The sequence below is a fragment of the Wenzhouxiangella sp. XN24 genome, from assembly GCF_011064545.1.
Classification (GTDB): domain Bacteria; phylum Pseudomonadota; class Gammaproteobacteria; order Steroidobacterales; family XN24; genus XN24.
Genome location: NZ_JAAMFG010000036.1, coordinates 338966 through 452713, shown reverse-complemented (window position 1 = coordinate 452713; position 113748 = coordinate 338966). Strand labels below are relative to the sequence as shown.

The 113748-nt window shown below is 67.3% G+C and carries 104 protein-coding genes (2 of these 104 only partly in view); 55 read left to right on the top strand and 49 right to left on the bottom strand.

Annotation, left to right across the window (positions count from 1 at the left end; genetic code table 11):
• From G6032_RS15945 to G6032_RS14135, 9 genes are all read left to right on the top strand, one after another.
• Positions 1-464, top strand: partial view of a peptidoglycan DD-metalloendopeptidase family protein gene (locus tag G6032_RS15945; protein ID WP_165282793.1) — the final stretch only. It extends 691 nt beyond the left edge of the window; 464 of the gene's 1155 nt are visible here — the last part of the coding sequence; its start codon lies beyond the left edge, outside the window; the stop codon is at positions 462-464.
• A gap of 198 nt (positions 465-662) precedes the next feature.
• Entirely contained in the window at positions 663-1883 is a 1221-nt protein-coding gene (locus tag G6032_RS14170; protein WP_165282792.1) for a S41 family peptidase, read from the top strand.
• Between the two features lie 57 nt (positions 1884-1940).
• Positions 1941-3029: a GGDEF domain-containing protein gene (locus tag G6032_RS14165; RefSeq protein ID WP_165282791.1), complete on the top strand. Its 1089-nt coding sequence runs from the start codon at positions 1941-1943 to the stop codon at positions 3027-3029.
• Between the two features lie 40 nt (positions 3030-3069).
• A complete protein-coding gene (locus G6032_RS14160) occupies positions 3070-3522 on the top strand; it encodes a DUF2214 family protein (RefSeq protein ID WP_165282790.1) in 453 nt (150 codons plus the stop codon).
• 46 nt (positions 3523-3568) lie between these two features.
• Entirely contained in the window at positions 3569-4375 is an 807-nt protein-coding gene (locus G6032_RS14155; protein WP_165282789.1) for a 2-phosphosulfolactate phosphatase, read from the top strand.
• The gene (gene ppk2 / locus G6032_RS14150) at positions 4350-5249 is read left to right on the top strand and encodes a polyphosphate kinase 2 (protein WP_165282788.1); all 900 of its coding nucleotides are present in this window, start codon (positions 4350-4352) and stop codon (positions 5247-5249) included. The genes G6032_RS14155 and ppk2 overlap by 26 nt, the downstream gene beginning before the upstream one ends.
• Positions 5250-5306: 57 nt before the next feature.
• Positions 5307-5606, top strand: coding sequence for an encapsulin-associated ferritin-like protein (locus tag G6032_RS14145; protein ID WP_165282787.1), 300 nt, complete (start codon positions 5307-5309; stop codon positions 5604-5606).
• An 8-nt stretch (positions 5607-5614) separates the two neighbouring features.
• On the top strand, positions 5615-6319 hold the full coding sequence (locus G6032_RS14140; protein WP_165282786.1) for a VC0807 family protein: 705 nt from the start codon (positions 5615-5617) through the stop codon (positions 6317-6319).
• 10 nt (positions 6320-6329) lie between these two features.
• The gene (locus G6032_RS14135) at positions 6330-6707 is read left to right on the top strand and encodes a phage holin family protein (RefSeq protein WP_165282785.1); all 378 of its coding nucleotides are present in this window, start codon (positions 6330-6332) and stop codon (positions 6705-6707) included.
• Here the strand turns inward: G6032_RS14135 and G6032_RS14130 are convergent.
• Positions 6704-7615: an EamA family transporter gene (locus G6032_RS14130; RefSeq protein ID WP_165282784.1), complete on the bottom strand. Its 912-nt coding sequence runs from the start codon at positions 7613-7615 to the stop codon at positions 6704-6706. The two genes, G6032_RS14135 and G6032_RS14130, sit on opposite strands and share 4 nt — an antisense overlap.
• 266 nt (positions 7616-7881) lie before the next feature.
• On the opposite strand from G6032_RS14130, the gene G6032_RS14125 reads away from it, so the two are divergent.
• Positions 7882-10800 carry a M16 family metallopeptidase gene (locus G6032_RS14125; RefSeq protein WP_165282783.1) on the top strand — a complete coding sequence of 973 codons (2919 nt, stop codon included), beginning with the start codon at positions 7882-7884 and terminating at the stop codon, positions 10798-10800.
• Positions 10801-10890: 90 nt separating this feature from the next.
• A complete protein-coding gene (locus G6032_RS14120; protein ID WP_346763829.1) occupies positions 10891-11193 on the top strand; it encodes a DUF1244 domain-containing protein in 303 nt (100 codons plus the stop codon).
• A gap of 46 nt (positions 11194-11239) precedes the next feature.
• On the opposite strand, the gene tatC is transcribed toward G6032_RS14120, so the two are convergent.
• The 4 genes from tatC to dtd are packed head-to-tail and all read right to left on the bottom strand — an operon-like array spanning position 11240 to position 13144.
• Positions 11240-12025, bottom strand: coding sequence for a twin-arginine translocase subunit TatC (gene tatC, locus G6032_RS14115; RefSeq protein ID WP_165282781.1), 786 nt, complete (start codon positions 12023-12025; stop codon positions 11240-11242).
• Positions 12003-12371, bottom strand: a complete 369-nt coding sequence (gene tatB / locus G6032_RS14110) for a Sec-independent protein translocase protein TatB (protein ID WP_165282780.1) — start codon at positions 12369-12371, stop codon at positions 12003-12005. Before tatB ends, tatC begins: the two co-directional genes overlap by 23 nt.
• A 5-nt stretch (positions 12372-12376) precedes the next feature.
• The gene (gene tatA, locus G6032_RS14105) at positions 12377-12619 is read right to left on the bottom strand and encodes a Sec-independent protein translocase subunit TatA (protein WP_165282779.1); all 243 of its coding nucleotides are present in this window, start codon (positions 12617-12619) and stop codon (positions 12377-12379) included.
• A 51-nt stretch (positions 12620-12670) separates the two neighbouring features.
• Positions 12671-13144: a D-aminoacyl-tRNA deacylase gene (dtd, locus tag G6032_RS14100; RefSeq protein WP_165282778.1), complete on the bottom strand. Its 474-nt coding sequence runs from the start codon at positions 13142-13144 to the stop codon at positions 12671-12673.
• Positions 13145-13412: 268 nt separating this feature from the next.
• On the opposite strand from dtd, the gene G6032_RS14095 reads away from it, so the two are divergent.
• Complete coding sequence (locus tag G6032_RS14095; protein ID WP_165282777.1) at positions 13413-14213, top strand: UDP-2,3-diacylglucosamine diphosphatase; 801 nt, start codon at positions 13413-13415, stop codon at positions 14211-14213.
• Entirely contained in the window at positions 14210-15205 is a 996-nt protein-coding gene (locus G6032_RS14090; protein ID WP_206211993.1) for a glycosyltransferase family 1 protein, read from the top strand. Before G6032_RS14095 ends, G6032_RS14090 begins: the two co-directional genes overlap by 4 nt.
• Positions 15206-15221: 16 nt before the next feature.
• Here the strand turns inward: G6032_RS14090 and G6032_RS15510 are convergent, their stop codons facing one another.
• From G6032_RS15510 to uvrD, 4 genes are read right to left on the bottom strand one after another with little or no spacing between them, the layout of a single operon-like run.
• Positions 15222-15545 (bottom strand): tetratricopeptide repeat protein, encoded by a 324-nt coding sequence (locus G6032_RS15510; protein ID WP_206211992.1) that lies wholly within the window; start codon positions 15543-15545, stop codon positions 15222-15224.
• The gene (locus tag G6032_RS14085) at positions 15545-17074 is read right to left on the bottom strand and encodes a TrkH family potassium uptake protein (RefSeq protein ID WP_165282776.1); all 1530 of its coding nucleotides are present in this window, start codon (positions 17072-17074) and stop codon (positions 15545-15547) included. The genes G6032_RS15510 and G6032_RS14085 overlap by 1 nt, the downstream gene beginning before the upstream one ends.
• Before the next feature lie 16 nt (positions 17075-17090).
• The gene (gene trkA, locus G6032_RS14080) at positions 17091-18503 is read right to left on the bottom strand and encodes a Trk system potassium transporter TrkA (RefSeq protein WP_165282775.1); all 1413 of its coding nucleotides are present in this window, start codon (positions 18501-18503) and stop codon (positions 17091-17093) included.
• A 36-nt stretch (positions 18504-18539) separates the two neighbouring features.
• On the bottom strand, positions 18540-20696 hold the full coding sequence (gene uvrD / locus G6032_RS14075; protein WP_165282885.1) for a DNA helicase II: 2157 nt from the start codon (positions 20694-20696) through the stop codon (positions 18540-18542).
• A 409-nt stretch (positions 20697-21105) separates the two neighbouring features.
• Here uvrD and G6032_RS14070 point away from each other — a divergent pair, with 409 nt between their 5' ends.
• Entirely contained in the window at positions 21106-21339 is a 234-nt protein-coding gene (locus tag G6032_RS14070) for a hypothetical protein (protein ID WP_165282774.1), read from the top strand.
• A 286-nt stretch (positions 21340-21625) separates the two neighbouring features.
• Here G6032_RS14070 and G6032_RS14065 read toward each other — a convergent pair whose 3' ends face one another.
• From G6032_RS14065 to G6032_RS14045, 5 genes are read right to left on the bottom strand one after another with little or no spacing between them, the layout of a single operon-like run.
• Positions 21626-22552, bottom strand: coding sequence for a hypothetical protein (locus G6032_RS14065; RefSeq protein ID WP_165282773.1), 927 nt, complete (start codon positions 22550-22552; stop codon positions 21626-21628).
• Positions 22553-22559: 7 nt separating this feature from the next.
• Positions 22560-23450: a heme o synthase gene (gene cyoE / locus G6032_RS14060; protein ID WP_165282884.1), complete on the bottom strand. Its 891-nt coding sequence runs from the start codon at positions 23448-23450 to the stop codon at positions 22560-22562.
• Positions 23451-23460: 10 nt separating this feature from the next.
• Positions 23461-24441 (bottom strand): COX15/CtaA family protein, encoded by a 981-nt coding sequence (locus G6032_RS14055; protein ID WP_165282772.1) that lies wholly within the window; start codon positions 24439-24441, stop codon positions 23461-23463.
• Positions 24441-25028: a cytochrome oxidase assembly protein gene (locus G6032_RS14050; protein ID WP_165282771.1), complete on the bottom strand. Its 588-nt coding sequence runs from the start codon at positions 25026-25028 to the stop codon at positions 24441-24443. Before G6032_RS14050 ends, G6032_RS14055 begins: the two co-directional genes overlap by 1 nt.
• A 2-nt stretch (positions 25029-25030) precedes the next feature.
• Positions 25031-25765 (bottom strand): SURF1 family protein, encoded by a 735-nt coding sequence (locus G6032_RS14045; protein WP_165282770.1) that lies wholly within the window; start codon positions 25763-25765, stop codon positions 25031-25033.
• Between the two features lie 48 nt (positions 25766-25813).
• Here G6032_RS14045 and G6032_RS14040 point away from each other — a divergent pair, with 48 nt between their 5' ends.
• Positions 25814-26020, top strand: a complete 207-nt coding sequence (locus G6032_RS14040) for a twin transmembrane helix small protein (protein ID WP_206211991.1) — start codon at positions 25814-25816, stop codon at positions 26018-26020.
• A gap of 124 nt (positions 26021-26144) precedes the next feature.
• On the opposite strand, the gene G6032_RS14035 is transcribed toward G6032_RS14040, so the two are convergent.
• Genes G6032_RS14035 through bioB form a run of 11 tightly spaced genes read right to left on the bottom strand, consistent with a single transcriptional unit; the run spans position 26145 to position 35745 of the window.
• Positions 26145-27008, bottom strand: a complete 864-nt coding sequence (locus tag G6032_RS14035; RefSeq protein WP_165282769.1) for a cytochrome c oxidase subunit 3 — start codon at positions 27006-27008, stop codon at positions 26145-26147.
• 44 nt (positions 27009-27052) lie between these two features.
• Positions 27053-27580, bottom strand: coding sequence for a cytochrome c oxidase assembly protein (locus G6032_RS14030; protein WP_165282768.1), 528 nt, complete (start codon positions 27578-27580; stop codon positions 27053-27055).
• Positions 27577-27714 (bottom strand): hypothetical protein, encoded by a 138-nt coding sequence (locus G6032_RS14025; protein WP_165282767.1) that lies wholly within the window; start codon positions 27712-27714, stop codon positions 27577-27579. The genes G6032_RS14030 and G6032_RS14025 overlap by 4 nt, the downstream gene beginning before the upstream one ends.
• A 13-nt stretch (positions 27715-27727) precedes the next feature.
• Positions 27728-29305: a cytochrome c oxidase subunit I gene (ctaD, locus tag G6032_RS14020; RefSeq protein ID WP_165282766.1), complete on the bottom strand. Its 1578-nt coding sequence runs from the start codon at positions 29303-29305 to the stop codon at positions 27728-27730.
• 23 nt (positions 29306-29328) lie between these two features.
• A complete protein-coding gene (gene coxB, locus G6032_RS14015; RefSeq protein WP_165282765.1) occupies positions 29329-30561 on the bottom strand; it encodes a cytochrome c oxidase subunit II in 1233 nt (410 codons plus the stop codon).
• Positions 30562-30592: 31 nt separating this feature from the next.
• Positions 30593-31147 carry a DUF2244 domain-containing protein gene (locus G6032_RS14010; RefSeq protein ID WP_165282764.1) on the bottom strand — a complete coding sequence of 185 codons (555 nt, stop codon included), beginning with the start codon at positions 31145-31147 and terminating at the stop codon, positions 30593-30595.
• A 46-nt stretch (positions 31148-31193) separates the two neighbouring features.
• A complete protein-coding gene (bioD, locus tag G6032_RS14005) occupies positions 31194-31901 on the bottom strand; it encodes a dethiobiotin synthase (RefSeq protein WP_165282763.1) in 708 nt (235 codons plus the stop codon).
• On the bottom strand, positions 31901-32770 hold the full coding sequence (bioC, locus tag G6032_RS14000; protein ID WP_165282762.1) for a malonyl-ACP O-methyltransferase BioC: 870 nt from the start codon (positions 32768-32770) through the stop codon (positions 31901-31903). The genes bioD and bioC overlap by 1 nt, the downstream gene beginning before the upstream one ends.
• A complete protein-coding gene (bioH, locus tag G6032_RS13995) occupies positions 32767-33543 on the bottom strand; it encodes a pimeloyl-ACP methyl ester esterase BioH (protein WP_165282761.1) in 777 nt (258 codons plus the stop codon). Before bioH ends, bioC begins: the two co-directional genes overlap by 4 nt.
• Positions 33540-34784, bottom strand: coding sequence for an 8-amino-7-oxononanoate synthase (gene bioF, locus G6032_RS13990; RefSeq protein ID WP_165282760.1), 1245 nt, complete (start codon positions 34782-34784; stop codon positions 33540-33542). The genes bioH and bioF overlap by 4 nt, the downstream gene beginning before the upstream one ends.
• On the bottom strand, positions 34762-35745 hold the full coding sequence (gene bioB, locus G6032_RS13985) for a biotin synthase BioB (protein ID WP_165282759.1): 984 nt from the start codon (positions 35743-35745) through the stop codon (positions 34762-34764). Before bioB ends, bioF begins: the two co-directional genes overlap by 23 nt.
• 131 nt (positions 35746-35876) lie before the next feature.
• Between bioB and G6032_RS13980 the strand changes: the two genes are divergently transcribed.
• Positions 35877-36584, top strand: a complete 708-nt coding sequence (locus tag G6032_RS13980) for a ComF family protein (protein WP_165282758.1) — start codon at positions 35877-35879, stop codon at positions 36582-36584.
• On the opposite strand, the gene ubiA is transcribed toward G6032_RS13980, so the two are convergent.
• The 8 genes from ubiA to G6032_RS13940 all read right to left on the bottom strand — a co-directional run bounded on the left by ubiA (position 36571) and on the right by G6032_RS13940 (position 44582).
• Positions 36571-37473: a 4-hydroxybenzoate octaprenyltransferase gene (gene ubiA, locus G6032_RS13975; protein ID WP_165282757.1), complete on the bottom strand. Its 903-nt coding sequence runs from the start codon at positions 37471-37473 to the stop codon at positions 36571-36573. The genes G6032_RS13980 and ubiA overlap by 14 nt on opposite strands.
• A complete protein-coding gene (locus tag G6032_RS13970) occupies positions 37458-38039 on the bottom strand; it encodes a chorismate lyase (protein WP_165282756.1) in 582 nt (193 codons plus the stop codon). Before G6032_RS13970 ends, ubiA begins: the two co-directional genes overlap by 16 nt.
• A 53-nt stretch (positions 38040-38092) precedes the next feature.
• Positions 38093-40153, bottom strand: coding sequence for an ATP-dependent DNA helicase RecG (gene recG, locus G6032_RS13965; RefSeq protein WP_165282755.1), 2061 nt, complete (start codon positions 40151-40153; stop codon positions 38093-38095).
• A 16-nt stretch (positions 40154-40169) separates the two neighbouring features.
• The gene (locus tag G6032_RS13960; RefSeq protein WP_165282754.1) at positions 40170-40556 is read right to left on the bottom strand and encodes a Rid family detoxifying hydrolase; all 387 of its coding nucleotides are present in this window, start codon (positions 40554-40556) and stop codon (positions 40170-40172) included.
• A 10-nt stretch (positions 40557-40566) separates the two neighbouring features.
• Positions 40567-42720: a bifunctional (p)ppGpp synthetase/guanosine-3',5'-bis(diphosphate) 3'-pyrophosphohydrolase gene (locus G6032_RS13955; protein WP_346763824.1), complete on the bottom strand. Its 2154-nt coding sequence runs from the start codon at positions 42718-42720 to the stop codon at positions 40567-40569.
• A gap of 17 nt (positions 42721-42737) precedes the next feature.
• Positions 42738-43001, bottom strand: a complete 264-nt coding sequence (rpoZ, locus tag G6032_RS15940) for a DNA-directed RNA polymerase subunit omega (protein WP_165282753.1) — start codon at positions 42999-43001, stop codon at positions 42738-42740.
• Positions 43002-43096: 95 nt separating this feature from the next.
• Entirely contained in the window at positions 43097-43714 is a 618-nt protein-coding gene (gmk, locus tag G6032_RS13945; protein WP_165282752.1) for a guanylate kinase, read from the bottom strand.
• Between the two features lie 7 nt (positions 43715-43721).
• On the bottom strand, positions 43722-44582 hold the full coding sequence (locus G6032_RS13940; protein ID WP_240902300.1) for a YicC/YloC family endoribonuclease: 861 nt from the start codon (positions 44580-44582) through the stop codon (positions 43722-43724).
• A 109-nt stretch (positions 44583-44691) separates the two neighbouring features.
• Here G6032_RS13940 and G6032_RS13935 point away from each other — a divergent pair, with 109 nt between their 5' ends.
• The 6 genes from G6032_RS13935 (at position 44692) to G6032_RS13910 (ending at position 50216) form a co-directional block, all read left to right on the top strand.
• The gene (locus G6032_RS13935; RefSeq protein WP_165282750.1) at positions 44692-45435 is read left to right on the top strand and encodes a PP2C family serine/threonine-protein phosphatase; all 744 of its coding nucleotides are present in this window, start codon (positions 44692-44694) and stop codon (positions 45433-45435) included.
• 22 nt (positions 45436-45457) lie between these two features.
• Positions 45458-46174 (top strand): ribonuclease PH, encoded by a 717-nt coding sequence (rph, locus tag G6032_RS13930; protein ID WP_165282749.1) that lies wholly within the window; start codon positions 45458-45460, stop codon positions 46172-46174.
• Positions 46171-46800: an RdgB/HAM1 family non-canonical purine NTP pyrophosphatase gene (gene rdgB, locus G6032_RS13925; protein WP_165282748.1), complete on the top strand. Its 630-nt coding sequence runs from the start codon at positions 46171-46173 to the stop codon at positions 46798-46800. Before rph ends, rdgB begins: the two co-directional genes overlap by 4 nt.
• Positions 46797-47969 carry a radical SAM family heme chaperone HemW gene (gene hemW / locus G6032_RS13920; RefSeq protein ID WP_165282747.1) on the top strand — a complete coding sequence of 391 codons (1173 nt, stop codon included), beginning with the start codon at positions 46797-46799 and terminating at the stop codon, positions 47967-47969. The genes rdgB and hemW overlap by 4 nt, the downstream gene beginning before the upstream one ends.
• Positions 47970-48463: 494 nt before the next feature.
• On the top strand, positions 48464-48673 hold the full coding sequence (gene rpmE / locus G6032_RS13915; protein ID WP_165282746.1) for a 50S ribosomal protein L31: 210 nt from the start codon (positions 48464-48466) through the stop codon (positions 48671-48673).
• 241 nt (positions 48674-48914) lie between these two features.
• A complete protein-coding gene (locus tag G6032_RS13910) occupies positions 48915-50216 on the top strand; it encodes a citrate synthase (RefSeq protein ID WP_165282745.1) in 1302 nt (433 codons plus the stop codon).
• On the opposite strand, the gene G6032_RS13905 is transcribed toward G6032_RS13910, so the two are convergent.
• Positions 50213-50854 (bottom strand): hypothetical protein, encoded by a 642-nt coding sequence (locus G6032_RS13905; RefSeq protein ID WP_165282744.1) that lies wholly within the window; start codon positions 50852-50854, stop codon positions 50213-50215. The two genes, G6032_RS13910 and G6032_RS13905, sit on opposite strands and share 4 nt — an antisense overlap.
• 13 nt (positions 50855-50867) lie before the next feature.
• The gene (locus tag G6032_RS13900) at positions 50868-53306 is read right to left on the bottom strand and encodes a penicillin-binding protein 1A (protein WP_165282743.1); all 2439 of its coding nucleotides are present in this window, start codon (positions 53304-53306) and stop codon (positions 50868-50870) included.
• Positions 53307-53649: 343 nt separating this feature from the next.
• On the opposite strand from G6032_RS13900, the gene G6032_RS13895 reads away from it, so the two are divergent.
• The 11 genes from G6032_RS13895 (at position 53650) to hemE (ending at position 65347) form a co-directional block, all read left to right on the top strand.
• Positions 53650-54711: a pilus assembly protein PilM gene (locus tag G6032_RS13895; RefSeq protein WP_346763823.1), complete on the top strand. Its 1062-nt coding sequence runs from the start codon at positions 53650-53652 to the stop codon at positions 54709-54711.
• Positions 54711-55310, top strand: a complete 600-nt coding sequence (locus G6032_RS13890; RefSeq protein WP_165282742.1) for a PilN domain-containing protein — start codon at positions 54711-54713, stop codon at positions 55308-55310. Before G6032_RS13895 ends, G6032_RS13890 begins: the two co-directional genes overlap by 1 nt.
• Entirely contained in the window at positions 55307-55927 is a 621-nt protein-coding gene (locus G6032_RS13885) for a type 4a pilus biogenesis protein PilO (RefSeq protein ID WP_165282741.1), read from the top strand. The genes G6032_RS13890 and G6032_RS13885 overlap by 4 nt, the downstream gene beginning before the upstream one ends.
• Entirely contained in the window at positions 55924-56442 is a 519-nt protein-coding gene (locus G6032_RS13880) for a pilus assembly protein PilP (protein ID WP_165282740.1), read from the top strand. Before G6032_RS13885 ends, G6032_RS13880 begins: the two co-directional genes overlap by 4 nt.
• 20 nt (positions 56443-56462) lie before the next feature.
• Positions 56463-58679 carry a type IV pilus secretin PilQ gene (gene pilQ / locus G6032_RS13875; protein WP_240902298.1) on the top strand — a complete coding sequence of 739 codons (2217 nt, stop codon included), beginning with the start codon at positions 56463-56465 and terminating at the stop codon, positions 58677-58679.
• A gap of 32 nt (positions 58680-58711) precedes the next feature.
• On the top strand, positions 58712-60637 hold the full coding sequence (locus tag G6032_RS13870; protein WP_165282739.1) for an Ig-like domain-containing protein: 1926 nt from the start codon (positions 58712-58714) through the stop codon (positions 60635-60637).
• Positions 60638-60710: 73 nt separating this feature from the next.
• The gene (gene aroK, locus G6032_RS13865) at positions 60711-61238 is read left to right on the top strand and encodes a shikimate kinase AroK (protein WP_165282738.1); all 528 of its coding nucleotides are present in this window, start codon (positions 60711-60713) and stop codon (positions 61236-61238) included.
• Positions 61239-61246: 8 nt separating this feature from the next.
• Positions 61247-62326, top strand: a complete 1080-nt coding sequence (gene aroB / locus G6032_RS13860) for a 3-dehydroquinate synthase (RefSeq protein ID WP_165282737.1) — start codon at positions 61247-61249, stop codon at positions 62324-62326.
• On the top strand, positions 62323-63477 hold the full coding sequence (locus tag G6032_RS13855; RefSeq protein WP_165282736.1) for a deoxyguanosinetriphosphate triphosphohydrolase: 1155 nt from the start codon (positions 62323-62325) through the stop codon (positions 63475-63477). Before aroB ends, G6032_RS13855 begins: the two co-directional genes overlap by 4 nt.
• Positions 63478-63569: 92 nt before the next feature.
• Complete coding sequence (gene pyrF / locus G6032_RS13850) at positions 63570-64283, top strand: orotidine-5'-phosphate decarboxylase (protein WP_165282735.1); 714 nt, start codon at positions 63570-63572, stop codon at positions 64281-64283.
• Entirely contained in the window at positions 64280-65347 is a 1068-nt protein-coding gene (gene hemE / locus G6032_RS13845; RefSeq protein ID WP_165282734.1) for a uroporphyrinogen decarboxylase, read from the top strand. Before pyrF ends, hemE begins: the two co-directional genes overlap by 4 nt.
• Positions 65348-65367: 20 nt before the next feature.
• Here hemE and G6032_RS13840 read toward each other — a convergent pair whose 3' ends face one another.
• On the bottom strand, positions 65368-66117 hold the full coding sequence (locus G6032_RS13840; protein WP_165282733.1) for a hypothetical protein: 750 nt from the start codon (positions 66115-66117) through the stop codon (positions 65368-65370).
• A 134-nt stretch (positions 66118-66251) separates the two neighbouring features.
• Here G6032_RS13840 and G6032_RS13835 point away from each other — a divergent pair, with 134 nt between their 5' ends.
• From G6032_RS13835 to G6032_RS13825, 3 genes are all read left to right on the top strand, one after another.
• Positions 66252-66842, top strand: a complete 591-nt coding sequence (locus G6032_RS13835) for a phasin family protein (protein WP_165282732.1) — start codon at positions 66252-66254, stop codon at positions 66840-66842.
• Positions 66843-66846: 4 nt separating this feature from the next.
• Positions 66847-68091: a patatin-like phospholipase family protein gene (locus G6032_RS13830; protein ID WP_206211990.1), complete on the top strand. Its 1245-nt coding sequence runs from the start codon at positions 66847-66849 to the stop codon at positions 68089-68091.
• A 232-nt stretch (positions 68092-68323) separates the two neighbouring features.
• Positions 68324-71554, top strand: a complete 3231-nt coding sequence (locus G6032_RS13825; RefSeq protein ID WP_165282731.1) for a S8 family serine peptidase — start codon at positions 68324-68326, stop codon at positions 71552-71554.
• A 33-nt stretch (positions 71555-71587) separates the two neighbouring features.
• On the opposite strand, the gene G6032_RS13820 is transcribed toward G6032_RS13825, so the two are convergent.
• Positions 71588-72097 carry a hypothetical protein gene (locus G6032_RS13820; protein WP_165282730.1) on the bottom strand — a complete coding sequence of 170 codons (510 nt, stop codon included), beginning with the start codon at positions 72095-72097 and terminating at the stop codon, positions 71588-71590.
• A 286-nt stretch (positions 72098-72383) separates the two neighbouring features.
• Between G6032_RS13820 and G6032_RS13815 the strand changes: the two genes are divergently transcribed.
• Positions 72384-72989, top strand: a complete 606-nt coding sequence (locus G6032_RS13815; protein WP_165282729.1) for a PEP-CTERM sorting domain-containing protein — start codon at positions 72384-72386, stop codon at positions 72987-72989.
• Between the two features lie 63 nt (positions 72990-73052).
• Here G6032_RS13815 and G6032_RS13810 read toward each other — a convergent pair whose 3' ends face one another.
• Positions 73053-74723, bottom strand: a complete 1671-nt coding sequence (locus G6032_RS13810; RefSeq protein WP_165282728.1) for a long-chain-fatty-acid--CoA ligase — start codon at positions 74721-74723, stop codon at positions 73053-73055.
• Positions 74724-74745: 22 nt separating this feature from the next.
• Positions 74746-75378, bottom strand: a complete 633-nt coding sequence (locus G6032_RS13805) for an arylesterase (protein WP_165282727.1) — start codon at positions 75376-75378, stop codon at positions 74746-74748.
• Between G6032_RS13805 and G6032_RS13800 the strand changes: the two genes are divergently transcribed.
• Positions 75377-76060 (top strand): ATP-binding cassette domain-containing protein, encoded by a 684-nt coding sequence (locus tag G6032_RS13800; RefSeq protein ID WP_165282726.1) that lies wholly within the window; start codon positions 75377-75379, stop codon positions 76058-76060. The genes G6032_RS13805 and G6032_RS13800 overlap by 2 nt on opposite strands.
• A complete protein-coding gene (locus G6032_RS13795; RefSeq protein ID WP_165282725.1) occupies positions 76057-78528 on the top strand; it encodes an FtsX-like permease family protein in 2472 nt (823 codons plus the stop codon). Before G6032_RS13800 ends, G6032_RS13795 begins: the two co-directional genes overlap by 4 nt.
• On the opposite strand, the gene G6032_RS13790 is transcribed toward G6032_RS13795, so the two are convergent.
• Complete coding sequence (locus tag G6032_RS13790; RefSeq protein ID WP_165282724.1) at positions 78522-79451, bottom strand: LysR substrate-binding domain-containing protein; 930 nt, start codon at positions 79449-79451, stop codon at positions 78522-78524. The genes G6032_RS13795 and G6032_RS13790 overlap by 7 nt on opposite strands.
• A 100-nt stretch (positions 79452-79551) precedes the next feature.
• On the opposite strand from G6032_RS13790, the gene G6032_RS13785 reads away from it, so the two are divergent.
• Both G6032_RS13785 and G6032_RS13780 read left to right on the top strand, forming a co-directional pair.
• A complete protein-coding gene (locus G6032_RS13785; protein WP_165282723.1) occupies positions 79552-80097 on the top strand; it encodes a peroxiredoxin in 546 nt (181 codons plus the stop codon).
• A gap of 7 nt (positions 80098-80104) precedes the next feature.
• Entirely contained in the window at positions 80105-80662 is a 558-nt protein-coding gene (locus G6032_RS13780) for a carboxymuconolactone decarboxylase family protein (RefSeq protein ID WP_240902296.1), read from the top strand.
• 60 nt (positions 80663-80722) lie between these two features.
• Here G6032_RS13780 and G6032_RS13775 read toward each other — a convergent pair whose 3' ends face one another.
• On the bottom strand, positions 80723-82120 hold the full coding sequence (locus G6032_RS13775) for a deoxyribodipyrimidine photo-lyase (protein WP_165282722.1): 1398 nt from the start codon (positions 82118-82120) through the stop codon (positions 80723-80725).
• Complete coding sequence (locus tag G6032_RS13770; protein WP_165282721.1) at positions 82117-83088, bottom strand: D-2-hydroxyacid dehydrogenase; 972 nt, start codon at positions 83086-83088, stop codon at positions 82117-82119. The genes G6032_RS13775 and G6032_RS13770 overlap by 4 nt, the downstream gene beginning before the upstream one ends.
• Positions 83089-83130: 42 nt before the next feature.
• On the opposite strand from G6032_RS13770, the gene G6032_RS13765 reads away from it, so the two are divergent.
• Together G6032_RS13765 and G6032_RS13760 are read left to right on the top strand one after the other, a co-directional pair.
• Positions 83131-84039, top strand: coding sequence for an acyltransferase (locus G6032_RS13765; protein ID WP_165282720.1), 909 nt, complete (start codon positions 83131-83133; stop codon positions 84037-84039).
• A gap of 50 nt (positions 84040-84089) precedes the next feature.
• On the top strand, positions 84090-85457 hold the full coding sequence (locus tag G6032_RS13760) for a sodium:alanine symporter family protein (RefSeq protein WP_165282719.1): 1368 nt from the start codon (positions 84090-84092) through the stop codon (positions 85455-85457).
• On the opposite strand, the gene G6032_RS13755 is transcribed toward G6032_RS13760, so the two are convergent.
• Together G6032_RS13755 and G6032_RS13750 are read right to left on the bottom strand one after the other, a co-directional pair.
• Positions 85436-85948, bottom strand: a complete 513-nt coding sequence (locus tag G6032_RS13755; RefSeq protein ID WP_165282718.1) for a hypothetical protein — start codon at positions 85946-85948, stop codon at positions 85436-85438. The genes G6032_RS13760 and G6032_RS13755 overlap by 22 nt on opposite strands.
• A gap of 66 nt (positions 85949-86014) precedes the next feature.
• Positions 86015-86332, bottom strand: coding sequence for a hypothetical protein (locus G6032_RS13750; protein ID WP_165282717.1), 318 nt, complete (start codon positions 86330-86332; stop codon positions 86015-86017).
• Between the two features lie 44 nt (positions 86333-86376).
• Here G6032_RS13750 and G6032_RS13745 point away from each other — a divergent pair, with 44 nt between their 5' ends.
• From G6032_RS13745 to G6032_RS13715, 7 genes are all read left to right on the top strand, one after another.
• Positions 86377-87087, top strand: a complete 711-nt coding sequence (locus G6032_RS13745) for an ABC transporter ATP-binding protein (RefSeq protein ID WP_165282716.1) — start codon at positions 86377-86379, stop codon at positions 87085-87087.
• Positions 87087-89453, top strand: coding sequence for an FtsX-like permease family protein (locus tag G6032_RS13740; protein ID WP_165282877.1), 2367 nt, complete (start codon positions 87087-87089; stop codon positions 89451-89453). The genes G6032_RS13745 and G6032_RS13740 overlap by 1 nt, the downstream gene beginning before the upstream one ends.
• Before the next feature lie 3 nt (positions 89454-89456).
• Complete coding sequence (locus G6032_RS13735) at positions 89457-90656, top strand: efflux RND transporter periplasmic adaptor subunit (RefSeq protein WP_240902294.1); 1200 nt, start codon at positions 89457-89459, stop codon at positions 90654-90656.
• A gap of 96 nt (positions 90657-90752) precedes the next feature.
• The gene (locus G6032_RS13730) at positions 90753-92471 is read left to right on the top strand and encodes a TIGR04190 family B12-binding domain/radical SAM domain protein (RefSeq protein WP_165282715.1); all 1719 of its coding nucleotides are present in this window, start codon (positions 90753-90755) and stop codon (positions 92469-92471) included.
• Between the two features lie 249 nt (positions 92472-92720).
• A complete protein-coding gene (locus G6032_RS13725; protein ID WP_165282714.1) occupies positions 92721-93791 on the top strand; it encodes an efflux RND transporter periplasmic adaptor subunit in 1071 nt (356 codons plus the stop codon).
• A 7-nt stretch (positions 93792-93798) separates the two neighbouring features.
• The gene (locus G6032_RS13720; protein WP_165282713.1) at positions 93799-96981 is read left to right on the top strand and encodes a multidrug efflux RND transporter permease subunit; all 3183 of its coding nucleotides are present in this window, start codon (positions 93799-93801) and stop codon (positions 96979-96981) included.
• 1 nt (position 96982) lies between these two features.
• Positions 96983-98398: an efflux transporter outer membrane subunit gene (locus G6032_RS13715; RefSeq protein WP_165282712.1), complete on the top strand. Its 1416-nt coding sequence runs from the start codon at positions 96983-96985 to the stop codon at positions 98396-98398.
• 405 nt (positions 98399-98803) lie between these two features.
• Here G6032_RS13715 and wrbA read toward each other — a convergent pair whose 3' ends face one another.
• Positions 98804-99406, bottom strand: a complete 603-nt coding sequence (wrbA, locus tag G6032_RS13710; protein WP_165282711.1) for an NAD(P)H:quinone oxidoreductase — start codon at positions 99404-99406, stop codon at positions 98804-98806.
• 15 nt (positions 99407-99421) lie between these two features.
• Positions 99422-100795 (bottom strand): MFS transporter, encoded by a 1374-nt coding sequence (locus G6032_RS13705; protein ID WP_165282710.1) that lies wholly within the window; start codon positions 100793-100795, stop codon positions 99422-99424.
• 183 nt (positions 100796-100978) lie between these two features.
• On the opposite strand from G6032_RS13705, the gene G6032_RS13700 reads away from it, so the two are divergent.
• On the top strand, positions 100979-102103 hold the full coding sequence (locus tag G6032_RS13700; protein ID WP_165282709.1) for a porin: 1125 nt from the start codon (positions 100979-100981) through the stop codon (positions 102101-102103).
• Positions 102104-102220: 117 nt separating this feature from the next.
• Here G6032_RS13700 and arsS read toward each other — a convergent pair whose 3' ends face one another.
• From arsS to G6032_RS13685, 3 genes are all read right to left on the bottom strand, one after another.
• Positions 102221-103180, bottom strand: a complete 960-nt coding sequence (gene arsS, locus G6032_RS13695) for an arsenosugar biosynthesis radical SAM (seleno)protein ArsS (protein ID WP_165282708.1) — start codon at positions 103178-103180, stop codon at positions 102221-102223.
• 143 nt (positions 103181-103323) lie between these two features.
• Positions 103324-105972 carry a sialidase family protein gene (locus tag G6032_RS13690; protein WP_165282707.1) on the bottom strand — a complete coding sequence of 883 codons (2649 nt, stop codon included), beginning with the start codon at positions 105970-105972 and terminating at the stop codon, positions 103324-103326.
• A gap of 155 nt (positions 105973-106127) precedes the next feature.
• Positions 106128-106820 carry a Crp/Fnr family transcriptional regulator gene (locus G6032_RS13685; RefSeq protein ID WP_165282706.1) on the bottom strand — a complete coding sequence of 231 codons (693 nt, stop codon included), beginning with the start codon at positions 106818-106820 and terminating at the stop codon, positions 106128-106130.
• 157 nt (positions 106821-106977) lie between these two features.
• Between G6032_RS13685 and G6032_RS13680 the strand changes: the two genes are divergently transcribed.
• From G6032_RS13680 to fabA, 4 genes are all read left to right on the top strand, one after another.
• Positions 106978-108207: an efflux RND transporter periplasmic adaptor subunit gene (locus G6032_RS13680; RefSeq protein ID WP_165282705.1), complete on the top strand. Its 1230-nt coding sequence runs from the start codon at positions 106978-106980 to the stop codon at positions 108205-108207.
• Positions 108204-111368 carry an efflux RND transporter permease subunit gene (locus G6032_RS13675; RefSeq protein ID WP_206211989.1) on the top strand — a complete coding sequence of 1055 codons (3165 nt, stop codon included), beginning with the start codon at positions 108204-108206 and terminating at the stop codon, positions 111366-111368. The genes G6032_RS13680 and G6032_RS13675 overlap by 4 nt, the downstream gene beginning before the upstream one ends.
• A 167-nt stretch (positions 111369-111535) precedes the next feature.
• Positions 111536-113173 carry a tetrathionate reductase family octaheme c-type cytochrome gene (locus G6032_RS13670; RefSeq protein ID WP_165282704.1) on the top strand — a complete coding sequence of 546 codons (1638 nt, stop codon included), beginning with the start codon at positions 111536-111538 and terminating at the stop codon, positions 113171-113173.
• A 135-nt stretch (positions 113174-113308) separates the two neighbouring features.
• Positions 113309-113748 carry the 5' portion of a 3-hydroxyacyl-[acyl-carrier-protein] dehydratase FabA gene (fabA, locus tag G6032_RS13665; RefSeq protein WP_165282703.1) on the top strand. Its footprint extends 73 nt past the window's final position, so 440 of the gene's 513 nt are visible here — the first part of the coding sequence; it begins with the start codon at positions 113309-113311; its stop codon lies beyond the right edge, outside the window.

The following is a 113748-nucleotide window of genomic DNA, read 5'->3' as shown; positions in this document are numbered from 1 at the left end:
TCGAGGCGCTGCTCGACGAGTTGCGTGCGGCGGTGGCCGACCTGGCGATGCCGGACGTGGCGCCCTTCACCGGGCAGCGCGGGCGTCTCGAATGGCCGGTGAAAGGGCCTCTCTCCCGGCGTTTCGGCGAACGGCGGGGGGAAGGGCCGCCGTCCAACGGGGTGTTGATCGCCGCCCCGCGCGGCGCCGAGATCCAGGCCGTCTGGCACGGCCGCGTCGCCTATGCGGACTGGCTGCCGGGTCTCGGCCTGCTCCTCGTGCTCGAGCACGGAGACGGCTTCATGAGCCTGTATGGCCACAGCGAGGTGCTCTATCGCGCCGTCGGTGACTGGGTCGAGGTCGGCGAGGTGCTCGGCGAGGTCGGCGACAGCGGCGGCCGCGATGCGGCAGGCCTGTATTTCGAGATTCGCAACGGTGCGCAGCCGGAAAACCCCGCTGCGTGGCTTCAGCCGGCTGGCAGATAGCGCATAAACTCCTTTAAAAACATTCCTGTAGAGCGTTTGGTATACAAAATACTTTATCCAGTTGGCTGGGATCTCGTTCAGCCGCCGGTCGTTCCCCGCTCTTCTCCTGGCCCGGGTCAGCGCGAGCGCCGAGCGCATTGCCGCCGCAGCCGCTGATTTCTGTTATTTTCAGCCGTTGGACACTGCCCGGACGGAGCAATGAAGGCCCTGGTACTGCGCGGATTATTGGCGGTCTGGCTCGGCGTCGTGCTGGGTCTTTCCGTCGGCCTGGCGCCGCTCGTGCTCGCCGAGCGGGAGACCAGCGCAGAGTCGTCCCTCCCGTGGGACGACGCCAGGCTGCTCGCAGAGGTCATCGAGCGCGTGAAGCGCGACTATGTGGACCGGGTCGAGGATCACGACCTGATCGAGGCGGCGATCCGCGGCATGATCGCGGACCTCGATCCGCATTCGGCGTTCCTGGATCCGGGCCAGTACCGCGACGTGCGGGTGAATACCAGCGGGAGTTATTCCGGTATCGGGATCGAGGTGTCCGCCGCGACCGGCAGCATCGTGGTCGTGGCGCCCATCGACGGGGGTCCGGCCGCCGCCGCGGGGATCGTCGCGGGCGACGTGATCTTTTCGGTGGACGGGATGCCCGTGAGCGGCGCCGACCTCGATGACACGATCGAGCGCATGCGAGGGCCGGTCGGCACGCCGGTGACACTGGGAGTCCTGCGCGAGGGCCAGCCCGATGCGTTGCTGGTCGAATTGCGGCGGGGGCCGGTCAGCGTGCGCAGCGTGCGCGCCGAAATCCTGGCCGGCGGCGAAGCCTACGCAAGAATCAGTCACTTCACCGATGCGACACCCGGCGACCTGGCAGCGGCGCTGCAGTCCCTGGAGGACCAGGTCGGCGGGCCCCTGCCCGGCCTGGTGCTCGACCTGCGCAACAATCCGGGCGGGGTGCTCGACGCCGCGGTCCGCGTGGCCGATATCTTTCTCGACAGCGGCCTGATCGTCTCTGCCGAGGGAAGAACGCAGGATGCCCGCTTCCGCATGGAAGCCCGGCCGGGCGACCGCCTCGCAGGAGCGCCGCTGAGCGTGCTCGTGAACGGTGGCTCCGCGTCCGCCGCGGAGATCGTGGCCGGGGCGCTGCAGGATCATCGCCGGGCCGCCATCGTCGGCGAATCGACGTTCGGCAAGGGTTCCGTGCAGACCATCATGCCGCTGTCCGACGGCCGGGCCATCAAGTTGACCACGTCGCGCTATTTCACACCTTCGGGGCGCTCGATCCAGAGCCGCGGCATCACGCCGGACCTCGTCGTCGAACCGCTCGGCGCCGAAGGCCAGGACGCCCAACTGCTCTCGGCGGTAGCGAGCCTGCACGGCCGCCGGGTGGCCTACGGCGCCACCGCGCTGCCGCCCGAAGTGCGCAAACGATAAGCCGCCATGTGCCGGGCGCCTGATTTTCCACCCTCGTCTCCCGGGACCTGAACGTCGATGCCCTCGTTGCTGCAGCTGCTTTCCAAGGACCGGGATGCGCCCGTGGAGCAGACCGAGTTCCGTGGCCTCGCGCGCAACACCTCGGACGGCGCGTGGCTCCTGCTGGCCCTGGCCGCGCTCTATGTCGTCGTCCCCGGCAGCGAACTGTTCCGTCCCGGGTTGCTGGCCGTGGCATCCGGCATCTACGTCGTTTTCCAGGTCAGCTTGCGGCTGTTGCCGCGGTTCCGCCGCGAAACCCATGCCAAGGTAGGCGTCGAGTTGCTGGTGATGATCGTCTTCATCACGGTGTTCCTGTTTTCGGTCCGGACGCATCCGAGCCTGTTGCTGGCCCTCTACCTGTTGCCGGTAATCATCGCCGCGCTGGCCCTGGGCCGCTGGCCCACCCTGCTCGCCACCGTGCTCAGCGTGACGGGCTTCCTGCTGGCCGGCCTGCTGCGCGACCCGGCCAACCTGCCGGCGGGCCATGAAATCCTCGAATTCGGCATCAGCCTCGCGCCGTTCATCCTTGTCGCCTACGTGACGGCCCTGCTGGCCCACGAGATCGACACCGCCAAGCAGCGCATCCGGACCCTGTCGGAGACCGACGAGTTGACGGGCCTGTCGAACCTGCGGGCGTTCTCGCGCCTGCACCGCCAGGAGCACGAGCGCGCCATCCGCCATCATCGCAGCTACTCGATCATCGTCATGGACCTCGACGGCCTCAAGCAGATCAACGACAGCTTCGGCCACGAGACCGGCGATCGCGCGATCATTCTCTTTGCCAACGTCATCGCGCGCCTGATCCGCACGACGGATGCCGCAGCGCGCCTGGGCGGCGACGAGTTTGTCGTGCTCCTGGCCGAGACCGACGCCGAGCACGCCAGGCGGGTCATGCACCGGGTCCGTTCCGCGGTGGAGCGTTGCTCCATCGAGGTCTCGGGGCGGATGCTCCGCCTGTCGGTCAGCGTCGGCGCCGCCAGTTTTCCCTTCGATGGCCAGGAAGCACGCGCGCTGATCGCCGCTGCGGATCGCGCGATGTATGCCGACAAGCAAGGCCGGGCCGCCGCCCCGGTCGAAAACGAGGCCCCGCAGCCCGAAGTGGTTTAGGCTGTTGCGTTTTCCGTGCCACTGACCGAGGAGATTGCCGATGACCGGGGTGTTGACGCTGGCCTGGCTGCATTATCTGGCCATGATGTTTCTCGCTGCCGCACTGGTGGCCGAGCACCTCCTGTTCTCGCCGCGGCCGGACCTCGCGACGGCGCGCAAGATCGTCGTCGTCGACCTTGTTTATGGTGTATCGCTGCTGGTGGTGCTGATCACCGGCCTGGCGCGGCTGTCTCACGGCGGCAAAGGCATCGCCTTCTACATGCAGAACGGCGCGTTCCATACGAAGTTCACCCTGTTCATCGTGATGGCCCTGGTCTGGATCTATCCCGCTATCAAGTTCATCGGCTGGCGGCGGGCCCTGAAGTCGGGAACCGCCCCGTCGCTCGGCGATGCCGAGGGACGCCGCCTCCTGATGGCCATCCGGATCCAGTTGTTGATCCTCATCCTGCTTCCGTTGCTCGGGGCGATGATGGCGCGCGGCTTCTGGTTCTGAGCAGGGCACCGACCCGCCGTCGGTCATCCCGGTTTCGGCCGACCCGGTGAACACGACTCCGGAGATCCGCGTGCTGCACCTGCTCGACGGCGCGGTGCGTGCCCGGGGGGTCGCCGTGATCATCGACGTGTTCCGGGCGTTCAGCCTTGCGCCCTACGCGTTCATGCAGGGCGCCGCCACCCTCTTTCCGGTGGGTACGCCCGAGGAGGCGCTGGCGATGAAGGCGGCAGACCCGGCCCTGCTGCTGGCCGGTGAGCGCGACGGCCGGCCGCTGCCGGGCTTCGATTATTCGAATTCCCCCGCCGCCATGCGTCGGGCCGACCTGGCCGGCCGGCGACTCGCGTTGCGCACCAGCGCCGGCATCCAGGGACTGCTGGCAGCGGGCCAGGCGGAGGAAGTCATCACCGGCAGCTTCGTGAATGCGCCCGCCATCATCGCCTGGCTCCGGAATCGCGCGCCGCCCCGCATCTCGCTGGTGTGCATGGGATGGAACGGCAGCGAGAGGACGGCCGAGGACGAGGCCTGCGCCGAGTTTCTCACGGCCGGCCTGCGGGGCGAGGCGCCCGATCTCGAGCCGATCCGTCGGCGCTTGCGTGCGGACCCGTCCGGCGCCAAGTTTTTCGATCCGGCGCGGCCCTGGTTCCCGGCGGAGGATTTCGACGCATGCCTGCAGCTGTCCGCCTGGCCTTTCGTGCTGCGGCGCGGGCGCGATGAGAAGGGGCGCCTCTGCCTGGCGCCCGTGCCGGTGCCGGAAACCGCCCGAATCTCGGGCGAACGCTATAGTGGTGAGGACCTCCCCGCCCCGGGGGCGCTGACTGGAAAGAGAGATGAAGAAACAGGAAAACAAGAATAAAGCAGTCGATTCCGGCGCAGCGCTCTGTCCGGTGCACACGCCGGGAAGCGTCTATGCGCCGCCGCCCGGTCATCCGAAAGGCTGGTACACGCGGGAAGGCCGCCTGAAGCGCAAGGCTTACGAGGGGGAACTCGCCACCCTGCAGATCGAGCTCGTGAAGCTCCAGGAGTGGGTGCGGCACAAGAAGCTCAAGCTCGTCGTGATCTTCGAAGGTCGCGATGCGGCGGGCAAGGGCGGGGCGATCAAGCGGATCACGGAGAAGCTCAACCCGCGCGTGTGCCGGATCGCGGCGCTCCCCACTCCAACCGACCGGGAGCGAGGCCAGTGGTATTTCCAGCGCTACGTCTCGCACCTGCCGACCGGCGGCGAGATCGTGCTGTTCGATCGCAGCTGGTACAACAGGGCCCTCGTGGAACGGGTGATGGGCTTTTGCGACCACGAGGAATACCTCGAGTTCGCGCGGGCAGTGCCCGAGTTCGAGCGGATGCTGGTGCGTTCCGGCATCCTGCTGATCAAGTACTGGTTCTCGGTCAGCGACGAGGAGCAGGAGCGGCGTTTCCAGGCCCGCATCCACAGCGCGGAGAAACGCTGGAAACTCTCGCCGATGGATCTCGAATCACGTCGCCTGTATCGCGAGTATTCGCGGGCCAAGGACGACATGCTGGAGTTCGCCGATATTCCCGAAGCCCCCTGGTGGATGATCCCGGCGGACGACAAGCGCCGCGCACGCCTCAATTGCATCTCGCACCTGCTGTCGTCGGTTCCTTACGAGGACGTCATGCCGGATCCCCCGTCGTTGCCGCCGCGCGTCGAACATGATCCTTACGAGCGTCCGCCGATCGAGGAACGGAACTTCGTGCCGATCGTCTACTGAAGGCGGCTTGGCGATATCATAGGCAGGGCCCATTGACGAACTACGCAAGGAGATGACATGGCAAGCGAGGGTTACCACGAGGCCATCGGAGACCTGTCCGATGAAACACGCGATATGCATCGCGCCATCGTGTCGCTGATGGAAGAGCTCGAGGCCGTGGACTGGTATAACCAGCGTGCGGATGCGTGCAAGGATCCCGAACTCCGGGACATTCTTATCCACAATCGTGACGAGGAGAAGGAACACGCCGCGATGGTCCTGGAATGGATCCGCCGCCGCGATCCGTATTTCTCCAAGGAACTGAAGGAAAGGTTGTTCACCGAGGGACCGATCGGCCACGGGGACGAAGAGCACTGAGCACGCCCATGGAAGACGGCACGAGCAAGGCGCCGCCACGACAGGAAAACGTCTGGGCTTCGCTGGGAATCAATATCGTGATTCCGGCGGTGATCCTGATGAAATTTTCCGGGGCGTCTGCGCTCGGCCCCGTCGGCGGCCTGGTGGTGGCGCTGGCGTTTCCGCTCGGTTACGGGATCTACGATTTCCTGCGGCGGCGCGAGTGGAACTTCGTGTCGGTCCTGGGCTTCGTCAGCATCCTGCTGACCGGCGGGATCGGGCTGCTGGCGCTCGACCCGAAGTGGATCGCGGTCAAGGAAGCCGCGGTGCCCGCCACCATCGGCATCGCCGTCCTGCTGTCGCTGCGCACCCGTTTTCCGATCATCCGGACGTTCCTGTACAACGACAAGGTCATCCGCGTGGCGGACGTGGACGCCGCGCTCGACCGGGCCGGCAACCGTGCGGCCTTCGACCAGACCCTGGTCCATGCCTCCTGGATGCTCGCCGGCTCTTTTTTCCTGTCGTCCGTGTTGAACTTCGTCCTGGCGAAGCTGATCGTGAAGAGCCAGCCCGGCACGACCGCGTTCAACGAGGAGCTCGGGCGCATGACGGCCCTGTCCTACCCGGTCATCGTCATACCGTCTATGCTCATAATGATCGCGACGCTCTGGTACCTGTTCCACCGGATCCAGCGATTGACGGAACTCGACCTGGAACAGATTCTGAAGACCTGAGGAGAGCCGCATGAACGGATTTCTCGTCCGCATGCTGATCACCGCGGTATCGCTGTGGCTGGCCGCCCTGATCGTGCCGGGCATGCAACTGGCCGGCACATTGACTGTGCTCGGCGCTGCGCTCGTGCTGGGCATCGTCAATGCCTTCGTCCGCCCGGTGGTCATATTGCTCACGTTGCCCTTGACGATCGTGACGCTCGGCCTGTTCCTGCTGGTGGTCAACGCGATGATGCTGGGTCTCGTGTCGCTGCTGTTCGAGGGCTTCACGCTCGGTGGTTTCTGGAGCGCGATATTCGGTGCGCTCTTCGTGAGTTTTTTCAGCTGGCTGGGCTCGGCCTTCATCGGCGAGAGCGGGCGCTACGAAGTCATCGTCATGCGCCGCGACTAGCGTCGGCCGATGGCCCGCGCGCTGATCGTCACCCAGGCGACGCTGGCGAGAATGATCGCCGTGCCGCCGAGCTGCAAGGGACTGAGCGATTCGTCCAGCAGCCACCAGCCGAGCGCGGTCGCGATCGCCGGGTTCACGTAGGCGATCGTGCCGATTCGTGCCGGCGACGTCTGGTTGATCAGCCACATGTAGGTGGCGTAGGCGATGCACGAGCCGAACACCGTGAGATAGAGCAGGCCGCCGATCCCCGCGAGGGTCCACGACCACTCCGCCAGCTGCCCGTCGGCGATTCCTATGGCCGTGAGGATGCTGCCGCCCACCAGCATCTGGCAGGCCACGAACATCAGCGGCTTCATCGTCACGATCGCGTTGCGGCTGTGCATGACGCCCCATGACCAGGCCAGCGTGGACATGACGATGGCGGCCTTTGGCCACAGCAGCCCGGCGTCCGGCGCCATACCGTCCGGGTCCATCGGCCAGACCAGCAGCGCCGTGCCGCACAGGCCGGCGAACAGGCCGATTTTCGTCGCCCGACTGAGCGGTACGCCGCGCCGGCCGAAGGTGCCGAACCAGGCGGTGAACAGCGCGGAACTCGCGATGATCAACGCGGCCTGGTTGGAGGGCACCCATTGCTGCGCCCATGTGACGACGCCGTTGCCCAGCACGATGAAGGCGACCGCGAGCGTGGCGGCGGTGCGCCAGTCCGCTGCGGATCGCGGCAGTGGCTGGCCGCGCGACAGCGCGAGGGCGCCGAGCACCAGGCCGGCGATGATGAAGCGGACCCCGGCCAGCAGGCCCGGCGGCAGGTCCTGCACCGCGATGCCGATCGCCAGGTAGGTCGAGCCCCAGACCACGTAGACGATGGCGAAGGCGGCGAACAGGGCGATGCGGGGCGGCGTGGTGTCCATGCTGTTTCCGGGGCGACAGCGCGCATTGTACTGCCCGGCCGCTCCGCTGCGCAGGGGATCCGGAGCTGCCGCTATAATGCCGCAGCGTCCGGCTCCGGCGACGCTGCTCCGGGTATTCGAAAGAGAATGAGCAGGAGTTCCTTGCCATGAGCCACGGGGGGAAGACCGCATCAACGTGGACCACACGGTGGACGACCAGGTGATCGTTACGGCGACCCACGAGGCGTTGCCGCCAAACCATTCGAACTAGCTGACGGAGAGCAGACATGCCGATGAGAAAATTCCTGCTGGCCCTCGTGGCAGCCTCGGCCGCCGCGTTGATGGCTGCATGCGCGACGGGCCCCGCCGCGCCCGAACCCTCCGGCCCGGAAACGCCGGAAGACACCGATGTCCTGCCGCCGGCGGTCACGAGCCCCGTATTCGACCTCCCCCGCGAGGAGCGCGAACTGGCGAACGGACTGAAGGTCATCGTCGTCAAGACCGATTTCCCGGATATCGTCAGCCTGCAGATTCCGGTCCAGACCGGCTCCCGCAACGAGATCGAGCCGGGCAAGACGGGCTTTGCGCACTTCTTCGAGCACATGATGTTCCGCGGCACGAAAAACGTCTCGCCCGAAGAGTTCAACGCCGCCCTGAAGCGCGCCGGGGCGGACATCAACGCCTACACCACCGACGACTACACGAACTACCACATCGACTTCACCAAGGCGGACCTGGAGACGATCCTCGCGCTCGAGGCCGATCGCTTCATGAACCTCTCTTACGGGGAGGACGTGTTTCGCACCGAGGCGCTGGCCGTCAAGGGCGAGTACATCAAGAACAGCGCGAACCCGATCCGCAAGTTGTTCGAGCAGGTCCGCGCGGTGCATTACAAGGAACACACTTACCGCCACACCACCATGGGCTTTTTCGAGGACATCCTCGAGATGCCGGAGCAATACGAGTATTCGAAGATCTTTTTCGATCGCTGGTACCGGCCGGAGAACGCGGCGATCGTCCTCGTGGGCGATCTGGAGTTCGAGCCGACTTTCGCCCTCGTGGAGAAGTACTTCGGCCCCTGGGAACCCGGCAGCTATGAGGCGGAGATTCCCGTCGAGCCACCAGGCGCCGGGCCGAACTCGGTCTATATCCCGGTCGAAGCGGCCGCGCAGCCGTGGATAGGCGTCGCCTTCCGCGGCCCGGCGTTCGATCCGGCCGGAAAGGACATGGCCGCTGTGCAGGTCCTCGCGCAGCATTATTTTTCCGCCAACTCCGATCTCTATCGCAAGCTGGTGCTGGACCGGCAGGTCGTAGACCAGATGTTCTCCTACATGCCGATGAACCGCGATCCCGGGCTGTTCTGGGTGCTCGCCCGGATCAGCGACCCGGCGGCCGCGGCGGAGGTACGTGACGAGATTCTCGCCACCTTCGCCCGCGCGCGCACCGAGACGCTGTCGCCCGGCAAGCTGGCCCCGATCAAGGCGCGGATGCGCTACGGTTTCCTCGCCGGACTCGACAACTCCGTGGACATCGCCGGTGAACTGGCGAGCATCGTGCAGTACGACCGCACCGTGGAAACCGTGAACCAGCTTTATGCGAGCTACGCGGCCCTGGAGCCGGCCGACCTGGCTGCGGCGGCCAACCGGTATTTCACCGACGCCGTGCGCACCATCGGCGTCGTCGCCCAGGGCAACTCGCTGGCGGGTGTCGAGTCGGGCGGCCCGTTAGTGGATGAGCTGGTGGCCGCCGCGAGCGCGGGCGGAGAAGCCGCTTTCGAGCTGGTGGAGCGTCGCAGCGAGGCCTCGCCCCTGGTCGACGTCTCCTTCGTGTTTCGTGCCGGCGCGGCTCTCGATCCGCCCGGCAAGAAGGGCCTCGCGCAGCTGACCGCGATGATGCTCACGGAGGCCGGCTCGGCCCAGCGGCCAATCGACCAGATCAATGACGCGATGTATCCCATGGCCGCCGGCTTCGGCGCGCAGGTCGGCAAGGAAATGGTCCGCCTCGGCGGCACCGTCCACCGGGACAACCTCGATGCGTGGTATGCCCTGGCAACGGAACAGCTGCTGACGCCCGGCTGGCGCGAGGAGGACTTCGGTCGCCTCAAGAGCCAGCTGGTCAACGCCATCACGACCGACCTCGTGGCCAACAACGACGAGGAGCTGGGCAAGGAAGCGCTCTACCAGTTCATCTACGGCGCGGAGCATCCCTACGGCACGTTGACACTCGGCCGGGTCGAAGACGTCGAGGCATTGACGCTCGATGACGTGCAAGCCTTCTATGCCGAACACTATTCGCCGGCCCGGCTGACGGTGGGCCTGGCCGGCGGTTATCCTGCGGACTTCGCCGCCCGGCTGCGGCGTGACCTGGCGGCCCTGCCGGCCGGGACCGGCGCCCGGATGCCGGAACTGCCGGCGCCGCCGCCGATCGACGGCCACGAGGCGCTCATCGTCGAGAAAGCCACGATGGCGCACGCGGTGTCTTTCGGGTTTCCGATAGCCCTCGAACGGGGCGATCCCGACTGGGTGGCGCTCTGGCTGGCGACACAATGGCTCGGCCAGCATCGCAGCCAGAACGCGCACCTGTATGAGCGCATTCGCGAGCAGCGCGGCATGAACTATGGCGACTACGCCTACATCGAATACTTTCCGCGCGGCATGTACCTGACACAGCCGGAGCCGAACCTGTACCGCCGGCAGCAGATCTTCCAGGTCTGGCTGCGGCCGTTGACGGGGAACAACGAGGCGCATTTCGCCACCCGCGTGGCCATGTACGAGCTCGACAAGCTGATCGAGAACGGCCTGGGCGAAGAGCAGTTCGCCGCCACCCGTGAATTTCTCGACAAGTGGGTCGCCCAGCTCGTCAGTTCGCAGCCGGCCCTGCTCGGCTACGCCATCGACAGCGACTGGTACGGCACGCCGGACTTCACCGATTACGTACGCGCTGAACTGGCCCGGCTGACCGTCGCGGACGTCAACAGGGCCATTCGCGAGCACCTGACGACCGCAGACATCAAGTTCGTGTTCATCACGCCGGATGCGGCGGAGCTGCAGCAGCGGCTGATCGAAGATACGCCGTCGCCCATGAGCTATAACTCGCCGAAGCCCGAGTCCCTGCTCGCGGAGGACGCCGTCATCGAGGTGCTGCCGCTCGATTTCACTGCCGACGCGGTTCGGATCCGGCCGGCGGAGACGGTGTTCCGCCGCTAGTCAGGGCGCAGGACGAAACCCCGGGTCCGGCCACGCAACTGCGCGTGGTCGGATCCAGCCCTTTAGAGGAGATTGCCGATGAAAAACGAGATCGACGAGAAGACGCGCCAGGAGATCGAGGCCCAGGTGTTCCGCAAGCTGGTGGACCACCTGCGCGCCCATCCGGAGGTGCAGAACCTCGACCTCATGAACCTGGCGTATTTCTGCCGTAACTGCCTGTCGAAGTGGTATGCGGGTGCGGCGGCCGAAGCCGGCGTGACGCTCGACTACGACGAGGCGCGCGAGATCGTTTATGGCATGCCGTACGCGGAATACAAGCAGCGTCACCAGCGCGAAGCCACGCCCGAGCAGCTGGAGAAATTCGCCGTCGCGGAGCAGAAAGCGACGCCCTGAACCCGGGCGCGGCGGTGCCGGCTCTTTGGTCTGCGCCGTCGGCCGCTCAGCTCCCCGACTGCTCCTGTTCCTTCTGTTGCGCCTCCACTTCCTTGTGCCCCGGGACCATCACGCGCGCCATGACGATGCCGGCCTCGAACAGGATGTAGACCGGCACGGCGAGCAGCGTCTGGGAAATGATGTCCGGCGGCGTGAGGAGCATGCCCATGACGAAGGCGCCCAACAGCACGAAGGGTCTTTTCCTGGAGAGTTTTTCCGGGGTCGTGAAGCCGGCCCACACGGCCAGGACCGTCGCAACCGGCACTTCGAAAGCGAGGCCGAAAGCGAAGAACAGGGCGAGGACGAAATCGAGGTACGCGGCGATGTCGGTCATCATCGCGACGCCCGACGGGGTCGCCGCGGCGAAGAACGAGAACATCAGCGGGAACACCACGTAATAGGCGAACGCTACACCGCCGTAGAACAGCACGATGCTCGACGCCATCAGCGGCAGGATCAGCCGGCGTTCCTGCTTGTAGAGTCCCGGCGCGACGAACGCCCAGGTCTGGTAGAGCAGCATCGGCATGGCGAGGAACACGGCCGCGGCGAGCGCCAGCTTGAAGGGGGTCAGGAACGGCGACGCCACCTGGGTGGCGATCATGCTGGTGCCTTCGGGCAGGCGCGCCATCAGCGGGCCCGCCACCGTCGTGAAGATGAAGTCGGCGAACGGCGCGAGACAGACGAACAGCACGAGGACGGTGATCACCATCCTCATCACCCGGGTGCGGAGTTCGACGAGATGGGACAGGAGGGTGCCTTCGCCCTGGCCCTCAGTCCTTTTGGCTGCCGTCATCGCCGTGTTTCTCCGCGGTCTCTTGAACGTCGCGCTGCCTGGCGCGCGCACTTTCCATCGCCTCTTCCTGTGCGACCTGGGCGGCTTCCGCAGCCTCCTGCACCGGGGTTTTCGGTTCTGCGGGGGGCGACTTCGCCGGCTTCGCGGCCTCCTCCTTGGGTTTCGCTTCCTCGACCTCCCGGGCGAGTTCGCGTTCCACCTGCATGCGCAGGCTGCGCGCCATGAACTTGGCCCGGCCGGCCCAGTTGCCGATCGTGCTCACCATGCCGGGCAGCCGCTCCGGGCCCACGATGAGGAGGGCGAGCAGCATGATCAGCGACAGTTCCCAGAAGCCGATGTCGAACACCGGTCTCAGGCTCCGTTCTGATCCTTGTCCTTCACCTTGTTCTCCGGGAAGTCAGCATCCTCCTTGCGCTGGTCCTGGAGCTGTTCCTTCTTGGCGTCCGTTTCGCCGTCCTGCATCGAGTTGCGGAAGCCCTTCACGGCGCCGCCGAGATCGGAGCCAATGCCTTTCAGGCGCTTGGTGCCGAATATCAACACCACGATCAGCAGGATGATCAGGAGTTGCCAAAGACTGATACCACCGAGACCCATGAGATCCTCCGAATTGGCGGCCGGTAGCCGCATCGCTGGGCAGAGGCGCAATCATACGCTATGGATACCCTGCTCGCCGACATCTGGATCAACCCGCAGGGAAAATGTCACGGGCCCGTCATTGACCAGCGATACCTGCATGCGGGCGCCGAATCGTCCCGTCTCCACCGGACCGTGGGAAGCCCGGGCCTCGGCCACGAGGCGATCGAACAGGCGGCGCCCGGTCTCGGGCTCGGCCGCCGGCGCGAAGCTGGGCCGGGCGCCCTTGCGGGTATCCGCGGCGAGAGTGAACTGGGAGACGAGTAACAGCCCGCCGCCGGTGTCGGCGAGCGACAGGTTCATGCGTCCCGCCGGGTCCTCAAATACCCGGTAGGAGACGATCCGGGCTGCGAGGCGCGCGGCCTGCGATTCGGTGTCGCCGCGCTCGACGGCGACCAGCGCCAGCAAGCCCGGCCCGATCTGGCCGACGATGTCGTCCCCGACCCGGACCGAGGCGCGGGTCACGCGCTGGATCAGGCCGATCATGAGCTACCCCCAAAAGACATTATCGGTCCTCATAAGGCCCATGAATCCCACTCGGGGGAGAAGAAATCGGCAGTTAGCGCTTAATATATCCACATCGATCAAAACTTTGCTTTTAGTGGGAACCCAGCCCTTCTGTCGGCGATTCAGCCATTCCGGCCCCTCGTCCGGGGACGCCGGACGCGACAAGCAACGGGACTGTCACGTTGCGGTGATGTCCGTGTAACCCCCCGGCCGCATTGTGCCCGCGGGTCAACTGCGGAGGTCAGTCATGTCCGGAGTGCAGAATATTCGCCCGATGTCCTTCCGAACGCTATTCATTTCCGACATCCACCTCGGAACGCGCGGCTGCCAGGCCGACATGCTGCTCGATTTTCTTCGGTCCGTGCGTTGCGAAACGCTTTACCTGGTCGGTGACATCATAGACTTCTGGAGCATGCGGCGAGGGCTGTACTGGCCCCAGGCGCACAACGACGTATTGCGGACGGTGCTCGGCATGGCGCGGCACGGGACGCGTGTCGTGTACGTGCCCGGCAATCACGACGAACTGTTCCGCGATCATCTCGGCACCGTCTTCGGCAACGTGGAGATCCTGGAGCGCAGCATCCACGTCACCGCGGACGGCAGGCGGCTCCTGGTATTGCATGGCGACGAGTTCGACGGCGTCGTGCGCTGCAGTCCCTGGCTGGCGCGGCTTGGCGGCCATGCATACGACCTGTTGATCTCCCTGAATCGTCATCTGAACGCGGTGCGGCGTTATTTCGGCTACGGGTACTGGTCGCTCGCGGCCTTCCTGAAGCATCGCGTGAAGAACGCCGTGCAGTACATCGGCGATTTCGAGAATGCCGTGGTGCGCGCCGCCCGACAGGAAGGGGTGGACGGCCTCGTCTGCGGACATATCCATCGCCCGGAAGTGCGCATGGTCGACGGCGTGCTTTATTGCAACGACGGCGACTGGGTGGAGAGCTGTTCGGCACTCGCCGAGCACCGCGACGGCCGCATCGAGCTGTTGCACTGGGCCGAAATCCGCGCGCGGGAAGAGGCGGTGGTGCCGCTGGAGAGTGCGGCATGAAAATCGCGCTGGTCTCGGATGCCTGGCTGCCCCAGACCAACGGAGTGGTCCGGACCCTTGGTGAGACGACACGATGCCTGGAGGCCGCCGGTCACCAGGTACGGGCGGTCACGCCGCTGCCCTTCCACACGTTTCCTTGCCCGACGTATCCCGAGATCCGGCTGGCGGCGTGGCCCTGGGCCCGGGTCCGGCGCATCCTCGACGAGTTCCGGCCCGACGCGGTCCACATCGCGACCGAAGGCCCCATCGGCCTGGCCGGCCGACGCTGGTGCCGGCTGCGCGGACAGACGTTCACGACCTCGTTCCACACGCGTTTCCCGGAGTACGTGCGGCTCCGCGCGCCGGTGCCGCTGGCGTGGACCTGGCGCGTCCTGCGCTGGTTCCACGATGCCGGCGCGCGCACGCTGGTACCCACCACGACGCAGCAGGCGGAGCTCTCCTCGCGCGGCTTCCACAGCCCGGTGGTGTGGGGACGAGGCGTGGACACCGACCTGTTCCACCCGGCACGGCGCGATGCGCTGCCGGGACCCGGTCCCCACCTGATGTACCTGGGACGCGTGGCCGTGGAGAAGAACATCGAGGCCTTCCTGCAGCTGGATGGGCCGGGGACGCGCTGGGTCGTCGGCGGCGGCCCTGCGCTGGATTCGTTCCGCCAGGCCTGGCCGGGGGTCAACTTCGTCGGCCCGAAGTACGGTGTCGAACTGGCGACGCTCCTGGCTTCGGCCGACGTCTTCGTGTTCCCGAGCCGGACCGACACCTTCGGCATCGTGCTGCTCGAGGCCATGGCCTGCGGCCTGCCGGTGGCGGCCTATCCGGTGGACGGGCCGCGCGACGTCGTGCGCCATGGCGAGACCGGGATTCTCGACGAGGATCTTGCGACCGCGGTGCGAGGCGCGCTGGAACTGGATCGGGCGGCATGCCGTCGCCAGGCGCTGGAACACACCTGGGAACGGGCCACCGAGCAGTTCTGCACGCATCTCGTCGCCGCCTGAGCGCTTGCGGTCGCCGTCAGCCCTTGTCCCCGCCGGACTTCTGCAGGCGCTTCAGGAACACCCGCATTTCCTTCGCCGCCTGGACATCGCCCTTGTCCTCGGCCGCTGCAATCCCCAGCGTCCAGCATCGCTCCGCTTCGTCGTCCCGCTCGAGTTCCAGCAGCGCCTTGCCGAGCAGCTTCCAGGCTGCGGAATAGGCCGGATCGTGCTCCACCGCCCGGCGGAGGTGGACCGCGGCGGCCGAGGCGTCGCCTTCCTTGAGACACGCGCTGCCGAGCGAAAATCTCAACACGGCATCGTCCCGCCCGCTCGCCAGCATTTTCTCCAGCGCCGCTCGCATCAGCGCCGCCAGAATTCCGGTGTGAACAGCACGAGGAGCGTGAAAATCTCGAGCCGCCCGAGAATCATCGCCAGGATCCCGACCCACTGCGCGGCCTCCGGCACGGTGCCGAAAGTCGAGCTCACCTCGCCCAGGCCCGGGCCGAGGTTGTTCAGCGTCGCCGCGATGGACGAGAACGCCGTGATCTGGTCGAGGCCGATGAACATCATCAGCGCCATGAGGAAGCCGAACACGATGATGTAGACCGAGAAGAATCCCCACACCGCCTCGGCGACGCGGGTCGGCACCGCGCGCTCGCCGAGGCGCACGGTCATCACGGCGTTCGGGTGCAGGAGGCGCGCGAGTTCGCGCCAGCCCTGCTTGACGATCAGCAGCCAGCGCAGCACTTTCATCCCGCCGGCCGTGGACCCCGCGCAGCCGCCGATGAAGCTCGCCAGGATCAGCAACACCGGCAAGGCGCCCGGCCAGGCCGAAAAATCGGCCGAGGCGAAGCCGGTGGTGGTGCCCACCGAAACGGACTGGAAGACGGCCTTGGTCATGGATTCGCCCGGCGTGTGGTGGCCCTTGATGGCCAGGTAGCCGGCAATGATGCCGATCAGCACGGCCTGCAGGAGCATGAAGGCGCGGAACTCGGGATCCTGGAAATAGCCGTTGATGGCGGCGCCCAGGGAGACCTTGCGGCGGTGCGGCCAGCGAAAGCGCGGCAGGCCGGCGCCGCGCTCCAGGCGGATATCCGGAATGACGCGGCGCATGGCGTAAAAATGCAGCGCAAAGCTGGTCGCGCCGAGAAACATGAACAGCGCGCCCAGCCATTCCAGCAGGGCGCTGTCGAAATACGCGAAGCTGGCGTCGTGGGTCGAGAACCCCGCCGTTGCGACAGAGGAAAACGCGTGGCAGACGGCGTCGAACCATGTCATGCCGGCGAGCCGGTACGAGAGCGCACACACCGCCGTGAGCCCGACATAGGTGATCCACAGGGCCTTCGCGGTCTCCGTGATGCGCGGCGTCAGCTTGGTGTCCTTCATCGGCCCGGGTGTCTCGGCCCGGTACAGCTGCATGCCGCCGACGCCCAGCACGGGCAGGATCGCCACGGCGAGGACGATGATGCCCATCCCCCCGAACCACTGGGTCTGCTGGCGGTACCAGAGCACCGAGCGCGGCAGCGTGTCGAGGCCCACGAGCACCGTGGCACCGGTGGTCGTGAAACCGGAGACGGATTCGAACACGGCCTCCGTGAAGCTCATGATCGGGATTTCGACGAGCAGCAGGGGAATGGCGCCGGCGAGGCCGAGCAGCACCCAGAAGCCCGCCACCACCAGGAAGCCGTCGCGAATGCGCAGTTCCGCACGATGGCGGCGCAGCGGAAGGAAGATGGCGAGTCCCGTTGCCAGGATGATGGCGAAGGCTTGGGCGAATGCCAGCCAGGCGCCGTCGTTGTAGAACCAGGAGACGGCCACCGGCGGCAGCATCGTCAGGCTGAACAGGGCGAGCAACAGCCCGAGGATCCGCGTGACGACGAGAATGTTCAACGCGCGCCGTCCGTCATCAGGTGTAGGTCACGCTTACCTGGAACAACTTTTCCACCGCCGGGATCTGGCTGCGATCGGTGAGGAAAAGGATGACGTGGTCCTCGGCCTGGATCTCCGTCGTGCGGTGCGCCATGAGGACGTTGTTGTCGCGCACGATCGCGCCGATGGTGGTGCCGGGCGGCAGCGGCACTTCTTCCACTCTCTTGCCCACCACGCGCGAGGTCCGGGTATCGCCGTGTGCGACGGCCTCGATTGCCTCGGCCGCGCCACTGCGCAGGGCGTGCACCTGGCCGACGTCGAGGCGCATGCCGCGCACTTTCGCCAGCAGTGCGCTGAGCGTGATCTCCTGCGGCGAGACGGCGATATCGACGTACTGGTCCTCGACCAGTTTCGCGTAGGACGGCCGGTTGATCAGCGCGATCACGCGCGACGCGCCCATGCGCTTGGCGAGAAAGGAGGACAGGATGTTGGCCTCCTCGGCGCTGGTGAGCGCGCAGAATACGTCGACCCTGTCGATGTTCTCTTCCATCAACAGGTTCTCGTCGACGGCGTCGCCCGTGAGCACCACGGCGTGCTTCAGCCGTTCAGCGATGTAGCGCGCCCGGTCGTGGTCCCGCTCGATGACCTTCACGCGGTTGGTGTTCTCCAGGCGCCGGGCCAGCTCGAAGCCGATGTGCCCGCCGCCGGCGATGATGATGCTGCGCGCGGGATGCTCGAGCTTCAGCAGCTCGCTCATCATGACGCGGATGTCCTTGCGGGCCGCGAGGAAGAACACCAGGTCGTTGGCGCGGATGACGGTGTCGCCTTCCGGCAGGATGGTCTCGTAGACGGGCTCCTCGTTGCCGACCGGCGCGATCGCGCTGCGGCGATAGATGGCGGCGACGCGCGTGTCGGTGTGCGGGATGTGGCGGCGCAGTTCCCGCAGTTCCTGCCCGATCAGGGGGCCGCCGTCCTTCGCCATCACGCCGACGAGCCGCACCTTGCCGTCGGCGAAGTCCAGCACCTGGTGGGCGCCGGGATAGTGGATCAGCTGCTCGATGTGCTCGGTGACCAGCTGCTCGGGGCTGATGATCGTGTCCACGGGAATCGTCTTGGTGGTGAACAGTTCCTGGCGCGAGGTGTACTCGGCGGCGCGGATGCGCGCGATGCGCACGGGCGTGCGGTACAGGCTGTACGCGATCTGGCAGGCGATCATGTTGGTTTCGTCGCTGTCGGTCAGCGCGACGAGGATGTCCGCGTCCGCGGCGCCGGCCTGGTCCAGCACCCGCGGATGGGAGGCGTGTCCCTCGACGGTGCGGATGTCGAGGCGGTCCTGGAGTTCCCGCAGGTGGCGGCCGTTGAGGTCCACCACGGTGATCTCGTTTTCCTCGGAAAGCGATTCGGCGGCCGTGGAACCGACGGTGCCCGCGCCGAGAATGAGGATTTTCATAGTGCTTGTCGTCCGGCCTGGGCGGCGCTGCCGATGTTACATCACTTCCAGCCGCGCGTAGGCCAGCACCAGCCACTTCGGGCCCGCATGCTCGAAGTTGACCTGCACCCGGGCATGGCTGCCGTGGCCCTCGTGGTTGAGGATCACGCCCTCGCCGAATGACGCGTGGCGGACGCGCTGCCCGAGCGAGATCCCGGCCGGGGGTTCGTCGCGAAACCGGCCGCTCGGCGCGGCGGCCGGGCGCGTCACCCGCGCGGCGGGCCGGACCTCCTCGACGAGTTCGGCGGGCAACTCGCCGATGAAACGCGACGGAATGCCGTAGTTGTCCACGCCATGCAGGCGGCGTTGCTCTGCATAACTCAGGTAAAGCTCGCGCATCGCGCGGGTCGCGCCCACGTAGGCCAGGCGCCGCTCCTCCTCGAGGCCGTCCGCGTCGAGCAGGCTGCGCTTGTGCGGAAACAGGCCGTCCTCCAGCCCGGCCAGGAACACGACGGGGAACTCGAGGCCCTTGGCCGAATGCAGGGTCATCAGCTGCACGCAGTCTTCCCACGCGCCCCCCTGCCCCTCGCCGGCTTCGAGCGCGGCGTGGGCGAGGAATTCGTCCAGCGGCCGCATCTCGCTGTCCGGCTCGGGATCGAAACCGCGCGCCGCGCTGACGAGCTCCTCGAGGTTCTCCACCCGGGCCTCGCCGCGTTCCCCTTTTTCCTTGCCGTGGTGGGCGATGAGACCACTGGCCTGGATGACGTGATCGACCTGCTCGTGCAACGGCAGGCCGCGGGTGTCCCGGTCCAGCGCCTCGATAAGGGCGAGAAACGCGTGCAGGGCCTGGGCCGCCCGTGCGGTCAGCCCGTCCGAGATCAACGCCCCCGCCGCGCGCCACATGGAGGTGGTGTTGGCGCGGGCGTATTCGCGCAACAGCTCCAGCGTGCGGGCGCCGATCCCGCGCGTCGGCAGGTTCACGACCCGCTCGAAAGCCGAATCGTCGTCACGATTGGCGCTGAGGCGCAAATAGGCGAGCGCGTCCTTGATCTCCGCCCTTTCGAAGAAGCGCAGTCCCCCGTAGACGCGGTAGGGAATACGCGCCTGGATGAGCGCCTCTTCGAACACCCGCGACTGCGCATTGGAGCGGTAGAGCACCGCCATCTCGCTGTTCGCGGCGCCCTGCTCGACGGCGGCGCGGATGCGGTTGACGACGAACTCCGCCTCGTCGCGTTCGTTGTAGGCCGTGTACAGTCGGATCGGCTCCCCGGCGTGTCCCGCCGTCCACAGCTTCTTGCCGAGCCGCTCCCGGTTGTTCGCGATGAGGGCATTGGCCGCGTTGAGGATGTTGCCGGTCGAGCGGTAGTTCTGCTCGAGGCGCACGAGGCGCGTCCCCGGGAAGTCCTTGCGGAAGCGCCGGATGTGCTCGACCCGCGCACCCCGCCAGCCATAGATGCTCTGGTCGTCGTCGCCGACGATGAAGGGCTTGCCTGCCTTGCCTGCGAGCAGGCGCAGCCAGGCGTACTGGATGGCGTTGGTGTCCTGGAACTCGTCCACCAGCAGGTGCCGGAAGCGGCGCTGGTAGTGGTCCAGCAGGCTCGCGTCGTCCCGCCACAGCTCGAACGCGCGCAGCAGCAGCTCCGCGAAATCGACCAGCCCGCTTTGTTCGCACTGCGCCTGGTAGGCCTCGTAGATGCGGATGAAGACGCGGCGATTGGGGTCGTCGCCCGCTTCGAGGTGCGCCGCGCGCAGGCCCTCGTCCTTGCGCGCGTTGATGAACCACTGCACCTCGCGGGGCACGTAGCGGTTCTCGTCGAGCTCCATGGACTTCAGCAGGCGCCGGATCAGGCGCAGCTGGTCCTCGGAATCCAGCACCGTGAAAGCCTGCGGCAGCTTCGCCTCGCGCCAGTGCAGGCGCAGCAGGCGATGTGCAAGGCCGTGGAAGGTGCCGACCCAGAGGTTGCCTGCCGGCATGCCGAGCAACGCTTCGATGCGTCCGCGCATTTCCGCCGCGGCCTTGTTGGTGAAGGTCACGGCCAGCACGCCCCAGGGCGAGACGTTTTCCACCTGCACGAGCCAGGCGATGCGATGCACGAGCACGCGCGTCTTGCCGCTCCCGGCGCCGGCCAGCACCAGCACGGGCGCATCGGCGGGCGCCGTCACGGCTTCGCGCTGGGCGTCGTTCAGGGGGTCGAGGATGGGGGTGATATCCATACGTCGCATTGTACCCGCCATGCTTCCCTGGCCGCGGGTCAGGCCCAGCTTCGCGGAAGATCGGAGGTCTGTCCGCGGCGGGCCATGACAGGGTCCCGCTCGCTTGGAAGTCTGATGCCGCTCGCAGGACCCTGTCATACCCCGCCGCCGTGACCGCCGCGTCGGCGAGGCACGGATGGCATCGGTCTGGCCGTTATCCACTTGTCAGCCGAAGCGGGTCCTTCCTGCTCGCCAGACCACCATGAGACCGGGACCCGCCTTGACCTTGGGTCGGCTGTGATAGAGAGGCCGATGGAGACAAAGTACGTATATGGGCGAATTTTCCTACAAAAGGAGGTTCTGGTACCTTTTCGACACCTCGGGGCGGCCCTCAGCTGCCACAGCACGTATCCTGGATTGGGAGACAGTTATGCGGGTCTATAACGCCGACGGTTACCCGATGCCGGATTCTATGTTCCTCGTGACCTGGGGAGAGCTGGCCCTGGTCGGCGGGGTCGGGCTTTGGGTCGGGCTCTCTTTGGGACGGCTTATGGTCTCGAAGCGATGGAACAACTGGGGCGAGTACGTGAGCATCTTCCTCGCGCTGTCCTGCCTCGGGTGGTGGGCCTGGCTAAAATTCTTCTACTTTGTTCCAGGCAGTTAGGATCGATGACGCCCCGCGAAGGGGGACTCGTCAAGCGGTTCTGATGAGGGATACGCCGGGCGACTGGAAAATAGTAAGCCTGCCCGGTGAGGGAGTCGGCATTGTGGCGGCGGCCAGCGCTGCGGTAGCGGGCGTGAGTATTACGGCGAACTGGAGAGCGCGTAATGCAACTTATCCCGGCTCGGGCAGCTATTGCTCCGGTTTTTAGGGAAGACGGAACGCAACTCCCGTCTTGGCTGGTGCTCCTGCATCCCTTCGAGTTCCTGGCCTACCTCTTCAGCAGGCGTCAGCGGCAGCGGTAGGCGGTGGCCGTGCCGAGTTCCCCGGCGAGTCGCACGGCGGCGCAGCCGCTGTAATCGGTGCGCGGAAAGACGTCGGCGGGACAATAGCCGGCGATGTGCTCCGGCGGCAGCCCGATCGCAAGGGGCGGCTTGCGTGGCGCCAGTTCGACGCCGTCGATCTCGCGCTGGGTACGGATTTCGCCGAGCAGGGTCGCGGCGCGCTCGCAGGCCGCATCGATACCCTCGTCACGCGCCTGGAAGCTGGTCAGTGCGGCCGACATTGCGCCGGGCGGGAGCCCGGCCTCGTACTCGGCGATCATCAGCCAGGCGAGCGCGGAATAGGCCAGCGGCTGCTCCCGACGTGCGATCTCCAGCACGTCTTCACGCTCGTCATCGTTGATCACCATCCAGCGCGCGACCTCGCGATAGAAATACCCGAGCTTGTAAGCGGCGTAGGCTGAGCCGTGCACGACGGCCTTGCGATACCACTCCACGGCCACCAGGGGCATTTCCGGCCCGACGTTCGCCGCCAGGAATTGCATGGCCCAGACGTCGCCGTTCTCCGCAAGCTCCAGCAGGCGCTCCGCGGACATCGTGCGGTACTGCCGTTCCAGGGGCTCGCCCCGCACGCTGGTGTAGGTCCTCGGCGGGAAGCCCCGGGTCCGGGCCCAGGCCTCGATCTCTTCGGTGCTGGTGCCGAGCGCCGCCAGCATCGCCTCGTATTCCTCGTCCGTCTCGATTTCGAAAAGGGGCAGCGCGTCGTCTCCGGCCTGCGTGATGGTCGCTTCGGGTGGCGTGCTGGCGGCTTCGGGAGGCGTCTCGATCTCGACGCTCCGCGTCTCGGGTGCGGCCGAGTCCCTGAAGACCAGGAAGATCGCCGCGGTGACGGAGACGACGAACACGACGAACAGGAGGGGCAGATAACGCTTCATCACCACCTCAACCCGACAACAGCGGGACGTAGTGGTCGGCCAGCAGGAACGAAAAAATCCCCATCAGGTAAGTGATGGAATAACTGAAAGTCTTCATCGGCAGTTCCGGCCGGTCCGAGCACATCATCGCGATAGCGTAGTACAGGAAGCCGCCGCCGAAACCCACCGCGCCGACGAGATACAGCCAGCCGCTCATGCCGGTCAGCCAGGGCAGCAGTCCGACCACGAACAACAGGATCGTGTAGAGCAGGATCTGCAGGCGGGTGAATTCCACGCCGTGGGTGACCGGCATCATCGGGATGTTCACCTGCGCGTATTCGTCCTTGCGGGCGATCGCGAGCGCCCAGAAATGCGGCGGCGTCCAGGTGAAGATGATCAGGAACAGCAGCAGCGCGTGGGCATGGACCTCGCCCGTGATGGCGACCCAGCCGAGGACCGGCGGTGCGGCGCCGGCGGCGCCGCCGATGACGATGTTCTGCGGCGTGGCGCGCTTCAGGAAGCCGGTGTAGATGATCGCGTAGCCGATCAGGCTGGCGAAGGTCAGCACGGCCGTGAGCGGGTTCACCAGGAACCACAGCATCAGCATGGACACGATGCCGAGCGCCGTGGCGAACATGAGCGCTTCCATCTCGGTCAGGTGCCCGGTCGGCAGCGGGCGGCGCCGGGTGCGCCGCATGACGGCGTCGATCCGCGCATCTAGCACGTGGTTGATGGCCGCCGCGGAGGAGGCGGCGAGGCCGATGCCCAGGGTGCCGAACAGCAGCTTGTCCAGCGGCACGAGCCCCGGTACGGCGAGGAACATTCCCACCACGGCGGTGAACACGATGAGGCTCACGACCTTCGGCTTGCACAGCTCCAGGTAGTCGCCGAGCCGGGCGACGATTCCCGCAGAAGGCAGTTTCCGGACCTCAGTTTGCACGCCACGCCACCTTGTTCATGTTCAGTATGCTCGCCAGCAGCACCGCCGCGAGGCCGTTGTGTGCCACCGCGATCGCCAGCGGCAGGCTGGTTTTCACCATCACGATACCGAGGAGTATCTGCGCCAGCAACGCGACCCCGACCAACGAGCCCGCCAGCCGTCCCGCCGCGGAGGGCGCCCGGCGCCGTGCCCACAGGGCGGCCAGGCCGATGGCCAGCAGGGCCACGACGGCGCCTACCCGGTGCGTGACGTGGATCGCCACGCGGGCGGAATTGTGGAGGATGCCGCCCTCGTAGTCGACCCCGAGACCGTGCCAGAGCGTGAACCCGTGGGCGAAATCCATCTCGGGCCACCACTGTCCCTGGCATTTCGGGAAATCCGGGCAGCTGAGCGCGGCATAGTTCGTGGATACCCAGCCGCCGAGCGTGATCTGGGCGATGACCACGACCAGCGCCAGCGCGCTGAGACGCCTGAAGGTCGCGCCGCCGTCGGGCTCGGCGGCGCGCGAGGGGAGCGAGAGCCAGACGAGCATGCCGAGCGTGGCCATGCCGCCGAGCAGGTGCAGCGTCACCACGGTGGGTTTGAGCAGCAGCGTCACGGTCCACATGCCGAGGATGACCTGGAACAGGATCAGCCCGGCGAGAAACAATGGGGCCTTCACCGGTTGCCCGGGTTCGTGGCGCCGCCGCCAGGCCATGACGGCCAGCACCAGCACCAGCAGGCCCAGGATTCCCGCCGCATAGCGATGGATCATCTCCCGCCAGGCCTTGCCGGTATCGAACGGGCGCGCCGCAAAGTCCGGGTTCGTCATGTCGACGTGCTCGCCCGCCGGCACGACCATCTTGCCGTAGCACCCCGGCCAGTCCGGGCAACCGAGGCCGGCATCGGTGAGGCGCACCCAGGCGCCCAGCACGACGACGACCAGGCACAGCACCAGCGAGACGCGTGCGATATTGCGGAAAGTCTTCATCAGCCGATCCTCGACAGGCGCAGCAGGCGCTTGATGTCGTCCATCATGCCGCGCGGTGGTTCATTCGCCGGGTAGCGCATCATCAGGTTGCCGAGCGGATCGACGAGCCAGTAGCCCTCCGCCTGCCCCTCGAAGGCCTCGAGCAGTTCCGCGGCTGCGGGGACCGAGGCGTCCGCGACCTGCAGGTCCGGATGCTCCGTCGCAATGAAAGCGGCTTCCGGCGGCGCGCCGACGTGCAGGTAGACCCGCTCGACGCGCTCCATCAGGCGGCCGAGCGCCAGGCGCATCTGGCGGCCGTTGTAGAGCGCCTCCTGGCAGGCGGCCTCGCACGGCGTCCGGCCGAGATAGACGAGCGACCAGTGGTCTCGCAGGAACGTCTCGTCCGTCAGGCCGCCGTCGGGGGTCGGCAGCCTCACGTCGGGGAGAGGCACCGCCGGGACGACCAGTTCCCCGTGGTTGTTACGTTCGCCCGGGCGCCAGTCGGTATCGAAATACAGGTAGCCCGCGACGGCGAGCGGCCCGAAGAACCATAGCGCGAGGCCCCAGGCCTGCCATGCGCCGCGTTTTTTGTTGCCTTGCTTGCTCATGTTCAATCCGATTTCCTGAAAGACCAGGCGAGATAAAGAATCACCAGCGTCACCGCCAGCGCAAACCACTGGAAGGCATAGCCGAGATGCCGTTCCGGCCCGAAGTCCGAGGCCCGCCAGTCACGCAGGTAACCGTCGGGCTCGGCGGCGTCGAGCAACAGGACCCCGGGCATGACGGTCCGGCCGAGTGCTTCCGAGAGTTCGTCGAGCGTCGGGAACTGGACGACCTTCGGCCAGCCCGGCGCCATGCGGGTATCCAGCTCGATGCCCGGGCGCGGGAGGCGGTCCAGCAGTCCGGCGACCGTGCGGGGCCCCGGATCGACCGCCACGTCCGGCGCCTGCTCCGCGCTGAAATCCCGCGGCACCCAGCCCCTGTCCACCAGCACCACCCGGTCTTCGCCGACCAGCAGCGGCGTCCAGACCCGGTAGCCCGCCTGTCCGCCGGCCACCATGTTGTCCAGGAGGAACTGCCGCTCGGCGAGGTAACGGCCAGTCGCTTCGACCGGGGCATAACGCCTCAGTTCCTCGAGCCCGGCCGATTCCGCATCCAGCGCAACCGCCGGCCCGCCCGCCGCGAAAGCATCGAACAAGGCCTGTTTCTGCCCGGCCCGGTCGAGCTGCCAGCTGCCCAGGAACAGCAGCAGGGGAAGGAAGAAAGCCGTGAACAGGGTGGCGGGGATCCCGGGCCTGAAACGACGCGCCGGACCGCTGCTCAACGCCCTTGCCGCCGCGCGCAAGCGCCTGCGCTCCTGCGGTTATAATGCCGGCACTTTCCGGAGTACCTCATGAGTCCAATCAAGCTCCTGGTCCTGATCGCTTTCGCTGCGATCCTGTTCAGCCTCGCGTCGGGCCTCGTCTATCTCTTCAAGGACGACACCGACTCCCGCCGGGTGGTCAAGGCGCTGACATGGCGCATCGGCCTGTCGGTGGCGATGTTCGTCGTGTTGCTGCTCGCTTATGCGGCGGGCTGGATCGAGCCGGGAAATCTCTGAGTCCGACCGTCCAGGCAAATACGCTGCGTACCGGATCGGCGGGATGCCGGAACTTCGATGACGCCTGCTACCCCACACTGGGGGGATAACCGCCCTCCCGGGCGTATTCGCCCGGGTCGCCCGGCTAGAGCCAGTAGACGAAGATATACAGCCCCAGCCAGACCACGTCCACGAAGTGCCAGTACCAGGCCACGCCCTCGAAACCGAAGTGCTCGGTGGTCGTGAAATGCCCCTTCAGCACGCGCACCCAGATCACGATCAGCATCAACGCGCCGAGCGTGACATGCATGCCGTGGAAGCCGGTCAGCATGAAGAAGGTGCTGCCGTAGATGCCCGAAGTGAGCCGCAGGTTGAGGTCCCGGTAGGCATGCACGTACTCGTAGGCCTGCAGGCTGAGGAACACCAGGCCGAGGAGAATGGTGGCGAACAGCCCCCAGGAGGTGATTTTCCGGTTGCCTTCCTTGATCGCGTGATGCGCGATGGTGAGCGTCACGCCGCTGGTCAGAAGGATCGCCGTGTTGATGGCGGGCAGCCCGCCGGCGCCCATGATCCTGAAGTCCCCGCCCCACGCTTCCGGCCCCCCGGTCGGCCACGCCGCCTCGAACTCGGGGTAGAGCAGCAGGTGGGTGAAGAAATTGTTGCCCTCGCCGCCGAGCCACGGGATCGCGAGCTGGCGGGCATAGAAGAGCGCGCCGAAGAAAGCCGCGAAGAACATGACTTCTGAGATGATGAACCAGGTCATGCCCATGCGGAACGAGCGGCCGACCTGGTCGCTGTAGGCGCCGGTTTCGCTCTCGTTGATGACGGTGGCGAACCAGCCGACGATCATCACCAGCACGATGGCGACCCCCGCCCAGGCGACCCAGCCCATGAGGCCGATGCCGTTGAACCAGGCCGACAGCCCGAGCATCATGAAGAACAGGCCGACCGCGCCCACGATCGGCCAGTAACTGCCATGGGGCACGTAATAGCGCTCAGACTGGTCCATCGGAATTCCCCGTTGTTTTCCTGTTTCCGGCCGGTGCCGGCGACTCAGTTCGCCGCGGCCAGTTCGGCCCGGTCGAAGAAGGTGTATGACAGCGTGACCGTCTCCACGTGGGCGGGGAGGTCAGGATCGATGATGAATATGACCGGCATGTCGCGACCCTCGTTGGGGCCGAAACGTTGCTCGGTGAAGCAGAAGCACTCGGTCTTGTTGAAATAGCGCGCCGCGGTGCCGGGGGCCACGCTGGGCACGGCGTGACCGATGACGTCACGGTCCTGCTGGTTTTCGGCCCAGTAGGTCGTGGTGTACATCTGGCCGGGGTGCACGGTCATGCTGGCGACCGCCGGGCGGAATTCCCACGGGCCGTTGGCGCCGACCGAGGCGACGAACTCGACGCGCACGCTGCGCGAGGTGTCGGGCGCGATCACGGCTTCCGCGGCCTCGTTGCTGGTGCGCCCGCCCAGCCCGGTGATGTCGCAGAACACCTCGTAGATCGGCACCAGCAGGAAGCCGAAAGCGAACATCGCGCAGGTCAGGCCGACCAGCTTCGCGATCAGAAAGCGCGTCCCGTTCATGGCGCCACCGGGCCGCGCTCGGCGACCAGCATGATGAAGGTGGCATAGATCGCCACGGCCGTCAGCGCCAGGATCACCGCATTGCGGATCACGCGGGCACGACGCTGGCGTTGCTGCTGGGACGGATCATTCAAGCCGTGCGCTCCATTACTTGACCACGGGCGGCGTGTCGAAGGTGTGCAGGGGTGCCGGCGAGGGGACGGTCCACTCGAGGCCGTGCGAGCCTTCCCAGACGCCGGCCGTCGCCTTCTCGCCACCCTTGGCGCAGCGATAGATGTTCCACGCGAACAGCAGCTGGGAGAAGCCGAACAGGAATGCCCCGACGCTGGCTATGGCGTTGAAATCGGCGAACTGCGTTGCGTAGTCCGGAATCCTGCGCGGCATCCCGGCCAGCCCCACGAAATGCATTGGGAAGAACGTCAGGTTGACCGAGATGGCGGTCAGCCAGAAGTGCACCTTGCCCATGGTTTCGTTGTACATGTTGCCGGTCCACTTCGGCAGCCAGTAGTACACCGCGGCCATGATGGCGAACACCGCGCCCGGCACCAGCACGTAGTGGAAGTGCGCGACCACGAAATAGGAGTCGTGGTACTGCAGGTCGGCCGGCACGATGGCGAGCATCAGCCCCGAGAAGCCGCCGATGGTGAAGAGGAACACGAAGGCGATGGCGAACAGCATCGGCGTCTCGAAGGTCATGGCGCCGCGCCACATGGTCGCGACCCAGTTGAACACCTTCACCCCGGTGGGCACGGCGATCAGCATCGTCGTGAACATGAAGAACAGCTGCCCGGCCAGCGGCATGCCCACGGTGAACATGTGGTGGGCCCAGACGATGAACGACAAAAAGGCGATGCTGGCCGTGGCGTACACCATCGCCGCGTAGCCGAACAACGGCTTGCGCGCGAAGGTCGGGATGATCTCCGAGACGATGCCGAAGGCCGGCAGGATCATGATGTACACCTCGGGATGCCCGAAGAACCAGAAGATGTGCTGGAACATCACGGGATCGCCGCCGCCGGCCGCGGCGAAGAACGAGGTGCCGAAGTACTTGTCGGTCAACAGCATCGTGACCGCGCCCGCCAGCACCGGCATCACCAGGATCAGCAGGTAGGCGGTGATCAGCCAGGTCCAGGTGAACAGCGGCATCTTCATCAGCGTCATGCCCGGCGCGCGCATGTTCATGATGGTGACGATGATGTTGATCGCGCCCATGATGGACGACAGGCCCATCAGGTGAATGGCGAAGATCAGGAAGGGGAAGGCGTTGCCGGTCTGCAGCACGAGCGGCGGGTACATGGTCCAGCCCGACGCGGGCGCGCCGCCCGGCAGGAACAGCGTCAGCAGCAGCAGCGTGAAGGCGAAGGGCAGGATCCAGAAACTCCAGTTGTTCAGCCGCGGCAGCGCCATGTCCGGCGCGCCGATCTGCAACGGCACCATCCAGTTGGCCAGGCCCACGAAGGCCGGCATGACGGCGCCGAAGATCATGATCAGCGCGTGCATGGTGGTCATCTGGTTGAAGAAGCCGGGATCCACGAACTGCAGGCCCGGCTGGAACAGCTCCGCCCGGACCACCAGCGCCATGGCGCCGCCGACGAAGAACATCGTCAGGCTGAACACCAGGTACATCGTGCCGATGTCCTTGTGGTTGGTGGTCGTCAGCCAGCGGAGCAGGCCGGTGGGATGGTGGCCGTGATCGCCGTGTTCAGCGTGCGTAGCGGTAGACATCTGCTAATTCTCCCGGGTTCGGCTCAGCGGGCGGCGGCGATATCGGCAGGCGTCACGAGGTCGCCGGTATCGTTGCCCCAGGCATTGCGCTGGTAAGTGATGATGGCCGCCAGCTCCTCGTCGCTGAGCTGGGGACCAAAGGCGGCCATGGCCGTGCCGGAACGGCCGTCGAGGCTGACGTCGATGTGTTCCTCGAGGCCGACGCTCGTCCCGGCGAGGGCCGGAAAACCTGCGGCAGCCAGGCCGCTGCCGTCCGCCTGGTGGCAGGCCGCGCAGTGGCGCACATGCAGGTCGCGGCCCTGGTCCATCGCCGTGTCCATATTCCATGCATCAGCCGCGTCAGCTGCCTGGGCCGGCGCGGCAGCTGTCTCTTCCGCAGTGTCGCCGGCCGGCGCAGCGACTGAGGGGGCGGCCTCGAGGACTTCGCGCGCCACCGCGGGCGTCGCCTCGGCGTCCGGCGAATTGGCTTCCAGCCAGGCGTTGAATTCATCGACCGGCAGCACCTCGACCACGACAGGCATGAAAGCGTGGTCACGGCCGCACAGTTCCGCGCACTGGCCGCGGAACAGCCCGGTTTCCTCGGCCTGGAACCAGAATTCGTTGATGAAGCCCGGAATCGCGTCTTTCTTGCCGCCGAAGTCCGGCACCCACCAGGAATGGATGACGTCGTTGGAGGTCAAGAGGAGCCGCACCTTGGCGCCCACCGGCACCACCAGCGGCCGATCGACATCCAGCAGGTAGTTTTCGACCGTCCGGACGTCGATGCCCGAGTTCAGCTGGCGGGCGCGGTTGGATTCCTCGGAAAGGTTGCTGAAGAAGCGGATGTCCTCTTCGATGTAGTCGTAGTGCCACTTCCACTGGTAACCGGTGACCTGCACGGTCATGTCGCTGTTGCGCGTGTCTTCCATGCGGATCAGCGTGTCGGCGGCGGGCACGGCCATCGCCACGAGGATGGCGATCGGAATCACCGTCCAGATGATCTCGACTTTCGTGCTGTGCGTGAACTTCGCCGGCTCCACGCCGCGCGACTTGCGGTGATGGAAGATCGACCAGATCATCGCGCCGAACACCACGACGGCGATCGCGACGACGATGCCGAAAATGAGCATGTGAAGCCCGTAGACCTCGTTGCTGATGGCGGTCACGCCGCGCGGCATGTTCAACGCCCAATCGGCCCATGCCGTCGCTTGTACGGCGAGGGTCAATCCCGCGCCAGCCGCCATGCGGCCGATCCACCTGGTCGTGGTCTTGGACATCAGTCCGGGCTCCCCTGCATCAGGACACTCGTCAATCATTCACATTCGTCGCGTCGGGCACTTCGGTTGCCTGCCCGGCCAGCGGTGCGGCGATCAGTTCCGCAAGCCGCCGCCGCAGGCTTTCCCGTTCCGTCTCCGTCAGCACCGCGCCGACCTCCCAGCTTTTGCCATGGCAGCGCAACAGCAGCCTGCCGGGGTGTCCGCGCCAGCGGGCCGGCTGCAGCTCGAGTCGCGCCCATGCCCGCGGTATTTCGACCCGCTCCTCGACCCGCCCGGTGCCCTTCTCGATGACGATCCGGTCGCCGTAGACGCTGACGAATTCCCGGTACCTGCCGCGTCGGACCGTGACGCCCAGCGCCACGCCAAGAGCAAACAACTCCACGCCTGCGAACGGCAGTACCGGCCAGAAGCCTTTTGCCGCAAGCACCCCCGCGAAACCAAGGGACGCTGCCGCCGTCACGCCGAAAAACAGCGCCGCGGCCCCGGGCGTCAGCGAAGCATTCGCGCTGACCAGGACATGCCCGAGAAGCCTGTGACTGTGTTCGGAGACTGCGCCAACCTCCCGTGGTCGCCCACGGCGCCGCAAAAGCGCGCTAATCGTAAGTGAATGCCGCAATGCCGCGCAACAACGGTCATGTCCCGCGACCCCCGGCGAGGTGCCGCCAAAGGCCCGCCGGGAGCGCCGCCGCGGCTGCGCGCGCCTGTGCTTCAGGCGCCGCGTCCGGGCAGTGGGGCAGCCGCGCCAGGGGCGGGCCGAGGCGCGCCGTCAGCGTGGCGATGTTCTCTTCCATGCGCGGCATCGCGCTCGCCAGCGGATTGGCGACCCAGCCGGCGAGTTCGAGGCCGTCCGCGCGGACGGCCTCCGCGGTCAGCAGCGCATGGTTCAGGCAGCCGAGCCGGAGGCCGACCACCAGCACGATCGGCAGGCCGAGGCCGCGCGCGACGTCGGCCAGCGTGTCCTCGCCGGTCAACGGCACCCGCCAGCCGCCCGCGCCCTCGACGACGAGAAACGCCGCGTCGTCGGCGGCGCTGCGACATGCGCTCACCAGGGCGCCCGCCTCCAGTCGCAGTCCCGCCTCCGCGGCCGCGATGTGCGGCGCGATGGCGGGCTCCAGCGCCACCGGGTTGACGATTTCCAGGGGGCGGGACAGCGGCGCGAGACGCGCGAGCAATTCCGCGTCGTCGTTGACCAGCCGCCCCTGCTCGCGCCGGCACCCGGCCGACACCGGCTTGCATGCCGCGGCAGCCACGCCCGCGGCGGCCAGTTGCACCAGCAGCGCCGCACAGAACAGGGTCTTGCCCACCTCCGTGTCGGTGCCGGTGACGAACACGCCGCGCATCAGCGACGCCGGCCGATGCCCGACAGCGGCACGGCCACTTCGCCGCCTGCCCGGGTCCCGCGCGGCTCCACCGCCCAGGCGTGGCCATAGACCACCTCCCAGCTCGCGGGCAGCCGGCCGTCCCGGCGCAGGCGCTCGTAGTGCGCCTCCATCGCGGCGAGGCGCCGGCGTCCCGTGAGGCCGGGATTGCGGCCCGCGGTGGCATTGCGCGCCCCCATGGTCTTGAGATCGCGCATCAGGCTGCGCACATCCGGGTAGGTGAGCGTCAGCTGCTCCATGTCCATCACGGGTTCGCCGAAACCGGTCCGCATCAGCGCATCGCCGAGATCGTGCATGTCGATGAAGCGGCTGACGTGGGTATGGCCGTCCGCCGCGCTCCATGCGGCCCGCAACTCCTTCAGCGTGTCGGGGCCGAAGCTGGTGAACAGCACGAGGCCGCCGGGCCTGAGCACGCGGCGGAACTCGGCGAATACCTGGTCGGGCGCGTCGCACCATTGCAGCATCAGGTTCGAGAACACCAGGTCCACCGAGCCATCGGCCAGCGGCAGGGCCGCGGCGTCCCCGCACACCGGGTCGAGCCGCCGCAGCCACGGGCGCTGCGTGCGCGCTGCACGGAGCATGCCCGGGGCGAGGTCGAGCGCGACGAGCTCCGCGCGCCGATAGTGACGCAACAGCGCGCGGGCGCTGTGGCCCGTGCCGCAGCCGGCATCGAGAATGCGTCGCGGCGCGAGCCGGAACAGTTCGAGCCGCTCGAGCAGGCGGCTGCGGACTTCCGCCTGGATGACCGCGACCGCGTCGTACCCGGACGCCGCGGCGTCGAAGGACGCACGCACGCGGCCCCGGTCCAGCGAAAAAGGATCGCGGTTCATGCGGCCTGCGCTCCCGGGAGAAACGCGGTGACGGCCGCCACGAAATCGTCCGGACACGCCAGGAACGGCGCATGCGCGGCGCCGGGCATCACGAGCAGGCGGCCGTCCGGGAGGGCGGTCGCGAGACGGCGCCCGGCCTCTGCGGGCGTCAGACGATCCCGCTCCCCGGCGATCACGAGCGTCGGCTGTCGCACCTCTTCGAGGCGCGTGCGCAGATCGAGCGTGGCGAGAATCGTCAGCCCGGCGGCAAGGGCGCGGGGGTCGGGCTCGTCGCTTCCCGCCAGCAGGCGGCGCAGTTCCGCCAGTCGAGTCGCCGCCTGGCGATCGCCGCGGAGTTGCAGCGCGAGAAAATCGCGCACGGTCTTCTGGTGGTCCCGGTCCAGCGCGGCTGCGAAGTCCGCGAGCGTGGTGTTGGCCATTGCGCAGGGCCAGTCGGGCGCCGTCACGAAGCGCGGCGTGGTCGCGACGAGCACGAGCCTGTCGATGGCATGGCCCGCGAGCGCCGCGGCCACGGCGAGCTGGCCGCCGAGCGACCACCCGAGCCACGTTGCGCCGGGCGGGGCGGCCGCGGCCACTGCCGCCACCGCGGCTTCGACGGTGAAGTCCGCGCGGTCGCGGGGACTGAGTCCGTGGCCCGGGAGGTCGATGCAAGTGACGCGGCAATGCGGCACGAGGCCCGGCAACAGCGGCGCCCAGATGCCCGAGTGCAGCCCCCAGCCATGCAGCAGGACGAGGTCGGGCCCATGCCCGGCGGTCTGCGCATGCAGTTTCATGGCACGGCCCCGCTGTCCGCCGCCGTGCCTGCGTTCGCATTCGTATCCGAGCTTACCGCCCCGCGCAGTGCGGGCAGTCCGGCGAGGACCTCCAGCAGGCGGTCGATGTCGTCTTCGGTATGGACGGCAGACAGCGTGACCCGCAAGCGGGCGGACCCGGCGGGCACCGTCGGCGGGCGGATCGGCGTGACCCACAGGCCGGCGTCGAACAGCGCGTCGGCGGCGTCGAGCGCGGCCCGGGCGTCGCCTGCCAGGACCGGCTGGATGGGGCTCGTGCTCGCGCCGAGTCGCAAGTCCGCGGTCTCCGCGCTGGCGCGAAAACGCGTCACCAGCATGTCGAGCCGCTCGCGGCGCCAGGACTCTTCGGCAGCGATGGCCAGCGAGACGCGGGTGGCGGCCGCGACGGCGGGCGGCGGGGCGGTCGTGTAAATGTAGCTGCGGGCGCGCTGGATGATCGTCTCGACGACGGCCTCGTCTCCCGCCACGAAGGCGCCGAAGGTGCCGAACGCCTTGCCCAGCGTGCCGACCAGGCCGGTGATCATGTTCGGCTCCAGGCCGGCCGCGGCGCAGCTCCCGCGACCCCCGGGACCGATGACGCCCAGGCCGTGTGCATCATCCACCAGCAACGCCGCGCCGGCTTCGCCGGCCACGCGCGCCAGGGCGGCCAGCGGGGCCCGGTCACCGTCCATGCTGAAGACGCCGTCGGTGACCAGGAACCTGCGCCCGCCGGTGCCGGCAAGACGCCCGGCCGCCGCCTCGGCATCGGCGTGGCGGTAGCGCCGGACCGTCGCCCCTGAGAGGCGACTGGCATCGAGCAGCGAGGCATGGTTCAGCCGGTCCTCGACGACCAGGTCGCCGCGCCCGGCGAGCGCGCAGAGCAGGCCTAGATTCGCCATGTAGCCGGTGGAGAACAGCAGCGCGCGCGGGAAGCCGGTGAACGCGGCGAGCTCTTCTTCGAGCGCGTGGTGCTCGGTGGTGTGGCCGGTGACGAGGTGGGCGGCACCGCTGCCTGCGCCCCAGGCCTTCGCGGCCGCGGCCATCGCCGCGCCGACGCGGGGATCCCGCGCGAGACCGAGATAGTCGTTGCTGCAGAAAGCCAGGCAACGCCGGCCGTCCACCTCCAGTTCCGCGGGGCCGAGCCCGGCGTGCCACGCCGTGACGCGCCGGCGACGGTACAGGCCGGCCGCCGCGCGTTCCTCGAGTCCGGCGGCGAGTGTCTCAGCCAGGGGTGGCGTCGACACGGGAGTCTGTCCGGCCCGGCTCCGGCACGAGTCCGAGCCGTTGCAGCAACGCCATGTCGCCGTCGGCGTCCGGGTTGGGTGTCGTGAGGAGTTTTTCCCCGTAGAAGATCGAGTTCGCGCCGGCGAAAAAAGCCATCGCCTGCAGCTCCGCGCTCATCTCGGTGCGACCCGCCGAAAGGCGCAGGTGGGAGCCCGGCATGAGCACGCGCGCCACGCCGATGGTGCGCACGAACTCGAAGGGGTCGAGCGGTTCGGCGCCCTCGAGCGGTGTGCCCGGCACCCGTACGAGCTGGTTGATCGGCACGCTCTCGGGATGCGCCGGCAACGTCGCCAGGGTATGCAGCAATGCCACGCGGTCCTCGCGCGTCTCCCCCATCCCGAGGATCCCCCCGCAACAGACCTTGAGGCCCGCATCCCGCACGTGTTGCAGGGTCTCCAGCCGGTCGGCATAGGTCCGGGTGGTGATGATCTCGGGGTAGAACGCTTCGGAGGTGTCGAGGTTGTGATTGTAGAAGTCGAGTCCCGCGGCGCGCAGCGTGGCGGCCTGCTCGGCCGTCAACATGCCGAGGGTCGCGCAGGTCTCGAGGCCGAGCTCGCGCACCCTGCGCACCATCTCGGCTACCACGGCCAGCTGCTTCGGCTTCGGGTTGCGCCAGGCCGCGCCCATGCAGAAGCGTGTCGCGCCGGAGTCGCGCGCCAGGCGCGCGCGCGCCACCACGTCTTCCACCTCCAGCAGCGGATCGACCGGCAGCTTCGTGTCGTGACGGACGCTTTGCGGGCAATAGGCGCAATCCTCGGGACAGGCGCCGGTCTTGACTGACAGGAGCGTGCTGACCTGGACCTGGTGGTGCGGGAAGTTGGCGCGATGCACCCCGTGCGCGCGATACAGCAACTCGAACAGCGGCAGTTCGAACAGTTCGCGGACTTCGTCGAGGCGCCAGTCGAAACGCGGTTCATTCATGGCAGGGAAACTCGTTGGTCATGGACCCGTTTTCAGGGCCTGGAGGCAGGAAAGCGGGACTGTGCCCGTCACCGGGCATCGCCGCACAATGCGTCGGGAGTATTCGCGGCCGGGGAAGGAGCTGTCAACCGATGAGCGCCGGCAGAGTTGACGACGGGCCGTGGCTGCGGCTGTCGCGGTGGCCGTGCGAGTTGTGCGGGACGCCGGCGGGCCCGGCCGGCATCTGCGCCCCGTGCCGTGCGGAGCTGCCCTGGATCGGGCCCGCCTGCCGGCTCTGCGCGCGTCCGCGAGACGCGCCGGGACCCTGTGCCGGTTGCCGCGGGGCGCCGGTGCCGTGGCGGCGCGCGATCGCACCGCTGGCGTGGCGTTTCCCCGTGGACGCGCTGGTCGGCCGCTTCAAGTACGGAGGTGCGCTGCACTACGGCGCCCTCTTGGGACGACTGCTGGGGGACCATTGCCGGGCGCACCGCCCGGACGCGATCGTGCCCGTGCCCCTGCATCGCTCCCGGTTGCTGGAGCGCGGCTTCAACCAGGCGCAGGAAATCGCCCGGCCGGTCGCGGCCACCCTGCGCGTCCCGTTGCTCTCCCGGGCATGCCGGCGGACCCGGGCGACGCCGCCGCAGGCGGGTCTCGCCGCCGCCCAGCGTTACCAGAACCTGGCCGGCGCGTTCACGGCGGGCCCGGCGGTGCGCGCGCTGCATATCGCGATGATCGATGACGTGCTCACGACTGGTTCGACCGCGGCCGCGCTCGGGGTCGCGCTGCTGGACGCCGGCGCGGCCTCGGTCGAGGCCTGGGCGGTGGCGCGCGGGGGGACGGGCACGCTCAGCCGGACGTGAAGGTGTAATGCAGGAGAATGCCGAGAAACACGACCATGCCGTAGTAATTGTTGTTCAGGAAGGCACGGAAGCAGTCGGCGGGCCGGCGCCGGCGAATCAGCACCTGTTGCCAGGCAGACAGCAGGCCCGCCAGGAGCAGTGCGCCGTAATACCAGCCGCCCAGCCCGGCCTGCCGGCCGACGAGCCACAAGGCGATCAGCAGCAGCACCTGCACCGCGCCGATGATCTGCCGGTCCGCATCCCCGAACAGGATGGCCGTCGAGCGCACCCCGAGTTTCAGGTCGTCGTCCCGGTCGACCATCGCATACATCGTGTCGTAGACCACCGCCCACAGCATCACGGCGATGAACATCAGCCAGGCGAGCGGGGGCACCGCGCCGGTCTGGGCCGCGAAAGCCATGGGCACGGACCAGCCGAAAGCGGCGCCCAGCCAGACCTGCGGCAGGTGCGTGAAGCGCTTGAGGAAAGGGTAGGTGATCGTCAGGACGGCGCCGCCGAGCGCGAGCAGCACCGTGAGCCGGTTGAGGGTCAGGACGAGAGCGAAGGCGGCGGCGCCCAGGGCTGCCGCGATCAGCAGCGATTCGATAGGCGTCACGGTGCCCCGGGGCAGCGGCCGGTCGCGCGTGCGCTCGACGTGCGGATCGATCCGCCGGTCGGCGAAATCGTTCATCACGCAGCCCGCGGAACGCATCAGGACGACGCCCGCGACGAACACCAGGAAGACATGCGGATCCGGCCGGCCTTCCGCTGCCACCCACAACGCCCAGAGCGTCGGCCAGAGCAACAGGAGGGTCCCGATCGGCCGGTGCAGCCGCATCAGCAGGGCGTATTCCCTGAGCTGGGCGGCGAGCCGGGCCGCCGGCCCCCGCGCCTCTACCGGTTCCGGCATCGGGTCAGGCCCGGCAGGAAGATCTCGTAGACGAGCAGTCGCCCCGTGGCCAGGCTGAACAGCGAGCGTCGCGCCCACACCCAGGCGGGCCGGATGTCGATGCCTTCCAGGGCCGGGGCGAACAGCGGGTGGTCGGGATCGGTGCGCGTGTACTCGAAGGCCGAACGGTGGATGCCGCCGCGCTCGAGGAGCGCGTCGCCCAGCGGCCGGTCGCCGAGCTTCGCAAGCCACGGGTCCCCGGCGAGCGTCACGCCCGGCATGAGGGTGGTCGCGCATACGCACAGCGTGGCGCCGCAAAACATGCGCACCCGGCGCGCGCGCGCCGTGTCGAAATCGAGGAGCGGGCGGGCGTCGAGGGGAACGGCTTCATCCGCCTCGCCCAGCAGCTCCAGCCGGAAGCCGTCATTGCAGGCCCCGCGGAGGCGTGACGTCAGCGAGCCGACATCGAGCAACCAGCCCTGCAAGCCGGGGTCCTCCGGCAACGCGTCGGCGGCGTCGGCGGACAGCCAGGCCAGTGGATCGGAAAGGCCGGGGGTCCCGGCGATTAGAGAGCTTTTACTGGTCATGCGACGGGGGGCAAGGAAGACAGGTGAACATTATAGATGGGTTCGGCTTCGCGTCAGACCTGGCCGTAACGCGTCGCCGCGCCGATCCATCGCCGGGTGAGCGCCGCGACGGCTTCCGTCGGTCCGCGAAGCATCTGGTCGGCCAGCTCCCGCACGGCCGGCATGAGGTGCTGGTCGCGCACCAGGTCGGCCACTTTCAGCCCCAGCAGGCCCGTCTGGCGAATCCCCAGGACCTCGCCCGGGCCGCGCAACTCGAGGTCCGTGCGCGCGATCTCGAAGCCGTCGTTGGTATCGCGCATCGCCGCAAGGCGCGTCGTGGCGATAGCCGACAGTGGGGGGCGATATAACAACAGGCAGCTGGCGTCCTCCTCCCCGCGTCCTACGCGGCCCCGCAACTGGTGAAGCTGCGCGAGGCCCATGCGCTCCGCGTTCTCGATGATCATGAGGCTGGCACGGGGCACATCGACGCCGACCTCGATCACGGTCGTGGCGACCAGCAGGTGGATCTCGCCGCCCTTGAAGGCGCGCATGATCTTTTCCTTCTCGGCGGCGCGCAGCCGCCCGTGGATCAGGCCCACGGACAACTCCGGCAGCGCCTCGGTGAGCTTCGCCGCCGTGTCCTCGGCGGCCTGGGCCTGCAGCTGGTCGGATTCTTCGACGAGCGGGCAGACCCAGTAGGCCTGGCGCCCGGCGGCGCACGCGTCGCGGATGCGCGCGACGATCTCGCTCCGGCGGGTCTCGGGCATCGCCACCGTGCGCACGGTGCCGCGCCCGGGCGGCAGCTCGTCGATGATCGAAGTGTCGAGATCGGCATAGGTCGCCATCGCGAGCGTGCGCGGGATCGGTGTGGCGGTCATCACCAGCTGGTGGGGCCGGCGCCCCGCGGCCTTGCCCTTGTCGGTCAGCGCGAGCCGCTGGTGCACCCCGAAGCGGTGCTGCTCGTCGATGATCGCGAGCGCGAGCCGGTCGAAATCGACGCCGTCCTGGAACAGCGCATGCGTGCCCACCGCCACGCCGGCCTCGCCGGATGCGAGGCGCGCCAGCGCGTCCCGGCGCTGCGCGGCGGGCTGGGATCCGGAGAGCCAGGACACGCCCACGCCGAGCGGCTCCAGCCAGTTGCGGAAGTTCACGTGATGCTGCTCGCCGAGCAGTTCCGTCGGCGCCATGATCGCGGCCTGCGCGCCGCAGGCGACGGCCTGCAGAGCCGCCACCGCGGCGACCACGGTCTTGCCGCTGCCGACATCGCCCTGCACGAGGCGCATCATCGGCACGGCCCGGGCCAGGTCGTGGCGCACCTCGGTGATCACGCGCCGCTGTGCGGCGGTGAGCGCGAACGGCAGGCCGCTGATGAAGCGCTCGACGAGATCGTCGCCGGCGAGCGGCCATGCCGCGAGGCGCCGCGCGCGATGGCGCAATGCGCGCATGGCGAGCTGGTGAGCCAGCAGTTCCTCGAGCGCCAGGCGCTGGCGAGCGGGATGGGTGGCGGATTCCAGCGCGGCTAGGTCGGCGTCCGGCGGCGGGCGGTGCAGCAGCTGCAGCGCCGCGCGCAGGGTGGGGAACCCGCGGCCCGCCAGCGCGTCGGCCGGCACGAGTTCCGCGGGTCCCCGCCCGAGTGCGGCCAGGGCCAGCCCGACGAGCTGCCGCAGGCGCGCCTGTGTCAGGCCTTCAGTCCCCGGATAGATCGGGGTCAGGGTGCCCTCCTCTTCCTCCGCGGGCCGCTGGAATTCCGGGTGCACCATCTCCAGGCCGCGCTGCCCGGCGCGCACCTCGCCGAAACAGCGGAATTTCGCGCCCCTGGCCAGGGCCTCCTGCTGGCGTGCATTGAAGTGGAAGAAGCGCAGCGTCAGGCTGCCGGTGGCGTCACCCAGTGCCACCACGAGCATGGCGCGGCGGCGCCGCACGACTTCCGTCAGCAGCACTTCGCCCTCGACGACGGCCCGCTGGCCGGGGCGCAGCGCGCCGATGGGCGTGATGCGGGTGCGGTCCTCGTAACGGACCGGGAGGAGGAACACGAGATCTTCGACCGTGCGCACGCCGAGCCGTTCGAGCCGCGCCGCGAGCGCGGGTCCCACGCCGCTGAGCCGCGTGACGGAATCTTCGGGAGCCGGGGCCACGGATCCGGCCGGCGACTCAGGTCCCGGGCACCAGCACGGCGTCCACCTCGACCCGGGCGCCCTTGGGCAGGCCGGCCACCTCCACGGTGGCGCGAGAGGGGTAAGGGGGGCGAAGCACCTCCGCCATCACCTCGTTCACGACGGCGAAATCACCGAGATCGGTGAGATAGACGGTCAGGCGGACCGCGTCGTCGAGCGTCGCGCCGGCGGCCGCCGCGACCGCGGAGAGGTTGCGGAACACCTGGCGCACTTCGGCCTCGATATCGCCTTCCACCAAGGTCATGGTTTCCGGGTCGAGGGGGATCTGGCCGGACAGCCAGATCGCCCCCCCGGCTGCGACGGCCTGCGCGTAGGTGCCGATCGCGGCCGGCGCATTCGAGGTGGCGATGGTGCGACGGGTCATGGGGTCTCCTTCAGGTATTGGTGCGGCCGACGGACAGCACGTCCGGCATCGCGCGGATGCTGCGCAGCACGCGCTCGAGCTGGGCGCGGCCGTCGACCTGCAGCAGGAAGATCAGGGACGAACTGTCGCCGTCGCGTTCCACGACCTGGACGTGCTCGATATTGGTCTCGGTCGAGGAAATATTCGCCGCGACCGCCGCCAGCACGCCGAGCCGGTTGCGCACCTCGGCGCGCACCTCCACGGGAAAGGTGCGGTTCAGCTTGCGTTCCCATTCGACCGCGAGCCACTTGTCCGGTTGCTTGCGGAACTCGGTGAGGTTGCCGCAATCGTCGCGGTGGATGACGATGCCGCGGCCGGCGCTCAGGTAACCGAAGACCGTGTCGCCGGGAATGGGATGGCAGCAGCGACCGTAAGTCACGACCATCCCTTCCGTGCCCGCGATCGTCAGCGGCGCGGCCTGTTCGCCGCCCCGCTTGTCGGCTTCCTCCGGCAAGAGGCGGCGCGCCACCAGCGAGGCCATGCGTTCCCCGAGGCCGATCTGCTCGTAGAGTTCCTGCACCTCGTTGCAGCCGAGCAGCTCGAGCGTGGCCTTCATGCGCTCGTCCGGCACCTTGCGGAGCGTGAGCTTGAACTCGCGCAAGGCATTGTCGAGCAGCCGCTTGCCCAGGTCGGTCGCCTCGTGGCGCTGCAGGTTCTTGAGAAAATTCCGGATCGCCATGCGCGCCTTGGCGGTCACGACGAAGTTCACCCAGGCGGGGTTCGGCGAGGCGCCGCGTGCCGTCACGATCTGCACGGTCTGGCCGTTCTTGAGCACCGTGCGCAGCGGCACCGGGCGGCGATCCACGCGCGCGGCGACGCAGCGGTTGCCGACGCCCGTATGCACCGCGTAGGCGAAATCGACGCAGGTCGAGCCGCGCGGCAGGCGGACGATGTCGCCCTTGGGTGTGAACACGTAGACCTTGTCGGGGAACAGGTCGATCTTGACGCTCTCGAGGAATTCCTCGGAGCTGCCGCCTTCCTCCATCTCCATCAGGTTGGCCAGCCACTCCCGCGCACGCACCTCGGGCTGCGCGGCCGGCGCGTTGCCGCTCTTGTAGAGCCAGTGGGCCGCGATGCCCGACTCCGCCACGCGATCCATGTCATCGGTGCGGATCTGCACCTCGCAGGGGAGCCCGCCGGGGCCGAACAGCGTCGTGTGCAGCGACTGGTAGCCGTTGACGCGCGGAATGGCGATGTAGTCCTTGAAGCGGCCGGGCATCGGCTTGTAGCACTTGTGCACGATGCCGAGCGCCCGATAGCAGTCGTCGACGCTCTCGACGACGATGCGCAGCCCGTACACGTCGACGATCTCGTTGAGGGCGAGCTTCTTGTCGCGCATCTTCCGGTAGATGCTGTAGATGTGTTTTTCGCGCCCTGCGACCCGCGCGTCGATCCCCGCTTCCCCGAGACCGTCGTCGAAGCGCCGGCTGATTTTCTGGATGATCTGCTTGTGCGTGCCCTGCGCCCGTTTCAGCGCTCTTTCCAGCACCCGGTAACGATAGGGGTGCAGGCAGCGGAACCCCAGGTCTTCCAGCTCGAGGCGGATGGTGTTCATCCCGAGCCGGTTGGCGATGGGGGCGTAGATCTCGAGGGTCTCGCGCGCGATCCTGCGGCGTTTCTCCGGCGGCATGATCCACAGCGTCCGCATGTTGTGCGTGCGGTCCGCGAGCTTGACCAGGATCACCCGCATGTCGCCCACCATGGCGAGCAGCATCTTGCGGAAACTCTCGGCCTGGGCCTCGGCGCGGCTGCGGAACTCGATCTTGTCCAGCTTGCTGACGCCGTCGACGAGTTCGGCGACCTCCTCGCCGAAGCGCTCCGCGATGTGCTCTTTCGGGACCCCGGTATCTTCGATGACGTCGTGCAGCAGCGCCGACATCAGCGTCTGCGCGTCCAGCTTCAGGTCGGCGAGGATGGTGGCCACCGCCACCGGGTGGGAGATATAGGGCTCGCCGGAGTAGCGTTGCTGGCCCTCGTGGGCCTTGGCGGCGAACTCGTAGGCGTCCATGACCTGGCGGACCTGTTCGGCCGACAGGTAGCGCTCCATCCGCCGGTTGAGGCGGTCGAGCCCAATGGACCGCTTCCTTTTCGGCAGTCGAGCCAGGAAGGAAGCTGCGTAGTCCACGGGCGCGCGCTCCGGGTTCAGTCTCCCATCGGGGGGATGGGACGATCGAAAGATTCCGGTTCGCGCACGGCCACCGGCGGATCCGGCTCGTCGAGGATGTCCTGGTTGATGGCGCCCCCTGCGATCTCGCGCAAGGCGAGCACGGTGGCCTTGTCGTTCTCCCACTCGAGAGTGGACGGTGCGCCGTTGGCGAGCTGGCGGGCGCGCCGCGCCGCGATCAGGACGAGGTCGAACAGGTTATCGACGTTCTGCATGCAGTCTTCGACAGTGATCCGGGCCATGTTTCTCTCTGGGGAAAGGCGCCCCGGTTTTCGGGGCTAGCGTTCCATGTTAACGGAATAGCGGCCGGCGCTGCCAGTACGCGGGCGAGGCGTACTCAGGCTTGCAGCGCTTCCGCCAGCGGCGCCAGTTCCGGCCGGTCCGCCCGGCTGGCCTCGCCCTTGCCGCCGACGATGTCCAGGAGCGCCTGCAGGGCCGCCGGGAACTCGTCGTTGACGACCGCGTAGCGGAACTCGCTCCAGTGCGAAATATCGGTGGCGGCATCCGCCAGCCGGCGACGGATCACGTCCTCGCTGTCCGTGCCGCGGGATCTCAGGCGCCGCTCGAGTTCGGCGCGCGAGGGCGGCAGGATGAAAATCCCCACGGAGTCCGGCATGGCGGCCCGGACCTGGCGCGCGCCCTGCCAGTCGATCTCGAGCACCACGCCGTAGCCCTCCCCGAGAAGCGATTCGACCTGGGCGCGCGACGTGCCGTAGAAGTGATCGAACACGCGGGCATGCTCGAGAAAAGCGCCCGCCGCGATCATGCTGCGGAACGAGGCCTGGCTGACAAAAAAGTAATCCTCGCCGTCCACCTCGCCGTTGCGCTGCGGACGCGTGGTGTAGGAGATCGAGAAGCGCAGGCCGGGTTCGCGTGCCATCAGCTCGCGCACCAGGCTGGTCTTGCCGGCGCCGGATGGCGCGGAAATCACGAAGAGTCGGTTCTGGGCATTCAAGACGGGCTCACTCGATGTTCTGGACCTGCTCGCGCATCTGTTCGATCAGGACCTTCAGCTCTACCGCGATCCGCGTGGTCTCGGCGTCCACGGACTTGGAGCCGAGCGTATTCGCTTCCCGGTTGAATTCCTGCATGAGGAAATCCAGCCGGCGACCGTTGGCCTCCTCGTCCTCGCCCGACAGGATGCGCCGGACTTCGGCGACGTGGCTGTCGAGCCGGTCCAGTTCCTCGTCCACGTCCATCTTGCCGAGCTGGATGGCGAGTTCCTGCTCGAGGCGCTGGGGATCCGTCTCCAGGTCGAGGCCCGCGAGCCTTTCCAGGAGTCGCGCGCGCAGGCCGCTGCGGATCTGCGGCAACAGGAGGCGGACCTGTGCCACGAGCTGGCCGATGGCCGCACAGCGCTCCGCGAGCACCTCGCCGAGGCGTTCGCCCTCGCGCCGGCGGGCCGCATCGAGTTCGGCGAGCGCCCGGTCGAGCGCCTCGGCGGCGAGCTCGGCGACGGGTTCGACGTCGCGTTCGGCCTCGCGCACCACCCCGGGCCAGCGCAAGAGATCGATGGTGCCCGGCATGGCCAGCGCCCCGACGCGAGCGCGGATCTTCTCCGCGGCGTCGGCGACGCGCTCGGCCAGTTCGAGGTCCAGCGCGAGGGCCCGGGCGCCCGCGGCGTCCCAGTTCACCCGCAGGGCGCAATCGACCTTGCCGCGCTTCAGCCGCCCCGCGACCTGCTGGCGGAAGCGCGACTCCAGTGCGCGCAATTCCTCGGGGAGGCGCAGCCCGGTCTCCAGGTATCGGTGGTTGACCGAGCGCAGCTCCCAGGCCAGCGAGCCCCAGGGTGCATCGCACTCGGTACGCGAGAAACCGGTCATGCTCCGGATCATTTGCTGCAATTCCATGCCGCGATGCCGCGGCGCGCTTATACTTGCGGATTTCCCGCTCCCGGCGGGCGGGTAGTCTAGCAGAAGGCCGGGGAATCAATTGCGCTTCGAAACAGCTGAGGTCAGTCTCCTCGGTGACCGTGAGGACAACCAGGATCGCGCCACGGTGCAGTCGACCGGAGGTCGCCTTCTGCTGGTGGTGGCGGACGGAATGGGCGGGCACGCCGGCGGCGCGCTGGCGGCCGAGGTCGCGGTCGATTCGCTGTGCCGGAGCCTGGCCGCGCGTCCGCCGACAGCTGCGGATTGCCGCGAGTTCCTCGGCGCAGCGATGGCCACGGCGCATGATGCGGTCGTCGCGACGGGAGAGAAGATCGGGCTCGGCAGCCGTCCCCGCGCCACCTGCGCCGCCTGCCTGGTGTGCGAGGAGCGCGCCACCTGGGCGCACGTCGGCGATTCGCGAGTCTACCTGGTGCGTGATGGCGCGATCGTGACCCGCACGCGCGATCACACGCCCATCGAGAGCCTGTTGCAGGACGGCCTCATCAGCGAGGAGGAGGTGGCCGGGCACCCGATGCGCCACTACGTGGAGTATTGCCTCGGGGGTGCGCCTGAGCAGCCGCTGGTGGCGTTATCCGAGGTGGAATCGCTGCAGGTCGGCGACCTCGTGGTGGTGTGCTCCGACGGCTTGTGGTCGGGGTTGAGCGACGCCGACCTGGCCGCCGGTCCGGACCCCGACGGCGCGCTCCAGGACTGGCTGGCGCGTCTCGCCGGGCGCGCCGTGCGCGCCGGCACGCCCTACAGTGACAACACGACCGCCGCGGCGCTGCGCGTCCTGGCGGATTGAACGGCCCCTGGCGGAGAAACCCTTGAGACCCAGTGATCGACGACCCGACGAGTTACGCCCCGTGCAGTTCGAGCGCGGCTTCCAGCGCCATGCGGAAGGTTCCGTGCTGATCACCTGCGGCGCCACGCGGGTGTTGTGCTCCGCGAGCATCGAGGAGCGTGTGCCGCCGTTTCTCAAGGGCAAGGGCCAGGGCTGGGTGACGGCCGAGTACGGCATGTTGCCGCGTTCCACGCACACCAGGAATCCGCGCGAGGCCGCCCGCGGCCGCCAGGGGGGCCGCACGCTGGAAATCCAGCGCCTCATCGGTCGCAGCCTGCGGGCGGTCCTCGATCTCAGCGCGTTGGGCGAGCGCACGGTCACGGTCGATTGCGACGTGCTGGAGGCGGACGGCGGGACGCGCACCGCAGCGATCACCGGCGCCTACGTCGCGCTGGCGGATGCCCTGCGCAGCCTGCGGCGGCGCAAAGTGCTGCACGCGGATCCCCTGCACGGCCAGATCGCGGCCGTGTCCGTCGGCGTGTACCGGGGCGTCCCGGTGCTCGACCTCGACTATGCCGAGGACTCGGAGGCGGAGACCGACATGAATGTCGTCATGAACGAGGCCGGTGCTTTCGTCGAGATCCAGGGAACGGCCGAAGGCCACGCATTCCGCCGCTCGGAGCTCGACCAGCTGCTGGATCTCGCCGGCAGCGGCATCGCGACGCTGCTGTCGCTGCAACAGGCGGCGTTGCGCGGGTGAACGGCGTCGGTCCGCGGGTGGTGCTCGCCACGGGGAATCCGGGCAAGGCCCGGGAGATCGGTGCGCTGCTGGCGCCGGCCGGGCTGGAGGTCCTGTCACAGGCGGCATTCGGCCTGGTCTCGGCGGACGAGACGGGAGCGACCTTCATCGAGAACGCCCTGCTGAAGGCGCGTCATGCCGCCGCCGGCAGCGGCCTGCCGGCCATCGCCGACGATTCCGGGCTGGTGGTCGATGCGCTGGGCGGCGCGCCCGGCATTCACTCGGCACGCTACTCCGCCGAGGGCGGCGACGCGGCCAACGTGCGCAAGCTGCTGGCCGAGCTCGAGGGGGTGTCCGAGGCGCTTCGCGGGGCGCGCTTCGTGTGTGTTGCCGTCCTGCTCCGGCATCCCGCGGATCCCTTGCCGATCGTCTGCGAGGGACGCTGGGAAGGCACGATCGCCGGCGCACCCCGGGGCAGCGGCGGCTTCGGCTACGATCCCGTCTTCATCCCGCGCGGAGAAAAGCGCAGCGCAGCCGAGCTTGGGCCTGGCGAGAAGAACCGCGTCAGTCATCGTGGCCGTGCTTTCGATGCGCTTCTCGAGCGCCTGCGGTACGCCGGCGGATCGCCGCCCGCCGGGCGCGCGTGACGGCCGCCGGCCCGGAAGCGGGTCGGGCGAACGCGCCCCTGGGCGTGTATGTCCACCTGCCCTGGTGTGTCAGAAAGTGCCCCTATTGTGACTTCAACAGTCACGAACTTCGGGGAAAAGCGCCGTTCGACAACTATGTCGAGTGTCTTCTCGAGGATCTCGAAGACGACCTGCCGCTGGTGTCCGGACGCGAGGTCGAGACGGTGTTTTTCGGCGGCGGCACGCCGAGCCTTTGTCCGCCGTCGTTGATCGAGCGGTTTCTTGCCGGGCTGGCGACCCGGCTGCCTGTCGCCGCCACGGCGGAGATCACCCTGGAAGCCAACCCGGGCACCGTCGAGCGCGGACATTTCAGCGAACTCGCGGCGGCGGGCATCAACCGCGTGTCGCTCGGCGTACAGAGTTTCCAGCCGGACCTGCTGGCCGCGATCGGGCGCATCCACAGCGACCGGGAAGCCTACGCGGCGATCGATGAACTCGCCGGCGCGGGCCTCGGCAACTTCAACCTGGACCTGATGTTCGGCCTGCCCGGCCAGAGCGCACACGCTGCAGCCGCGGATCTCGCCGCCGCCGTGGCCGTTGCGCCGCCCCACTTGTCCCTTTACCAGTTGACGCTCGAGCCGGGCACGCCTTTTCATCGCCGCCCCCCGCCACTGCCCGGCGACGACGACTGCTGGACGATGGAGGAACACGCGACGGCCGTCCTCGAGGCAGCCGGCTACCAGCGCTATGAAGTGTCCGCGTGGTCGCGCCCCGGCCAGGCCTGCCGGCATAACCTGAATTACTGGAATTACGGGGACTACCTGGGGCTCGGCGCGGGGGCGCACGGCAAGCTCAGCCTGGCCGACGGCCGCGTGCTGAGGCGCCAGCGGCGACGGCGTCCCGCGGGATGGATGGCGGGGCCGCGCCTCGAGGAGGAGCGCGTGCTCGGGGCAGAGGAATTGCTCTTCGAGTTCATGCTGAATGCCCTGCGCCTGACCGCGGGCTTCTCGTTGCGGTCATTCTGCACCCGCACCGGTCTCGGCGCCGAGGCGGCCGCGCCCGGCCTCGAGGCGGGCCGGCGGCGGGGCCTCCTCGCCCGCACCGGGGAAGATCACTGGCAGCCCACCGTCCTGGGGCGGCGCTTCCTGAATGACGTGCAGGGGCTTTTTCTGCCGGCATCGTCGGCCTGAACGCATCGACTTATGCACATGGAGGCCGTGCCGGTCGCGATCCCGGACCGATCGGGCCGATGCGCCGGCATCGTGCCGCAGCGGCCACACCCCCTGGGCGCGCAAGTAATTGATTCATATATCCTTCAGACACCTTGGTCGCTTTTTCGCCAATCTGTTCCCGACCTTGCGGCGAGGCCTTCGCAACGCAATCATCAAGCGGGCGTCCACAGAGTTATCCACAGCTTTTGTGGATAAAGTCGAAACGGCATTCCGGGCGAATGCTTAGCCTGCAGAAGTTAAAGTCATTCCTCAGGAGATTGGTGCAGCGCAATCGGCGCGCAGGGGCCCGCGCGAGCCCGGCACGCATGCGTCGATGATCCCTGGTCGGGGCCACCGGCACCTCCCCGGGAACGGGACATGGTTTCGCCGCGTGGGCAGGTGCTTGCCGGGCGACTCCCCGCGCGATACTATGGCGAGCTTTTCCACTGCCCCCCGAGTCCGGAAGGTCGAGCATGAAGTCGAACATCCATCCCGATTACCAAGAGATCAACGTGGTCTGCAGTTGCGGCAACACGTTCACGACGCGCTCCACCCTGGGGAAAGAGCTGCACATCGAGGTCTGTTCGCAGTGCCACCCGTTCTACACGGGCAAGCAGAAGATCCTGGACAGCGGCGGCCGCGTGGACAAGTTCCGTCGCAAATACGGTGGCATGAGCGCCTGACGCCGGCTGTCCGACCGCTGTTTTATCGAGGGGCGCCCGTGAGGCGCCCCTTTTCGTTTGCATCGCGGCGGGGCCTCGTCCGGGCCGGGCTGCACAGGGGCCTGGGCGCACGGCCGGCCTGCGGCGCGGCCCCGGCTGCTGCGCTGCCGCGTCACGGTGCATGATCCGGGACATGACCTTCACGGTGGACTATAATCGGCCGCCGCCACGCGGCAGCGCAACAAGCACCAGGGAAGCGAGCATGAGTGACAAGATCCTGACCCTCAGCAGTGAAGCGGACGGCAAGCGCCTCGAGATGCCGGTGCGCGCGGGCACGGTGGGTCCCGATGTCGTGGACATCGGCGCACTCTACAAGGAGTTCGGCGTGTTCACGCTGGATCCGGGCTTCGTCTCCACGGCGAGTTGCGAAAGCGCGATCACCTATATCGACGGCGACGAGGGTGTGCTCCTGTATCGCGGCTACCCGGTGGACCAGCTGGCGGAGCGCAGCAGTTTCCTCGAGGTGTCCTACCTGCTGTTGTACGGTGAGCTGCCGACCCGTGCGCAGCTGGAGAATTTCAACCACATCATCACGACGCACACGATGATCAACCAGACGTTGCTGCGTCACTTCAACGGCTTCCACCACAACGCGCACCCGATGGCCATGCTGGCCTCGGTGGTCGGTTCCATGTCGGCCTTCTACCATGACTCCACCGACATCGAGAACGCGCGGCATCGCGAGATTTTCGCGCATCGCATCATTGCCAAGATCCCGACGATCGCCGCCGCCGCCTACAAGCATTCCGTCGGCCAGCCTTTCATCTATCCGCAGAACGACCTCGACTACTGCGCGAACCTGTTGAACATGTTCTTCGCCGTGCCCTGCGCCGATTACCGCGTGGATCCGGTGGCCGCCGAGGCGCTGGACCTGCTCTTCATCCTGCACGCCGACCACGAGCAGAACGCCAGCACGTCCACGGTCCGGCTCGCCGGCAGTTCCGGCACGAATCCCTACGCGGCCATCGCGGCGGGAATCGCCACGCTGTGGGGCCCTGCACACGGCGGAGCCAACGAGGCCGTGCTGACGATGCTGGAGAAGATCGGCTCGGTGGACAACATCCCGAAGTACATCGCCAAGGCGAAAGACAAGGACGACTCCTTCCGCCTGATGGGCTTCGGTCACCGCGTCTACAAGAATTTCGACCCGCGCGCCAAGCTGATCCGCACGATGTGCCACAAGGTGCTCAACCGGCTCGGCCACACCGATTCACCGCTGTTCGAGCTCGCGCTGCGCCTCGAGGAGATCGCGCTCGAGGACGAGTACTTCATCGAGCGCAAGCTGTACCCGAACGTCGATTTCTATTCCGGCATCATCTACCGGGCGATCGGCATCCCGACCTCCATGTTCACGGTCATGTTCGCCATCGCCCGCACGGTCGGCTGGGTCGCGCACTGGCAGGAAATGATCACCGACCCGCAGCGGCGCATCGGTCGGCCGCGGCAGCTGTACACGGGCGCCGGCAGCCGCGACTACACGCCGATCGAGCGGCGCGGACTCTAGGGCTCGTCTTCGTCGGGGCCGTCGTCCGGCCCCTCGTCGAGCAGTGCGGCCACCTCCGCACGCCGCGCGCGATGCATCGGCCCGCCGCCGATCGGGCACAGGGGCGCTTCGCGCAGCCCGAGGTCGGGGAACACCGTGGCCTCGATCGTGACCTGCCCGAGCTCGAACTCGAAATTCGGATAGCTCGCGTGCTCGCCGCCCGGCAGGCGTACCCGCCGGTCCCCGGTCCGGTAACGCACCGCGCGCTCGATGAGCAGAAACGCCACCTCTTCCGGCGTCGGCGCAAATAGATGGAGCGAGACGTCGCTGTGCGGCGTGGCGGTGCCGGCCAGCACCGGCCCGACCAGTCGCGGCTTGAAGCGTGCCAGCAGGTCCATGGCCTGCAATGCCGTTTCGCGCAGGGCACGGACGTTGTCCCGATGGGCGCTGCCACCGAACAGGCGCTGCTGCGCGGCGAGGGCTTCCGAGATCTCCTGGTTCGCCGGCAAAGCGTTCCGGTCCACGATGCCGAGCCGGTCGGCCGCCTTGCGTTTCGCCAGCAGGAAGTCGCGCACGCCCTGCTCGCGCATGATCCTTGCGGCCTCTTCGGCCACCCGGCTGCGTAACTCGGTCGTCCTGTTCAGTGCACGTCTTGGCATGAGCTTCCGTCGATCAGAACAGCCTGTCTTCCTCGGCGCGGTCGCGTCCGTCCGGGAAATCCGCCTCGCCGGGTTCCGCCGCCGGGGGCACGTGCCCCACCCGGAAGGTCTCGAACAGGGTGCCCGGCTCACCGGCGCGGGCCAGGCGGCCAGTCTCCGCGGAGATCCGCACCGTCATCAGGCCGGGCGGTTCGACGCTGCGGCTCGGAGGCGCGCCTTCCAGCGCAGGACCCATGAACTCGATCCACATCGGGAGGGCGGTGGAGGCGCCGGTTTCGCCACGCCCGAGCGGGCGCTCCTGGTCGAAACCCACCCAGGCGGTGGCCACCAGGTCGCCGTTGAAGCCGGCGAACCAGGTGTCGCGGCCGTCGTTGGTGGTCCCGGTCTTGCCGGCAAGATCGCTGCGTTCCAGCGCGCGCGCCCGGACGCCCGTGCCCCGTCGAATGACGTCTTCCAGCATGCTGGCGATGATCCAGGCGTTGCGCGCCTCGACGGCGCGCGGCGGAGGCTCGGCGCTCACCGGCGGCGGCAGCTCGGCATCCGTCGTGTCGTCCACCATGTCCTCGGGTGCGGACTGAGCGAAGTCCGGTAGCAGGCCGTATTCGCATTCCGGACAGGCCCAGGCCGGCTGGCTCTCGTAAAGGGGCGTGTTCTCGGGTCCGTAGATCCGGTCGATGAAATACGGTTCGACGCGGAAGCCGCCGTTCGCGAATGCGGCATAGCCGGTCGCCAGCTCGAGTGGCGTCACGCCGCCGCTGCCGAGCGCCAGCGTGAGGTCGCGCGGCAGCGCCTCCGGCGGGAAGCCGAAGTCGCTGATGTGCTCTGCGGCCGCGGAAATCCCGATTCGCTCGAGGACCCGGATCGAGACGAGGTTGCGCGAGTTCACCAGCGCCTCGCGCAGCCGCATCGGCCCGTAGAAGCGCCCCGTGTAGTTTTGCGGCCGCCAGGTGTCCTCCAGCTGCGGGTCGTCGTATACGACGGGGGCATCGATCTCGATGCTGGCCGCTGTCAGGCCCCGCTCGAGGGCCGCCGAGTAGACGAAGGGCTTGAACGCCGAACCGGGTTGCCGTCGGGCCTGGATGGCGCGGTTGAACTTGCTGAGTTCGAAGTCGAGTCCTCCGCTCAGCGCGACCACGGCGCCGTCGCGCGGATCGAGCACCGTCAGCGCGCCCTGGATCGCCGGCACCTGCGCGAGAGCCCAGGCCGAGTCACGCTCGTCGAGGAGCACCACGTGCCCGGGCGCCACCACGTCCGCGGGCGTTTCGGGCTCCGGACCACGCCGGTCCTCATCGATGTAGCTGCGCGCCCAGCGCATCCCTTCGAACGGCACGCGGACGGGTCCCGTGCCGCGCAGGTGCATGTCGGCGCCCGCCTCGTCCACCGCAAGCACCACGGCGGCGCGCAGTCCCGCAGGTTCGGGATAGCCTTCCAGCAGCAGATCGGCCTCGGCCGGGTCTGCGGGCGGGGCGGGCAGCGTGGCCAGCGGGCCGCGATAGCCGTGTCTGCGGTCGTAATCTTCCAGCGCCGCCCGCACCGCGTGCTGCGCCAGCGGCTGGAGCCGGCTGTCGATGGAGGTCACCACGGCGTAGCCGGCCGTGTAGGCCTCGGGCCCGACGCGGTTGAGCATTTCGTTGCGCGCCATCTCGGCCACCCACGGCGCGCGCACCTCGACCTGTGCGCCGTGCACGCGCGAGACGACAGGCTCCGCAAGGGCGGCCTCCATTTCTGCGGCGTCGATCACGCCGGTCTCGAGCATGCGCCGCAACACGTAGGCGCGCCGCTGGCGGGCCCGCTCCGGGCCGCTGACGGGATTCTCCAGCGAGGGGAGGCGTCCGGTACCGGCGATGAGTGCGATTTCGCCCGTCGTCAGTTCGTGGACCGTCTTGCCGAAATAGACCTCCGCCGCCGCGCCGACCCCGTAGGCGCGCTGGCCGAGGAAAATCTTGTTGAGGTACAGGCTGAGGATTTCCTCCTTCGACAGGATGTGCTCGATGCGCAGTGCGAGGAGGATTTCGCGCACCTTCCTGGAGATCGTCTTCTCGCGGCCGAGAAAGAAGTTGCGCGCCACCTGCATGGTGATCGTGCCGCCGCCCTGGGTGGGTTCGCCGGTCAGGGCGACCGCCACCGCGGCGCGCGTGAGACCCTGCCAGTCCACGCCGGGATGCTCGAAGAAGCGGTCGTCCTCCGCGGCCAGGAACGCCTGCTGGAGCCGCGCGGGAATCTCATCGATTTCCAGCGGTATCCGCCGCTGCTCGCCGAATTCCGCCAGCAGCAGGCCGTCCCGCGTGTAGACCCGCATCGGGACCTGCAGGCGTACCTCGCGCAGCGATTCCACGTCGGGGAGGCTCGGCGCCACATAGTAATAGGCGCCGATCGCGGCCAGGCCGAGGCCGATCACGGACATCGCGGCGACAGCGGCGATGCCATATAGGATGCGCAGGAGAATTCTCATGGGGCGGAGATGTTCGATTCGCCTTTTGCCAAGGCGCTCAGGAGTTTAACATTTCGGCATCGAATTCCCGGCACGGCGCCGTCGTCGGGTTGCGCGGCGGCCTTGAATAAGCGCCACGGGCGGGGCTTTCGGTTCGACGCCGGCGGGGCCCGACAGGTTCCCCGGCTGGCTGGAGTAATATGTCAACCCGTGAACGGGATCACGGATTCTGCGGCGCTTTCTGGCGCAGTGTGGACGTCCGGCGCCCGATGGGCCGGCGGGCGGACTCGGGGAGTCCGTTGCATTACTTAATGTCGTAGTCTATCTTCGCCCTCCAAGCCCCGGACGCTAAAGGAAATTCAAAGTGCTTTTCGGGAGAGCCAACAGGCCCCTGCTGGGGCTGGATATCACGACTTCCTCCGTGAAGCTCATTGAGCTTTCGAAGTCCGGGGATACCTATCGCGTCGAGGCTTATGCGGCCGAGGCGACACCCCTGAATGCCGTGAACGAAAAAGCCATCGTCGACGCCCAGGTGGTCGGCGAGGCCGTGCGCCGTGCAGTGAAGCGCTCCGGGGCCCGTTCGCGGGAGGCTGCGGTCGCCATCAGCGGCGACGCTGCGATCACCAAGATCATCCAGATGCCGGCCACGTTCAGCGGCGCCGAACTGGAAGGCCAGGTGGAACTCCAGGCCGACCAGTACATCCCCTTCCCGATGGAAGAGGTGAGCTACGATTTCGAGGTCGTGGGTCCTACTGCGAAGGACCCGGACATGATCGACGTGTTGCTGGTGGCGACGCGCACCGAGAACGTCGAGCAACGCCAGGCGGCGGTCGAGGCCGCGGGACTGCGGGCCCGCATCATGGATGTCGAGCCCTTCGCGGTGGAAAACGCCTGCCGCCTCCTGCGGCACCAGATGCAGGACGAAGGCATGGGCCACAACGTGGCGGTCATGGATTTCGGCGCCAGCAGCACCACCTTCAGCGTCCTGCGGGACCTCAAGGTCACCTACACGCGAGATTTCGCCTTCGGCGGCCAGCAGCTGACCGAAGAGATCATGCGGACCTACGGGTTGACGCTCGAGGAGTCGGGCCGCGCCAAGAAAGAAGGCGGCCTGCCGAGCAACTACGAGCCCGAGATTCTCGAGCCCTTCATCGACGACATGACGCAACAGGTGAGCCGCTCGCTGCAGTTCTTCCTCGCGTCCGGGACCAACCGCGAGCCGCCGGAACAGATCCTCGTGTGCGGCGGTTGCGCTAACATCCCGGGGGTTGCGGACGTGATCGGCAGCCGGGTGGGGATCCCGACGCAGATCGGCAATCCGCTGGGCATGATGAAACTCTCCTCCAAGGCCCGTTCGCAGGGTGTGCTCAAGGACGCCACCGCGCTCCTGACGGCCTGCGGCCTGGCGCTCAGGAGCTTCGACTGATGCATCGCATAAACCTGCTTCCCTGGCGCGAGGAACAGCGCAAGGAACGCCAGAAGAACTTCGTCATCGCGGCCGTGGCCTCGATCCTGGTCGGTGTGCTGATCATGTGGTCGGTGAACACCTTCCTGCAGTCGCGCATCGACCACCAGAACGCACGCAACCAGCGCCTGACGCAGGAAATCGCCACGCTGGACGACCAGATCAAGGAGATCCGCAACCTGCGGCTGCGCAAGGAGCGGCTCCTGCTTCGCATGGCGGCCATCGACGAACTGCAGCGCGCCCGCCCGGAGGTCGCCCGCCTGTTCGACGAGGTCGTGGAGGTCATGCCGGACGGCGTGTATCTCACCGAGTTCACCCAGGACAACCGCAGCCTCCTGTTCAAGGGCGTGGCCGAATCGAGCACGCGAGTCTCGGCGCTGATGCGCAACATCGCGGGCTCCGAGACCATGACCGATCCGCGGCTGCAGGTGGTCCAGTCGGGCCAGCCGCAACGCGGTGCCGCGGCGGCGCCCCGCGGCCCCGGGCGCCAGGCCGAGTTTGCGCTCGCCGCGCGGCAGACCGGTGGCGGCGATGAAGAAGAGGAGGTGCTGGAGCCATGAACTTCATCGACCAGCTCCGCGGTCTCGACACCCAGGACATCGGCCGCTGGCCGCCGCTGTTTCGCGGCATCGCGATCGGCATCATTTTCGTCCTGGTCGCCGTCGGCGGCACCTACTATTTCGTCTGGCGCAACAAGATTCCGCAGCTCGAGCAGGTGCAGCGCCAGGAACTCGACCTGCGGGCCACCTTCGAAAGCCGGCAACGGCTGGCCGCCAACCTGGACGCCTACAAGGACCAGCTCGAGGAAGTCGAGCGGACCTTCGGCGCGATGCTTCGCCAGTTGCCCGGTGAGACCGAGGTCCCGAGCCTGCTGATCGACATATCGCAGACCGGCCTCGCCGCAGGCCTCGAGGAACGGCTCTTCCAGCCGATGAGTGAAGTGACGCGCGAGGCGTACAGCGAGCTGCCGATCAAGATGCAGCTCGTCGGCACCTATCACGAACTGGGGAATTTCGTCAGCGGCGTCGTGGCGCTGCCGCGCATCGTCACGCTGCACGATGTCGTGCTCAAGCCGGAACAGACCGGCGACCGTAATGCGGCGCCGAGCCAGCGCCTCGTGATGGACGTGACGGCGAAAACCTATCGTTACCTCGAGGACGAGGATCCAGGGCAATGAGCGCATCCATTCGCACCGTCGTCGCCGCTGCGCTCCTGGCCGTCGTCCTGCTGGTCACCGGCTGCTCGGGCGGCATGGCCGACCTCGATGCTTATATCGCCGAGGTCAAGGCCCGTCCCGGCGGGCGTATCGATCCCCTGCCCGAGATCAAGACCTACGAGAGTTTCCGCTACGATCCGGGCGACGCCCGCTCGCCGTTCGTGCCCGACCTTCCGACGGCCGGCACCCCGGGCGGCGTCAGGCCGGACGTGGACCGTCGGCGGGAGTACCTGGAAGGATTCCCCCTCGACACGTTGAGCATGGTCGGCACGCTCAACATGGGCGGCCAGCGCTATGGCCTCGTCCAGACGTCTGACAACCTGGTTCACCGGGTCCTCGTCGGTAATTACGTCGGCCAGAACGATGGCCGTATCGTTTCCATCACCAGTTCCGAGATCCAGGTGCTGGAGATCGTCCCGGATGGCCTCGGGGGTTATACCGAGCGGGCGGCCTCCATCAGCCTGGGTGATACATGAAGCTCGGGGAGAAAGCACTCATGATGCGCGATCAATGGCGGAGCAACAGGACAGGCGGGACCGGCACGAGGTCGCGACTGGGCTGGTGGACCCTCGCCGCACTGCCCCTGCTGTGGTGGTCCGGCGCGGCCTCGGCGCAACAAGGCCTGCAGCTGACGGATCTCGACGTCAGCACGTTGCCCGGCGAGCGGGTCGTGCTGGTCCTGACCACGAGCGGCCCTGCCCCGGAGCCGCTGGCTTTCACGATCGAGGATCCCGCGCGGATTTCGCTCGATCTTCCCGGCACCAGCCTCGGGCTCGGCGAGCGGCGCCGCGACATCAAGCGCGGCGCGCTGGACACGATCATGATGGCGGAGGCCCAGGGCCGCACGCGCATCGTGCTGAATCTCGATTCGATGGTGCCCTATGAGACTGCGGTGGCAGGTGACCGGATCACCCTGACGCTCGGCGCGCCGGCAGCCGCCGTCGCCACCACGCGCCCCACCGTATTCGGCCAGCCTTCCGGCACCCCCGATCCGACCCCGGTGGCGCGCGGCGGCGTGGAAATCAGCAGCATCGATTTCCGTCGCTCCGCCGACGGCGCGGGCCGGGTGATCGTCGACCTGAGTGATCCTTCCGTGCCGATCGATATTCGCGAGGAAGCCAATCGAACGGTGGTCGAGTTCCGCGGCGCGACGCTGCCCGATGAGATGCTACGCCGTCTCGACGTGCTCGATTTCGCGACCCCGGTGGAGTTCATCGACAGCGTGCGCTTCCCCGGCGGCGCGCGACTGGTCATCGAGGCAGGCGGAGACTACGAGCAGCTCGCCTACCAGGCCGACAACCAGTTCAGCATCGAGTTCCGGCCCGTCGCAGCGGAGGATATGCAGGACCTCGGCGTATTCGACGAGCGCAAGGAATACACCGGCGAAGCCCTCACCCTCAATTTCCAGGACATCGAGGTGCGCGCCGTGCTGCAGCTCCTCGCGGAGATCAGCGGCCTCAACGTGGTCGTCAGCGACACGGTCAGCGGCAATGTCACGCTGCGTCTCGACAGCGTGCCCTGGGACCAGGCTCTCGACATCATCCTGACGACCAAGGGCCTCGACATGCGCCAGGTGGGCAGTGTCGTGCTGGTGGCGCCCGCGGCCGAGATCGCGGCGCGCGAGAAGCAGGAGCTCGAGGCGAAGCAGGACATCCAGGAGCTGGCGCCGCTGCGTCTCGAGTTCCTGCAGGTCAACTACGCGAAGGCCTCCGACCTCGCCGCGCTGCTGACGGAGACCTCCGGCCAGGGCGGCGGCAGCGCCGGCTCGCGCACGATGTTGTCCGAGCGCGGCAACGTGAGCATCGACGAGCGCACCAACACGCTCTTGATCAACGACACGGCCGACCGCATCGCCGATGTGCGCCGGCTCGTGGCGGCGCTCGATATCCCGGTGCGCCAGGTGTTGATCGAATCGCGCATCGTGGTCGCCAACGACGACTTCAGCCGTGAGCTGGGCGTGCGCATGGGCGCGACCTATGTCCGCGAGAACGGCTCCGACGGCCTGATCTCCATCACCGGCAGCGGCCAGGGATCCAACACGATCGTCGGCTCAGGACTGGACAACCTGAACAACACGGGTACGGCCTTCCCCGTGAGTCTTCCGGGAATCGATGAGCGCTACAACGTGAACCTGCCGATCAGCGATGCCGCGGGGCGGATCGGGCTGGCGATTCTCGGCTCCGATTACCTCGTGGATCTCGAACTGTCCGCGGCGCAGGCCGAGGGCCGGGGCGAGATCGTCTCCAGTCCGCGCGTCATCACCGCCAACCAGAAAGAAGCGCTGATCGAGCAGGGCGTGGAGATCCCCTTCCAGGAAGCCTCCGCCAGCGGCGCGACGGCCACGCAGTTCAAGAAGGCGGTGCTGAGCCTCACGGTCACGCCGCAGATCACGCCCGACGACCGGATCATCATGGACCTGGCCGTCACCCAGGACACCGTCGGCCAGATCGTGCCGAGCGCGACCGGCGGCAACGTGCCCAGCATCGACACCCGCCGGATCATCACCCAGGTGCTGGTCAACGACGGCGAGACCGTCGTGCTGGGGGGCATTTACGAAACCGAGCGGCGCGATACCGAGGACAAGGTGCCCTTCCTTGGCGACATCCCGGGCGTCGGTCGCCTGTTCAAGCGGGACAGCTCGGTCTCGAGCAAGCGCGAGCTGCTGATTTTCGTCACGCCGAAGATCCTCCGTGAAGGCAGCAACATCTATTGATCGCCCAGGAGCTGATGCGAGTGAGCCCCATTATGAGTAACAGATTCACACGCCGGGTCATCGGGTTGCCCGCATTCCTGGCCGCCATGTTCCTCGTCGGGTGCGGCAGCGATTCCACGATCGTCCAGCCGGAACCCCCGGAGGGGGGCGGTGGAACATCTCCCGTGTCGTCGATCACGCTCGTGGCCAGCAGCAACCTGCTGCCTTCCGCGGGCAGCAATCCCGTGACGCTGACCGCCTTCGTCCGCGATGCGAACAATAACGTCGTGGAAGGGGTACCCGTGACCTTCAGCGCCGACTCGGGGCTGCTCCAGGTCATCGATTCGCTCACCGACGCCACCGGCAGCGCGAGCGCGGAGCTCGGCACGGGCGGCGACCCGACCAATCGTCCGATCGTCGTCCAGGCCTCCACCGGGACTCTTGCGGATGCCGTGACGGTCACGGTGTCGGGCACGACCCTGACGCTCGAGGGGCCGGACAACGTGATCCTCGGCGACGTGGTGCCGTTCACCGCCCGGTTGAGAAACTCGGCCGGCGCAGGGCTTGGCGGGCGCAGCGTCGAGATCAGTTCGGAGGCGGGCAATGTGCTGTCCGCGACCTCGCTGGTCACCAACACCCAGGGCGATGTCAGTTTCGAAGTCACCGGGACCGAGGGCGGGGACGACACGATCGCCGCGACCGCGCTCGGGCTCACGGCCCAGGCGCCCTTGTCGGTCAGCGCCGAGGACAGCCTGGTGTTCATCGAGCCGGTCGGCGGGGCGGAGATCCCGCTGGGCACCAGCCAGCCCGTCACCGTCGAGTGGCGCGTCGGAGGAGTTGCCCAGTCGGGCACCGTCAACTTCAGCACCACGCGCGGCCAGTTGTCCGCCCTGAGTGCGGCCCTGGTCGACGGTAGCGCCACCGTTAACATCAGCGCGGCGACCGCCGGACCGGCCACGCTCACGGCCCGCGTCGGCAGCGCCGGCCCGGAGACGCAGCGCGCCGTCGAGTTCGTGGCGACGACCCCCGCGACGATCGTCGTGCAGGCGAGCCGCTTCACCGTCGGCCCGGGTGAGCAGAGCACCATCGTCGCCACCGTCCGCGACGCGGCCGGCAACCCGGTGAAGAACAAGGTCGTGCAGTTCCAGATCGAGGATGTCACCGGCGGCAGCCTGTCCGTGGGGACGGCGACGACCGGCAGCGCCGGCACGGCGCAGACCATCTACACCGGCGGAGAGACTATCAGCGGCAGCGGCGATGTCATCATCACCGCGATCGTCCAGGAGGACCCGACGCTCACCGAGACGGTTGGACTGACCGTGGCGAGGCGCGAGGTCGATATCAGCATCGGTACCGGCAACGAGTTGTTCGAGCCGAACAGCGCCACCTACGAGCGGGAGTTCATCGTGCAGGTGACGGACAGCCAGGGCGTCGGCGTGCCCAACGCGCAGGTGCAGCTCTCGGCGCGCTCCAAGATCTATCGCAAGGGCTTCTACGTCGAGGGCGACAACGACCAGTGGGTGGTCGGGCCGAACCTGACCTGCCCGGACGAGGACTTCAACGCCAACGGGCAGCTCGACGCCAACGAGGATTTCAACAACTCCGGCCAGCTCGAGGCCGGCAACGCGGTGTCCGTGTCGCCCGGGGAGGTCGTGACGAACGACAGCGGCACGGCCCTGTTCCGCATCGTCTACGCGCAGGAATTCGGCAACTGGCTGACCGTGACCATCAATGCGCGCGCCGCCGTGCAGGGCACGGCCTTCGAGGAGAGCTCGGACCACGCGCTGGAAATCCTGGCCTCGGATGCGAACGTCAACCAGAGTCCGCCGGGCGGGATCATCAGCCGTTTCGGCGGCTCCGATCTCGATGCCACGCCGGATGCGACGGATCCGCTCCTGGGCGATCCCCTGGGGGGGCAGCGCCTCATCGAGCTCGGCTTCCCCGGTGGACGCCCGCTCGGTTGCCGCACGCTGAACTAGCATCGGCCGGTTGCGGTTATGATTACGGGGCCGGCGTAAGCCGGCCTCGTGTTATGGGGCAGACGGACGGGTCATGGCGCTTAGCAACATCTTCCTGGTCGGGCCGATGGGCGCCGGCAAGTCGGCGGTAGGCCGGCAACTCGCGCGGATGTTGCAGCTGGAATTTCATGACAGCGACGCGGCTGTCGAGCAGCGTACCGGCGTCGATATCGCATTCATATTCGAGAAAGAAGGCGAGGCGGGTTTCCGCCGCCGGGAGCGCGAAGTCATTCACGCACTGACGGCCCTCGAAGGTATAGTCCTGGCCACCGGCGGAGGCGCGGTGCTGGACGCCGACAACCGCGCGGTGCTGGCATCGCGCGGCCGGGTCGTCTACCTTGACGCCTCGGTGGAGCAGCAACTCGAGCGGACGAGGTTATCGAACCATCGTCCACTGCTGGAGACGCCTGATCCGGCCGGTCGCCTGGCGGAGTTGATGCAGGAGAGAGCGCCGCTTTATCGGGAACTGGCGACGCTTGTCGTCGCCACGGACGGTCGCATGGTGCGGGAGGTCGCGCAGGAAATCCGCCGCCGCCTGGCCGCACCCAACGAGGATGGCTGAGGCAAGCTATGCACGCGTTGAATGTATCCCTGGGACAGAGGTCCTACCCGGTGCTGATCGGGCGGCAGCTGCTTGGCCGGGCCGAGGTGTTGGCGCCCTACCTCGCGGGGCGGCAGGTGATGATCGTCACCAACGAGATCGTCGCGCCGCTCTGGCTCAAGCCGCTGCGCGCCGTGCTTGCCGAACACGAGGTCGCAGTGCATGTGCTGCCCGACGGCGAAGACCAGAAGAGTCTCGACAGCCTGGCGGTGCTGTTCGATGTCCTGGCGGAAAAGCGCTTCAACCGGGATGCGACGATCGTGACCCTCGGCGGCGGCGTGATCGGCGACCTGGGCGGATTTGCTGCAGCCTGCTGGCAGCGGGGCATCAGTTTCGTCCAGATCCCCACCACCCTGCTGGCCCAGGTCGATGCGGCCGTGGGCGGCAAGACCGCGGTGAACATCCCGGCGGGGAAGAACCTGGTCGGCGCGTTCCACCAGCCCAGCGCGGTCATCGCCGATACGGCGACGCTCGGGACCCTGGGACGGAAGGAATACTGCGCCGGGCTCGGCGAGGTCGTGAAGTACGGTCTCGGCCTCGAGGCCGGCCTGTTCGACTGGCTCGAGGACAATCTCGCCGCCGTGCTCGATCGGGAGCCTGCCGCGCTGGAACGGCTGGTGTACTGGTGTTGCGCGATCAAGGCCTCGGTGGTCGCCGCGGACGAGCGTGAGCATGGACAGCGTGCCCTGCTGAATCTCGGTCACACCTTCGCCCACGCGATCGAGGCCTCGATTTCCTACGGTTCCTGGCTGCACGGCGAGGCCGTCGCGGTCGGGCTCGTGATGGCGTCGGAACTCGCCGTACGGCTCGACATGCTGGATCCTGACAGCGTCCGGCGGGTGCGGGCCCTGCTCGAGGCGGCCGGCTTGCCGACCCGTCCGCCGCCGGTCGGGGCCGAGCGTCTCAAGATGCTGATGTCCATCGACAAGAAGATCGCGGCCGGACGATTGCGCTTCATCCTGCCGACCGGAATCGGCTCGAGCGTCGCCAGGGACGACGTCCCGGAGGCCGATCTCGACGCGGTGCTGGCGATGGCAGACGGCAGGTGAGCGAGACGCTGGCCTGCTGGGCCAGTCACGATGCGGCCTCCCGCGGTCGCGTCCGTCCCGAGGCGCCGCCGCTCTACCGCAGCGAATACCAGCGTGACCGTGACCGGATCATCCACTCGACGGCCTTCCGGCGGCTCGTCTACAAGACCCAGGTGTTCGTCAATCACGAGGGCGACCTCTACCGGACGCGCCTGACGCACTCGCTGGAGGTCGCGCAGATCGCCCGCACCATCGCGGGGGCACTGGGGCTGAATTCCTACCTGGCCGAGGCCATCTGCCTCGCCCACGACCTGGGCCACACGCCGTTCGGCCATGCCGGCCAGGAAGCGCTGAATCGCTGCATGGCCGACTACGGCGGCTTCGAGCACAACCTGCAGTCGTTGCGCGTGGTGGACGAGCTGGAGGAGAAATACGCCGAGTTCCCCGGCCTGAACCTCATGTTCGAGACGCGCGAGGGCATCCTGAAGCACTGTTCGCGGCGCAACGCGGCGACGCTGGGCGAGCTGGGGCGCCGTTTCCTCGAGGGCTTCGAGCCGTGCCTGGAGGCCCAGCTGGCCAACGTCGCGGACGAGATCGCCTACAACAACCACGATGTCGATGACGGCTTGCGCTCCGGGCTGATCACGGTCGAGGAGCTGGCCGAGGCCCACCTGTTCCGGGAGCAGTACGACATCGTGCGGGATCGCTGGCCGGATCTTGCCGGACGGCGCCTGGTGCACGAGATCGTGCGGCGGATGATCGGCCGCGTGGTGGAGGACGCCATCGTCACCTCGCGCGTTGCCCTGGAGACGGCCGGCCCGGAGTCGGCGGAAGCCGCGCGCCACGCCGGGGAGCGCCTCGTGCGCTTCAGCCCGGAGGTGGGTGCCGCGCACCTCGAGCTCAAGCGCTTCCTGCGCGAACGCCTGTATCGCCACAATCGCGTCATCCGCATGACCACCAAGGCCAAGCGGACGGTCGCCGACCTGTTCGGGGCGTTCATGGAAGAGCCGCGCCTCATGCCCGAGGGCCACGATCACGAGGCCGCGCGCATGGAGGCGCTGCAGGGCCCGGGCGGTCGCGCGCGGGCGGTCGCGGACTACATCGCGGGGATGACGGACCGTTTCGCAATCCTGGAGCACAGCCGCCTGTTCGACCCCAGCGCCCTGGTTTGAGCCCGCCGATCGTGCATTGCGGGCATTCCCGACGATGCCGGGGCGCCTCCGGGTGCTAGAATCGCGCGCTGATCCGAGCGCGGAACCGACTGATGAAACCCAAAGACATCCCTGCCGACGAGCGCCTGATCTTCGCGCTCGATGTGCCCGACGCGGCGCAGGCGCGCGAGCTGGTCGAGGAACTCGGCGACGCCGTGCAGTTTTACAAGCTCGGCCTCGAGCTGTTGATGGCCGGCGGCTATTTCGAGTTGCTCGACTGGCTGGCGGCGCGGGACAAGAAGATCTTCGTCGACCTGAAGTTTTTCGACGTGCCGGCCACGGTGGGGCGCGCGGTGGCGCGGCTCGACGGTCGCGGCGTGACCTTCTGCACGGTGCACGGCAACCAGGGGATCATGGAAGCGGCCGTCGCGGCGCGCGGCGACGTCAAGGTGCTCGCCGTCACGGCGCTGACCAGCCTGGACCGCGGCGATCTCGAGGACATGGGCTTCGCCTGCGACGTGCCGGAACTGGTGCTGTCGCGTGCGCGACGCGCCCTCGAGGCCGGGTGCGACGGGGTCATCTCCTCCGGGCTGGAGGCGGCGCGCCTGCGCGAGCATCTCGATGCGCGCCTGCTGGTCGTCACGCCCGGCATCCGGCCCGTGGACAACCGTCCGGAGGACGACCAGAAGCGCGTCGTCACCGTGGACCAGGCCTTCGGTCTCGGCGCGGATTACATCGTAGTGGGGCGGCCGATCCGGGATGCGCAGGATCCCAGGGCGGCCGCGCAAGCCATCCAGGCCAGTATTGCAAAGGCGGTAAACGCATGACTGTCGAGTTGAAGAACGATCGCTTCCTCCGGGCGCTGAGCCGCCAGCCGGTGGACCGTACCCCCGTGTGGATGATGCGCCAGGCGGGTCGGTACCTGCCCGAGTACCGCGCCACGCGCGCCCAGGCCGGCAGTTTCGTGAAACTGTGCAAGGCGCCGGATCTCGCCTGCGAAGTCACGCTGCAGCCGCTGGAGCGCTATCCGCTGGACGCCGCGATCCTGTTCTCCGATATCCTCACGGTGCCGGATGCCATGGGCCTGGGCCTGTATTTCGAAGGGGGCGAAGGCCCGCGTTTCGAGCGCACCATCCAGACTGCAGCGGACGTGGCGGCCCTGGCGACGCCCGACATGGAGAGCGAACTGCGCTACGTCATGGACGCGGTGCGGACCATCCGCCGCGAACTCGACGGCCGCGTGCCCCTGATCGGCTTCTCGGGCAGCCCGTGGACCGTCGCGACCTACATGGTCGAAGGCGGCACCAGCAAGAACTTCAGCCGCATCAAGGGCATGCTTTACGACAAGCCGGAGTTGCTGCACTCGCTGCTGGAGCGCGTCACGCGCACCACGCTGGATTACCTGAACGCGCAGGTGGCCGCCGGAGCCCAGGCCGTGATGGTGTTCGACACCTGGGGCAGCATCCTCACCCCCAAGACCTATCACACCTTCTCGCTCGACTACATGCAGCGCATCGTCGACGGCGTGACGCGCGAGGCCGAAGGCCGCAAGGTGCCCGTCGTGCTGTTCACCAAGGGCGGCGGGCCCTGGCTGGAAGCCATGGCGGACACGGGTTGCGATGCGTTGGGCGTGGACTGGACCACGGACCTCGCCGAGGCGCGGGCCCGGGTCGGCGATCGGGTCGCCCTGCAGGGCAACCTCGACCCGGCCGTGCTGTACGCCTCACCGGAGGTGATCCGCGAGGAAGTGCGCCAGGTGCTGGAAAGCTTCGGCCACGGTCCCGGCCACGTCTTCAACCTGGGGCACGGCATTCATCCCGAGGTGAAGCCGGAGCACGCCGGGGCGATGATCGAGGCGGTGGTCGAGCTGAGTCCCGCCTACCACCGCTAGGCCACGCGGAAGCGGGCCGGTCAGGCCAAAGCGGGGTCGTCGGGTGGCGCCCAGGCCGCCACCGGCTCCGCCGCGAGGATCGAGTCCATGATGGCCGTCTCGCGGCTGACGATGGTGTCGATGAACTCGTCGGAGCCCTTCATGGCGCGGAACGCCACGAAGCCGCGCTGGATGAAGTCGTGCAGCGCCAGCAGCCCGGACATTTTTGCCGGGCCCTTGCCGAGCTTGACGGCGTTGTAGATGAAGGGCTTGAACACGACGCTGTCGAGCGAGGTGCCGACGTCCTCGACGATGCTGATCTGGCGTTGCCGGGCTTCCACGTTGCCGCAGCGCCGGTAGGCCTCGGCATAGGACTCGGCGTCGAGGCGGTCGCCGATGCCCATCTCGCCCCAGAGCATCGCGACCATGTCCAGGTCGAGTTCCTGGCTGATCGCATGCAGTTCGATGCCGATGCTGATGGTGTGCAGCGCCGCGCCGGGCATGACCCGCGACATGATCGGGTAGACGCGCTCCACGCCCTCGTCGCGCGCGGAAAAATCCTTGTCACCGTAGAGGTCCGTCAGGAAGAACTCCACCGCCTTGCGGTAGCGGGAGACCTCGAGCAGGTCGCGATAGGTGTAGCGCAGGCGCCTGGCCTGCCAGGACGCCAGGATCCGGCATTCGGGCCGCAGCCCATGTTCGTCATACTGGCGGAGGCGGGCGAGCCGGCTGCGCTCGAGCTGTTCGGCGAGCCGCCTGGCCCCGTCTTCCTTGATATCTGCCCTGCCCATGGCACGGCATTGTAGATGCAGAGCGATGATTTTGCTTGCGTTAAATGACATGGCGGGAATTGCGACTTGTCACTGTGACACACTGCTTCGCGGTGTTATCCTGCAAAGATCAAACAGTTGTTTGAGGCAGGATTATGTCAAAGAATAACGGCGGTAAATCCCTGGTGGACAACCCGATTACGCGGCTGGTGCGCGGCTCGGCCAACCAGGTATGGCACGCGGGCCGCGGCGCGGTGTCCATGGCTGAAACCGAGGGCGGCCGCCTGGTCGGTGGCCTGCTGAATATCGGCGGCCGGATCGACCGGGGCGCGAAAAGCCGCGTCTACGAGGCGCGCAGCTCGGCGACGGAGGCCTGGGATCGACTCGAGGACGCGTTCGTGCATCGCGTGGCGCGGGCATTGAATGCGCTGCAGATCCCCACCGCGCGCGATATCAAGGAACTGAACGGGCGCGTCGAGGCCCTGCAGCGCGCAGTACTCGCGCTCGAGCGGCGCGCCGCGCAGGCGCAGGCGCTCGAGGCGTCATCGCGGCAGCGCGGCCCGCGTCCGGGTCCCAAGGCCGGCGCACGCCAGGCCGGCGTGAAAAAGACCGCCGTGCGAAAAGCCAGTGCGCGGAAAGCCGGCGCCCGGGCAGCCGGCGTTCGCAAGGCGCCGACGCCAGCGACGGGTCCCGCCGCCGCGCCGAAGCCTGCGCGGCCGGTGGCGAAGAAGAAGGCCGGTAGCTGACGCGATGTTGCAGACCCAGCACATGCACCAGCAGGACAAGGCCAGCGGGCCGAAGATCGGCCTCGCGCTGGCCGGCGGCGGGCCGCTGGGCGGCATCTACGAGATCGGCGCCCTGCTGGCGCTCAACGAGGCGATCGACGGGCTCGATTTCGCCGACGTCGATGTCTACGTGGGCGTCTCCGCGGGGTCGTTCGTCGCCTCCACCCTGGCGAACGGAATCTCCGTAGAGGAAATGGGCCGCCTGCTCGTCAGCCGCCGCGGCCGACCGCAACGTTTCGATCCGGCGCTGTTCCTGCAGCCGAATTTCCCGGAGTACCTGCGCCGCTCTTCCCAGCTGCCGCGCCTGCTGCTCGAGGGCCTCTGGGGCTTCGCGCGGAACCCGTTGAAACAGGGCTTGCTCGAGTCGTTGAGCGGGCTGGCCAAGGCCATTCCGACCGCGGTGTTCGACAACCAGCCGATCGAGCGCTTTCTCGCCGACCTGTTCAGTAATCGGGGCATGACCAACGATTTCCGCCAGCTCTCTCGCAAGCTCCTGGTGGTCGGGGTGGATCTCGATACCGGCGAGGCCGTGCGCTTCGGTTCGCCGGGGCACGACGACGTGCCGATTTCCCAGGCCGTGCAGGCGAGCACCGCCCTGCCGGGCCTGTATCCGCCGGTGCGCATCGGCGACCGCTATTTCGTGGATGGCGGCCTGAAGCGGACGCTGCACGCCTCGTCGGCGCTGGACGAGGGCGTGGACCTGTTGTTCTGCGTCAACCCGATCGTGCCCTATGACGCGAGCCTCGCGCCCCCGGGCCGCGAGAAACGCCATGACTCACTGGTCGAGGGCGGCTTGCCAGTGGTCCTCTCGCAGACCTTCCGCGCGCTGATTCATTCGCGCATGATCGTCGGCATGGCGAAGTACGAGACCAGCTACGTCGATCGCGACGTCGTGCTGTTCGAACCCGACAGCAGCGACTCGAAGATGTTCTTCACCAACGTGTTCAGCTACGCGAATCGCGAGATGGTCTGCCAGCATGCCTACCGTACGACGCGTCGCGACCTGTGGCTGCGCCGGCGCAAGTTGCGCCCCATCCTCAAGCGCCACGACATCACGATCAACGAGGCCATCCTGCAGGATCGCGACCGCCATTTCACATCGGCGCTGTCGCGCCGCCCCGACCCGATGCGACTCGGCAACTACAAGAACGAAATGACGAACCGCCTTGACGATCTGCTGGACCGGTTGGACATCATCATCCGCTCCTGATCCGGCGCAGCATTCCTTCTTGTAGAACAAGCCTGAACCTCGTTCGGGTCGTCATTCTTTGGTGCCAGTTTTCTCTTGCGCACGCCTGAAAGGCGGGCTACTGTCCGCCATCGCACGAAAAAAATAACCACGGACCACGTCACAGTTTGTTGCACGCGAACAGAGCTGTCACCAGTCCGCCTGTGCGAGTCGAATGACGACTGATGATCGAATCCGAGAGGGGATACACACGATGCTCAAGACAGCCATAGCGCGCCTGGCTACCCGGGGCGCGCTCGTCGCCGCGACGTCCGTAACACTTTTTACCGCGGCCTATGCCGGGCCCGCTGATCCGCGTGCGGATCTCGCCGCCCGGCAGGCGCCCGCGCATATCCAGGCGTTGAAGCTGGACGAGCCGATCTCCAGCGACCTGGATTACCGGGCGCTGCGTCGTATCGATCCCGCTCTGCTCAGGACGACCTCGGACACCGAGGAAGTGCTCATCCGCCTGCGCGAGTCGCCGGTGACCCAGTACGTTGCGCAGGAGACCTCACCGTCGGCGCGCCGCTCCCAGGGCCAGGCCCGCAAGCAGTACCTGCGCGCCGAGCAGAGCGGCTTCATCGCCCGCAGCCAGAACCATGCGCGCCGCTTCGAGGTCTCGGCGCAGACCCAGGTGGTGCTCAACAGTGTCGTCGCGCGCGTCAGCACAGCTGATCTCATCGCGATCGCGCAGGACCCGTCCGTGGACCAGATCAGCCGGGTACGGGATTACGAGCGGCACCTCGTCGAGACGGTGCCGCAGATCGGCGCGGCCATCGCACAGGAACGTGGTTTCGACGGCACGGGCGTCAAGGTCGCGGTCCTCGACAGCGGCATCGATTACATGCACGCCGCGTTCGGCGGACCCGGCACGCTCGACGCCTATGCCGAGGCTTACGGCGCTGATCGCTTCGACAGCGCCAACACCGTGCCCGGTGAATTCTTCCCCACCCCCAAGGTCGTCGGGGGCTTCGATTTCGTGGGTGAGCTCTGGGTCGGCGGCGCCGGCAGCCCGCCACGTACCGAGGATCCGGATCCGATCGGCGCGCCCGGCGTGGGCAGCCACGGCACCAACGTGGCCGACATCATCGCCGGCGTCAACGGCGTCGCGCCGGGTGCCGATCTTTACGCGGTAAAGACCTGCGCAGCGTACTCCTCGGCCTGCAATGGCGTGGCGTTGCTGCTGGGCATGGAGTTTTCCGCCGATCCGAATCGTGACGGCGACATCTCCGATCGCGTCGACATCATCAACATGTCGCTGGGCGCGAATTTCGGCCAGGACTTCGACAACTCGCTGGCCCAGGCCGTGGAGAACCTGAGCGCCATCGGTGTATTGACGGTCGCGTCTGCCGGCAATGGTGGCGACAACCCCTTCATCACCGGCACGCCCGCTGCGGCCAGCACCGCGATTTCCGTGGCGCAGACCCAGGTGGCGTCTGTTGTCGACCGGATGACCGTCGTCGAGCCGGCCGCCGCTGCGGGCGACTACCCGGCGGTGTTCCAGTCCTGGTCGGCGCCGCTGGATGGCGTCATCGAGGGTCTGGTCACTTACCTCGGGCCCTCCAATCTTGGTTGCGAGCCTCTTGATGCGGGTTCCCTGGAAGGCCAGATCGTCCTCGTCGATCGCGGCGACTGCGGTTTCAGCGTCAAGATTTCGAACCTGGCTGCAGCCGGCGCCAAGCTCGGCATCATCGGCCTGGTGACGGCCGATGATCCGTTCAACGGCGGTTTCGGCGGTGGCGAGCCCTTCATTCCGGGCTTCATGATCAGCCAGGGCACGGCGAACATCCTGCGCAGCGGTGAGGCTGTCGTGCGCTTCGATTCCGTCAGCCCCTTCGCCGCGCGCATCGTGGACAGCTCGTCGCGCGGCCCGCGTTTCCGCGACAGCGGCCTCAAGCCCGAGATCGGCGCGCCGGGCGCATCCGTGTCGGCCAATTCCGGCACGGGCGACGGCACCCGCACCTTCGGCGGCACCTCCGGCGCGGCGCCGATGGTGGCCGGCTCGGCCGCGATCCTCATGCAGGCCTTCCCCGGGCGCAGCCTGGCCGAGCTGAAGGCCGTGCTGATGAACACCGCCGAGACCGATGTGGTCGGCGACCTGGCGGGAACCCCGGTGCCCGTCAGCCGCGTGGGTGCAGGCGAAGTCCGCGTCGATGCGGCACTCGCCTCGACCACCGCGGCCTGGGACATCCAGTCCCTGAGCGGTGGCCTGGGCTTCGGCGCGGTCGAGGTTGCTGACGAGCAGATCCGGATCCGGCGCTTCGTGCGGGTCAGGAACTACAGCAACAAGAACGTTTTCTACGCAGTCGAGAACACCTTCCGTTCTGCCGAGGCCGAGGCCTCCGGCGCCGTCGATATCCGTGTGCTGCCGCGCCGGCTCACGATTCCTGCCGGCAAGGACCGGATCATTCGCGTGGACATGACGATCAACGGCGCCAATCTCGAGGGCAACTTCCTCAACTCCGGGGGGAGCTACAGCGGCGCCAACCTGACGCGCAACGAGTACGACGGTTACCTCGTATTCAAGCCGCTGAAGCAGAACCGCAAGGCGACGGCCATCACCATGCCGTGGCACGTGTTGCCCCGCCAGGCGGCGCGCGTCGAGCCCTCGAAGACGACGATCGCCGATGGCGGCGACGTGATCACGCTGACAAACACCGGCGTGGGCACGGCGCAGAACGACGCGTACTCGCTGTTGCTCAGCCTCCCGCAGCAGCCGACCGGCGGGCCGGGAGAATCCTTCCCGAACCCGTCGATCCGCGGCTTCGGTGTGCAAACCTTCCTGGTCCGGGACGGGTTCTGCGGTCCGGGTGACGGGGCCGTGGATTACATCATGGGCCTGGCCTTCAATCTCTGGGAGCGTACGGCCTATTCGCTGTACCCCGGACTGGTCGGTGTGCTGCTCGACACCGACGGCGACGGCGTGCCGGAGTACGATGTGTTCAACATCGCGCGCAATTTCCTGGGATTCCCCGGAGATTGGCGCACCGTGACATTCGCGGTGGACGTGAGCACCGGCCTTGGCAACGTCTTCTTCTTTACCGAGCACGCGCACAATTCTGCGAACCAGGTGCTGCTGGTGTGCAATACGCAGATCGGCAACCAGGCGCTGTTCGCGCCCATGAACGCGCTGGCGTACGTGGACGACGTGTCTTTCGGTGGCTCGTTCAACGCGGCACCGACGGTGTTCGCGCCCCTGGGCGAGCGTTTCTTCACGCCTGACCTGACCGACCTGTCTCCCGGCCAGAGCGGCCAGATGACCGTGCTCGACTTCGGCGCTGCCGGAAACAACCCGGGCGAGCTCGGCCTGCTGCTGATCACCAACGGTGACCGGGGGGCCGGTGCCCACGGCGGTGCTACGGCGGAGACCGAGGCGATCCTGTTCCAGGAGGCGCCGCCACCGGCGGCGGCCGCCCCCGCGCCGCGACCTCGGGGTCGTCGCTAACGGCCGAGTGCTACATGCTGCCAGCCACGGCTGTCAGGACTTTGGAGGCCCCTCTTCGGAGGGGCCTTTTTTATTCCCGCCGTGCGGCCCGGGACGGCCGAGGGCGCAGTGCAGGAAATAGCCCTGCTCCGCGAGACGGTAGTCCAGCGTCGCCTCGCCCGCTGCGATGAGCACGTGCCAGCCGGGCACCAGCGCCTGCGTGTAATTCATGCCGGGCTGCGGGCAGCCCAGCGAACCGTCGTTCCACGTCACGCGGCGCGAATCGGCCACCTCGAGCGACGCCTGCGCCAACCCAGTGCGCTTGGCGGCGTCCGCGAGCACCTGCGCGAGCAGCGACTCCGGCGGCAGCGCCTGCTCCCCCGCCGGTGCCGTGGACAACACGCGCTCAGGCAGCGGGCGGGACATCTCCCGTCCCACCAGGCGGGGATCGGTATCGTTGTCGGGCGATTCGGTCACGGCTCCGCAGCCCGTCGGACCGATGGCCAGGCAGAGGACGCCGGCCAGGAGCCGGCCCCTGTGCAGGGAGGCGTTGATGGCTTTCATGGTGTTGCGATCCTCGCGTAGGCGTCAGTTGACTCACATGATGGTCCCGGGTCACCGAAGGTCGCAATGGTTGCGCCGCGGGCGATACCCGCGAGCGGCCTCAGCGATGTCGGCGTAGTTTACATTCCGCCGGCCCGTCGCTCTCCGCGCAGAAAGTAAATGTTCGATAACACACACAATTTCTCGTCTGGCATGGATGCTGCTTGAGTCTTCTTTCTTAAGCAGTCGCTTCGACGCGCTGCATAACAAGCCGATTCAAGAACAAGGGAAGGACAGGAGAAATCACATGCGACTTGGGAATTTTCTGAAAGCCGTAGCGGGAGCAGTGCTCCTCGCCATTTCGGCAGGAGCACATGCCGGACCGATCACTATCGAGGGCTTTACCGGTGCCTATGGGTTCGAGAATTGGTCGCCGACGACAATCGGTATCGCCGAGATCGACACAATAGGAATCAAGGGGGAACCCGATGATGAACTCGGACTCACTTGCGAGGACACCTGCAGCATCGAACTCCTGGTTAACTCCAACATCAACGGCAGTGTAAGTTTTTCGTGGGATGTGATTTTGGCAGATCCCTTTTATATCGCCGGGGTTCTCGAATTCGTGCTGAATGGTGTGGCGACGAATATATTCGGCATCACTCAGGTCTTCGATCAGGGCGCACTAGGTTTGGTCAATGAGTTCGGGTCCGGCACCTTCGATATTCTCGCCGGCGACGTATTTGGCTTCCGTCTCACGGCGCTCGGATTCGATCCCGGCTTCGGAGATCTCGCTGAGCTGGTCATCGGTGATTTCCGCGTCGTGGGCACGGTCCCCGAACCCGGCACCCTGGCGCTCCTGTCGCTCGGCCTGCTGGGCGCCGGCGCGATGCGTAGCCGTCGCCGCGGCTGAGGCTCCACGCAGCAGCTTCGATTCAAGGGCCCCGCGAGCTCAGCCCGCGGGGCCCTTGCTCATTCAGGCCGTGCCGTCGCGCAACTCGCGGCGCAGGATCTTGCCGACATTGGTCTTCGGCAGTTCGTCGCGGAACTCCACCAGCCGCGGGACCTTGTAGCCGGTCAGGCTTTCCCGGCAGAAGGCGATGAGTTCCTTGTCGGTGACGCTCTCGCCGGGCTTGCGGACGATGAACAGCTTCACGATCTCGCCGGACTTCTCGTCCGGAATCCCGACGGCTGCCGCCTCGAGCACCGCGGGGTGCATCACGGCCACGCCCTCGACCTCGTTGGGGTACACGTTGAAACCGGACACCAGGATCATGTCCTTCTTGCGGTCCTCGATGAACACGTAACCCTTGTCGTCCATCCGCCCCATGTCCCCCGAGCGGAACCAGCCGCCCTCGAGCATGACCTTGGCCGTCTCGTCGGGACGGTTCCAGTAGCCGGCCATGACCTGCGGGCCGCGGATGCAGATTTCTCCCACGGCGCCGATGCCAAGGTCGTTGCCTTCCTCGTCCCGGATGCTCACCTCGGTGGACGAGATGGGCAGGCCGATCGAGCCGTTGAAGTCGGTGTTGGTCATCGGGTTGATGCACGCCGCCGGCGAGGTCTCGGTGAGGCCGTAGGCCTCGATCAGCGGCTTGCCGGTCGCTTGCTTCCAGCGTTCCGCGACGGCGCGTTGCACGGCCATGCCGCCGCCGAGGGTGGCTTTCAGCTGGCTGAAATCCACCTCGTCGAAGCCCGGCGTGTTCAGCAGGCCGTTGAACAGCGTGTTGACGCCGGTGATGAAGGTGAACTTCTGCTTCTTCAGTTCCTTGATGAAGCCGGGCATGTCGCGCGGATTCGTGATCAGGATGTTGTTGCCGCCCATGAAGGTGAAGGTGAAGAAGTTCGCCGTCAGCGAGAAGATGTGATACAGCGGCAGCGGCGTGATGACCACCGACTGGCCTTCGGTCACCGTGGCGCTCAGCCAGGCGCGCGCCTGCAGGACGTTGGCGATGATGTTGCGATGGATGAGCACCGCGCCTTTCGCGACGCCGGTCGTGCCGCCGGTGTACTGCAGGAACGCCACGTCCTCGTGGCCAAGGGACGGCCGGTCCATGGTCTGCCACTTGCCCTCTTTCAAAGCCTTGTGGAAGGACACGGCGTCCGGGATGTTCCACTCCGGGACCATCTTCTTCACGCGGCGGATGACGAAATTCACCAGCTGGCGTTTCGGCGCCGGCAGCATGTCGCCGATGGCGGTCACGACCACCGTCTTGATGGCCGTGTTGTTGCGCACCTTGGCCAGCGTGCCGGCGAAGTTCTCGACGATGATGATCGCCTTGGCGCCGGAGTCCTTGAGCTGGTGCTCGAGTTCGCGCGGCGTGTACAGCGGGTTGACGTTGGTGACCGTGAGCCCGGCGCGCAGGATCGCGGCCACCGCCACGGCGTACTGGATGACGTTGGGCATCATCACCGCGACGCGGTCGCCCTTGGACAGCCCGGCATTCTTCTGCAGCCAGGCGCCGAGGTAGCGCGAGCACTGGTCCAGTTCACCGAAGGTGATCGAGTGGCCCATGTTGGTGAAGGCCGGCAGGCTCCGGTACTTCTCGAAGGACTGCTCGAGGAACTCGCGGAGCGACGGGAACTCGTTCACGTCGATCTCCGCGGGCACGCCCTCGGGATATTCTTTCAGCCAGATCTTTTCCATCGTTTCCCCACCGACTCCAGCGTCATTTGTTATGTGTCGTAGTGATCTTACCGTTTAGCAGCGGTTCAAGCGCGGGCCAGACGTTCTCGACGATCACCGGCTGCGCCTGGGCCGTCGGGTGAATCCCGTCCGCCTGCATCAGGCCCGGCTGCAGCGCGACGCCCTCGAGGATGAACGGGATCAGGCCGGTGTCGTACTCTTGCGCGAGTTCGTGGAACACCTCGTGGAAGTCGCTCGTGTAGGCCGGGCCGTAATTCGGCGGGATATGGATGCCCGCCAGGACCACGTCGGCGCCCGCATCTGAAGAAAGTTGAATCATCCTGGCCAGGTTGCGTCGAATCTCCGCTATGGGCAGGGCGCGGAGCCCGTCGTTTCCGCCCAGGGCGATCACCACGATGGACGGTGAATTGCGCTCCAGGGCGCGGGGCAGGCGCGCCAGGCCGCCGCTGGTGGTGTCGCCGCTGATGCTCGCGTTGACGACGCGGTGGGGGTAGCCGTCGGCGGCGAGACGCTCCTGCAGCAGCCGGGGCCAGTTTTCTGTCATGGTGAGGCCATAGCCCGCACTGAGGCTGTCCCCCACAATAAGCACCACGGGCGGCGCAGCGACGGCGGTGCCCGTGAACAGCAAGATCGAGAGTAAAAGGATTCTGTACATGCAACAGGCGACCGGAGCACAGCCGGTTCTCAAGTCCGCAGGGTTGACGAAGAAGGTTAGCAGTCCGGAGGGCGAGCTTACCATCCTGGACCAGGCGGATCTCGAGATTTCCGCGGGCGAGTCCGTGGCGATTCTCGGCCCTTCCGGGGCCGGCAAATCCACCCTGCTGTCGCTGCTGGCGGGCCTAGACCTGCCGACCAGCGGCCAGGTCTGGGTCAACGGCCGCGAGCTGACCGCGCTCGACGAGGACGGGCGCGCCGCGGTCCGCGCCGACCAGGTCGGGTTTGTCTTCCAGTCCTTTCATCTCGTCCCCGCCCTGACGGCTCTCGAGAACGTCATGCTGCCGCTGGAGCTGGCCGGGCGGCCGGATCCGCGTGCCGCGGCGCGCGCCGCACTGGAAGAAGTGGGCCTCGGACCCCGGATCGGCCACTATCCGCGCCAGCTGTCGGGCGGCGAGCGGCAGCGCGTCGCCATCGCCCGGGCCTTCGTCGGCGCCCCGGCCGTGCTGTTCGCCGATGAGCCGACCGGGAACCTCGATTCACGCACGGGGGGGCGGATCGCCGACCTGTTGTTCGGCCTGAATGCCGAGCGCGGCACCACCCTGGTGCTGGTGACCCATGACCGCGTGCTGGCCCAGCGCTGCGACCGGCAGCTCGAGATGGACAGCGGGAGGCTGCTTTGAAAGGGCTGGCCTTCGGTTTGACCCAGGTCCGGCGGGAGTTCAAGTCCGGCGAAGTGCGGGTGCTCGCCGCAGCGCTCGCGCTGGCCGTCGCGGCGATGACGGCGGTCGGCTTCTTTACCGATCGCGTGGCGCAGGGCGTGCAGGCGCGCAGCGCGGAAGTGCTCGCGGCCGACCTCGTGGTCGGCTCGAACCGCCCGATCCCGGCGGAGCACGAGGCGCTGGCCGCCGAGCTGGGCCTCGCGACGGCGCGCACCACGTCCTTCCCGAGCGTCGTGCTGGCCGGCGATGACAGCGCGCTGGCGGACATCGAGGGGGTGTCGGCGAATTACCCCCTGCGCGGCGCGCTCAAGGTCAGCCGCGGGCTGGAGGCGGAGTCGGAAACCGTGCGCGAGGTGCCGCCGCCGGGAGAGGCGTGGGCGGACCCGCGCCTGCTCGCCCGGCTGGATGCCCAGGTCGGCGCCACCGTGCGGGTCGGCCGGGCGGAGCTCGAGATCAGCCGCCTGCTGGATTATCGCCCGGACCAGGGTTTCAGCTTCGCCGAGCTCGCCCCCACCCTGCTGATCAACGAGGCGGACGTGGTCGCCAGCGGCCTCGTCGCACCGGGCAGCCGCGTGTCCTACCGCCTCTTGCTGGCGGGAGACGGGCGCGCGCTGCAGGCCTTTCGCGACCGGGTCATGCTCGGCACGGGCGAGCGGCTGCGCGGCATCGACACGGCGCAGCCCGAGATCGGCAATGCCGTGGAGCGGGCCGGGCGTTTCATCGGCCTGGCCTCGCTGGTCAGCGCCCTGATCGCGGCCGTGGCGGTGGCGATGGCCGCGCGGCGTTTCGCCAGTCGCCGCATGGATACCGTGGCGCTGATGAAGTGCGTCGGCGCCTCGCGACGTTTCGTCCTCACGGCCATGCTGGCGCAGCTGGCCGTGGTGGGCCTTGCGGCCTCACTGCTCGGGCTGGGCCTCGGCTGGGCCGCGCAGGAGGGCCTGGTGTTCATCCTGGCCGACCTGGTCGGCGACGAGTTGCCCGCGCCGACGCTCGCCCCGGCCGTCGGCGGCCTGCTGCTCGCGTTCGTGGTGCTGGGCGGCTTCGCCCTGGTGCCGATCATCGAGCTCTGCCGCACGCCGCCCGGGCGGGTCCTGCGCCGCGACATGCTGCCGCCGGCCGCGGGTCCGTTGCTGGTCTACGGAGCCGCCATAGGCGGCGGTCTCGCGCTGCTCGCCTGGCAGGTGCGCGACGCGGTGCTGGTCGGGTGGCTGGCGCTGGGCACGGCCGCGGTCATGCTGGGCCTCGCCGCCGGCGGCTGGCTGCTGGTCAAGGGGGCGTCGCGATTGCGCGGCGGCGGCGGCGCATGGCGTTACGGCATGGCGAACGTCGGCCGGCGCGGCACGGACAGCATCGTCCAGGTGGGGGCCTTCGGCATCGGCCTGATGGTGCTGTTGCTGCTCACCCTGGTGCGCACGGGGCTGCTCGAGCAGTGGCAGGACACGCTGCCCGCCGATGCGCCGAACCGTTTCCTCATCAACATCCAGCCGCACGAGGCCGAAGGCGTGCGCGAGTTCCTCGCCGAGCGCTTCGGCGGCGGCGAACTGGTGCCGCTGATCCGCGCGCGGCTCACGGAAATCAACGGCGAGCCGGTGGAAGAGATCGAGTTCGCCTCGCCGCGCGCGGAGTCCTTCATCGATCGCGAGTCCAACCTCAGCTGGGCGAGCGAGCCGGCGCCGGACAACCGGGTGGTGGCCGGGCGCTGGTGGCCCCTGGGAGACGAATCGGAGGTGTCCGTCGAGGTCGACTTCGCGCGCGACCTGGGCCTGGAGCTGGGCGACTGGCTGGTCTTCGACGTGGCGGGGGAACGTCTCGAGGCCAAGGTGACCAGCTTGCGGACGGTCCAGTGGGACACGTTCAAGCCGAATTTCTTCATGGTGTTTCCGCCGCAGCTCATGGAGGATTTCCCGCGGACATATATCTCCAGCATCTATGTAGACCGCTCGCTGCGCGGTGACGTGCTGGAGCTGGTGCGGAGCCACCCCAGCGTCACGGTCATCGATCTCGAGGCGGCCATCGAGCAGGTGCGCGACGTCATGGGCCAGGCCTCGCTCGCCGTGCAATACGTCTTCCTGTTCGCACTCGGCGCCGGGCTGCTCGTGATGCTCGCGGTCGTGCAGTCCACCCGCGAGGAGCGGCTCTACGAGAGCGCCATGCTGCGCACGCTGGGCGCGAGAAAGCGCGTGGTCCTCGCGGGCGTGGCGGTGGAGTTCGCGGCGCTGGGCGTGATTTCCGGCGTGCTGGCCGCGGCGGGGGCGTCAGGCGTCGCCTGGCTGCTGGCGCGGCGGGTTTTCCAGCTGGAGTTCGCGTTCGACCCGATGATCTGGGTCGCCGGCCTGCTCGCGGGGCTGTTCGTCGTGGGCGGCACGGGGGTGCTGGCGACGCGCACGGTGGTCACGCATCCGCCCGCAAACGTATTGCGGGGCTACTGAGGCTCGGCTCGGCGGGACTTCACCATCAGCCGCTCGATCTCGTCGCACACGTGGCCGATCGTCTCTTCGCGTGCACAGCCGGGACGCCATGCGGCGGCGATGGTGCGCTCGGGTTCCGGCTCCCTGAAGCGGCGCACCGCCATGGCCGGCGCACGGCCGCCCGGCTGATCGACCGCCAGGCTGGGCAGCAGCGTGATCCCCACCCCTGCGGCCACCATCTGGCGCAGGGTCTCGAGGCTCGTGGCGCGAAAATCGGGCGCTTCCCGGACCCGGGCCAGCTGGCAGGCCGCGAGCGCCTGGTCGCGGAGGCAGTGGCCGTCCTCCAGCAGCAGCAGGGTTTCCCCGTCGAGGTCGTCCAGCGACAGGCGCTTGTGCCGCGCGAGGGCATGATCGGCGGGCAGCGCCACCTGGAAGCTCTCCGCATAGAGTGGCCGGGTGACGAGCCGCTCGGGCGGGATCGGCAGCGCGAGGATGGCCACGTCGAGATCGCCGCTCTTGAGCAATTCGACCAGCCGGTGGGTCTGGTGCTCGACCAGCAGCAGGCGCAGTTCCGGGAAACGCGCCCGCAGCGGGGCGGCGATGTGCGGTAACAGGTAGGGCCCGACGGTCGGGATCAGGCCGATGCGCAACTCACCGGCGAGCGGGTCCTGGAAGTTGCGCGCCAGCTCTTCGATTTCGCGCGCCTCGTCGATCACGCGCCGCGCCCGTTCCGCGATGCGTTCGCCGATGTCCGTCAGGCGCACCTGCTGGCCGCGCTCCACGAGCTGCACGCCGAGCTGGTCCTCCATTTTCCTGATCTGCGCGCTCAGCGTCGGCTGGCTGACGTAACACCGCTCCGCGGCCTTGCCGAAGTGGCGGCTTTCGCCCAGGGCCACGAGGTAGCCGAGCGCCCTGAGGCTGAGATGGATGTTGATAGGTTTCATCTATGGAGAAGATAAGTTTAATTCATTGGATAAATCAACTGCCGGGCCGCAGACTTGTTCCCATGCAATCAGCAAACACCTTAACGTACGGAGTCAGAACATGATCAGCGTCGGCAAGAAATTCCCCGCATTCAATCTCAAGGGTGTCGTCAGCAACGACATCAACACCGCTTTCAAGGACTTCTCCAGCCAGGACGAGGCCCTGCAGGGGCAATGGAAGATCCTGTTCTTCTGGCCGAAGGACTTCACTTTCGTCTGCCCGACAGAAATCGCCGCCTTCGGCGCGCTCAACGGCGAGTTCCGCGATCGCGATGCGCACGTGTTCGGTGTCTCCACCGACTCGGAGTTCGTCCACGTGGCGTGGCGCAACGACAAGGAAGAGCTTCGCGACCTGCCTTTCCCGATGCTCTCCGACATCAAGCGCGAGCTGAGCACTGCGCTGGGCATTCTCGACGAGGCGGAAGGCGTCGCGCAGCGGGCCACGTTCATCGTCGACCCGGACGATATCGTGCGCTTCGTTTATGTCACGGATTTGAACGTCGGCCGCAGCCCGGACGAGGTGCTGCGCGTGCTGGACGCCCTGCAGACGGACGAGCTCTGCCCCTGCAACTGGCAGAAGGGCGAAGACACCCTGAAGGCCGCCTGAGGAACCCATGATGAATCTCGAACAGGTCAAGGCGCGCTTCCCCGAGTACGCGCGCGACATCAAGCTGAACCTCTCCACGGTGCTGGGCGGCACCGGCGCGCCGGGCCTCACCGAGGCCCAGGCGCTCGGCACTGCGCTCGCTTGCGCAGTCGCCGTGCGCAGCAACGAGCTGGCCGCCGTGGTGGAGGGCATCGCCGGAGACAAGCTGGACCGGGCGCGCCGGGACGCGGCGCGGGCCGCGGCTGCCGTGATGGCGATGAACAATGTCTACTATCGCTTCACGCACTTCGTCGGCGATGCCGAGTACGGCAAGCTGCCGGCGCGGCTGCGGATGAACGTCATCGGCAACCCCGGCATCGAGAAAGCCGAGTTCGAGCTGTATTCGCTGGCGGTCTCGGCGATCAACGGCTGCGAGTTCTGCATTCGGGCCCACGAGAAAGTCGTGCGTGAAGCGGGGATCGGTCGCGAGGGCGTGCAGAGCGCCGCCCGCATCGCCGCGGTGATCACCGCCGCGGCCGGCGTGCTGGCCACCGTGTCCGACGCAGAGGCCGCCGTCGCGGCCTGAGGCCCCGTTCGCGGGTCGGGCGAGCCCTGGCCGTCCCGACCCGCGAACGGCACGCCCGCGCTATTTGCGCAGGCTGGCGAGCGCGTCGAGCGCTTCCTGGCGGCTGCGCTTCAGGTCGATCACGGGGCCCGGATAGCCCTTCGCCAGTCCTGGCGACGGCGTGTGGATGCGGTCCGCCGGCACGTCGGCCAGTTCCGGGACCCAGCGTTTCACGTAGTGTCCCTCGGGATCGAACTTCTCGCCCTGCAGCATCGGATTGAAAATGCGGAAGTAGGGCGCCGCATCGGCCCCGGACCCCGCGCTCCACTGCCAGCCCAGCGTGTTGCTGGCGAGATCCGCATCCACCAGCGTGTCCCAGAACCAGCTGGCCCCGGCCTGCCACGGGGCGCGGATGTTCTTCACCAGCAGCGAGGCGACGATCATGCGCACGCGGTTGTGCATCCAGCCCGTGGCCCACAGCTGGCGCATCCCGGCGTCGACGATGGGGATCCCCGTGCGGCCCTGCTGCCAGGCCTCGACCAGGGCGGCGCGATCCTCGCGCCACGGGAATGCCGCGTATTTCTCGTGCATCGGCTCGGTCGGCGTGTCCGGAAAATAAAACAGGACATGGTGCGCGAACTCGCGCCAGCCGAGTTCGCGCAGCCAGCACTCGAGCGCCGCTTCAGGCACGTTGCCGCGCTGGGCGGTGGCGGCATGCCAGGCCTGGCGCGGCGTCAATTCGCCGTGGTGCAGGGCGGGCGACAGCGCCGACGTGCCGTCGCGATCGGGCCGGTTCCGGCCGGCCGGGTATGCGTCCAGCCCCGCTTCGCACCAGCGTGCGAGACGCGCCTGCGCCGCCGCCTCGCCCGGCGTCCAGTGCGCCGCGAGCCCGTCGTCCCAGCGGATCCGGGGCAGGAGCTCGAGGGTGGCGAGATCCAGTCCCTTCGGCCACCGATCCGGCGGCTTGAGATCGGCGGGCGCCGCTTGCGGCGGGGCCGGTTCCGGTTCCCGCAACGCCGATTTCCAGAAGGGCGTGAACACCCGGTAGGGTTCCCCCTTGCCGGTCGAGTGCTCCCAGGGCTCGAACAGCAGCGCAGCCTTGCAGCTCTCGACCGCGAGGCCCTGCTCACGAAGTCGTGTCTTGATCCCGGTGTCCCGCGCCACCAGCGCCGGCTCGTAGAGGCGGTTCCAGAACACCGCCTCCGCGCCAATCTCGGCTACGAGCGCGGCGAGCGTTTCGGCTGCAGGTCCGGTCCGTAGCAGGAGCCGGCTGCCGCGGGCGCGCAACTCGCTCCCCAGCGCGTCCAGGCTGTGGTGCAGCCACCAGCGCGCGGCCGCGCCGGGCGCCCACGGCGCCTCTTCATCGGGCGACCAGATGAACACGGGCAGCACCGTCTCCGCGGCCTCGAGAGCCGCCAGGAGCGCGGGATTGTCGCCGAGCCGCAGGTCGCGGCGCAGCCAGTAGATCGCGAGTTTCAAATCACCCGACCGCGTCGGCCGCCGCTCATGAAGGACTGGATGTTGGCGGCGATTTCGTCGATCGCCCGCTGCCGGGATTCACGCGCCGCCCAGGCGACGTGCGGCGTGATGACGAGATTGGGCAGGGCGGCATCCAGCAGGGGGTCGCCGTCCACCGGCGGCTCCTGCGGCAGCACGTCGATGCCGGCGCCGGCGATGCGTCCGTCCCGCAGGGCCGCGGCCAGCGCCGCCGAATCCACCAGCGCCCCGCGGGCCGTGTTGATCAGGATCGCGTCGTTTTTCATCCGGCCCAGCGCCGCTGCATCGATCAGGCCACGCGTCACGTCGGTCAGCGGGCAATGCAGCGAGAGGATATCGGCCTCGGCCAGCACCTGTTCGAAAGGCAGTCGTTCGATGCCGTCGGCCGGCCCTGGCGCCGACCCGTTGCCCGGCCGCTCGCTCACGATCACTTCCAGTCCGAAGGCCGCCGCGGCTCCCGCCACGCTGCGGCCGAGCTCGCCGTAGCCCACGATGCCCAGCTTGCGCCCGGCGAGTTCCCGGATCGGGTAATCGAGCAGGCAGAACTGCGGGCTGTCCTTCCATGCCCCCTGCTGCAGGAGCCGCTGGTAGCCGGCGAGGTGGTGGGTCAGCGCGAGGATCATCGCGTAGACATGCTGTACGACCGAGGCGGTGCAATAGGCCGTGATGTTGCACACGCCGATGCCGCGCGTGCCGGCCGCCTCCAGGTCCACGTTGTTCACGCCCGTGGCCGACAGGCAGATCAGCTTGAGCCCGGGCGCCGCCGCGAGCTCGGCGGGGCCGATGCGGATCTTGTTGGTGATGAGAATCTCGGCCGGGGCGAGCCGGGACGGCAGATCTGCCACGGAGGTGACGTCATGCAGCACGAGATCGATTCCCGTGGCCTGGAGCGCCCCGAGGTCGATGTCGCCGCGGCTCACGGTCGCGAAATCCGGGAAAATGGTTTTCATGGCGCCAAGACTACCGTCGGCCGCGCGACGCGACCAGCGTGGATGCGGCTACAATCTGCCGCCATGGCCACGTTGCGCGGCATCCTGACGCTGACCCTGATCGTCCTGAACCTGGTGTTCTGGGCAACCCCCCTGTACGTCGTTGCGCTGGCCAAGCTGTTGCCTGCTCCGCGCGCGCGGGCCCGGTGCGACCGGGCGCTGGTGTGGCTGGCGAGCCGCTGGATCAGCGGCAACGAGCTGATCTTCCGCCTCACGCAGAACATCCGCCGGGATGTCGAGGGGCTGGAAGGGCTCGAGCGCGACGAATGGTACCTGGTCATCTGCAACCACCAGAGCTGGGTCGATATCCTGGTGCTGCAGGGCGTATTCAACGGCCGCATTCCGTTTCTCAAGTTCTTCCTCAAGAAGCAGCTCATCAAGGTGCCGGTGCTCGGCCTGGCCTGGTGGGCGCTCGACTTCCCCTTCATGCAGCGCCACTCGCGCGAGTATCTCGAGAAGCATCCGGAAGCGAAAGGCCAGGACCTGGAGGCGACCCGGCGCGCCTGCGAGCATTTCAGCCAGCATCCCACCTCGGTGATGAACTTCGTCGAGGGCACGCGTTTCACGCCGGAAAAACACGCGGCGAGCGCATCGCCCTACCGGCACCTGCTCAAGCCCCGCGCCGGCGGCACGGCTTTCGTGCTCAGCGCCATGGGACAGATCCTGCATCGCATGCTCGATGTGACCATCGTCTATCCGGGCGACACGCCGAGCCTCTGGGATCTCTGCTGCGGGCGACTGCACACCTTGCGCGTGCGGGTCACGCAGCGCGAGATCCCGGCATGGGTGCTGCAGGGCGATTACCAGGGCGATCCGGAATTCCGCGCCCGGTTCCAGGCCTGGCTGGGCGAACTCTGGCAGCAGAAAGACGCGCAGATCGACACCTTGCTGGCGATGGAGCCGCGCGCCTGAGCGGGCCGCGGCGAGTACAACGATAACGACGCACCCGGGGACGCCGCATCATGGAACAAATCACCGCCTGGCTCGACGCCGTCTCGGCTTTTGTGTGGGGGCCTTACTGCCTGATCCCCCTGCTGCTGTTGACGGGCCTGTACCTCACCGTCGTGCTGCGCGGCTTGCAGTTTCGCCAGCTCGGCCCGGCGTTGCACCAGGCGCTCATCGTCCGCACCGAGCATGGCGCGCGCGGCGACATCTCGCACTTCGCCGCCCTGATGACGGCGATGGCGGCGACCGTCGGCACCGGGAACATCGTCGGTGTCGCCACAGCGATCGCGCTCGGCGGCCCGGGCGCATTGTTCTGGATGTGGGTCACGGGGCTGGTCGGCATGGCGACCAAGTACTCCGAGGCGCTGCTGTCCGTGAAGTACCGCGTGACGAACGAACGCGGCGAACAGGCGGGCGGACCGATGTACTACCTTTCGCGGGGCATCGGCTACAAGCCCCTGGGACGCACGCTCGGCTGGCTGTTCGCCCTGTTCACCGCGTTCGCCGCCTTCGGCATCGGCAACATGGTGCAATCCAATTCGGTCGCCGACGCCATCGGCGGGGCCTTCGGCGTGCCCGACTGGGTGACGGGAGTCGTGATCGCCATCGGCGTCGGCGCCGTGACGCTGGGCGGCATTCGCGCCATCGGCGGCTTCACCAGCCTGTTCGTCCCCGCGATGATCATCGTCTACATGGGCGCCTGCACCATCGTGCTGGTGTTCAACATCGATGCGGTCCCGGCCGCCTTCGCGCTGGTGTTCACCGATGCCTTCACCGGCAGCTCGGCCGCCGGCGGCTTCCTCGGCGCGACGATCGCGCAGGCCATGCGCTACGGCGTGGCGCGCGGCATTTTCTCGAACGAGTCGGGCCTGGGTTCGGCGGGCATCGCGGCGGCGGCGGCGAAGACCCAGGAACCGGTGCGCCAGGCGCTGGTCTCGATGACCCAGACCTTCATCGACACGCTCGTGATCTGCACCTTCACGGGCATCGCCATCATCTCCAGCGGGGTCTGGAATTCGGGCGTGAACGGCGCCCCGCTGACGCAGCTGGCATTCGGCTCGGCGCTGCCGGGCGAGCTCGGACCCGCGGTCGTGGCCGTGTGCCTCGCGATGTTCGCCTTCTCGACGATCATCGGCTGGAGCCACTACGGCGCACGCGGCATCGAATACATCCTCGGCGTGCGCGCCATCCTGCCGTATCGCCTCCTGTTCGTCGTGGCGGCGTTCGTCGGCTCGATCCATTCCCTGGATTTCGTCTGGCTGTTCTCCGACGTGATGAACGGCCTGATGGCGCTGCCGAACCTGGTCGGGCTCCTGCTGCTGTCCGGCGTGGTCAGCCTCGAGACCCGCAGTTATTTCGAGCGTCAGCGATCGCGCTTGCCGTGATGCGGTCGCTCGGCGCGGTGCCGGGCCATCTCGTCCGCATCGATGCTGCCGTCGTCGTCGCGGTCGAGTTCATCGAAGCGGGTTGCGCGGGCCGCATCGAATTCCGCGCGGCTCAGGATGCTGTCCTCGTTGGCATCCGCCGCGACGAAGCGCTGCGCCCGGTGCAATTTCATGCGTTCCTGCATGCGCGTCCTGCGCTCTTTCGCTCCGGGTCCGGCGTGTTGCCGGCCCATGTGCGGTCCCGCTTCGAACTCGTCCATGGTGACGAAGCCGTCGCCGTCTTCGTCCAGCCTGGCGAACGCCCTGGCGCCCGCCGCGTCGAACTCGGCGCGACTGATCCTGCCGTCACCGTCGGTGTCGACCGCGTGCATCATGCCGGGGCCCTGCCGCTGAGCGCCCGGGGCGTCGTCGGGGGGCGCCGCCAGCAGGGGCAACGACAACGCCGCTGCGGCGAGCAGGGTGAAAGTCCGCGCGAAGGGTAGGGTCTTCATGGCATCGCTCCCGTGTCTGAAGTCTTCGGCCCTGCGGGCCGTCCTGACTTCAGCTTAGGACGAATGTCAGCGCCGTGATTTTCCCGCCCGGCGCTTTGCGGATGGCGCAGCGCTGCCGGAATCCTCGTCGATGCTCCACTGCTCGCGATAGGCGCGCGCAGCCTCGCTGTTGACCCCGGCATGGCGGTTCGACAACAGCAGGGAGCCGGGATCGCAGACACGCGCGCGGATCACGCCGAGATCCCTGGCCGCATCGAAGAGGCTCGGATACCAGCTTTCCCAGTCGGGGAGCAATTGTTCGACCTGTTCCTTGAGCGTCATCACGGCACCGACGGTAGCCCAATGATCCCGCCGGGGGCAATCGCCGCGGGCGAATTTCATCATTCCGCAATCGGCAATTGCGCCCCGCGAGGCTAGACTCGACCCCCATGAGCAACGACGTGGTGTTTCGCGCACGCGGCCTGTCCAAGGTCTACCGGATGGGGGAGGTCGAGGTCGTGGCGCTGCGCAGCGTCGATCTCGAGCTTTACCGCGGCGAGTTCGTCGTCCTGCTCGGTCCGTCGGGCAGCGGCAAGTCCACGCTGTTGAACATCCTCGGCGGACTCGATACCGCCACGTCCGGCGAGGTCTATTACGACAGCAAGAACCTGACTTCGGCCAATGAGCGCGAACTGACGGCATTTCGCCGTGATCATGTCGGCTTCGTGTTCCAGTTCTACAACCTGATTCCCAGCCTCACCGCGCGCGAGAACGTGGCGGCCGTGACGGAGATCGCGCGCCAGCCGATGGCGCCGGAGAAGGCGCTCGACATCGTCGGCATGGGCAAGCGGCTGAACCATTTTCCGGCCCAGCTCTCCGGCGGCGAGCAGCAGCGCGTCGCGATCGCGCGCGCGATCGCGAAAAACCCGGCGGTGCTGTTGTGTGACGAGCCCACGGGAGCCCTCGATTCCGCGACCGGTATCGTGGTCCTCGAGGCGCTGGAACGGGCCAACCGCGAACTCGGCACGACCACCGTCGTGATCACCCACAACATGGTCATCGCGGAGATGGCGGACCGGGTCATCCGCATGGCGGATGGCGAGATCTCGGGGGCCGAGCGCAACGATTCGCGCAAGGCGCCGGCGGAGTTGCACTGGTGATGCGCGCCCTGGATCGCAAGCTGTTGCGCGATGTCTGGCACATGCGGGGCATGGCGCTGGCCATCTCGCTGGTGCTGGTGGGCGGGGTCTCGACCTTCGTGATGGCGCGGGTCACCTTCGAATCGCTGACGTTCACGCAGGCGCGTTACTACGCCGACCAGCGCTTCGCGGAGGTCTTCGCGAGCCTGGTGCGGGCCCCGGAATCGGTGGCCGGGCAGCTGGTGGAGCTGCCGGGTGTCAATCGCATGGAGACGCGTGTCGTGGCGCCCGTCAACCTGGAGGTGACGGGTTTCGACGATCCCGTGACGGGCAAGATCGTGTCGCTGCCCGAGTCCGGCGAGCCCAGGCTCAACGTGCCCTACCTGCGGCAGGGGCGTCTCCCGGCGCCCCGCGCCGAGGAGGAGGTCGCGATCAGCGAGGATTTCGCCGAGGCGCATGAGCTGGGTCCCGGGGACCGGATCGTCGCGATCATCAAGGGACGCCGCAAGCAGCTCGATATCGTCGGCGTCGCGCTGTCCCCGGAGTACATGTACGCCATCCCGCCCGGCGCGATTTTTCCCGACTACGAGCGCTACGGCATCCTGTGGATGAATCGCAAGGCGCTGGCCACCGCCTACGACATGGATGGCGCTTTCAACGACGTGAGTTTCACTTTGCAGCGCGGCGCCTCGGCGCGCGGGCTGATCGATCGGGTCGACAATGTCCTCGAGCGCTACGGCGGGCTCGGGGCCTATGAGCGGGAGGACCAGTTCAGCCATCGTTTCATCACGGAGGAGCTCCGCGGATTGCAGACCATGGCGACGATATTCCCGGTCATTTTTCTCGGGGTCGCGGCCTTCCTGCTGAACGTGGTGATCGGCCGCCTGGTGGCGACCGAGCGCGAGCAGATCGGGACGCTCAAGGCCTTCGGTTATTCGACGCGCCAGGTGGGCTGGCATTACACGAAGCTGGTGCTGGTGGTCATCGTCCTGGGCCTGCTGGCGGGAATCGCCGTGGGACTGTGGTTCGCGAGGGGGCTCGGCGGGATCTACCAGGTGTTCTACAGTTTCCCCTATCTGCATTTCCGGATCGATCCGGCGGTCCTGCTGCAGGCGGTGGGCGTGACCCTGGTGGCTGGACTCGCCGGCACCGCCTTCGCCGTGCGTCGCGCCGCGGCCCTGCCGCCGGCCGAAGGGATGCGGCCGGAGCCGCCGCCGGTCTACCGGGCCACCATTCTCGAGAGGCTCGGCCTGCAACAGCGTCTTGCCGAGCCCTCGCGGATGATCGTCCGGCACATTGCACGCAAGCCGTTGAAGGCGGGATTGACCGTGCTTGGGATCGCCGCGGCGGGCGGCATCCTGATGATGACGAATTTCCAGCGCGACGCCATCAGCTGGATGGTGGGCGTGCAGTACGGCCTCAGCAGCCGCGAGGATCTCACCGTGATCTTCACGGAGCCGACCTCCCGTCGCGCGCTCTATTCTCTCGAAAGCCTGCCGGGAGTCAGTCATGCCGAGGGGTTTCGCTCCGTCGCCGCGCGCCTGGTCCACGGCCACAGGAGCTACCGGACGTCCGTCGACGGGATCGAGCCGGGTGGCGAATTGCATCGCGTACTGGATACGTCGCTGCAACCCGTCCCCATCCCACCCGTCGGCGTCGTGCTGACCGAGTACCTCGCCGAGGAGATCCTGCACATCGCACCCGGCGATACGCTCGTCATCGAGGTGCTGGAAGGCGCGCGCCCCGTGCTGCATGCCACCGTGGTCAGCACGACCCGCGAGTACCTGGGGGTCAATGCCTACATGAGCCGCGAGGCGCTCAACGACCTGATGCGCGAGGGCCCGGCGATCTCGGGTGCACGGCTGGCGGTGGACGCCGCCCTGGAGCAGGGCATCTATGACCGCCTCGGAGAAATGCCGCGCGTGGCCGGCACCGTGATCCGCGACACGTCGATCGAGCAGTTCAACGAGATGATGGAAGAGACGATCCTGTACTTCAGCTTCATCACGGCGCTCCTGGGCGGCTTCATTGCCTTCGGCGTGGTTTACAATTCCGCGCGCATCGCGCTTTCCGAGCGCGGCCGGGAACTCGCATCGCTGCGGGTGCTCGGCTTCACGCGGGGCGAGGTCGCCTACATCCTGCTGGGTGAAATCGGCCTGTTGACGCTGTTGTCGATCCCGCTGGGATTCGTGTTCGGCGCCGCCCTGTCGGGTTACCTGGCGCTCTCGTTCTCTTCGGACCTGTACCGTATTCCCCTGATCATCGAGCCGTCGACCTACGCACTGGCGGCGGCGATCGTGCTGGTATCTTTTGTCCTGAGCGGCCTGCTGATCGCACGGAAACTGGCTGCTCTGGATCTTGTCGAAGTCCTGAAGACCCGGGAGTAGAACTTGCCTGTACGACGTTTTACCGGACTGTCGGCCGCGCTGGGCCTCGTGGTGCTGGCGCTCGCCTGGGGATTCTGGCCGCGGCCCGTGATGGTGGAGACCGAGGCGGCGCGGCAGAGTGCGTTGCAGGTGACGGTCGAGGAGGAGGGCCGCACGCGGGTCAAGGACCGCTACCTGCTGCATGCGCCCGTGGATGGCTATCTCAGGCGCATCGAGCTCGAGGTCGGCGATGCCGTCGAGGCCGGCGAGGTCGTCGCGCTGCTGGAGCCGTTGCGGCCGGCCGTGCTGGATCCGCGCTCGCGCGCCGAGGCCGAGGCGCGCGTGGCGGCCGCGCGTGCAGCGATCGACCAGGCGGGGGCCACGCTGCGCCAGGCCGAAGCCGATGCGCGGCTCGCCGCAGACGAGTTCCGGCGCCGCGAGGAGATGCTGGCCGACGGGCTGATTTCCCGCTCCGAATTCGACCAGGCGCGCAGCCGGATGCAGGCCGCGGATGCAGCTGTCGCGGCGGCCACGGCCGCGCAGGCGGTTGCGCGACATGAGCTCGAAGGCGCGCTCGCGAGGCTGCGTCACTCCGCGGCGGCCAGCGAGGGCGAAGCGCCCGAGACCGTGATCGTCGATGCGCCGGTGGCGGGTCGGGTACTCAGGCTGATCCAGGAGAGCGCGGGCGTCGTGGCAGCCGGCCAGCCGCTCGTGGAAATGGGCGATCCGCGCCGGTTGGAGGTGGTGGTCGAGGTCTTGTCGCGCGATGCCGTGCAGATTCCGCCGGGCGGACGGGTGGTGTTCGAGCGCTGGGGCGGGGAACGGGATCTCGAGGGCAGGGTCCGTACCGTCGAACCGACGGGTTTCACCAAGGTCAGTGCACTGGGCGTCGAGGAACAGCGAGTCCTGGTGGTGGCCGACATCGACTCGCCACCCGAGGCCTGGCAAAGACTCGGCGACGGCTATCGCGTCGAGGCCAGGTTCATCGTCTGGGAGCGCGAGTCCGTGTTGGTCGTGCCGGCGAGCGCGTTGTTCCGTCGCGATGACGGTTGGGCCGTGTTCGTGGTCGAGGAAGGTCGTGCGCGCCTGCGGGCCGTCGATCGCGGTGCGGACAGCGGCTTGCGAACCGAGATCCTGGAAGGGCTGGCGGCCGGCGACGAGGTCGTTTTGCACCCCCCGGACGAACTCGAGGACGGCACGCGGGTCGAAAGGTACGGCACGTAGTTCACGTGATGGGAGTTTCCGGCATGGTGCAACATTGTTCCATCCGGCAGACTGCATCGGAACGTTGACCCGATATTCGACCAAGGAAGCGTCTGCATGAGCGCCCGGACGATCGACCTGCTGCTGTTGCACCCGCCGAGCGTCTACGACTTTCGCGAAAAGTCGATCCTGTACGGTCCGGTCAGCGACATGGTGCCGTCCTCGGTGATGTTCGAGCTGTACCCGATCGGCTTCCTCACCATGGCGGGCTACCTGAAGGAACGCGGCCTGGAGGTGCGGATCGTCAACATCGCGCTGCGCATGCTGACCGATGCCCGCTTCGACGTGGAGAAGTTTCTTGCCGGTTTGAAACCGAAAGCGATCGGCATCGACCTGCACTGGATGCCGCACTGCCATGGCGCGATCGAGATCGCCCGGCTGGCGAAGAAGGTTCACCCGGACGTGCCCGTGCTGTTCGGCGGCCTGTCCTCGACCTACTTCCACGACGAGCTGCTGCGCGACTATCCGGAGATCGATTTCGTGCTGCGCGGCGACAGCACGGAACCGCCGCTGCATACGCTGCTCGGCATGCTGGAGAATGGCGGTGACTTCCACCAGGTGCCCAACCTGACGTGGCGCAAGAACGGCGAGGTGCGCGTCAACCCGCTGACCTTCGTCCCCAAGAGCCTGGATTACATCGACGTTCATCCCGAGCTGCTCGTGGAAATGGCGATTCGTCACCGGGACGTGACGGGTGTCTTGCCTTTCAACGGCTGGCTGCGCAATCCGATCACGATGGTCTTGCCGCTGAAGGGCTGCGCTTTCGAGTGTGTCACCTGCGGGAGCTCGGCTTCGACCTGCGTGAAGATGACGATGCGCCGCAAGCCGGTGTTCCGCAGCCCGTCGAACCTCGTGTCCAACCTGGTTGCGATCGGCCGCATGTCGCGCGGCGCCATCGTGATCCCGGGCGACCTGCTGCAGGGCGGAAAGAAATATGCGAAGCAGGTGATCGATGAAATCGAAGCGGCCGGCGTGGACAACGAGATCTGCTTCGAGTTCTTCGACGTCCCGCCGATCGATTTCCTGCGCTATGTGGACGCCCGGGTGCGCAACTGGAGTTTCGAGGTCAGTCCGGAAAGCCACGACAAGAAGGTGCGCCATGCAATGGAAGGCCAGGCGGGCTACGAGAACGAGGAGATGGAGAACATGCTGCGGGAGGCCCTGAAGCTCAACTGCAACCGCATCGACGTGTTCTACATGATCGGCCTGCCTTTTCAGACCTACGAGTCCGTCATGGAGACGATCGATTATTGCGAGTCGCTGTTCAAGTGGGGCGACAAGCGCCTGCAGTGCTTCATCTCGCCGATGGGCCCCTTCCTCGATCCCGGCAGCCAGATCTTCGAGGACCCGGAGAAGTTCGGCTTCCGCAAGTTCGCGCATACCGTCGAGGAACACCGCCAGCTGCTGACCCAGCCGAGTTGGGAACATATCCTCAACTACGAGAGCGACTGGATGACCCGCGAGCAACTGGTCGACGCGACCTACGACTCCGCCGAGCGGCTCAATGCCTTGAAGCTGAAATACGGCCGGATCACGGCGAAACAGGCGAAGGTGGTGGCGGACGGGATCGCCGAGGCGCGCCGCCTGCGGGCCCGGCTCAAGGCGAGCCTCGACGGTGGCCTGCCGGACGAGGACGTCGCGCGGTTGCGCGGCGAGATTTCGCGCTTCAGCCAGAATACGGTTTGCGACAAGCAGGAGCTGTTCTGGCACCGCCACGTGTTGAGCTTCAACCTGTCGGCGATCGCGAAAGTCGCGATGAAGGCCCTGCGGAACTGAGTCCGCCGCACGCGGTAGAAAAGTCGAACCCCCAAGTTGGGCGGCTGCGCACCGGTCCTGCTATGGCCAGCCTGCCGGTCGCCGAATATACTCGCGCCCCAGGCGATTCATCCGTTCCATCGCCAGGGAAGCGCAACAATGCCAGGAGTAATGGCGCACGTGGCTCTGAGACAGCCGTGCATCAAGGCTGTCGTATCGAGCTTAACGTTAGCGCTGCTCGCAGGCTGCGGACAGGAAGCACCCCCGCCGGTGCGCCCCCCCGTCGAAGTCGCCGTGCAGCAATTGCAGCCGCGCACCATCGACGTCCTCACGTCCCGGGTGGCGCAGACCGAGAGTTCCCGCCAGGTCGAAGTCGTGGCCCGTGTGTCGGGCTTTCTCGAGCGCATCGTCTATCGCGAAGGCCGCATGGTGCGCGAGGGGGAGGTCCTGTTCGAGATGGACAAGAAGCCCTTCGAGGCCGATCTCGAGATCGCACAGGGTGAGCTCCAGGCCTCCATGGCCCGGCTCGCCACGGCCAAAGCCAACCTCGACCGCACCAAGCCGCTGGCCGCCGCCGACGCCCTGAGCCAGAGCGACCTCGATCGTGCCATCGGCGACTACAAGGGAGCGGAAGCCGCGGTGTTCTCGGCACGCGCCAGCATCAAGCGCGCCGAACTCAACCTCGGCTATGCCACCATCCGCTCGCCGGTCACCGGCATGGCCGGCGAAGCGGTGCAGCGCGAGGGCGCATTCCTCAACGCGCAGGCGCAGTCGGCCAACCTGGCCTACGTGGCCCAGGTGGATCCGATCTGGGTGAATTTCAGCGTGTCGCAGAACGAGGCCACGCGGCGTGACGAGCGCATCCGCGCCGGACGCTATGTGGCGCCGCCGGAAGACCGTTACGTGGTGGAGATCGTGCTGAGCGACGGGCGTGTATTCCCGCACACCGGCGAGCTGGACTTCGCCGACCCGTCCTACGATCGGCGCACCGGCACCTTCACCGTGCGGGCGGCCGTGCCGAACCCGGACCTCGTGCTGCGTCCCGGCATGTTCGTCACGGCAATTCTCAAGGGAGCGACGCGACCGGACGCCGTCGTCGTGCCGCAACGGGCGGTCATCAAGTCGCCGGACGGGCACATCGTGTGGCTGGTGAACGCGCAAGGGGTGGCCGAACCGCGCCCGGTCGTGGCAGGCGACTGGTTGGGCGACGACTGGATCATCGAGCAGGGCCTGCAGGGCGACGAGGTCATCATCGTCGACGGCGTGCAGCGTCTCGCGCCCGGCGCGCCGGTGAAACCGGTGCCCGTCGGCCCGTCCGCGCCGCAGACCGGCTCCCGGTAAGCGCCTCATGAGCCCGGGGTTCTTCATCGACCGACCGGTGTTCGCATCGGTGATCTCGATCGTGATCCTGCTCGCCGGGCTCGCCGCGATGCGCGCCACGCCCGTCGCGCAGTATCCGGAAATCGCGCCGCCGACGGTGACCATCTCCGCGGCCTATCCCGGCGCCACCGCAGAGGTCATCGCCAATACGGTGGCAGCGCCGATCGAGCAGCAGGTCAACGGCGTCGAGGGCATGATCTACATGACGTCCTCGAGCTCATCGACCGGCGCCATGACCCTGACCGTGACGTTCGAGCCCGGCACCGACCCGGACATCGCGCAGGTCAACACGCAGAATCGCGTCAGCCAGGCGCTGGCCCGGCTGCCCGAGGTGGTGACGCGCCAGGGCGTCAATGTCGAAAAGAAATCGTCCACCTTCATGATGCTCATCGGCTTCTATGCCGAGGACGACTCGCTCGACCCGATCTTCCTGCAGAACTACGTCAACCTCTACGTGCTGGATGCGGTGAAGCGCGTCCCGGGAGCGAACCTATCGGGCATGTTCCCGCCGCCCGACGTGGCCATGCGGGTCTGGCTCAAGCCGGACCGGATGGCGCAGCTCGGCATCACCACCAGCGAAGTGGCGAACGCGATCCGCGGGCAGAACCAGGCCTTCGGCGTCGGCCAGATCGGCCAGACGCCCGCCCCGCCAGGGACGCAGCAGAGCTTCCCGATCACCAGCCAGGGCATGCTCGCCACGGCGGCAGAGTTCGAGGACATCATCGTCCGCACGGGCGAAGACGGATCCGGCGAGACGGCCATCGTGCGCCTGCGCGACGTGGCCCGTGCCGAGCTGGGCGCCCAGAGCTATCTCGTCAGGAGCAAGGTGAACGGCAAGACCGCGGCGGCGCTGGTGGTGTTCCAGCAGCCGGGGGCCAACGCCATCGAGACCTCTTCGCGGGTGCGGGCCCTGCTCGAGGAACTGCGCCCGGGCTTCCCCGACAAGCTGCAGTACAAGGTCGTGATGGACACCAGCGAGTTCACCGCCGCCTCGATCGAGAAAGTGATCCACACCTTCTTCGAAGCGGTCGTGCTCGTGGTGCTGGTGGTATTCCTGTTCCTGCAGAGCCTGCGCGCGACCATCATCCCCACGCTGGCCGTGCCGATCGCCATCATCGGCGCCTACATCGGCATCTACGCGCTCGGCTTCTCCACCAACATGCTGACGCTGTTCGGCATGATCCTCGCGATCGGCCTGGTGGTCGACGACGCGATCATCGTGGTCGAGGCGGTGGAGCACAAGATGGCCACCAAGGGCATGTCGCCGCGCGAGGCCGCGAAAGAGGCGATGCAGGAGCTGACAGGCGCGCTGATTTCCATCGTGCTGGTCCTCGCGGCGGTGTTCCTGCCCGTGGCCTTCCTGGGCGGCATGACCGGCACCCTGTACAAGCAGTTCGCGATCACCATCGCCATCGCGATGGTGGTGTCGGGCATCGTCGCGCTGACGCTCTCGCCGGCCCTGTCCGCGCTGATTCTCAAGCCCGGACACGCCGAGAAGAAGGGCTTTTTCCTGTGGTTCGAGCGGGGCTTCGGCCGCGTCACGGATAGCTATGTCGCGGGCGTGCGCTGGTTGCTGCGACACAAATCCATCGGCGTCGGCCTGTTCGGTGCAGTGCTCCTCGCCTGTTACGGCCTGTTCAGCATCCTCCCCGGGAGCTTCGTGCCCGACGAGGACCAGGGCTATATTTTTGCCGCCGCCATGCTGCCGGACGCCGCGAGTCTCGAGCGGACGACGAATGTCACCGACCGGGCTGCACAGATGCTGCTCGATCACGAGGCGATCGAGGATGCGGCCCAGATCGATGGCTTCAGCCTGTTCGATGGCCAGACCCGCGCCAATGCCGGCGCGTTGTTCGTCGCGTTGAAGCCCTTCGAGGAGCGTGACGGGCCGGGCGAGTCATCGTTTGCGGTCGTCGCCGAGATGCAGAAGCGATTTGCCGCCATCAAGCCCGGCCTGGTGTTTCCCCTCAATCCCCCGGCCATTCCCGGCCTCGGGGTGACCGGGGGGTTCGAGTTCTTCCTGCAGGATCGCAGCGGCGGCGACCCGGCACAGCTCGAGCGGACGACGCGCGAGTTCATCGCGGCGGCGGCCGCGCGCCCGGAGCTGGCCGGTGTGTCGAGCACCTATTCGGCTGCCCAGCAGCAGCTGTACCTCGACGTCGATCGCGCACGCGCAGAGCTGCTCGGGATTCCGGTCCAGGATGTCTACGCGACCCTGCAGGCTTACTTCGGCTCGATGTTCGTTTCGCAATTCACCCAGTTCGGCCGCATCTGGCAGGTGATCGTCCAGGCGGAGCCCGGGTACCGGGACGCCCCCGCCGATCTCGACGAGATCTACCTGGTGTCCGGCACGGGAGCGACCCTGCCGCTGTCGGCCGTCGCAACGCATCGCTATGCCGCGGGCCCGACGCTCCTGAGCCGCTTCAACGGCTTCCCGGCGGCCAAGATCAACGGCAGCGCGGCGCCCGGGTTCAGTTCGGGCCAGGCCCTCGACGCGATGGAGGCCGTGGCCGCCGAAGTGTTGCCCGAGGGTTATGCCTATGCCTGGTCGGGCCAGGCCTACGAAGAGAAAAAGGCCGGCGGCACCTCGGCGATCGCCTTCGTGTTCGGCATCATCATGGTCTTTTTGATTCTCGCCGCGCAGTACGAAAAATGGACCTTGCCGCTGGGCGTGCTGCTGGCGGTGCCTTTCGCCCTGTTCGGCGCGTTGTTGATGACCTGGGGACGCGGGCTGGAGAACGACGTCTATTTCCAGGTGGGGCTGGTCACCCTGATCGGCCTGTCGGCGAAAAATGCCATCCTGATCACCGAGTTCGCGGTCGAGAACATGCGCGCCGGCATGCCGGCCGAGGAAGCCGCCACGGAAGCGGCGCGGATGCGTCTGCGGCCCATCGTGATGACTTCGCTGGCTTTCATCCTCGGCTGCGTGCCGATGGCGATCGCCACGGGGCCGGGGGCCAACAGCCTGCATGCGATCGGCACCGGGGTGATCGGCGGCATGCTCGCCTCCACGCTCATCGCCTCGTTCTTCGTGCCGCTGTTCTTCGTGCTGCTGGAGGGGCGTCGCAAGCGCGCACCGGCCGTGACAGGGCCCGCGGGTTCGGTGACTTCGCCGACGGGCCCGGCCGTGCCCGATCGGGAAGGGCGCTGAGATGCGCGCCTTGATGTTGCGCACGCTCCTGTCGCTGGCGGGCCTCGGCCTCGCCGGCTGTGCGGTGGGGCCCGACTACGAGCGGCCCGCCATGGACCTGCCCGACACCTGGCGCGTGGCGCCGGAGAATGCCGTGGCGCTGGCCAACGCGGCCTGGTGGGAACAGCTAGGCGATCCGGTGCTCGATGAGCTCATCGCGACCGCGCTGGCGGAGAACCTCGACACGCGTATCGCAGCCGCCCGCGTCGCTCAGTTCGCCGGCGCCTTGCAGGCGACCCGGGCGGGTTTCATGCCGCAGCTCGGCTACGGCGTGGGTGCGGATCGGGCGCGCAGCAGCGAGTTGCTCCTCCCGGGCGGCGCCGATCCTTACTCGACGCAATACCGTGCGGCGCTCAGCGCCAGCTGGCAACTGGACCTGTTCGGCCGGCTGCGGCGGGAATCCGAGGCGGCGCAGGCCCGTGTTTATGCGAGCGAGCAGGGTCGGCGGGGCGTGCTCCTTACGGTCACCGCGGGCGTGGCGGCCGGCTACCTGGCGCTGCGTGCGCTCGACCGGCAGCTCGAGATCGCGCGCGCCACGGCCGCCAACTTCGAACAGACCTTGTCGTTGTTCGAGCTGCGCCACCGGGAAGGGGTGATCTCGAGGCTGGAAGTGGCCCAGGTCGAATCGCAGTACCAGCTGGCCGCGGCGGCGATTCCCCTGCTGGAGGGGCAGATCGCGGCACAGGAGAACCTGCTGTCGGTCCTTACGGGTCGTCCCCCGGGCCCCGTTCCCAGGGGCCTCGCACTGGCCGACCTGGGCCTGCCGGAGGTGCCGGCTGCGTTGCCGGCCGCATTGCTCGAGCAGCGTCCGGACGTGCTGCAGGCGGAACAGAACCTGGTCGCTGCGAACGCGGATATCGGCGCGGCGCGGGCGGCTTATTTTCCCGACATCACGTTGACCGGGGCCCTGGGCCAGGCCAGCACCGTGCTGGGGGATCTCCTGGACAGCGCGGCGCGCAGCTGGAGCGTGGGCGCGAACGTCGCTGGACCCCTGTTCACCGGGGGGGCGGTCGCCGGCCGGGTGGCCGTCGCCGAAGGCGCTCGTGAGGAAGCGCTCCTGGGTTACCGGGCCGCGGTGCTCAATGCGCTGCGCGAGGTCAACGACGGGCTGGCCGGCGTCGAGGCCACGGACGCCAATACTGCCGCGCTGGCCCGCCGCGTGGCGACACTGCGTGAATATGCGAGCCTGGCGCGCATGCGTTTCGACGCCGGGTCCGCCAGCTATCTCGACGTGCTGGTCGCCGACAACGAACTGTTTTCGGCGGAGCTGGCCGAGGTGGCGGCGCGGCAGTCCCAGTACGCCAATATGGTCGGACTGTACCGCGCCATGGGCGGCGGATGGGCTCCCGGGGAGACACCGGCGTCGGACGCCGACTGAGGCGCGGGGCGGGCGGCTTCGCCCGCGCCAGACGTGCTGCACCGCAAGTCTCGGAAACCCCGTAAAAACAACCGCCTGCGAATATGAACCGCGTCACATCGGGACGGCTCTTCCATCGTTAGAATCACTCCTGCTCAAGTCCATAAAGAGCCAAGGAGGCTGCCATGGAAACCCGCAAGACCGCTGCCAGAGGAAGGCTTTCACCGACCGACAAGGATGACCGTCTGGGTCGTCGATCCCGGCGTCGCAGGCGCCAGGCGCACGCCAAGCGCGCCTGAGTCGTCAAGCAAGCGAGGGCGAAGTGCACGCAGTGACCGAGTTCACCGCGCTGCCTTCGCCCTGATTTGTTGAGCGCCTCGCCCTTGTCAATGGGCTGATCAACAGGCTGACGGCCGCTCCCCGCCCCTAGCCGCCGAGTTTCAGCGCCAGTTTCGCCACATGCTCGCCCTGGAAGCGGGCGATCGCCAGTTCGTTCTTCGAGGGTTGCCGGCTGCCGTCGCTGCCCGCCATCGTGCTGGCGCCGTAGGGCGTCCCCCCGGAAATCTCGTCCATTTCACTGAGCTCGCTTGCCGCATAAGGCACGCCGACGACGACCATGCCCAGGTGCAAAAGCGTCGTATGAAACGACGTCAGGGTGGTTTCCTGGCCGCCGTGCTGTGTGGCGGTGGAAGTGAAGACGCTGCCGATCTTGCCGACCAGCGTGCCCTTGGCCCACAGGGAGCCGGTCTGGTCCAGGAAATTCCGCATCTGGCTGCACATGTTCCCGTAGCGCGTCGGCGTGCCGAAAATGATCGCGTCGTAGTCCGCGAGTTCATCGACCTTCGCAATCTTCGCCGCCTGGTCGAGCTTCGCGCCGGCTTCGCGGGCGACTTCCTCGGGCATGAGTTCGGGGACTCGCCGGATCACGACCTCCGTGCCGTCGACCGAGCGGGCCCCGGCAGCGATGGCCTCCGCCATGGTTTCCACGTGGCCGTACATGCTGTAGTAGATCACCAGTATCTTCGTCATTCGTCTGCTCCGTGTTCAGGGTGTCTCGACGGACCCGGCATCAGCCGTCCCGAGCGCCCGGCCCGGCGACCGGCGACCGATCCGTCGGGCCAGGATGCCGTGGGCGCGCCGATCCAGCGGGTAGCGCCACGCCAGCGCCAGCATCAGCGCCAGCAACACGCAGGGCCAGGCGACAAACGCAAGCTTGAGGCCGAGGACCCCGTGCGCTGACGGCGCGGCCTGGCCGGAGAAGCCGAACAGGGCCGGGATCGACAATGCGATCGCGCCGCCCAGTCCCTGGTTGAGTTTTGTCACGAGCGCCTGGAACGAGAACAGGATCGCCGCACGGTTTTGCCGGTTACGCCATATATCGTAGTCCACGATATCGGCGAGCAGGGACGGGAGAGCGATCGAGGACAGCCCGAGAAAGAAACCGAAGCTGGTCATCACGCCGATCATCGGCAGCAGCGCGCCGGGGCCGGGCGCGATCCAGGGGACCATTAACAGGGTGGCGATCATCCCGCCCGCGGCGATCGCCCACGCCCGGTGCTTGTCCACGTGTTTCATGACCTGCAGCCACAGCGGCATGCCCAGCGCCATGGCCAGCGTCATCGGCAGCGCAATCTGCGGCACCTTGTCCGGCAGGCCCAGGTGCTGGCTCGCGTAGATCACGAACAGGCTGGCGACAGCGCCGGTGGCCAGGCCGAACAGGACCTGGGTGACGAGAAAATAGCGCAGCGGCGGGGTATCACGCAGGGCGTGCCAGAGATCGACCGGGCGGACGGGCCGCGCCCGGACCCTGCGGACTGGTTCCGGCACGGTCAGGCACATCAGCGCCACGGACAGCGGCAGCCCGGCCATGATGAAGACGGCCAGGACGCGCATCACTTCCGGGCCGAAACGTGTCGTGCCCCCGACGAGCAGCATCGGCGCCGCCATGAACAGGATCCCGCCGGCGAAGCCGAGCAACTGGCGCCACAGCGCGATCCGGGATCGCTCGTGGTAGCCGGAAGACAGTTCCGCCGCCATCGCGGTATGCGGAATCTCTACGAGGGTCCACCCCAGGGTGGTCAGCAGGTACCAGGTCAGCAGGTGACCCAGCCCGGCGTCGGCGGCCGGGTTGAACAGGAACCAGGTGCTTGCCGCCACCACGACGGCACCCAGGATCATCCACGGTTTGCGGGTGCCCGTCCGGTCCGAGAGATAGCCGATCAGCGGATCCGTGAGGCCGTCGAAGCTGCGCGCGATGAAGGTCGCGGTCGCCAGCCCGGCGAGCGTCACGGCGCTGTACTCGAGATAGAAATTGGGCAGGATCGCCGCGGTGGGCGACATCAGCATGGACAACGGCAGGTTGACCAGGCCGAAGAGCACCAGCATCGGGGTGGGAAGGGGGTTGGGGTGGCTGCTCATCGCGCCCGGAAGATGATCTCCCGGCCCTCCAGCAGGCGTCAACCGCCCGTTGCCTGGCCTGAGGAAAAGCTAAGCAAATCAGCGGGTTGCGCTCCGCTGTGAAGTGTCTAGACTGTTGGGGTTGAGCCGCCATCCTAACAACTGTTGCGGCCTCACCACAAATAAGCGCTTGGGGAACAAGATATGAAGCACGGACGAATCTACGCTGCGGCCCTCGCCGCAACCCTTCTCAGCCTGCCGGTCACGACGACGGCGGAAGAGGAGGACGGCATCAATTTCGGCGGCGCCGTACGCCTGAACTACGCATGGCGTGACTACGACGACCAGAACAAGGACCGGGGCGGGGACTTCGAACTGGAACTGTTCCGCATCAACGCCCGCGGTACGATCGGCGAGGTGATCCTGGATGCCGAGTGGCGCCGCTACAACGACTTCCAGGCGATCCACCACGCGTGGGTCGGCTACGAGTTCAGCGAGCAGACGCACGTGGAGCTGGGCATTACCCAGGTGCCCTTCGGCATCCTGCCGTTTGCCTCGCACAGCTTCTGGTTCAGCGGCGCCTATTACATGGGTTTCGAGGATGACTACGACACCGGCGTCAAGGTAGTCCGCAAGTCCGGTGACTGGACGTTCCACACCGCCTTCTTCAAGAACCCGGAGTACGCCAACGACAGCCGCGCTGATCGTTACTCTTTCGATCTCGTCACCGGGGGCGACCAGCAGAACACGGAGACCAACCAGGTCAATTTCCGCGCCGCGCGGCTGCTCACGCATGAAGCCGACCGGACGACCGAGCTCGGCCTCAGCCTGCAGGCCGGCCAGATCTACAACCAGACCACCGAGGACAACGGCGATCGTTGGGCCGTGGCCGCCCACCTGAACGGCAATTACGGCCCGTGGAACCTGCAGCTGCAGGGCATGAGCTACGCGTTCAACCCGGAGAATCCTGTCGGCGTATCGGACGACTTCGTGCAGTACGGCGCTTTCGGCTTCCCCTTCCTGATGGCCGCCAAGGGCGAGGTCTGGACGGCGAACGTGGCGCGGGCCTTCACCGTGGACTGGGGTCCGATCACGGGGCTCAACTGCTACAACAACCTGACCTACATCGACCCGCGGGTGGACAACTCTGCAGAGTCCGTCCAGAACGTCACGGGCTGCGCGGTGTCCGCCGGCGGCGTGTACGCCTACTTCGACTGGATCGCGGGCCGCAACATGTGGTTCGCGGGCGGCGACGGCATCGGGCTCGACGGCGGTTCGGCCGGCAAGTGGCGTTCCCGCTTCAACATCAACATCGGGTACTACTTCTAGGTTCGCGACGCCGCAGGGCGTGTACCAGGGGGCTGCGGTCTGCCGGATCGCAGCCCTTTTTCGTGGCCCGGGTTTCGCTCATGGCGGTTTCGACGCCTCGCCGCCGCCTCGATCGACTCAGCCGAGGGCGCCGCCGCAGCTCGAGCCCTGCCCGGCCGTGCAGCCGTAGCAATGGCCGCCGACGGCAATGCGGCGCGGCACGTCCCCCGACTCCAGCAGTTGCCGCAGATGCGGCCGCTGCTCGCTCCCGCCGAGCGGCAGGCCGAGCATCTGGTTGAAGTCGCAGTCGTAGAGAAACCCCTGGTAATCGACGCTGACCAGGTTGCGGCACATCACGTTCTTCAGGTTGGCCGCGCGGTAGGCGTTGCGCAGCGTCTCCATGTAGCCGTCGTACTGGCCCTTGGCGAGCAGCACCGCGCCGAAGCGCTTGATCGGCATGTTGGTGATCGTGAACAGCGCGTTGAAGACGATGCCGAACTCCTCATGCAACAGGCGCTTGTAGTCTTCCTCGAGGGCCGCCTGCGGCGGCGGCAGCGAAGCCCCGACGGGGTTGTACACGAGGTTCAGAGTCAGCCCACTGTCCGCCTCGCCGTAGCCGAGCCGGTTCAGTTCCTGCAGCGCCGCGATGGAGGCCTCGAACACCCCGTTGCCCCGTTGTGCATCGACATTCTCTTTCGAGTAGCACGGCAGGGAAGCGATGGCTTCGACACCGTGCCGGGCGAGGAATTTGCCGACCCATTCGTAGCCGGGTTCGCGCATGATCGTGGGGTTGAGCCGATCCATGACGTGGACGCCGCGGCTCGTGGCGGTCTCCACCAGCCAGCGGAAATGGGGATTCATCTCCGGGGAGCCGCCGGTCAGATCCAGCGTGCCGATGTCATGCCGGGCGATGACCTCGAGCGCGATCTCCATGGTCTCGCGATCCATGAGTTCCTTGCGCGTCGGCCCTGCCGCGACATGGCAATGCAGGCAGGCCAGGTTGCACAGGTAGCCCAGGTTCATCTGCAGCGTGTCGAGCCGGTCGCGGCGGATCGCGGGAAAGTCGGTGTCCAGCAGGAGTGGCAGCGTGTCGCGCATGAGGGGCGGGCCTGGGACTCTGGCGGTCGGGCAAACTATTCAACCATGTTTTCGCGCCGTCCGCTGGAACGGATGAGCATGAAAAAGGGGCGCCCCCCGCGGGGCGCCCCTCACTGCCGCAGACCAAGCCCGGAGGGATGGACTCAGCTCAGCAGCATCCTCCGCCGGCGTGCGATTTGCAGCAAGCCGAGAAGTGCGAGTGCCAGCAGGGCGGGATCGACCGGGTTGCCTGCGCCAAAGGCGCCGCCACCGCCGGAACTCGATACCGGCGTGGGCGTGACGACGGGCGGCGGGTTGTAGACGGCCGGGGCGCCTGGATCGACGATGATCCCGTTCACTACCAGGTCGTCGTCCCCGTTCTCGCCATCGGTCAGCACGTAGGTGATCGTGTTGCCGTCGATGGTGGCCGGGACGCTGTACCAGTGCTCCGTCCCGTCTTCATGCGTGGGGCCGAACTTCCAGTAGCTCGTGCCTTCCGGCAGCGGGTCGGGGAAGGTCAAGGTCACTTCGATCTGCCCGCCAAGGTCGACGCGCTCGACCGTGAACTCCAGCACGCCGTACGGGAGGTTGTAGCCTTCCAGCTGCACCGGGTAGTCGCTCGGGGACTTCCAGATCGGGTCGACCAGCAAGGCTTCGGACTGCTCGTCCGGGATCACCGTCAACTGCGACTGCTTGCCGCTGAGGGTGGTCTCGACCGCCCGCGTATCGCCGCGGACCAGGCCGCTGCGGAACATGGCGTGCTTGGCGGTACCGTCGTTACCGGACCAGACCGTATAGCTCGCCCGCCCATCGGGCCGCAGCTTGATCTGCGTCTCGAAGTCCTCGAACTCGTCGGTGACGCCGAACAGTGCGTCGCCGCCCGTGATGGCCTTCGGCGCCGAGAAGCTCGCCCCGCCGTCAAAGGTGACCGCCATGTAGATGTCGAAGTCGCCGGCTTCCTGGTACTCCAGGACGTTGCTCTGCAAGCCGTATGCCACGTAGATCACGTTCGGGTCCTGGCAGTCGGTGGGATCGGTTGCACAGTTCGGCCCGCTGCCGGGTGTCGGCACGATGCGTGGCTCTTTCACTGTGTAGCCGGATTCCGCCGTCACCAGCGGGGTGAGATTGACTGCGTCCGTCCAGGTGGCTCCACCGTCAGTCGAGCGACGTACCATGAAGTTGTACGGCGCCTCGGTGTCGAGGATCTGGAACCGTGCCAGGTCGGGCACGTAGCTGAAGCCGACCAGGATGTCGCTACCGCGCATCATTCCGCGATGCGCCAGCGCGTTCTCCTGCATGTTTGCGCCGGTGTCGATGGACTCGCCCATCTGGCCGGTGCCCGGGACGCCGCCGATGGCGCGCGTGCCGCTGAAGTTCATGGCCGGGGCGTTCACGGTCATGTACAGCGGGTCGAGGTCATCCATGATGCTGACGCGGCAGTTCTCGACGTCCACCGCAGGCTGCAGGTTTTCCGGCATGAAGCCGCCGACCGCGCGGCGCAGCATGATGTCGGACGCGCCGCCCTGGGTGAAGTCGCCCTGCTTGTAGATGAACAGCAGCGGCACTTCCTGGGACGCGGACTGCGTCAGGAAACGGACCCGGCGGGCATTCTCCCAGGGGTCGCTGATGATGCAGCCGTGCTCGCCGCCTGCGGGAGGCGTGTCGAAACGGAAGGCATGGTAGCGGACGTACTTGCCGTCCTCCCAGCCCTGCGTGCCCTTGGTCTCCTCATAGGCGATGACCACGGTGTCGTCGATCTGGCCGATGTTGGGCCGGGAAGCGCCGACGTTACCGCGGTCATAGTCACCCGGCGGGTGCGTCTCGATGTCGCGCCCCTCGAGCGACTGTGCGGCGAAGATGTTGCGCGAGATGCGCACCGGAGCGGTGTAGGAGCCATTGACGAACTTCGCCGGGTCCACGCCCGTACCGGCCGCGTTGAGCAGGTCGAGGTAGCTGTACCAGATGTCCGTGCCATTGTTGACATTGGCGCCGGAGGCTCCGCTGCCCGGACCCTCGGCTTCACCGAGTTTCAGGCCCAGCGGGTCTTCCTGCCAGTTGACGACATGCGCGAACTTGTTGCCGCGGTTGGCGTCCTGCTTGGCGTCGCGCATGCCGCTGGTCAGCCGCTCGGTCTTGTAAGGAAGCCCGCCCCAGGCTTCATAGGTGTTGAATGCCTTGGTGCTGGGATTCCACACCAGTCGAGAGGCGTACTGGCAGCTGTAGGGCACGGTGACCCCGAAGAGCTCCGTGTAGGTGACGAAGCGCTGTGTTTCGCCGGGGAAGCGTGTTTCATCCGCCGGGCAGTACTTGCTGTTGAAAGATATGAAGAGGTAGTTGCCGATGTTCCGATGGTTCGGCTTGTCCGAGTCGCCTGGATAGTCCACGGCGTTCGGGTCGTTCACCAGGTCTGGAGTCCCCGTCAGCGGATCGAGCATCGGCGGGCCTTCCTGCACCAGGATGCCCCTGGCGGAGGAGAGCGCTGCTGTGTTGTCGATGTTCAGCGGCTCGCTCCAGGTGACGCCGTCGTCGATCGAATACTTGATGACGATGTCAGTGGGCAGTTGCGTTGCGCCGGCTTTGGCGTTCCAGGCCATCATGCCGACGTCCTGGGTGTCACCGTAGATCGCGAAGAGCGTGCCGTCCGGTGTGCGCAGGATCTTGACCTTGTTGGTGGATGCACCGTCCGAGACCACGCTGGGGCCCTCGGCCGGCGAGAATTCCAGGACGTCGCCATCAAATGTCTGGGCCATGGCGGCCTGGATGCTGAGCACGGCAGAGACCGCCGTGACGAGCGACAATATTGAGCGTTTCATGATTCGCCCTCCGTTGCTCCCCCGGGGCCGGCAGCCCTGCCGGCCTTCCGCCGGGTTCGCATGACCTGAGGCTAGGGCGTCGCCGTCAGACGGGCGGCGGAAAACTGACGGCGGTCAGTCGGTGGGCTGAGAAGCAGGAAAGAATGTGACGGGCGTCACATTAATTTACTGATCGGGCCCGAGAGCTTTTCCGGATCAAAAAGCAGGTGCTCCGGCGTTTCCTCGAGCAGGCCGGCCTGCTTCAGGCCGGCCACCACGCGCGCTGCAGTCTCGCTCGCGATGTCGAGCATCGCGGCCATGTCGCCCCGGCTCACATGCGGGCAAGGTGCCGGGGCGGCGAATGCAGCGAGGTAGCGCAACAGGCTGATGACCCGCTGGCGTGACGGGCCGCGGGCGACGGTCAGCAGGAACAGATCGCTGCGCCGGAGCTGGTCGTACCAGCGCCGTTCGATCTCCCGATAGAGCGCCGCTTCTTTGTGTTCCAGGCGAAACAGCACGCTGCGTGGAATATGGCAGAGTTTCACCGCGCTCAATGTCGTCGCGTTGCCGTCATAGCGATCATCGAGCAGGCCTTCCAGTCCGAGCATGTCGCCGGCCCGCAACAGGCGGACGATCCTCACCGCGCCGGCCGAATCCTTTTGCCAGACCTTGACGAATCCCTCGCGGATGGCAAGAACGGCATCCGCTGAATCGCCGGCCGCGACAAGCGGAAAATCACGTGGCACGGCGTAGCTTTCGACTTCGAGCAGGTCGCTGCCGAATTCTTTTTCCTCGAGCAGCTTGAAGGGCATGCGGGTCGCCCGGGCGCAGAGTCGGCAGTTGGCGCGGCCGACCCAGAATCCCTGCAAGCAAGGTTCCATCCTCGAACTGGCCATGGAACCCTCCGCGTGATTCCTTGCCTTAACTCAGCATAGCAGTCGCGGGTCGTATTGCAGTTAGAATCGTCGCCCGGCGCGATGACACGCTCGACCACTTTCTTTCCGTCCCTGATCACGGCAGCGAGATATGTTCAACAAGCTCCTCAAATGGACCCTTCCCCTCCTGGTGCTTGCGCTGGCCATCGCCGGGGGACGCTACATCGTTTCCCAGCGGCCGGACGCACCCCAGTTCACGCCGCCGCAGGTTCCCGTCTCCATCGACGCGATTCGTGTCGCGCCGCAGGATTACCGTGTCGTCGTGCACAGCGAGGGTACCGTCGAGCCGCGTACGGAGAGCACCCTGATCCCGCAGGTGTCGGGCCAGATCGTCGCGATCTCACCCACGTTCCGGGAAGGGGGGTTCTTCGAGGCGGGCGACATTCTCGTGACGCTGGACCCCCGCGACTACGAACTCGCCATCGCGAGCGCCGAGGCACAGGTCGCACAGGCTCAATCGGCCCTGGAACAGGAGCTCGCTCAGGCCAAGGTCGTGGAAGGCGACTGGCGCATGCTGGGCAAGGAAGCGCCTGAACTGGGCCTGCGCAAGCCGCAGATCGCGGCGGCGCGAGCCACCCTGTTGTCGGCCGAGTCCCAACTTGAGCGTGCGCGTTTCGACCTGGAGCGGACCCGCATCCGCGCGCCCTATGACGGCCAGGTGCTGGAGAAAAACGTCGACGTCGGCCAGTTCGTCTCCACCGGCACCCTGCTTGCCCGCGTGTACGCCACCGATTACGTCGAGATCCGCCTCCCGCTGACGGACCGCCAGCTGGAATTCGTCGATCTGCCGGAGCGTTTTCGCGGCGAGACGGCCCAGCGCGGCACGGCCGGGCCCGAGGTGGTCGTCAAAGCCGACATCGGACGGCAGCTGTGGCAGTGGAGCGGCCGCGTCGTCCGGGCCGAGGGTGCGATCGACACCAGTACCCGCCAGCTCTTCGTGGTGGCGCAGGTGGACGATCCCTACGAGCGCGTTGCAGACGGCCAGCCGCCGCTGCGGATCGGGCAGTTCGTCGAGGTGGAGATCCAGGGCCGCACCCTGGCGGACGCATTCGTCCTGCCCCGTGGCGCGGTGCGTGACAGCGGGGACGTGCTGATCGTCGATGCGGACAGCCGGCTGGAGCGGCGCCCCGTCTCGGTGGCCTGGACCGATGGCGAGTACGCGATCGTCACGCGAGGACTGGAGGCCGGCGACGTGATCAACGTCACGCCGCTCGCGGTGGCCGCCAGCGGGACACTGGTCGCGGCGACGATCGACGGCGTGCCGCCCGCGCCGCGCCGTCGGCCGGATGTCGACCAGGTGGCCGAGGGTCGTTCGCAGTGAAGGGTTTGATCGGCTGGTTCGCTCGCAACCACGTCGCGGCCAACCTGCTGATGGCGACCATCCTCGGGGTGGGCGCCTGGTCGCTGGTGGCCAAGATTCCGCTGGAGGTCTTTCCGGCCTTCGAGCTGCGCTCGGTGGTGGTCAATGTCCCCTTTCCCGGCGCCACGCCGACGGAAGTCGAGGAAGGCATCACCATCAAGATCGAGGAGGCCATCCAGGATCTCGACGGCATCAAGCGCCTCCGCTCGACCGCGGTGGAGAATTCCGGTCGCGTGGTCGTCGAGGTCGATTCCGGGCATGACCCGCGCGAGCTGATGAACGACGTCAAGGCGCGGGTCGATGCGATCTCGACGTTCCCGGCGGACAGCGAGCGCCCCGTGGTCTACGTGCCCGAAATCCGGCGGGACGTGATCACGGTGATCATCTCGGGCGACCTGCCGGAACAAGAGCTGCGTCTCGTGGCCGAGCGGGTGCGCGACGATCTTGTCGATCTCGAGCAGATCACCCAGGTGGAGCTGGATGGCGTGCGGCCTTACGAGATCTCGATCGAGATCTCCGAGCAGACGCTGCGCCAGTACGGTCTCACCCTGGAGCAGGTCGCCACGGCGATCCGGCGCAATTCGCTCGACCTGGCGGCGGGTTCCGTCCGCACCACCGCGGGCGAGGTGCTGATCAGGACGCAGGGCCAGGCGCGCATCGGCAGCGAGTTCGAGGACATCGTCGTGCGCGGCGCCGGGGGCGCCCGGCTGACGGTGAAGGACCTCGGCGTGGTCCGGGACGGCTTCAGCGAAGACCCGCTGGAATTTCGCTACAACGGCCGCTCGGCGGCGTTCATCGATGTCTACCGGGTGGGTGAACAGAGCGCGCTCGACGTGGCCCGGGAGGTCCGCGATTACCTCGCCTCGCCGCCGGACTGGGTGCCGCCCGGCGTGACGCTGGACTACTGGCGCGACCAGTCGCGTGTCGTGCAGGCGCGCCTCAACACCCTGACCAAGAGCGCCCTGCAGGGCGGCCTGCTGATTCTCGTGCTGCTGACATTGTTCCTGCGTCCGGCGGTGGCGTTCTGGGTCGTCGTGGGCATTCCGGTGGCTTTCATGGGCGGTATTGCCCTGATGCCGGTGTTCGGCGTCACCATCAACCTGATCAGCCTGTTCGCCTTCATCCTGGTGCTGGGTATCGTCGTGGATGACGCGATCGTGACCGGGGAGAACATATTCAGTCGCCTGCAGAAAGGGGAGGATCCCCTGGAAGCGTCGATCCGGGGCACCCAGGAAATCGCGGTGCCGGTGACCTTCGGCATCCTGACGACGGTCGTGGCGTTCTCGCCGTTGCTCATGATCGAGGGCGTGCGGGGACAGCTGTTCGCCCAGATCCCGCTGATCGTCATTCCCGTGCTGCTGTTCTCGCTGGTCGAATCCAAGCTCATCCTGCCCGCCCATCTCAAGCATGTGCGGGTGCGCGGCGCGACGAGCGAGAACGCTCTCAGCCGGCTCCAGGCCAGGGTGCAGCGGGGCCTGGAACGCGGCACGCAGGCCCTGTACTCGCCGGTGTTGCGTGCCTCGTTGCGCAATCGCTATCTCGCCGGCACGGTGTTCGTCGCCGTGGCGATCATCCTCTTCAGCATCGCGATCGGGGGGCACCTGCGCTTCGTGTTCTTCCCGCGGATCCAGGCGGAGACCGCTTCGGCGACGGTGATCATGCCGCCCGGCACGCCTTTCGAGGTCACGGCGGATGCGATCCGGCGGATCAACGCAGAGGCGGAGAACCTGCGTGAACAATACCGGGAGCCTGAGTCCGGCGCGAGCGTCGTGAAAGGCATCCTCTCCTCCGTCGGCTCGACCGGCGGCGGGTCCAACCCGCGTACCGACCTGGGCCGCGTGTTGTTCGAGATCGTGCCGCCCGAGGAGCGCCTCATCGACGTGACCAGCGCCGAGCTGGTGCGGGAATGGCGCGCGGCGATCGGCCCCATCGTGGGCGCGAAAGAGGTCAGCTTCCGCGCCGAGTTCGGCGGCGGCGGGTCACCGCTCGACGTCGAGATCGCCGGCCAGGATTTCGCCGCCCTGCGGGCGCTGGCGGCGCAGGTGCGGGAGCGCCTGGAGACTTATCCAGGCGTGTTCGACATCACGGACAGCTTCGAGGAGGGCAAGCAGGAGATCAAGCTGGAACTGCGCCCGGAGGCCGAGCTCCTGGGCATCACGCTCGACGACCTGGCGCGCCAGGTGCGCCATGCCTTCTTCGGTTTCGAGGCCCAGCGCGTGCAGCGGGGGCGCGAAGAGGTCCGTGTCTACGTGCGCTATCCGGAGGCCGAGCGCCGTTCGCTGAACAACCTCGCCACCATGCGGATCCGCACGCCCGACGGCGCAGAGGTGCCGTTCGGCGAGGTGGCGGAAGCGGAATACGGTCGCGGCTTCGCCGAGATCCAGCGGGTGGACCGCAACCGCACGATCAACGTGGTGGCGGACGTCAACAAGGAAGTGGCCGATATCGAGGCGATCAAGCGCGACCTGAGGGAGTTCCTCTCGGGCGCCGTGCCCGCCTACCCGGGAGTGAGTTTCTCCCTGGAAGGCGAGGCCCGGGAACAGCGGGAATCGTTCGGCAGCCTGGGGTACGGGCTGCTGTTCGTGCTGTTCGCGATCTATGCGCTCCTGGCGATCCCCTTCCGTTCCTACCTGCAGCCGTTGATCGTGATGAGCGTGATCCCGTTCGGCGCCGCCGGCGCGATGCTCGGCCACATGATCATGGGCATGAACCTGACCATCTTCAGCCTGATGGGCATGCTTGCGCTCACGGGCGTGGTGGTTAACGACAGCCTGGTGCTCGTGGATTACATCAACCGCCGGCGCCGGGAAGGCATGGCCCTGATGGAGGCGGTCAGCACGGCAGGGATCGCGCGCCTGCGGCCGGTCCTGCTCACCTCGCTGACGACGTTCGCCGGCCTGACCCCGCTGATCTTCGAGAAGTCCACGCAGGCCCAGTTCCTCATTCCCATGGCCGTGTCGCTGGGATTCGGCATCCTGTTCGCGACCTTCATCACCCTGCTCCTCGTGCCACTGAACTACCTGGTGCTGGAGGACCTCCGGCGCCTTGGCCGCCGACTGACGGGGCGCGGGGGTGACGGCGAAACGGCCTCGGCCGGAGACGGGCTGCCGGCGAGCCGATAGGGGAAATCCCGTAGCCCCGAGTTGATCTCCGTCAAACATGACAGGCGATGCCAGGCGCATATTTGCCGCCTATCTAATACAGAGTGTTCTAAATAAGAATTATCTGTATCAGAGGCGGGCCCCGCGGAACACCGGGGACTTTGGGGAATATGCCGAGGATTTCTGTCATGAAGAAGATCAACGACGCGCCATCAGTCCGCTGGCTCGGCGCCTGCGCGGTCGCGCTCCTCCTGTCGCTCGGGGGTTGCAGCGGTGACGACGGCGACGACGGGGAGGACGGCCTGGCCGGTGCACCCGGGACGGATGGCATCAGCTGCTGGGACCTGAACGAGAACGGCGTCGCCGACGCCGATGAAGATGTCAACAATGACGGCGTCGTGGACGTGCTCGACTGCCAGCAGCCGCCGTCCATCGGCGACGCCGAGTCACTGCATGCGGCCTTTTTCGCGGATCGTCCCTACGAGGGCACCGAGTCCTGCCTCGCCTGCCACGGTGAAATCGGTGACGACATCCTGACCACCGGCCACTTCAAGTGGGAAGGCGTGGCGACGAACCTCGAGGGCGTCGAGGGCGAGATCCACGGCAAGAACGACATCATCAACAATTTCTGTGTGGCGGTGCCGAGCAACGAGGGGCGCTGCACGCAGTGCCATATCGGCTACGATTACGCGGACGCGAGCTACGATTTCGGCGATCGCACGAAGATCGACTGCTTCGCCTGTCATGACCAGACCGGCACCTACACCAAGGCTCCGCCACTCGCGGGGCGCCCCCCGGCCAGCGTGGATCTCCAGGCTGTCGCACAGAGCGTCGGCGCCAACGGCGGCGTGCCGACGCGTCAGGCCTGCCTGTTCTGCCATGCCGGCGCCGGCGGCGGCGACAACGTCAAGCACGGCGACCTCTCCTCCGACCTGATCGCCACGACGCGCGAGTTCGACGTGCACATGGCGGTGGACGGCGCGAACCTGAGCTGCGTCGATTGCCATGGCGTGAAGCGCGACGCTGACGGCGCAATGATGTCGCACGGCATCGGCGGGATGCCCTACCACTCTGTGGACGAGGGTGACATGAAGCAGTGCACCGACTGCCACGGCGACAGCGCGAATATCCATGCCGGCAGCAGTGTCCAGAACACGGTCGCCAGTCATCCGCGCCTGGCCTGCCAGGCCTGCCATATCCCGGCCATCGCCCGGAAGCTGCCGACCAAGACCGAGTGGTACTGGGAAGACGCGGGCCAGGACATCGATCCGATCCCCGTGGATCCGGTGACCGGCAAGGCGACCTACGACAAGATGAAGGGCACCTTCGCCTGGGCCACCGACGTGCGTCCCGAGCTGCGCTTCTTCGACGGCAAGTGGAACAAGACGCTGATCAACGTCAACGACCAGTACAGCTCGGTGCCGGTCGATCTCGGCAGCCCGGCGACGGATTACACGAACCCCGATGCAAAGATCTATCCGTTCAAGAAGCTGATCGGCAACCAGCCGGCCGATGCGAACAACAACACCATTCTCGTGCCGCACCTGTTCGGCGCTGCGGGCGGTCCCAACCCCTACTGGGGCACATACGACTGGAACCTCGCCCTGCAGGACGGCGCGCTCGCGGCCGGACAGGTTTACACCGGCGAATACGAGTTCGTCGACACGGTGAGCCTCTGGTCGGTCAACCACGAGATCGCGCCGAAAGAGATGGCGCTCGGCATGGGCGGTGATTGCGGCGACTGCCACGGCGGCGACCAGGTCGACTGGGTTGCGCTCGGCTGGACCGATGATCCGGTTCGCGGCGGAACGCGTCCCGGCCTGTAGGAACTTTTTCCCCTCCTGACAGGCGTCCCCACTTCGGTGCGGGCGCCTGTTTTTTTTCATGTCGCGCCGCGAAAGAAATATTCGTCGGTTTTGCTGCACAATAACGCCCTGGAATATTCATGATCCGGGGCGCAGATGAATAAGAACGCATATAACTACGACGAATTGCTGCAGGCTGGTCGCGGCGAGTTGTTCGGCCCCGAGGGTGCACGCATGCCTCTCCCGCCGATGCTCATGGCGGACCGGATCACGCACATCGACAGCGACGGCGGTCCTCACGGCCTCGGCCAGATCGTCGCCGAACTCGATATCCATCCGGACCTGTGGTTCTTCAAGTGCCACTTCGAGTCCGACCCGGTGATGCCCGGTTGCCTGGGCCTCGATGCCTTGTGGCAGCTTGTGGGTTTCTTTCTTTGCTGGAGCGGGGGGCGCGGACGGGGCCGCGCGCTGGGCGTCGGCGAGGTCAAGTTCACCGGCCAGGTGCTGCCCACCGCCAGCCGCGTCACTTACCGGATCGACATGAAACGGGTCCTTCTTCGCCGCCTCATCATGGGCATCGGCGACGGCACCATGAG

Coding starts and splice junctions, on each gene's coding strand:
- G6032_RS14170 (WP_165282792.1), top strand. CDS start 663: ATGAAGGCCCTGGTACTGCGCGGATTATTGGCGGTCTGGCTCGGCGTC.
- G6032_RS14165 (WP_165282791.1), top strand. CDS start 1,941: ATGCCCTCGTTGCTGCAGCTGCTTTCCAAGGACCGGGATGCGCCCGTG.
- G6032_RS14160 (WP_165282790.1), top strand. CDS start 3,070: ATGACCGGGGTGTTGACGCTGGCCTGGCTGCATTATCTGGCCATGATG.
- ppk2 (WP_165282788.1), top strand. CDS start 4,350: ATGAAGAAACAGGAAAACAAGAATAAAGCAGTCGATTCCGGCGCAGCG.
- G6032_RS14145 (WP_165282787.1), top strand. CDS start 5,307: ATGGCAAGCGAGGGTTACCACGAGGCCATCGGAGACCTGTCCGATGAA.
- G6032_RS14140 (WP_165282786.1), top strand. CDS start 5,615: ATGGAAGACGGCACGAGCAAGGCGCCGCCACGACAGGAAAACGTCTGG.
- G6032_RS14135 (WP_165282785.1), top strand. CDS start 6,330: ATGAACGGATTTCTCGTCCGCATGCTGATCACCGCGGTATCGCTGTGG.
- G6032_RS14130 (WP_165282784.1), bottom strand. CDS start 7,615: ATGGACACCACGCCGCCCCGCATCGCCCTGTTCGCCGCCTTCGCCATC.
- G6032_RS14125 (WP_165282783.1), top strand. CDS start 7,882: ATGCCGATGAGAAAATTCCTGCTGGCCCTCGTGGCAGCCTCGGCCGCC.
- tatC (WP_165282781.1), bottom strand. CDS start 12,025: ATGACGGCAGCCAAAAGGACTGAGGGCCAGGGCGAAGGCACCCTCCTG.
- tatA (WP_165282779.1), bottom strand. CDS start 12,619: ATGGGTCTCGGTGGTATCAGTCTTTGGCAACTCCTGATCATCCTGCTG.
- dtd (WP_165282778.1), bottom strand. CDS start 13,144: ATGATCGGCCTGATCCAGCGCGTGACCCGCGCCTCGGTCCGGGTCGGG.
- G6032_RS14095 (WP_165282777.1), top strand. CDS start 13,413: ATGTCCGGAGTGCAGAATATTCGCCCGATGTCCTTCCGAACGCTATTC.
- G6032_RS14090 (WP_206211993.1), top strand. CDS start 14,210: ATGAAAATCGCGCTGGTCTCGGATGCCTGGCTGCCCCAGACCAACGGA.
- G6032_RS15510 (WP_206211992.1), bottom strand. CDS start 15,545: ATGCGAGCGGCGCTGGAGAAAATGCTGGCGAGCGGGCGGGACGATGCC.
- trkA (WP_165282775.1), bottom strand. CDS start 18,503: ATGAAAATCCTCATTCTCGGCGCGGGCACCGTCGGTTCCACGGCCGCC.
- uvrD (WP_165282885.1), bottom strand. CDS start 20,696: ATGGATATCACCCCCATCCTCGACCCCCTGAACGACGCCCAGCGCGAA.
- G6032_RS14070 (WP_165282774.1), top strand. CDS start 21,106: ATGCGGGTCTATAACGCCGACGGTTACCCGATGCCGGATTCTATGTTC.
- G6032_RS14065 (WP_165282773.1), bottom strand. CDS start 22,552: ATGAAGCGTTATCTGCCCCTCCTGTTCGTCGTGTTCGTCGTCTCCGTC.
- G6032_RS14055 (WP_165282772.1), bottom strand. CDS start 24,441: ATGAAGACTTTCCGCAATATCGCACGCGTCTCGCTGGTGCTGTGCCTG.
- G6032_RS14050 (WP_165282771.1), bottom strand. CDS start 25,028: ATGAGCAAGCAAGGCAACAAAAAACGCGGCGCATGGCAGGCCTGGGGC.
- G6032_RS14040 (WP_206211991.1), top strand. CDS start 25,814: ATGAGTCCAATCAAGCTCCTGGTCCTGATCGCTTTCGCTGCGATCCTG.
- G6032_RS14035 (WP_165282769.1), bottom strand. CDS start 27,008: ATGGACCAGTCTGAGCGCTATTACGTGCCCCATGGCAGTTACTGGCCG.
- G6032_RS14030 (WP_165282768.1), bottom strand. CDS start 27,580: ATGAACGGGACGCGCTTTCTGATCGCGAAGCTGGTCGGCCTGACCTGC.
- ctaD (WP_165282766.1), bottom strand. CDS start 29,305: ATGTCTACCGCTACGCACGCTGAACACGGCGATCACGGCCACCATCCC.
- coxB (WP_165282765.1), bottom strand. CDS start 30,561: ATGTCCAAGACCACGACCAGGTGGATCGGCCGCATGGCGGCTGGCGCG.
- bioD (WP_165282763.1), bottom strand. CDS start 31,901: ATGCGCGGCGTGTTCGTCACCGGCACCGACACGGAGGTGGGCAAGACC.
- bioC (WP_165282762.1), bottom strand. CDS start 32,770: ATGAACCGCGATCCTTTTTCGCTGGACCGGGGCCGCGTGCGTGCGTCC.
- bioH (WP_165282761.1), bottom strand. CDS start 33,543: ATGAAACTGCATGCGCAGACCGCCGGGCATGGGCCCGACCTCGTCCTG.
- bioB (WP_165282759.1), bottom strand. CDS start 35,745: ATGAATGAACCGCGTTTCGACTGGCGCCTCGACGAAGTCCGCGAACTG.
- G6032_RS13980 (WP_165282758.1), top strand. CDS start 35,877: ATGAGCGCCGGCAGAGTTGACGACGGGCCGTGGCTGCGGCTGTCGCGG.
- ubiA (WP_165282757.1), bottom strand. CDS start 37,473: ATGCCGGAACCGGTAGAGGCGCGGGGGCCGGCGGCCCGGCTCGCCGCC.
- G6032_RS13970 (WP_165282756.1), bottom strand. CDS start 38,039: ATGACCAGTAAAAGCTCTCTAATCGCCGGGACCCCCGGCCTTTCCGAT.
- G6032_RS13960 (WP_165282754.1), bottom strand. CDS start 40,556: ATGACCCGTCGCACCATCGCCACCTCGAATGCGCCGGCCGCGATCGGC.
- rpoZ (WP_165282753.1), bottom strand. CDS start 43,001: ATGGCCCGGATCACTGTCGAAGACTGCATGCAGAACGTCGATAACCTG.
- G6032_RS13940 (WP_240902300.1), bottom strand. CDS start 44,582: ATGACCGGTTTCTCGCGTACCGAGTGCGATGCACCCTGGGGCTCGCTG.
- rpmE (WP_165282746.1), top strand. CDS start 48,464: ATGAAGTCGAACATCCATCCCGATTACCAAGAGATCAACGTGGTCTGC.
- G6032_RS13910 (WP_165282745.1), top strand. CDS start 48,915: ATGAGTGACAAGATCCTGACCCTCAGCAGTGAAGCGGACGGCAAGCGC.
- G6032_RS13905 (WP_165282744.1), bottom strand. CDS start 50,854: ATGCCAAGACGTGCACTGAACAGGACGACCGAGTTACGCAGCCGGGTG.
- G6032_RS13900 (WP_165282743.1), bottom strand. CDS start 53,306: ATGAGAATTCTCCTGCGCATCCTATATGGCATCGCCGCTGTCGCCGCG.
- G6032_RS13890 (WP_165282742.1), top strand. CDS start 54,711: ATGCATCGCATAAACCTGCTTCCCTGGCGCGAGGAACAGCGCAAGGAA.
- G6032_RS13885 (WP_165282741.1), top strand. CDS start 55,307: ATGAACTTCATCGACCAGCTCCGCGGTCTCGACACCCAGGACATCGGC.
- G6032_RS13880 (WP_165282740.1), top strand. CDS start 55,924: ATGAGCGCATCCATTCGCACCGTCGTCGCCGCTGCGCTCCTGGCCGTC.
- pilQ (WP_240902298.1), top strand. CDS start 56,463: ATGATGCGCGATCAATGGCGGAGCAACAGGACAGGCGGGACCGGCACG.
- G6032_RS13870 (WP_165282739.1), top strand. CDS start 58,712: ATGAGTAACAGATTCACACGCCGGGTCATCGGGTTGCCCGCATTCCTG.
- aroK (WP_165282738.1), top strand. CDS start 60,711: ATGGCGCTTAGCAACATCTTCCTGGTCGGGCCGATGGGCGCCGGCAAG.
- aroB (WP_165282737.1), top strand. CDS start 61,247: ATGCACGCGTTGAATGTATCCCTGGGACAGAGGTCCTACCCGGTGCTG.
- pyrF (WP_165282735.1), top strand. CDS start 63,570: ATGAAACCCAAAGACATCCCTGCCGACGAGCGCCTGATCTTCGCGCTC.
- hemE (WP_165282734.1), top strand. CDS start 64,280: ATGACTGTCGAGTTGAAGAACGATCGCTTCCTCCGGGCGCTGAGCCGC.
- G6032_RS13840 (WP_165282733.1), bottom strand. CDS start 66,117: ATGGGCAGGGCAGATATCAAGGAAGACGGGGCCAGGCGGCTCGCCGAA.
- G6032_RS13835 (WP_165282732.1), top strand. CDS start 66,252: ATGTCAAAGAATAACGGCGGTAAATCCCTGGTGGACAACCCGATTACG.
- G6032_RS13830 (WP_206211990.1), top strand. CDS start 66,847: ATGTTGCAGACCCAGCACATGCACCAGCAGGACAAGGCCAGCGGGCCG.
- G6032_RS13825 (WP_165282731.1), top strand. CDS start 68,324: ATGCTCAAGACAGCCATAGCGCGCCTGGCTACCCGGGGCGCGCTCGTC.
- G6032_RS13820 (WP_165282730.1), bottom strand. CDS start 72,097: ATGAAAGCCATCAACGCCTCCCTGCACAGGGGCCGGCTCCTGGCCGGC.
- G6032_RS13815 (WP_165282729.1), top strand. CDS start 72,384: ATGCGACTTGGGAATTTTCTGAAAGCCGTAGCGGGAGCAGTGCTCCTC.
- G6032_RS13810 (WP_165282728.1), bottom strand. CDS start 74,723: ATGGAAAAGATCTGGCTGAAAGAATATCCCGAGGGCGTGCCCGCGGAG.
- G6032_RS13800 (WP_165282726.1), top strand. CDS start 75,377: ATGCAACAGGCGACCGGAGCACAGCCGGTTCTCAAGTCCGCAGGGTTG.
- G6032_RS13805 (WP_165282727.1), bottom strand. CDS start 75,378: ATGTACAGAATCCTTTTACTCTCGATCTTGCTGTTCACGGGCACCGCC.
- G6032_RS13790 (WP_165282724.1), bottom strand. CDS start 79,451: ATGAAACCTATCAACATCCATCTCAGCCTCAGGGCGCTCGGCTACCTC.
- G6032_RS13785 (WP_165282723.1), top strand. CDS start 79,552: ATGATCAGCGTCGGCAAGAAATTCCCCGCATTCAATCTCAAGGGTGTC.
- G6032_RS13780 (WP_240902296.1), top strand. CDS start 80,105: ATGATGAATCTCGAACAGGTCAAGGCGCGCTTCCCCGAGTACGCGCGC.
- G6032_RS13770 (WP_165282721.1), bottom strand. CDS start 83,088: ATGAAAACCATTTTCCCGGATTTCGCGACCGTGAGCCGCGGCGACATC.
- G6032_RS13765 (WP_165282720.1), top strand. CDS start 83,131: ATGCGGCTACAATCTGCCGCCATGGCCACGTTGCGCGGCATCCTGACG.
- G6032_RS13760 (WP_165282719.1), top strand. CDS start 84,090: ATGGAACAAATCACCGCCTGGCTCGACGCCGTCTCGGCTTTTGTGTGG.
- G6032_RS13755 (WP_165282718.1), bottom strand. CDS start 85,948: ATGAAGACCCTACCCTTCGCGCGGACTTTCACCCTGCTCGCCGCAGCG.
- G6032_RS13750 (WP_165282717.1), bottom strand. CDS start 86,332: ATGATGAAATTCGCCCGCGGCGATTGCCCCCGGCGGGATCATTGGGCT.
- G6032_RS13745 (WP_165282716.1), top strand. CDS start 86,377: ATGAGCAACGACGTGGTGTTTCGCGCACGCGGCCTGTCCAAGGTCTAC.
- G6032_RS13740 (WP_165282877.1), top strand. CDS start 87,087: ATGCGCGCCCTGGATCGCAAGCTGTTGCGCGATGTCTGGCACATGCGG.
- G6032_RS13730 (WP_165282715.1), top strand. CDS start 90,753: ATGAGCGCCCGGACGATCGACCTGCTGCTGTTGCACCCGCCGAGCGTC.
- G6032_RS13720 (WP_165282713.1), top strand. CDS start 93,799: ATGAGCCCGGGGTTCTTCATCGACCGACCGGTGTTCGCATCGGTGATC.
- G6032_RS13715 (WP_165282712.1), top strand. CDS start 96,983: ATGCGCGCCTTGATGTTGCGCACGCTCCTGTCGCTGGCGGGCCTCGGC.
- wrbA (WP_165282711.1), bottom strand. CDS start 99,406: ATGACGAAGATACTGGTGATCTACTACAGCATGTACGGCCACGTGGAA.
- G6032_RS13705 (WP_165282710.1), bottom strand. CDS start 100,795: ATGAGCAGCCACCCCAACCCCCTTCCCACCCCGATGCTGGTGCTCTTC.
- G6032_RS13700 (WP_165282709.1), top strand. CDS start 100,979: ATGAAGCACGGACGAATCTACGCTGCGGCCCTCGCCGCAACCCTTCTC.
- arsS (WP_165282708.1), bottom strand. CDS start 103,180: ATGCGCGACACGCTGCCACTCCTGCTGGACACCGACTTTCCCGCGATC.
- G6032_RS13690 (WP_165282707.1), bottom strand. CDS start 105,972: ATGAAACGCTCAATATTGTCGCTCGTCACGGCGGTCTCTGCCGTGCTC.
- G6032_RS13680 (WP_165282705.1), top strand. CDS start 106,978: ATGTTCAACAAGCTCCTCAAATGGACCCTTCCCCTCCTGGTGCTTGCG.
- G6032_RS13670 (WP_165282704.1), top strand. CDS start 111,536: ATGAAGAAGATCAACGACGCGCCATCAGTCCGCTGGCTCGGCGCCTGC.